Origin of the sequence: Pseudomonas sp. ICMP22404, assembly GCF_006227205.1 — a bacterium.
Taxonomy (GTDB): domain Bacteria; phylum Pseudomonadota; class Gammaproteobacteria; order Pseudomonadales; family Pseudomonadaceae; genus Aquipseudomonas.
The window spans coordinates 169,699-253,285 of the sequence record NZ_VCNG01000012.1; the positions used below are offsets into that span (position 1 = coordinate 169,699).

An 83,587-nucleotide genomic window follows, 5' to 3' on the forward strand; every position below is an offset into this window, starting at 1 on the left:
GTGGGTTCGCTGGTGCAGTTGGGTCAGCTGATGATCTGCTTCTACATCACCTGCGTCGTGTTCGTGCTGGTGGTGCTGGGCGCCATCTGCCGCGCTCACGGTTTCAGCGTCATCAAGCTGGTCCGCTACATCCGTGAAGAGCTGCTGATCGTACTGGGTACTTCCTCGTCGGAATCGGCCCTGCCACGCATGCTGATCAAGATGGAACGCCTGGGTGCCAAGAAGTCGGTCGTAGGCCTGGTCATCCCGACAGGTTACTCGTTCAACCTCGACGGTACTTCGATCTACCTGACCATGGCTGCGGTGTTCATCGCCCAGGCCACCGACACCCCGATGGACCTGACTCACCAGATCACCCTGCTGGCCGTGCTGTTGCTGTCCTCCAAGGGGGCTGCTGGCGTGACCGGTAGCGGCTTCATCGTACTGGCGGCCACCCTGTCGGCCGTAGGTACCCTGCCGGTCGCCGGCCTGGCGCTGATCCTGGGTATCGACCGCTTCATGTCCGAAGCCCGCGCCCTGACCAACCTGGTGGGCAACGCCGTTGCCACCATCGTGGTTGCCAAGTGGGTCAAGGAGCTGGATGAGGAGCAGTTGCAGACCGAGCTGGCTTCCGGCGGTCGCGGTATCTCCGACGTCCGTGAAGACGACGAGCAGATCGCAGCGGCGCAGATTGCGGCGGCTGAAACCTCTGCGCCAGGCGCGGTGAGGTAATCATCAGGCTGCAATGAAAAAACCCGCTTCGGCGGGTTTTTTCATGGGCACTTTCTAGAGGTTGGCTAAATCCCCTCGCCACAACAGAGGTGCGCAAGTCTTGAGCGCATTGGTCATCCCAAACGACACCTGCGGTAATTGCCCCGCCGCCAGCGCCTGCCTAGTCTTTGCTCATCATCCTGCGGAGACCTTTCATGCAAGGCCCATTGGCATCGCTCAAGGTTCTGGATTTCTCGACCCTGCTACCCGGTCCGTTCGCCTCGCTGCTGCTGGCGGACATGGGCGCCGAGGTGCTGCGCATCGAATCACCGACCCGCCCGGACCTGCTACGGGTTCTGCCGCCCCATGACCGGGGTGTTTCCGCCAGCCATGCCTACCTCAATCGCAACAAGCGCAGCCTGGCCCTGGACCTCAAGCAACCGGAGGCGCTCGAGGTGATCAAGCGGTTGCTGGCCGACTACGACATTCTGCTGGAGCAGTTCCGTCCCGGCGTGATGGAGCGACTGGGGCTCGGGTATGAGGCGTTGAGGGCCATCAATCCCCGGCTCATCTATGTGTCGATCACCGGTTACGGCCAGACCGGCCCCTACAGGGACCGCGCCGGGCATGACATCAACTACCTGGCCCTGACAGGGCTGGCCAGCCATACCGGGCGTGCCGACAGCGGTCCGCTGCCGCTGGGCATCCAGGCGGCGGACATCGCCGGTGGCTCGCTGCACGGAGTGATCGGGTTGTTGGCGGCGGTGATTGCCCGTCAGCAGAGTGGGCAGGGCCAATACCTGGATGTGAGTATGGCCGATTGCGTGTTCAGCCTGAACGCTCTGGCGGGCGCCGGTTACCTGGCCAGCGGTGTCGAACCCGGCTGGGAAAAGCACCTGCTCAATGGCGGCAGCTTCTATGACTATTACCGCACCCGGGATGGCCGCTGGATGTCGGTGGGCAGTCTGGAACCGGCCTTCATGCAAGCGTTGTGTGAGGTCCTGGGGCGGCCGGAACTGGCCACTCACGGGCTGTCACCCGAGCCCGAGCGACAACAGATGCTCAAGCAGGCCCTGCAAGCCGAGTTCGAAAAGCATGACTGCGCCGAACTCTGCCGGTTGTTTGCCGATATCGATGCCTGCGTCGAGCCGGTGCTGAGCCTGGAAGAAGCGCTCGGGCATCCGCAAATGCAGGCCAGGGCAGTGGTCACCCAAGTGCCTCGCGGCGATGGTTCGAGTCAGGCGCAGATGGCTTGCCCATTGAAGTTCTCGGAAGGCTTGCCCGAGCCCCGGCATATTGGTGCCGGGCTGGGGGCGCATACGGATCAGGTGTTGGCGGAGTTGGGGTTCAGTGCCGAGCGGATTGCTCGACTGCGGGAGGGCAGGGTGGTTGTGTAGTGGTGTTGCTGGCCTCATCGCGAGCAGGCTCGCTCCCACATTGGCTCTGTGGGCGCTGCACCCCCTCTATGGGAGCGAGCCTGCTCGCGATGAGGCCGGCCCAGGCACCCCAGATCCCGCTACTCCACCCGCGTCTCCCCGCTGAACACCAACGTTCCGCGACAACTGCGACACAGATACCGCCGTCCCTGGCGCACCAGGCTATGGCGCTGGGCCGAGAACGGGAAATCGCTGCCTTCGCAGGGGCATTTGTAGATGTAGCGGGTGACGCTGCGGCGTTTGATTTCGTAGGTATGGCAGCGGTTGGGCGGCAGTTCGTACACCCCGCGCATGATCAGTTGCCATTCTTCGCCATGGGGCTGGATGCGTTCGCCAAACAATTGATGGGCGATCAGGTGCGCGACTTCGTGGGCGACGGTCTGCTTGAGGAAGTCCTCGGCATTTTCCCGGTACAGCTGCGGATTGAAGCGCAGCAGGTTTTCATGCAAATGCGCGACACCGGCTTTCTGGCCACGCAATTTGAAGCTGACCACCGGGCGTTTGAAAGGACGTTTGAAAAAGGATTCGGCTTGTTGGTAACACTCTTCGACGCGGGTATTGAGTTGCTCGAGCATGCTTTACGGGTCTCCAGAAACCCGAGTATGCCGCAAGCGTCGGCCGTTGCGAATCGCTCAGGTGCCCAGCGGTCGTCTCACCGTCAGACATAGGAAGGCCGCCTTGCGGCGGCCTGTGTCGGCAGACCCTGTTTTTTTAGGAGAGCCTTGGTTTTTCAGTTGGTATAGACCGGGCCGACGCCCAACCCCCAGACAATCACTGTGAACGCCATGATGGCAACCAGCACCACCAGGCCAACGGCAAGTACCGAACTGGAAAACAGGAAGCCTTCGTCCTGGGGAATATTCATGAAGGTCGGCAAGCCCACATACAACAGGTAGACCGTGTAGCAGATCGCCGCCGTACCCACGATCATTCCCAGCCACATGTGGGGATAGAGCGCTGCCAGGCCGCCGATGAACAGGGGGGTGGCGGTGTAGGTGGCGAACGCGACGCAACGGGCCAGGCTCGGGTTGGCGTCATAGGTGCGGGCCATCCAGTGGATGAACGCACCCATCACCGCGACACCGCCCAGCATGGCCAGGTAGGACATGATGGTCATCCACAGTGCGCTTTCATGGGTGAGCATGACCGGGGCACGATTGCCTATGACCCATCCTACCTGCGTCGTGCCGATAAACGCCGATACAGCGGGAATCGCCGCCAGGATCAGCGTGTGGGTGAGGTACATGTGGCTGATGCTTTCCTCCTGATCGCCACGGATGTCTTTCCATTCTTGATCAGGGTGGGTAAAGAGCCCCACGACATGATGGATCATAGTCAGTCACTCCTTTGTTATTGCCATCGCCCCCCAACGGAGCGCCTACGGGCCAAATGGCCAAGTAAGTTAAGGTCTGAATATGTGTGCGACCTTATGACGCAGTATAGAAAGGACTCATCCCGAGGGGGATGGGGGGCTTAGAGCAAATCGCGCTGTAGGTGGGCGGGTTAATCGCCGATAGGTCTGTGTACACAGTCTTGAAACGGGTGAATAACCCTGTGGCGAGGGGATTTATCCCCGCTGGGGTGCGAAGCAGCCCCTACGTTCGGCCTGCTCCACCGTTGGTTGCATTGAGATATTAGGGCCGCTACGCGCCCCAGCGGGGATAAATCCCCTCGCCACAACAGGGGCGTGCCAGCCTCTTCGCCGCAGGCCTGTTTTTGCGTAAAATGCCGGCCCTTCGTCACACCTCACGGATTTCGCGTCATGGGCACTCTTACGGTCAACCAGAACAAACTGCAAAAGCGCCTGCGCCGCCTGGCTGGTGAGGCGGTTGCCGATTTCAACATGATTGAAGACGGCGACAAGGTCATGGTCTGCCTGTCCGGTGGCAAGGACAGCTACACCATGCTCGATGTGCTGATGCACCTGCAGAAGGTTGCGCCGATCAAGTTCGACATCGTCGCGGTGAACATGGACCAGAAGCAGCCGGGGTTCCCCGAAGATGTGCTGCCGACGTACCTCAAGTCGCTGGGCGTGGAGTACCACATCGTCGAGAAAGACACCTACTCGGTGGTCAAGGAACTGATTCCAGAAGGCAAGACCACCTGTTCGCTGTGCTCACGCCTGCGTCGCGGCACGCTCTACACCTTCGCCGACGAGATCGGCGCAACCAAGATGGCCCTGGGGCATCACCGCGACGACATCGTCGAGACGTTCTTCCTGAACATGTTCTTCAACGGCTCGCTCAAGGCCATGCCACCCAAGCTGCGCGCCGATGACGGGCGCAACGTGGTGATCCGCCCGCTGGCCTACTGCAGCGAGAAAGACATCCAGGCCTATTCGGATCTCAAGCAATTCCCGATCATCCCCTGCAACCTGTGCGGTTCCCAGGAGAACCTGCAGCGCCAGGTGGTCAAGGAGATGCTTCAGGACTGGGAACGCAAGACGCCAGGCCGTACCGAGAGCATCTTCCGTGGTTTGCAGAACGTCGTTCCCTCGCAGTTGGCGGACCGTAACCTGTTCGACTTTACCAACCTGCGTATCGACGAAAGCGCTGCTTCGCGCTTCGTCAACGTGGTGAACCTCTGACCCGCTACACCGGACCCAAGGAGCAGGAATGCGCGATTACAAGTGGCTGCATGAATACTGCCTGAACCGCTTTGGTTCGACGGCTGAACTGGAAGCCCACCTGCCTGTTCCCAAGACCCCGGCGCAACTGCGCAAGATCGGTGATGACCGTTACCTCTCGACCATGTCGCTGCGGATCTTCCGCGCCGGGCTCAAGCACAGCCTGGTGGATGCCAAGTGGCCGGCGTTCGAGGAAGTGTTCTTCAAGTTCGATCCGGAAAAAGTCGTGCTGATGAGTGCCGAGCACCTGGAGCGGCTGATGCAGGATGCGCGGATCATCCGGCACCTGGGCAAGCTCAAGAGCGTGCCCCGCAACGCGCAACTGATAGTGGACGTGGCCCATGAAAAAGGCAGCTTCGGCGCGCTGGTCGCCGACTGGCCGGTGACCGACATCGTTGGCCTGTGGACCTACCTGAAAAAGCATGGCCATCAACTGGGCGGCCTGTCGGCTCCGTACTTTTTACGGATGATGGGCAAGGACACCTTCGTGACCAGCTACGACGTCGTGGCGGCGCTCAATGCCCAGGGCATCATCGACAAGGTCCCCACCAGCCTGCGGGACCTGGCGACGGTGCAGAATGCCTTCAACCAGTGGCATGAAGAGAGTGGCGGGCGGCCGATGAGCCATATTTCGAAGATGCTGGCGTATACCGTGAATCATTGAGACCGAGTCGGATCCATCGCGAGCAGGCTCGCTCCCACAGGGGATTTTCGGTGTTCATAAATCCAGTGTGGGAGCGAGCCTGCTCGCGATAGCGGTCTATCAGGCGACGGAGATGTCTCCCTCGCCAGCCAACCGCCGGTTCAACTGAAACCGCCAGCGCACATACAACAACGCCGAACAGAACACCGCCACGCTCGCCAGCATCTCCAACACGCCGAACAGTTGCCGGTTCGGGTCATAGGCCGCCAATGCGCCCTTGATGAAATACAGGTTCACCACGAAGCACATCCATGAATGGCCGCGAGCACTGCCGGTGAGCATCCCGGGTGCCAATATCAAAAGTGGCACCAACTCGATCAGCAGGATCACCCAGGGCCGTGCGCCGTGCAGATCGGCGATCAGCAGGTAATACACGCTGAGCACCCCCACCAGGCCGAAAAAACACAGCAGACTGAGGACGCGGGCGATGCGTACGCGCGGCTCCAGCCATTGGATGGAGGGCAGGATCTTCGGCTTTTTAGCCACGGCCGCTCTCCAGCAATTGTGCGGTTTTCGCCAGGCGCGAACCCAGGGCCCGGCACAGGGCGACTTCATGCTCGTTCAAGCCGCTTTTACCGTCACTCCCGGCGTGATGGCTCGGCCCGTAAGGCGTGCCGCCGCCCTCGGTATCGATCAGGGCCGACTCGCTGTAGGGCAGGCCGGTGATCAGCATGCCGTGGTGCAACAGCGGCAGCATCATCGACAGCAGGGTGGTTTCCTGGCCGCCGTGCAGGCTCGCGGTGGAGGTGAACACCCCAGCTGGCTTGCCCACCAGGGCACCGGTCAGCCACAGGTTGCTGGTGCCGTCGAGAAAGTACTTGAGCGGCGCGGCCATGTTGCCGAAACGGGTCGGGCTGCCCAAGGCCAGGCCGGCACAATTCTTCAGATCGTCGAGGGTGGCGTACAGCGGACCCTGCTCGGGGATGTCCGGGGCTACCGCTTCGCACTCGGTGGAAATCGCCGGCACCGTGCGCAACCTGGCTTCCAGCCCGGCCTGTTCGATGCCGCGGGCGATCTGCCGGGCCATTTCGTTAGTGGAGCCACTGCGGCTGTAATACAACACCAGGATGTACGGTGTGCTCACGGCAGGATCTCCAGGATTTTCTCTGGCGGACGGCCGATCACGGCTTTGTCGGCGGTTTCGAGAATCGGCCGTTCCATCAGTTTCGGGTGGGCGGCAATGGCGGCGATCAATTGCGCCTGGCTCAGGCTTTCGTCGGCCAGGTTCAGGCTGGTGTATTCGTCTTCGCCGGTACGCAGCAGTTGCCGGGCCGTGATGCCGAGCTTGCCCAGCAACCGTTCGAGCTGCGCTGCATCGAGCGGCGTCTCCAGGTAGCGGACCACGGTGGGCGTCAGGCCGCGGGCCTCCAACAGTTCCAGCGCACCGCGGGATTTAGAGCAGCGCGGGTTGTGATAAAGCGTCAGATCGGTCATGAGCGGGTCGCATCTTGCGTAAGGTGGCGGCTATTCTACTGTGCCACGATGGGTCGTGGCAGCGTTCACATTCAGACAAGGATTGGCACATGGCAAGGCGATTGACGGCGGCACTGGCATTTATTGGCATTCTGTTGCTCGCCGGTTGCGGAAACGACTACGGAGTCGACCAGAACGGCCAGGCGATTGCCTCGCAACGGCTGGACAAGCAGTGGCTGGTCATCAACTACTGGGCCGAATGGTGCGCGCCGTGCCGCACCGAGATCCCGGAACTCAATGCCTTGGCCGAACAGCTCAAGGGACGCGGTGTCGGTGTGTTCGGAGTCAATTTCGATCAGGTGCAAGGCGAGGAGCTCAAGAGCGCCAGCGACAAGATGGGTATCCGGTTCACCGTGCTGGCCCGGGATCCGGCCGAGATCTTCGACCTGCCGCGCAGCGAAGGGTTGCCGGTGACCTACATCATCGACAACGAGGGCAAGGTGCGCGAGCAATTGCTGGGCGAGCAGACGGCGGCGGGGGTGATGGCGAAGCTTGAGGCGTTGCAGGCGCTTAAATAGCACTTTGTGATGAGGAGGTTGTGAGGGCTGTTGTGGCGAGGGGATAAATCCCCTCGCCACTGGTTCACGGTTGAGGGCCTCAACCCTCTTCCAGCCACCACCGCAGCGGCTTGCCCTGGGCCGGCCAGAAGCGTACCTGCTCGATGGGCGAGATGTCCCAGCGTTCGACCTTTTCCAGCGCCTGCAAAAACCGCGACTCCTGCTCCATCACCGCCGGCCCGCAGAGTTTGCGGGTGCTGCCGATCTTGCCGAAGCTCAGACGGTGGCCTTCCAGGGTATAGGGGGCGAACCAGTGATTGCAGCCGGCATTGCCATAAGCCCGGCCATCTTCCCCCAGGGTGATGGTCAGGTGGCTGTAGTCCATCAACGGCCGTTCACCGATCCATTCAAGAATGTAGCTGCGGTTCTGTTGCAACTGTACAGGTTCGGCGGCACAGCCCATCAGGCTCATGCCGATCAACGCGGACAGGGCCAGACGTTTCATCAGGCGGCTTCCCGGCACGTCGGACACAGGTGTTTTTCACCCACGGTGGTCCAGCCCAACTCGGCGATGCGCGCGCTGGCGGCGGGTTTCTGGGCCTTGACGCCGAGCTTGGCGTCAACAGCAAACTCGAAGCTCAGTTCCTTGGCGCAACCGTTGCAATTGACCTGCCAGGTGTGGATTGCCAACTCGCCGAACACCGGGCCGGTGGTCATGGCGGTCCATTGGCCCATGGGCTTGAGCAGGTGGCGAACGGTGTCCACGGTCAGGCGCATGGACAAATCCTTGCTGCCCTTGAGGGTGACCAGCAGAACATCGTTGGCCTGGATCGAACCGCCGTTGCCGGTGACCTGGTAGCGGCCCGGCGCCAGTGCGCGGACTTCGGTCAGGGTGTGCTGCGGGTTCATCAGGGTGTAGCGGAAATCGTGCTCGGCCATGGGTCCTCCAAAATAGGCGCGACATGCTAGCACGCGGCATGGGTGGCGATGGCCCGGATGCGACGAATACCCCTCTACTTGTGGGAGCGAGCCTGCTCGCGCTGACATCAGTGCCGACTGATCTGCCGCTATCGCGAGCAGGCTCGCTCCCACAGGGGGCTGGTGTTGGAGTTGGCTTTAGCCGTTCACCAGATTCTGCGGCGTGCCGTTCGCCCAGGCGGCGATGTTGTCCAGGGTGGTCGCGGCGATTGCATCCAGCGCTTCATGGGTCAGGAACGCCTGGTGCGCGGTGACCACCACGTTTGGAAAGGTCAGCAGCCGCGCCAGCACGTCGTCCTGTAAGGGTTGGTCGGAGCGGTCCTTGAAAAACAGCTGGGCCTCTTCCTCGTAGACATCCAGCCCCAGATAGCCCAACTGGCCGCTTTTCAGCGCTTCGATCAGGGCCGGTGTGTCCACCAGGCCGCCGCGCCCGGTATTGATCAGCATGGCGCCGGGCTGCATCGTCGCCAGCGAATCGGCATTGATCAGGTGCCGACTGTGTTCGTTCAGCGGGCAGTGCAGGCTGATGATCTGCGCTTGCGCCAGCAGATCGGCCAGGGGCAGGTAGCGAGCCCCCAGGGCTTCGACCTGAGGGTTGGGGTAGGGGTCGCAAGCCAGCAAGCGGCAACCGAAACCGGCCATGATCCGCGCGAACGTCGCGCCGATCTGTCCGGTGCCGACCACCCCGACCGTCTTGCCCACCAGGTCGAATCCGGTCAGGCCATGGAGGCTGAAGTTGCCGTCGCGGGTGCGGTTATAGGCCCGGTGCAGGCAGCGATTGAGTGCCATGATCAATGCCACCGCATGTTCGGCCACTGCATGGGGCGAATAGGCTGGAACCCGGACGATGCTCAAACCCAGGCCCCTGGCGGCGGTCAGGTCGACATGGTTGTAGCCGGCCGAGCGCAGGGCGATCAACCGGGTCCCACCATTCGCCAGCCGTTCCAGCACTGGAGCGCTCAGGTCATCGTTGATGAATGCGCACACCACCTCGTGCCGTTCGGCCAGGGCCACGGTGTCCAGGTTCAAGCGGGCGGGCTGGAATTGCAGTTCAAGGCCGGCGGGGAGCGGGGCTTTGGTGAAACTGTCTCGATCGTAGGTCTGGCTGCTGAAAAGAATCGCGCGCATGGCGGCCTCCTGGCACTTTGAATCGTGTCAGCTTAGCCGCCATCGAGCTTGGGTTTATTGCCTTGGATCAGGCGCTGATGCGTGCCTCGCTGGCCAGCCTATCGATGGCGCGATCCAGGTCTTCCAGGGCGATGCTGGCCTTGGGATCCTGTTGCTTTAGCAAGGTTTCGCTGCGCTGGCAGGCGGCGCGCAATTGCGGGACGCCGCAGTAGCGTGTGGCGCCATGCAGGCGATGGACCCGCTCGATCAGGGCATTATGGTCGTTGGCCTCGCTGGCCTGGCGAATCGCTTCGCGGTCGGCTTCCAGGGAGGCCAGTAGCATCGCCAGCATGTCTGCGGCCAGGTCGGCCTTGCCGGCGGCCAGGCGCAGGCCTTCTTCATGATCGAGCACCAGCAGTTCACTGCCGCCCTGGGCATCGAAGCCTCGCTCCGGGGATTGATTGCGCAGGGCCAGGCCGGTCCATTTGAGCACCACCTGGGCCAGTTGCCGCTCGCTGATGGGTTTGGTCAGGTAGTCGTCCATGCCGCTTTGCAGCAGGGCGCGTTTTTCGTTGGCCATGGCGTGGGCGGTTAGGGCGACGATCGGCAGCGGCGTGCAATGGCGCTCGCTTTCCCACTGACGGATGGCCTCGGTGCTCTGGCGACCGTCCATGCCGGGCATCTGCACATCCATCAGGACCAGGTCGAAGGTTTCCTTTTGCACGGCCTGGACCGCGGCATAGCCGCTTTCCACCGCCAGCACCTTGGCACCCATGTCTTCGAGAAGGGTTTGCACCAGCAACAGGTTGGCCGGGTTGTCGTCCACGCACAGGACCTTGGGCGCGCGGCTGGCCACCGGCTCGTTGGGTTCGTTGCGCGGCGGGCGCGGGTTGACCAGATCGGACAGCGAGCGGCGCAACTTGCGGGTGCAGGCCGGCTTGGCCTGCAGCTGGCTGTGGGGGTTGGGCACCGAGAGGTGGTACAGCGTCTGCTCGGTGGTCGGGCACAGCACCAGGACCTTGCAGCCAAGGTGCTCAAGGTCCCAGATGTGCTGGTTGAGGCGCTCCGGCGGCATGTCGTTGCTGGTGATGCCCAGCACGGCCAGGTCGATGGCCTGATCGGTCTGGTGGGCGAGGGTCACGCCATTGGTCAGGTTTTCCAGGGTATTGAACGGCGTCACCTGCAAGCCGCAATCTTCGAGCTGATGCTGCAAGGCCTGGCGAGCCAGTTCATGGTTCTCCAGCAGGGCCACATGACGACCCAGCAACGGTGGGCCGGGCTGGTCCTCGGCGTCGTCACGGGTCTTGGGCAGGCGCAGGCTGATCCAGAACTCCGAACCTTCGCCCGGTGTGCTGTCGACCCCGATCTCGCCGCCCATTTGCTCCACCAGGCGCTTGGAAATCACCAGGCCCAACCCGGTGCCGCCCGGTTGCCGCGACAGCGAATTGTCGGCCTGGCTGAACGCCTGGAACAGCGCCCGTACGTCCTGGTTCGACAGGCCGATGCCAGTGTCCTGGATGCTGATGCGCAGTTGCACGCTGTCTTCGTGTTCGTCTTCGAGCATGGCCCGGGCGACGATGGTGCCTTCGCGGGTGAACTTGATGGCGTTGCTCACCAGGTTGGTGAGAATCTGCTTGAGTCGCAGCGGGTCGCCCACCAATGACAACGGGGTGTCGCGGTAGACCAGGCTTACCAGTTCCAGCTGTTTGGCGTGAGCTGCTGGGGCGAGGATGGTCAGGGTGTCCTGCAACAGGTCCCGCAGGTTGAACGGAATGCTATCGAGCACCAGCTTGCCGGCCTCGATTTTCGAAAAATCCAGGATCTCATTGATGATGCCCAGCAGGCTGTCGGCGGACTTTTCGATGGTGCCCAGGTAATCGAGCTGGCGCGGGGTCAGTTCGCTTTTCTGCAACAAGTGCGTGAAGCCGAGGATGCCATTGAGAGGCGTACGGATTTCATGGCTCATGTTCGCCAGGAATTCGGACTTGATCCGGCTTGCCTCCAGGGCCTCCTTGCGGGCCAGGTCCAGCTCGATGTTCTGGATCTCGATGGTTTCCAGGTTCTGGCGCACGTCTTCCGTGGCCTGGTCGATGCTGTGCTGCAATTCTTCCTGGGCGTTCTGCAAGGTACCGGCCATGCGGTTGATGCCCGACGCCAGCTCATCCAGTTCCTGGCTGCCCAGTGGAGGCAGGCGCGTTTCCAGGTGACCGTCCTTGAGTTGCGCCACGGCCAGCTTGATCTGGCTCAGCGGTCGGTTGATCGTGCGGCCCATGCGCAAGGCCAGCAACCCGGTCAGTCCCAGGCCGGCGGTAATCAGCAAGAGGCTGGCAAACAGACTGCGGTAACCGCGCAGCAACATGCCGCTGTGGGACAACTCCAGCTCGACCCAGCCCAGCAAGCGGTCGGCTTCTTCGGGGATCAATTCGCCGGCGAGGTTGCGGTGCTTGCCGAACACCGGCAGCAGGTAGCGCGTGGCGTCGTTGCCGGTGCGTTGCAGCAGCTGGGCGCTGTTGCCCTCCGGTGCGCGGTTGAGCATGGTCGGGCCGGCGTGGGCCAGCGGCGTGCGGTCAGGGGCGAGGAACGTCACGGCGCGCACGTCCGTCTGCTCGAGGGACTGGGTGGCGATGCGCTCCAGCAGGTCGCTGTCCTGGCGACTCATGGCCGGGGCGACCAGCGGAGCAAGCTGTTCGGCGATCATCTCGCCACGCTGCAGCAACTGGGCATGCAGGTCCGATTGCTGCATCCAAGTGAAATAGCCGCCCAGGACCAGCGCCATCAGGCTGGTCGGCAATAGGGTCAGCAACAACACGCGGCCTTTGATTCCCAGTTTCTTCAGCACACTTGTCTCCTGCATCCAGCGGTCTGATCGACTTTGCGCGCATCCGGCACGCAATACCTGCGCAGTGTAGCGATTTGCAGGCGGGCAATCTCCGTAAAATTCATGTCGCCGTGCATCCGTAACGCTGGCTGCACCGGTGTCGCGATGCGTGGCGGTTGCCTCCAGAGGGGTGATCTTGAATAATCCGGCAACTGAGAATTATTTGCAGATAATCATGAATCCCACTTCTGCTGTTCATCCCCGTATCCTCTCCATTGAAGACGATCCCGTGCTGGGCGCCTATGTCCACGAGCAACTCGGCCGCAGCGGGTTCGACGTGACCTGGTGCCAGAACGGCCGGGAAGGGTTGGAAATTGCCTGCCGCCAGGCTTTCGACGTGGTGCTCATGGACATCCTGCTGCCTGGTATGGATGGGCTCGCGGTGCTGACCCGTTTGCGCCAGAGCCATTCGACCCCGGTGGTGTTGATGTCTGCCCTGGGCGCCGAAGCCGACCGCATCAGTGGTTTTCGCCTCGGTGCCGACGATTACCTGCCCAAGCCCTTCAGCATGGCTGAGCTGCACGTGCGTATAGAGGCCATTCTGCGCCGGGTGGCCCTGGACCGGCGTCCGGCCCCGACATTCCCCGTCCATCAGGTCCAAGGACTGGATTTCGACGAAGAACGCAGTGACGTACAGGTCGCCGGACAATATGCCGGGCTGACCCGCAGCGAGTACCGCCTGCTGGACGTTCTGCACCGCAGCGGCGACGAAGTGCTGAGCAAGGCCTTCCTTTATCAGCACGTCTTGCAGCGTGGCTATGCCCCCCACGACCGTAGCCTGGATATGCACGTCAGCCAGATTCGCCGCAAGCTCAAGGCCATCGGCTACACCGCGCGGGAAGTGCGCACCGTATGGGGCAAGGGGTATGTCTTGAGTGCCGCCGATGAAATGGTCTGATCTGCCCTCGCGGCATTCGTTGTTCTGGAAACTGGCGTGTCTGCTGGTAGCGTTCTGTCTGCTGATGATCTGGTTGAGCTGGTCCTGGGGCCGCTACATGGAACAGCGCAACCAATTCCTCTCGGACGAGGCCCGAGGCACCCTCACGCGCTATGCCGCCGAGGCCGAGCAGGCTTGGCTCGGGGGCAGTCAGGCGGGTGTCGATCAGTGGTTGCAGGGCATGCAGCAGCGCGAAGCCAGTTGGGTCGGCGTCATTGGCGCAGACTTGCAGTCCCTGAGCGAGCACCCGCTGACGGACAAAGAGATCGAGCGCCTGACGTTCCTACGGGGTCTCGATTGGCCCATTCACCGCAAAGGCCGGCCGTGGCTGCGGGTGCCATTTCCCGATGATCCGTCCGCAGGCAGCCTGGTGATCGAGCTGCCCGAGCGTTTCCTGCCGGGGCGATACCGGGTGTTCTGGCGAGTGATTACCAATGGCGTGATTCCCGGGCTGTTCACCTTGTTGCTGTGCGTTGGCCTGTATCGCTTGCTGGTGGTGCCGCTCAATCAACTGCGCGAGCAGGCCAATGCCTGGCGCGTCGATCAGTTGAACGTGCGCCTGCCCAGTCGCACGACCGACCGGAGCGATGAGTTGGGTGAGCTGGGGCGTGCGTTCGATCACATGGCCGAACGGCTGCAATCGACCGTCATCCTGCAACAGCAATTGCTGCGCGACCTGTCCCATGAACTGCGTACACCTCTGAGTCGCCTGCAAGTCGCCAGCGAAAGCGAGCAAGCGTTCGAGCCATTGCGTGAGCGGGTCGCCCGGGAAGTCGAGGGCATGCAGCGACTGGTGGAAGACACATTGCAACTGGCCTGGCTCGACACCGACCGTACGCCGCTGCCTGGGGAAACCATCCAGGTCCAGGCGCTGTGGGAAATGCTCACGGAAAATGCCTGCTACGAAAGCGGCTGGCCCGCCAGCCAACTGCATTGCGCCGTAGCGGCCGACTGTTGGGTGCAGGGCAACCTCAATACCCTGGCCCAAGCCCTGGAAAATATCCTGCGCAACGCCATCCGCCATTCACCGCCCGAGGGCATCGTGCGGCTGGATGGCGAGCGCGAAGGCGCGTTCTGGCATCTGTGGCTGGAGGACGAAGGCGGCGGGGTGGCGGAGCAGGATCTGCGGCGCATCTTCGATCCTTTCACACGCCTCGATGGCTCTCGTCCCGGCGATGGCGGTTTCGGCCTCGGCCTGAGCATCGCGCGCAATGCGGTGCAGCGCCAGGGTGGACGAATGTGGGTGGAGAATGGTGAGCGAGGGTTGCGGTTGAATCTGTGGCTGATGGCCGATGACCATCTCATTACCACGCCGACTGCAATCCCTGTGGCGAGGGGATTTATCGAAACGTCGCACCGCCCCGCTGGGGCGCGAAGCGGCCCTCAACAAACGATCTGACACCGTGGACTCAGGCCTAGGGGCCGCTTCGCAGCCCAGCGGGGATAAATCCCCTCGCCACAGAGGGCATTTGGCAGGCCTTATTCCTTTAAGCCATAACCTCCACACTTTGCGTGATATGGCCGGGCAGGGTTTGCCGGTATGATAGGCGCCCCCGCAGCCCGGATTGCGAATACGCCATGACTGTGCAATACCCCACCATCGCCGATTGCGTCGGCAACACCCCGCTGGTTCGTTTGCAGCGCCTGCCCGGCGTGACCAGCAACACGCTTTTGCTCAAGCTCGAAGGGAACAACCCGGCGGGTTCGGTCAAGGACCGGCCGGCGCTGTCGATGATCACCCGTGGCGAGTTGCGCGGGCAGATCCAGCCCGGTGACACGCTGATCGAGGCGACCTCCGGCAACACCGGGATTGCCCTGGCGATGGCGGCGGCGATTAAGGGCTACAAGATGATCCTGATCATGCCTGACAATTCCAGCGCCGAGCGCAAGGCGGCGATGACCGCCTACGGCGCCGAGTTGATCCTCGTCACCAAGGACGAAGGCATGGAGGGCGCCCGTGACCTGGCCGAGCGGATGCAGGCCGAGGGGCGTGGCAAGGTGCTCGACCAATTCGCCAACGGCGACAATCCCGAAGCCCACTACACCAGCACCGGCCCCGAGATCTGGCGCCAGACTGACGGCACCATCACCCATTTCGTCAGCTCAATGGGCACCACCGGGACCATCATGGGCACTTCGCGCTATCTGAAAGAACAAAATCCAAACGTGCAGATCATCGGCCTGCAACCGATGGAAGGCGCGTCCATCCCCGGCATTCGCCGCTGGCCCGAGGAGTATCTGCCGAAGATCTACCAGGCTGACCGTGTGGACCGCATCATCGACATGGCCCAGAGCGAAGCCGAGGACGTGACCCGTCGCCTGGCTCGCGAAGAAGGTATTTTCTGCGGCGTGTCGTCCGGTGGTGCCGTGGCGGGCATGCTGCGTTTGTCGAAGGAAGTTGAAAACGCGGTGATCGTCGCGATCATCTGCGACCGCGGCGACCGCTACCTGTCCACCGGCATTTTCGACGCGCCCAACTGATGGCCAAGCATGAAAGAGGCTTGCGCTTCCAGCCCAGCGGCGGAAGCCGGGCCCCACAAGTGCCGACCGGCAAGAAACAGCGTCTGACCATCGAGCGCCTGGCCAATGATGGCCGGGGCATCGCTTTTGTCGACGGGCGAACCTGGTTCGTCATCGGCGCCCTGGCCGGCGAAGAGGTCGAGGCGCGGGTGCTGGGTGCCCATGGCAAGGTGGTCGAGGCACGCACCGAGCGGGTGTTTCAGGCCAGTGAACTGCGCCGCGCTGCGCCGTGCATTCATGCCGGTCGATGTGGCGGTTGCAGCGTTCAACACCTGCCCCACGACGAACAGCTCGCCCTGAAACAGCGCATGCTCGCCGAGCAATTGTCGCGGGTCGCCGGTGTGGCGCCGGACGAATGGGCTGCGCCGCTGAGCGGGCCGGAATTCGCTTACCGGCGTCGCGCCCGCGTGGCGGTACGCTGGGACCAGAAAGCGAAGAAACTTGAGGTCGGATTCCGTGCCGTCGGCAGCCAGGACATTGTCGCCATCGGCGATTGCCCGGTGCTGGTACAGCCTTTGCAACCGATCATGAGCCGCCTGCCGGACATGCTCCGCCGCTTGAGCAAACCCCAGGCACTGGGGCATGTGGAATTGTTCGCCGGCTCGTCCCTGGCGGTATTGCTGCGGCACATGACGCCGCTGTCGGAAGCCGACCTGACGATCCTCAAGGATTTCTGCGCATTCCATGGCGCCCAACTGTGGCTGCACGGCGAAGGTGAGCCGCAACCGGTCGAAGCTGGATTGACCTTGGGTTATCGCCTGGACACTTGGGACCTGGACCTGGCTTATCGGCCGGGGGATTTCATCCAGGTGAACGCCGGGGTCAACGAGGCGATGATCGCCCAGGCCCTGCAATGGCTGGCGCCGCGATCCGAGGAGCGGGTGCTGGACCTGTTCTGCGGCCTGGGCAACTTTGCCTTGCCGTTGGCGCGGTGCGTGCGTGAGGTGGTGGCCGTGGAAGGCGTGCAGACCATGGTGGATCGGGCGGCGGCCAATGCCGTCAGCAATAATTTGAATAACACTGCCTTTTTTCAGGCCGATTTATCCCAGCCACTGGCGGGTGCCGAGTGGATCGGCGAAGGCTTTTCTGCGGTACTCTTGGACCCACCCCGTGACGGTGCTTTCGAGGTGGTGCGCAAGCTGGCGTCCCTGGGCGCCAAACGGTTGGTTTATGTATCGTGCAACCCGGCAACTTTGGCCCGGGATACGGTCGAATTGATCAAGCAGGGCTACCGGTTAAAACGTGCCGGGATTCTCGATATGTTTCCTCAAACGGCGCATGTCGAGGCCATGGCGTTATTTGAAGCGAGCCAGGATGGCTTGTCCGACTGACCCGTTCGTGTCACCCCGCCACAGTCCTGGGCGGAAACACGGGCAACGAAGGTCAGCGATGTTGACGCATTGAATCTGCGTCGTAGGGAAGGTAAGCAAAGATGGTACAGGTGAGAGCACACCAGCCGATCAACACCGACGGCAGTATCAATCTCGAGGCTTGGCTCGATCACGCGGTCAGTATCGACATGGCACTGGATCGCGAAGCCTTGAAGGAAGCCTGCGAGTTCGCTCGTGAGGCGGAACAGCAACACAACGCGGCGAAGAACCTCTGGTCCGAAGGCACGTCGAGTTTCCAGACGGGCCTGGAGATCGCCGAGATCCTCGCCGACCTCAAGCTCGACCAGGATTCGCTGGTGGCTGCCGTGCTGTACCGTGGCGTGCGCGAAGGCCAGATCCAGCTGTCGGTGGTCAGCCAGCGCTTCGGCGCGGTGGTCGCCAAGCTGATCGATGGCGTGCTGCGCATGGCGGCCATCAGCGCCAGCCTCAGCCCGCGTCATTCCATGGTCCTGGGTACCCAGGGCCAGGTGGAAAACCTGCGCAAGATGCTCGTGGCCATGGTCGACGACGTGCGCGTCGCGCTGATCAAGCTGGCCGAGCGCACTTGCGCGATCCGCGCGGTGAAAGCCGCCGACGACGAAAAACGCAATCGTGTCGCCCGGGAAGTGTTCGACATCTATGCCCCCCTGGCTCACCGTTTGGGCATCGGTCATATCAAGTGGGAGCTGGAGGATTTGTCCTTCCGCTACCTGGAGCCGGATCAGTACAAACAAATCGCCAAGCTGCTGCATGAGCGGCGCCTGGACCGCGAGCGCTTCATCACCGACGTGATGACCCAACTGCGGGAAGAACTGCAGGCCACGGGCGTGGAGGCCGACATCAGCGGCCGGGCCAAGCACATCTATTCGATCTGGCGCAAAATGCAGCGCAAGGGGCTGGAGTTCAGCCAGATCTATGACGTGCGCGCCGTTCGCGTGCTGGTCCCGGAAATGCGCGACTGCTACACCGCGCTGGGGATCGTCCATACCTTGTGGCGGCACATTCCGAAGGAGTTCGACGACTACATCGCCAACCCCAAGGAAAATGGCTATCGCTCGCTGCACACCGCGGTGATTGGTCCCGAGGGCAAGGTGCTGGAAGTGCAGATCCGCACCCACGCCATGCACGAGGAAGCCGAGCTGGGTGTCTGCGCCCACTGGAAATACAAGGGCACCGACGTCAAGTCCGGGTCCAACCACTACGAAGAGAAAATCTCCTGGCTGCGCCAGGTGCTCGAATGGCATGAGGAACTGGGCGACATCGGTGGCCTGGCGGAACAGCTGCGGGTGGATATCGAGCCGGACCGGGTCTATATCTTCACTCCTGACGGCCATGCCATCGACCTGCCCAAGGGCGCGACGCCGCTGGACTTCGCCTACCGGGTCCACACCGAGATCGGCCACAACTGCCGTGGTGCCAAGATCAACGGGCGGATCGTGCCGCTCAACTACAGCCTGCAGACCGGTGAGCAGGTCGAGATCATCACCAGCAAGCACGGCACGCCGAGCCGCGACTGGCTGAACCCGAACCTGGGCTACATCACCACCTCCCGGGCGCGGGCGAAAATCGTCCATTGGTTCAAGTTGCAGGCCCGCGACCAGAACGTTGCCGCTGGCAAGACCCTGATCGAGCGCGAACTCAGTCGCCTGGGTCTGCCGCAGGTGGATTTCGACAAGCTGGCCGAAAAGGCCAACATGAAAACCGCCGAGGACATGTTTGCCGCCCTCGGGGCCGGCGACCTGCGCCTGGCGCAACTGGTCAACCTGGCCCAGCAACTGGTGGAGCCGGAGCGGGGCAACGAACAACTGGAGCTGATCCCGCGCAAGGCCACCGGCTACAAACCGGGCAAGCGCGGCGATATCCAGATCCAGGGCGTGGGCAACCTGATGACCCAGATGGCGGGCTGCTGCCAGCCGTTGCCGGGGGATGCGATCGTCGGCTACATCACTCAGGGGCGTGGCGTGAGCATTCACCGCCAGGACTGTGCCTCGGTGTTGCAACTGGCCGGTCGCGAACCCGAGCGGATCATCCAGGTCAGTTGGGGGCCGGTGCCGGTGCTCACCTATCCGGTGGACATCGTCATTCGCGCCTACGACCGCTCCGGGCTGCTGCGTGACGTGTCCCAGGTGCTGCTGAACGAGCGCATCAACGTGTTGGCGGTCAACACCCGCTCGAACAAGGAAGACAACACCGCGCTGATGTCCCTGACCATCGAGATTCCGGGGCTGGATGCGCTGGGACGGTTGTTGGGGCGGATCTCCCAGTTGCCGAACATCATCGAGACCCGGCGTAACCGGACACCGGGTTAAGCGCAGTCAAAAAATGTGGGAGCAAGCGGGTGGGAGCAAAGCTTGTTCGCGATAACGGGGTTTCGGTCAGCATTCTGTTGTTGGCCAGACCGCCATCGCGAGCGAGCTTTGCTTCCACAGGCTCGCTCCCACAGGGTTTTGTGTGACGAGATGGATTTATGTATAGCCTTGAAGACCTGCTCCATCTGATGAACCGCCTGCGGGATCCGCAGTACGGTTGCCCGTGGGACATCAAGCAGACCTGGGAGACGATCGTCCCCCATACCCTGGAAGAAGCCTACGAAGTGGCCGATGCGATCGAACGGGGTGACTTCGATCATGTGCAGGGTGAGCTGGGCGACCTGCTGTTCCAGGTGGTGTATTACAGCCAACTGGCCCGGGAAGAAAACCGCTTCGAGTTTGCCGGTGTGGTCGACAGCATCACCCGCAAGCTGATCCGTCGCCATCCCCACGTATTTCCCACCGGCGACCTCTATGCGCCGCTGGATGTGCCGCGCCTGAGCGAAGAGCAGGTCAAGCAGCGCTGGGAGGAAATCAAGGCCGAGGAACGTGCCGAGAAGTCCGCCGCGCCGCAGCAGCTCTCGCTGCTCGACGATGTACCTGGCGCATTGCCGGCACTGTCCCGTTCGGCCAAATTGCAAAAGCGTGCCGGGCAGGTTGGTTTCGACTGGCCGGACGCCTTGCCGGTGCTCGACAAGGTCCGGGAGGAACTGGACGAAGTGCTCGAAGCCATGTCGGAAAACGATCAGGCGGCAGTGGCCGACGAGATCGGCGATCTGCTGTTTTCGGTCGTCAACCTGGCTCGGCACCTCAAGGTCGATCCGGAAGGCGCGCTGCGCGGAGCCAACGCCAAGTTCGAGCGACGCTTCCGTTTTATCGAACAGGCATTGCGCGACACCCACCGTCCCATGGAAGATTGCACCCTCGAAGAGTTGGACGCCTTGTGGGGCGAAGCCAAACGTCAGGAAAAGAATTTGCCCAGCTGCGGCTGAGGCCGTTGCCTAAGTGAGTAAGCACCATGAGCCTTTCCCTTCGCGACCAGTTGCTCAAAGCAGGACTGGTCAACCAAAAGCAGGTCAAGCAGGTCGGCAAAGACAAGCAGAAGCAGCAGCGCCTGGCCCACAAAGGCCAGATCGAGCTGGATGATTCCCAGCAGCGCGCCGCCCAGGAAGCCATGGCCGAGAAGGCCCGGCGCGACCAGGAACTCAACCGGCAGCAGCAGGAGAAGGCCGAGCAGAAGGCCCGTGCCGCGCAGATCAAGCAATTGATCGAAGTCTCGCGCCTGCCGAAGCTGACCACCGAGGATTACTACAACTTCGTCGACGACAAGAAGGTCAAGCGCATCTCGGTGAACGCCCTGATGCGTAACAAGCTGAGCAGCGGCTCGCTGGCGATCGTCCACCATGCCGGCGGCTACGAAGTGATCCCGCGCGAGGCCGCCCTGAAGATCCAGGAGCGAGACCCCAAGCGCATCGTCCAGCTCAATACCCAGACCGAAGAAGTGGACGCCGACGATCCGTATGCGGCGTATCAGATCCCTGATGATTTGATGTGGTAAGCCTGGCGCACTGCCGGTGAGCTAAACCCAAAATTCTGTGGGAGCCGAGCTTGCTCGCGATGGCGGCGTATCAGTCAGCAAACGTATCGACTGACATACCGCCATCGCGAGCAAGCTCGGCTCCCACAGAGGGGCTCCTACAGGGTCAGAGTTGTTCTTGGGATTCTGTTGCCTCATGGGCACGCTGACTTTCCTCGCGCTCCAACTCGGCCTTGTAGCGGTAGGCCTCTGTCTCGGAGTGGAACATCCCCACCAGCAGATCCTGTTGGCGCACATCCCAGATCTGAATGCCGGCGGCAATGGCTTCGTGGGACATATGGGCATCATCGCGTTCATTTACTTTCACAGTCATCTTGCAAACTCCAATCTCTGTCATCTGCAGCAAGGCGTGTGCAGGACTTTGTTATAGATTTGGATAGCCTGCTAAGTAAATGCCCTGGCCGATTAAGAAGTTTTCATGAACAGCGCAATAATCCCGCAGGCCGGGCAGGGCGCGGCGTTTGCTCGCAGGCGGGTGGTTCATGAAAAAGGTTTCATGTGGCAGAAACCACGCTTGAGTGATGCAGGCCCCGTGGGAGCAAAGCTTGCTCGCGATAAACGATGACGCGGTCGGCAGAAACCGAGGCGCCTGCATCGCGGGCAAGCCTTGCTCCCACAAAGCTCCCACAGAGTCGAAATCCAGGCAAAAAAAAGCCCCGCATCGGCGGGGCTTCCTGGTGTTCGCGTCGATCAGCTGCCTTTCACAGGCTTGCCGTTGACCGTGCCGTCCAGGAGCATGATGTTGTACTCCTTGCCGTCAGTCTCGACCTGTTGCAGGCGGACCAGCAGGTAGTCCCAGTCCTTGGCGAACCAGAGTACGGTGGTGCGTTTGCTCTGTGTCGGATCGCGTACGCGCTCGACCTTGATCGCGTCGATCTGGCCGGCCTTGGTGTCGACCTTTTCCGAGCCCAGCACGCGGAAGTCGTAGGTATCGACTTCGCCGTCATCGACGACCTGGTAGCTCATGCTCTTCTTGCCGGCCGCGACGTCGTGCTGCAGGGCCAACTGATAAGTGGATTTATCGACCATGCCACGGTTCAGCGGCAGCTTCACCGCATCACCGCGATCGGTGCCGGTGACCATCTTCGTGCTCCAGTCGAAGTCCAGGTCGGCCTTCTTGGCCTTGCCCAGGCCACCGCGTTCGAAGTGGTAGGACTGCGGCAGCAGCGTGTCCTTGTCCAGGGTCAGTGTGCTTTCTTCCGTCAGGCTGGCGATCATCATCGACGCCTTGAAGCTCAGCTTCCAGGTGCCGTTGGCCTCCTTGGTCAGGCTGCGCTCGGCGGTGCCGCTCATCGGCAGCTGCTTCCAGTCGGCGGTGTAGCTGGCGGAGAACGGTTGAAGGTCTGAAGCCTGTGCCAGGGGCAAGGCAAGCAGAGCACAGGCGAAGAGCAGGGCGCGACGCATAAAATCTCCTAGTGTCGAATCAAATGGCCGCTGGCGGCGAGCAACTGGCCGTCCAGTGAGGCACCACGATCGTCGAGGGTCAGCCGTCCTTCGGCAAACCAACGCACGGCCATCGGGTAGATCTGGTGTTCCCGGGCGTGAACCCGTTCTGCCAGGCTTTGCGGCGTGTCGTGCAACTCTACCGGTATTACTGCCTGTACGACCAGTGGTCCGCCATCGAGTTCCTCGGTGACAAAGTGCACCGAGCAGCCGTGCTCGGTCTCTCCGGCCTCCAGCACGCGCTGGTGAGTGTGTAACCCTTTGTATTTGGGCAGCAGCGATGGGTGGATATTGAACAGGCGGCCCTGATAGTGGCGCACGAAGCCAGCGCTGAGGATGCGCATGAAGCCAGCCAGGACCACCAGGTGGGGAGTGAAGGCGTCGATCTGTTCGATCAGTGCGGCGTCGAAGGCCTCGCGGCCGTCGAACGCCTTGTGATCCAGGACACGGGTGTCGATACCCGCGTCCTTGGCACGTTGCAGGCCGTAGGCATCGGCGCGGTTGGAAATCACCGCGCGGATACGGACCGGGCTGTCGCCGGTCCGTGTGCTGTCGATCAGCGCCTGCAAGTTACTGCCGGTGCCGGACAGTAGCACCACGACGTCACAGGTTGCAGGCATGTTTTCCTGCATCAGTGAGCCTTGAGGTTTTTCAGCTCGACCTGGGCAGCGCCTTCGGCCGCGGTTGCGATCTGGCCGATGACCCAAGGCTGTTCGCCCGCTTCACGCAGCACGTTCAAGGCGGTCTCGACGTGCTCCTGAGCCACGCAGATCACCATGCCCACGCCGCAGTTCAGCACGCGGTGCATTTCGGTTTCGTCGACGTTGCCTTTCTCTTGCAGCCAGTCGAACACCGCCGGGCGGGTCCAGCTTGCCACGTCGACCACCGCCTGGGCGCCTTTTGGCAGGACGCGCGGGATGTTGTCCAGCAGGCCGCCGCCGGTGATGTGGGCCATGGCCTTGACGGCGCCGGTGTCCTTGATCAGCTTGAGCAGCGGCTTGACGTAGATGCGGGTCGGGGCCATCAGCAGGTCGGTCAGTGGCTTGCCGTCGAGCTGGATGTTTTCGATGTCGGCGCCGGACACTTCGATGATCTTGCGGATCAGCGAGTAGCCGTTGGAGTGCGGGCCGGAAGACGGCAGGGCGAGCAGGGCATCGCCGGTGGCGACTTTCGAGCCGTCGATGATCTCGGCTTTTTCCACGACGCCGACGCAGAAGCCGGCCAGGTCGTAGTCTTCGCCCTCGTACATGCCTGGCATTTCAGCGGTTTCGCCGCCGACCAGGGAGCAGCCGGACAGTTCACAGCCGGCACCGATGCCAGTCACGACCTGGGCGGCGGTGTCGACGTTCAGCTTGCCGGTGGCGTAGTAGTCGAGGAAGAACAACGGCTCGGCACCGCAGACCACCAGGTCGTTCACGCACATGGCCACCAGGTCGATGCCGATGCTGTCGTGTTTGTTCAGGTTCAGCGCCAGGCGCAGCTTGGTGCCCACACCGTCGGTGCCCGAGACCAGCACCGGTTGTTTGTAGCCGGCCGGGATCTCGCAGAGGGCGCCGAAACCGCCCAGGCCGCCCATGACTTCCGGGCGCGCAGTGCGCTTGGCGACGCTCTTGATGCGTTCGACCAATGCTTCACCGGCGTCGATGTCTACACCGGCGTCCTTGTAGCTCAGGGAGGGTTGCTTGCTCATGATCCAGGCCTTTAGGGGGGATTTCTGGGTAACGACCGATCGCCGGGGCCTTTGAATAACCGTTGTACGAATTATTCCGGGTGCCCAGCCATTGCCGGTCTGCGAAGGCGCGCGATTTTATCAGGCTTGTGGGGCAGCGGCCATCCTCGCGCCGACGGGCAGGGACATATCCGAGGAAAAAAACCGATATTTCTTCTGTTGGTGCTGCGCGGTGCGCCTGTATAAGGTGTAGCGGTAACCGGCTATGGTTACGCGGTGCGAAACTTCCATCGGGTGTGTGAATGTTTTGCCAGGTGCTGTGGTCACAGCCATGCTCCGTTTCTTCACACGGCTTGTTCCAGTCGTTTATGTCCGGGAATATTCCATGCGTTTGTTCAAATTCTTGTCCGTGGGCTGCTTGTCGCTGATCAGTCTGGCGAGCCATGCCGAAACCCTCAACGGCCTCTATCAAGTGCTCGAACCGGTGAGCAGCCAGACGCCGGAAGAGCGTGACCAGGCGACGTTGCGCGCCCTGGATACGCTGGTGCTGCGCCTGACCGGTGACGTCAAGGCCGCCCAGAACCCGGGGCTGGCGGCGATCCGCAAGGACCCGCAGCAGATCATTCTTCAATATGGCTACGACGCTGGTCCTCCGGAAAGCCTCAAGGTCGACTTCGATCCGGCGAGCACCGACCGGGCCTTGCGCTCGGCAGGGCTGTCGCTGTGGGGCGTGAACCGACCATCGATCCTGGGCTGGTGGCTCAACGACTCGGCTGAAGGCTCCAGCCTGGTGGGCGATGGTCAGGCCAGCGCCACGCCGTTGCGCCGTGCCGCCCAGCACCGGGGCCTGGCGCTGCACTTGCCGCTGGCGGACTTGAGCGAGCAGATCGTTGCCACCGCACCGAACCTGGAAGGCAGCGATCCGGCGCCGTTGCACGATGCCTCGGAGCGATACGCGGCGGATGCCCTGCTGGCGGTCCATGCCAAGGAAGAGGGCGGTCAGTGGCACGGGACCTGGCGCCTGTGGCTGGGTGATCAACGCGAGCAAGGCACTGTCCAGGGCGCCGATCAGGCTGCGCTGGCCGATGCGGTGATGCTGGCGGTGAGTCAGCGCCTGGCGCCGCGCTTCGTGGCCAAGCCGGGTGTGGCCACCGAGCAGTCGTTGGAAGTGCAGGGCATGAATCTTGAGCGTTATGCCGCCCTTGGGCGTTTGCTCGAACCGTTCGGTGGGCAGGTGCAGCGGGTCGAAGGTGACCGGATCGTCTATCGGGTCAACGGCAGCGCGGAGCAACTGAAGGCGCAACTGGCCCTGGCGAAGCTGCAGGAAATTCCCGCCGGTGAAGCGGTTGCCCCGACGCCTGCGGTTCCGCCGGCTACAGATGGAACGGTTCCGGCAGCAGCACCGGCGCCCGCGCCGACGGCCAGTCTGCGGTTCCGCTGGTAGATTTTCTTTCTTTATATAGCTGGGAGTGGTTCATGGGCGATACGCGGCGTTGGTTCTGGTTGGGCGGGATTGCCCTGCTGTTCGCGTTTATCTATCTGCTGCATCCGATTCTGACGCCGTTCCTGGTTGCGTTGCTGCTGGCTTATCTGTTTGACCCGGTGGTGGATCGCCTGGAAAAGCTCGGTCTGTCGAGAACCTGGGGCGTAGTGGCGGTATTTACGCTGTTCACCTTGATTGTCAGCGCCCTGTTGCTGGTCTTGATACCGATGCTCGCCAAGCAATTGGTGCGTCTGTACGAACTGGCGCCACAGATGCTCGACTGGTTGCAGCACACGGCGGTGCCGTGGGTGCAGTCGAAACTGGGGTTGGCGGATGGTTTCTGGAAGTTCGACAAGGTCAAGGAGGCCATCAGCGCTCACATGGGCCAGACCACCGACATTGTTGGCGTCGTGCTGAGCCAGGCCACCGCCTCGGGCCTGGCGCTGATCGGTTGGCTGGCCAACCTGGTGCTGATTCCGGTCGTGAGCTTCTACCTGTTGCGGGATTGGGACTTGATGATGGCCAAGGTCCGCAGCCTGCTGCCCCGTCATCGCGAAGAGCGCATCATGACCCTGGCCGGTGAATGCCACGAAGTGCTGGGTGCCTTTGTGCGTGGGCAGTTGCTGGTGATGGTGGCGCTGGGCTTCATCTATGCGGCGGGGTTGATGCTGGTGGGTCTGGAGCTGGGGCTCCTGATCGGCATGATCGCCGGGTTGGCCGCCATCGTTCCGTACATGGGGTTCGTGATCGGCATTGGCGCGGCATTGATCGCCGGGTTGTTCCAGTTTGGCGGCGATCTCTACCCCATGGTGGGCATCGTGGCGGTGTTCATGGTGGGCCAGGCTCTGGAAGGCATGTTGCTGACGCCGTTGCTGGTGGGGGATCGCATTGGCTTGCATCCAGTGGCGGTGATCTTCGCGATCCTGGCGGGCGGCGAGTTGTTCGGCTTCACCGGGATCCTGCTGGCGCTGCCGGTGGCAGCCGTCATCATGGTGCTGGTGCGGCACATGCATGATTTGTACAAGGATTCGGACATCTACAGCGGCGCCGAAGACCCCGAGCTGTAGGGTGAATGTCAGGAAAACCGTCGCTCCCTGGCGTTGTCGCTGCAAACCTTTGATTTTGCTCGTGGTCCGGCGCATTGTGCGGTCCGCGCCACGGGTATAGACTTTGCCAACTTTACACAGAGGCCACTCACGGTTCCTTTGGAGCTGTCCAGCCAGCATGAAACCGATTCAGCTGCCCCTAGGTGTGCGTCTGCGTGATGACGCCACCTTTATCAACTACTACCCAGGCGCCAATGCCGCTGCACTCGGCTATGTCGAGCGGCTTTGCGAAGCCGACGCTGGCTGGACCGAGAGTCTGATCTATCTGTGGGGCAAGGACGGGGTAGGGCGCACGCACCTGTTGCAGGCCGCTTGCCTGCGGTTCGAGCAGTTGGGCGAGCCGGCGGTGTACCTGCCGCTGGCCGAGTTGCTGGATCGCGGCGTGGAAATCCTCGACAACCTTGAACAGTACGAACTGGTCTGCCTGGACGATCTCCAGGCCGTTGCCGGCAAGGCTGATTGGGAAGAGGCGCTGTTCCATCTGTTCAACCGGCTGCGGGACAGCGGTCGGCGCTTGCTGATCGCTGCCTCGACGTCGCCGCGGGAGCTGCCGGTGAAACTGGCGGATCTCAAGTCCCGTCTCACTCTGGCGCTGATTTTCCAGATGCGTCCGCTGTCCGATGAAGACAAGCTCCGTGCCTTGCAGCTGCGTGCTTCCCGCCGTGGCCTGCATCTGACCGACGAAGTCGGGCATTTCATCCTCACCCGTGGCACCCGCAGCATGAGTGCGCTGTTCGAATTGCTCGAACGCCTCGACCAGGCTTCCCTTCAGGCCCAGCGCAAGCTGACTATTCCTTTTTTGAAAGAAACCTTGGGCTGGTAGAACCGTTGCCAGTAGTGGCTCCTGGCCTTGTCCGGACACGGCGAAACCCGCGGTCCTGCTGGGCGGCAGGCCACATGACTTTCAAAATGGGCTTAAGCGCTTAGATGTAAACGTAAAACCGAGAAGTCACATTTGCATCGATTGAATTTGCAAATGAAGTCGATAGAAGGCATAGTCTCGCCATCTTTACTACTTCAGCCACGGTCGTGCCCATGCTAAATCGCTTCGCACCCCTCGTGCCTCTCGCACTCGTTACCCTGTTGTTCGGTTGCGCTGCCCACTCCCCAGTGTCCCAGCAAGTACAACAACCACAGGTTCAGAACACCGTTACCGCCCAGTCTTCCTCCGTCTCCTTCCAGGAAGAAATGGCCAACGACAAAGAGCTGGCAGCCTTCGCCGGCAACAAGCCTTACCAGCTTCCGGTGCTGGCCGACAGCATCCTGGAACGCGGCATGTCGTTGATCGGCACCCGTTACCGTTTTGGTGGCACCTCTGAAGCCGGCTTCGATTGCAGCGGTTTCATCGGCTACCTGTTCCGCGAAGAGGCCGGCATGAGCCTGCCACGCTCCACGCGGGAAATGATCAACGTGAACGCCCCCCTGGTGGCACGTAATCAACTGGAACCCGGTGACCTGCTGTTCTTCAGCACCAGCGGTCGTCGCGGACGCGTCAGCCACGCCGGTATCTACCTGGGCGACAACCAGTTCATCCATTCCAGCAGCCGCCGTAGCGGTGGTGTGCGGATCGACAGCCTGGGTGACACCTACTGGAACAAGACTTTCATCGAAGCCAAGCGCGCCCTCGCCATGGCTCCGACCGTGGTCACCGCTCGCAAGTAAGCGCACAGTTTGTAAGGCAAACTTAAAGTCTTACTTGAAGTTTGCCTCATAGCCGCTAGAATCCTTGATCATTGATTGATGGCAATCCGCCTGCGTACTCCGCAGGCGGATTTGTTTTCATGTCCACGGCAGAAAAGCCGCATCCAGATCAGGATTGTTCTGCATATGTCGACGTCGGCCCGCCTCGCTCTTATCTGCCTTGCCGCACTGCTCAGCGCGTGCGCAAGCCGTACGCCACCCCCCGCGCCTGTTCGGGCTCCAGTGGTCTTTGCTCCCTCGCAACCTCTGCCTCCGGCCGCCGAAGATGTGCTCTTCCGGGCGTTGGGCCTGGTTGGGACGCCCTACCGCTGGGGCGGCAATACGCCGGATTCGGGTTTCGATTGCAGTGGTCTGATCGGTTACGTCTACCGTGATGCCGCCGGTATTTCCCTGCCACGTTCGACCCGCGAGATGATCGGCATGCGCGCCCCGGATGTCGGTAAGGACGCGCTGCAGAGTGGTGACCTGATTTTCTTCGCCACCAACGGTGGCTCCCAGGTCAGCCATGCGGGGATCTACGTCGGTGAGGGGCGCTTCGTTCATGCGCCGGCCACCGGTGGTACGGTCAAGCTCGACAGCTTGTCCAAGGCCTATTGGCAGAAAGCCTATCTGAGCGCCAAGCGGGTGCTGCAACCGGAGCACCTGGCGCGTTATCCCTGATTCGCGGAGGTTGTCATGACCGCTCGCACCCTCAATCTCGATGATGCCCTGTACCAGTATCTGCTGGACGTTTCCCTGCGGGAGACGCCCTTGCAGCGACGTTTGCGGGACGAGACCCAGGCGCTGCCCATGGCGCGCTGGCAGATAGCGCCCGAGCAGGGGCAGTTTCTCGCATTGCTGGTGAAGCTCACCGGCGCCCGACGCTTGCTGGAAGTCGGTACGTTCACGGGCTACAGCGCGTTGTGCCTGGCCTCGGCCTTGCCGCAAGATGGTTCGTTGATCTGTTGCGATATTCCCGGCGACTACAACGCCGTGGCGCTGCGTTATTGGCGCGAAGCCGGGCTGGCCGAGCGGATCGAGCTGCGGCTGGCGCCGGCCCTGGAAACCCTCGACGACCTTGAGCGCCAAGGGCAGGGCGGCACGTTCGACCTGATCTTTATCGATGCCGACAAGGCCAACTACCCGGCTTACCTGGAGCGTGCGCTACGGTTGCTGCGCAGAGGTGGGTTGGTGATGTTCGATAACACGCTGTGGAGCGGACGGGTGCTGGAAGCCCAGCCCCAGAGCGAGGACACCCGCGCCATCCAGGCCCTGAACCGCGCCTTGAAGGATGACCGACGGGTGGATCTGTCGCTGTTGCCGTTGGGGGATGGCTTGACCTTGTGTCGCAAGCTTTAAGCGCAGTTCCTGATTGGAATGACATTTGTGGCGAGGGGATTCATCCCCGTTGGGCTGCGCAGCAGCCCTAAAACCAGACCATCCGGTGTATCAGGCAGATTGAGTTGACTGCTTTGGGGCTGCTGCGCAGCCCAGCGGGGATGAATCCCCTCGCCACAAAGCTCTTTGCAGGCCATTGGCAGCTTATTTACCCGAAACCCGCCACACCTTGTTTCCCACGTCATCGGCCACCAGCAAGCCGCCCTGCTTGTCGATCACCACGCCCACCGGCCGGCCCTGGGCTTCTTCATCTGCATTCAGGAACCCGGTCAGCACATCCACGGGTTCTCCCGCCGGTTTGCCGCCGTTGAACGGTACGAATATCACTTTGTAGCCGCTGTGGGGCTTACGGTTCCAGGAACCATGCTGGCCAATGAACGCGCCTTCGGTGAAGGGCGCAGGCAGGGCGCTGCCTTCGGCGAAAGTCAGGCCCAATGAGGCCGTGTGTGGGCCGACCGCGTAGTCCGGGGCGATGGCCTTCGCCACCAGCGCCGGGTTCTGTGGCTCGACCCGCACGTCAACATGCTGTCCGTAATAGCTGTAGGGCCACCCATAGAAGGCGCCGTCCTTGACCGAGGTGATGTAGTCCGGCACCAGGTCGCTGCCGATCTCATCCCGCTCGTTCACCGCTGTCCACAAGGCACCACTGCGCGGCTCCCAGGCCAGGCCGTTAGGGTTGCGCAGGCCCGAAGCGAAAATGCGGTGATTGCCGGTGGCGCGGTCCACTTCCCAGATCGCCGCGCGGCCTTCCTCCGCTTCCATGCCATTTTCCGCGACGTTGCTGTTCGAACCGGTGGTGACGTAGAGCTTGCTGCCGTCACGGCTGGCGATCACGTTCTTGGTCCAGTGATGATTGATGGTGCCGGCCGGCAAGTCGACGACCTTGGTCGGCTGAGCCTTGATTTGTGTGTCGCCTTCCTTGTAGGGGAAGCGGATCAGTCGATCGGTGTCGGCCACGTACAGGTCATTGCCCACCAACGCCATGCCGAATGGCGAGTTGAGGTTTTCCAGGAAGACCGTGCGGGTTTCGGCGATGCCATCATGGTTGGCGTCGCGCAACAACGTAATGCGATTGGGGCTGGGGACGCCGGCGCCGGCGCGGCCCATGACTTTTTTCATCACCCAGCCACGGATGCCCTTGGCGTCGTCGGGCTTGGGCGGGGCGTTGGTTTCCGCCACCAGCACGTCGCCATTGGGCAGCACGTAGAGCCAGCGCGGATGGTCCAGTCCCTCAGCGAACGCCCCTACTTGCAGGCCTTCGGCCGCGGTTGGCTTGGCGCCCTGGGGCCAGCCGACGGCTTCGGCGATGTTGACGGTGGGGACCAGGGTCTTGTTCGGTTCGGGCAGTTTTGGCGATGGGCCAGTGCCGTCGGAGACTTGCAGTGTGGAAGACTCGCCACAAGCGACAAGCCCTGCGGCGAGGGCGACGATCAGGAGGTGCGGTGGCTTGAGCATGCTGGCTTCCCTATGAATGCATGTGGTTATTCATAGAGAAGCATATACCGGCGATGGTTCAACCGGTCAGCCGTGGGCCTGCTTGAACAGCACGGCGATGCCCGGATGGTAATGACCGGCCTCGTTGCGCAACTTGCGATAGTTGTAAGGAAAGTACCAGGCCACGGCGCAGGTGTTTTCCTTTTGCAGGTCTTCGATCATGTCCTGGAGTTCTTCGGGCGTAGTGCTTTGCTGGGCTTTTTGCGGGGCGACGAACAGGCAGCCCAGCTTCAGGTCAGTGGCGTAGCTGATGCGCTTGGCATCGCTGGTGACATCCAGCAGGGGTTGGGTCAGGTTGAGGCTCTTGACCTTAGGCCAGCGTTGGGTGGCCTGGATGAACGCGCGGTCCTCGGCCCCGGCAATGAACAGGTCGGCACTGACGTTGCGTTCGCCTTCTTCATTCTGTTTGCGGGTCGCGGTGTGTTGCAGCGTGACCATCTCGGCCATCCAGGCGGCGGCCGAGAGCAGGCCGAGGTTGGCTTTTTCATCGAACCAGTAAGGCGTGTCGTTATCGCCGCGCACGGCGTTGTAGCGATCGATACAGTCAAACCAGCGTTCCAGCACCGGGCGCAGGAATTCCAGCCTTGGATTGCTGATGATCATGCCTTGCATGTTTTTTGCCCTCTTGTTTTTGTGATATCGGGTCGTAATGCCTATTTGATATCACTTGCCGCAGCGTGACACAAGATTGGCGTCACTTTATTGATCCAGGCCCGTGATCAGTGCTGGGCTCGTGGCGGCTTTAATTGACGCTCCATCCCCAACCCTCTAACCTTCGCGACTTGTTTCAGGTGCTCTGTGACCCGGGTCGACAGAGTGAAACAGGGAAACCGGTGAGAACCCGGCGCTGCCCCCGCAACGGTAAATGAGTCAAAGCTGCCAGCAAGCCACTGTGTCTCGACATGGGAAGGCGCGCAGCCCGGCATCACGCCGCTCATGAGCCCGGAGACCGGCCTGATTCATCCAACGGCATCACGGTGGGCGATGCCAGGCTTGTTGCCGTCTTTTCCTGTGCCCGCCTGCCGTTATCCAGTTCCCAACGGAGGCTTCCCCATGACCGGCTCCCCCAATACAGATGCGTCCGACCGCGACGAGCGTCACCTGGCGCGCATGCTGCGCAAAAAAGCCGTGATCGACGAGCGTATCGCCAATGCCCCGAACGAATGCGGCTTGCTGCTGGTGCTGACCGGCAACGGCAAGGGCAAGAGCAGTTCGGCCTTCGGCATGCTGGCCCGGGCCATGGGGCATGGGATGCAATGTGGCGTGGTGCAGTTCATCAAGGGCCGCAATAGCACCGGTGAGGAGTTGTTCTTCCGGCGCTTCCCGGAGCAGGTGCGCTTTCATGTCATGGGCGAAGGGTTTACCTGGGAAACCCAGGATCGACAGCGCGACATCGCAGCCGCCGAAGCGGCCTGGGCCGTGTCGCGCCAGTTGCTGAGCGATCCGTCCATTGGCCTGGTGGTGCTCGACGAACTGAACATTGCCCTCAAGCATGGTTACCTCGATCTCGATCAGGTCCTGAGCGATCTGCAGGCGCGTCCTCCCATGCAGCATGTCGTGGTGACCGGTCGCGGCGCCAAGCCGGAAATGATCGAGCTGGCGGACACCGTCACCGAAATGGGCATGATCAAGCACGCCTTCCAGGCCGGCATCAAGGCACAGAAAGGCGTCGAACTGTGAGTGACGCTTCGTTTCCGGACCGCCAATGCCCGGCGGTGCTAATTGCCGCCCCGGCGTCGGGGCAGGGCAAGACCACCGTCACCGCCGCCCTGGCCCGGTTGCATCGCAACCAGGGGCGCAAGGTGCGCGTATTCAAATGCGGCCCCGATTTCCTCGACCCGATGATCCTGGAGCGTGCCAGTGGCGCGCCGGTCTATCAATTGGACATGTGGATGGTCGGCGAGCAGGAAAGTCGACGGTTGTTGTGGGAAGCTGCCGCCGAAGCGGACCTGATCCTGATCGAAGGGGTGATGGGGTTGTTCGACGGCACGCCGTCCAGCGCCGACCTGGCGCGGCATTTCGGTGTGCCGGTGCTGGCGGTGATCGACGGCACGGCCATGGCCCAGACCTTTGGCGCCCTGGCCCTCGGGCTGGCGCGCTATCAGCCGGACCTGCCCTTCGCCGGCGTGCTGGCCAACCGTGTCGGCACCTTGCGTCATGCACAATTGCTTGAGGGCAGTCTCACCGAAGGCCTGCGCTGGTACGGCGCGTTGTCCCGGGAAACCGGGATCGAACTGCCGAGTCGTCACCTCGGGCTGGTCCAGGCCAGCGAGCTGAACGACCTGGACCTGCGCCTCGACGCCGCAGCCGAGGCCCTGGCCGGCAGTTGCGAAGTGACGCTTCCGCCGGCGGTGACGTTCGCCGCTCCCGAGGTGAGTGCCGCCCAGCCGTGGCTCGACGGGGTCCGCATCGCTGTGGCCAGGGACGAAGCGTTTGCCTTCACTTATGGGGCGAGCCTCGATCTGCTGCGGGCCATGGGCGCGCAGTTGCGCTTTTTTTCACCGATCCATGACCGCGAGCTGCCCGAGGCCGACAGCCTGTACCTGCCTGGCGGTTATCCCGAACTGCATCACCTTGCCCTGGCGCAGAATGCGCCGATGCTGGCGGCGATCCGCGCTCACCACGACGCTGGCAAGCCGTTGTTGGCGGAGTGCGGCGGCATGCTGTATCTGCTGGATTCACTGACCGATGTCGAGGGCAATCGCGCCGAGCTGCTCGGTTTGCTCGCCGGTGACGCGCAGATGCAGAAGCGCCTGGCCGCCCTTGCGCTGCAATCGGTGGAACTGCCGGAAGGCAATCTGCGCGGACACACCTACCATCATTCGCTGACCAGCACCGACCTGGAGCCGATCGCCCGTGGTCATAGCCCTAACGGTGGGCGTGGCGCGGAGGCGGTGTTCCGGCAGGGGCGGATGACGGCTTCCTATGTGCATTTCTATTTTCCATCGAATCCGAGGGCCATCGCCGCGCTGTTGGCGCCGGACCCTGAAGCCGCTTTCGCGAGCAGGCTCGCTCCCACAGGGAATGGTGAATACCCATCCAACTGTGAACACCAACCCAATGTGGGAGCGAGCCTGCTCGCGAAGAGGCCATGACTGACAACGCATTCCCCCAGGCCGAACGCGACGCCATCTACCGCGCCATCGCCGAACGCCGCGACATGCGGCATTTCACCGGTGGCACCGTGGAACCCCAGTTGCTGCGCCGGCTGTTGGAAGCCGCCCACCAGGCACCCAGTGTGGGCCTGATGCAACCTTGGCGGTTCATCCGCATCAGTGACCGCGCCCTGCGGGCAGCTATCCGGGAATTGGTGGAACAGGAGCGCATCCGCACCGCCGAGGCCCTGGGCGAACGCAGCGATGAGTTCATGAAGCTCAAGGTCGAGGGCATCAATGACTGTGCCGAAATACTGGTAGCGGCGTTGATGGATGACCGCGAGCGGCACATCTTCGGCCGTCGGACCTTGCCGGAAATGGACCTCGCCTCGCTGTCCTGCGCGATCCAGAATCTGTGGCTGGCGTCCCGCGCCGAAGGGCTGGGGATGGGCTGGGTTTCGCTGTTCGAGCCCCAGGCCCTGGCCGATCTGCTGGGCCTGCCTGCGGGCGCCAAGCCCCTGGCGATACTCTGCCTCGGCCCGGTGGAGAGTTTTTATCCGGCACCGATGCTCGCCCTGGAGGGCTGGGCACAACCGCGGTCACTCAATGAATTGCTCTATGAAAACCATTGGGGAGTGAACCCATGAGTGTCGCGCTGCTCAGTGCCGCCGCCGTAGCGCTGGATGCACTACTGGGTGAGCCCCGGCGTGGGCATCCGTTGGTGGCGTTCGGCCGCTTTGCCGATCGCATCGAACAACGTTTCAATTCCGGCGGGCGTGGCTGGCGCAGCCATGGGGTCACGGCGTGGGTCATTGCGGTAGTGCCGTTGACCCTGCTCGCCACGGCCCTGTCCTGGACGCCGCTGGTGGGGTGGCTGGTGGATATCCTGGCGTTGTACTGCGCCCTCGGCCTGCGCAGCCTCGGCGAGCATGTCGAGCCGGTGGCCCGGGCGCTGCGCAGCGGCGATCTGGACGAAGCGCGCAAGCGTGTCGGCTATCTGGTCAGCCGCGAAACCCGTGAGCTGGACGAAACCGCCGTCGCCCGCGCGGCCACCGAGTCGGTGCTGGAGAACGGCAGCGACGCTGTATTCGCCGCACTGTTCTGGTTCGCCGTGGCGGGGGTCCCCGGCGTGGTGTTGTATCGCTTGAGCAATACCCTCGACGCCATGTGGGGCTATCGCAACGAACGCTTCGAGCGCTTTGGCTGGGCGGCGGCAAAAATCGACGATGTACTCAACTACATTCCGGCTCGGCTGGTGGCGTTGACCTATGCGCTGCTTGGCAAAACCCGCCTGGCGCTCCGGTGCTGGCGCAGCCAGGGCCCGACCTGGGACAGCCCCAACGCCGGGCCCGTCATGGCCGCCGGTGCCGGTGCGCTGGGCGTCGAGCTGGGGGGCGCGGCTGTCTATCACGGCGAACTGCACCAGCGTCCACCGCTGGGCGAAGGCGTGCCGGCGAGCGCGGATTCCATTGATCGCGGCTGGCAACTGGTGCAGCGCGGCGTATGGTTGTGGTTGCTGATTCTCTGCCTGGGAGCTGAGTTCTATGCTTGAGCACGGCGGACGCCTGCGCAAGGCGGCCCGGCAATATGGCATTGCCGAGGTGGATTGGCTCGACCTGTCCAGCGGTCTGGCGCCGTGGCCGTTCGACGTCCCGACGATTCCATTGCGGGCCTGGGCGCGCCTGCCTGAAACCGATGACGGGCTGGAGCAGGCTGCCCGCACTTATTATGGTGCGGCCCAGGTACTGCCGGTGGCCGGTTCGCAAATGGCGATCCAGTTGTTGCCACGCTTGCGTCGCAGCGGCAAGGTCGGCGTCCTGTCGCCCTGTTACGCCGAGCACGCCGAAGCTTGGCGCCGCAGCGGTTACATCGTGCGTGAGATGCTGGAGCCGGAGGTGGATTTCTTCCTCGACAGTCTCGATGTGCTGGTGGTGGTCAACCCGAACAATCCCACGGGCCTGAACCTGAGCCCTGAACGTTTGCTGGATTGGCACGCCCGGTTGGCCCAACGCGGCGGCTGGCTGGTGGTGGACGAGGCTTTCATGGATGTCACCCCGCAACTGAGCCTGGCCGCCCATGCCCATCAGGTCGGGCTGATCGTGCTGCGTTCGTTCGGCAAGTTCTTTGGCCTGGCCGGGGTTCGTCTGGGGTTTGTCCTGGCCGAGCAGCATTTGCTCAGGTTGCTCGCCGAACAGGTCGGGCCGTGGGCGGTCAGCGGGCCGACCCGGGTCCTGGGCCAGGCTTGTTTGCTCGACACCGCCGCTCACAGCCGTCAGCGAGAGCGTTGCGAAGCCGCCAGTCAACGCCTGGCGCTGCTGCTGGCCCGTTACGGTTTCAAACCCCAGGGTGGTTGCGGGTTGTTCCAGTGGTTGATCACCGAACACGCGCAGGTGCTTCATGACTTCATGGCCCATCGCGGCATTCTCTTGCGGCTGTTCACGAACAACAGCAGCCTGCGCTTCGGGTTGCCGGCCGATGAGGCCGAATTCCTGCGCCTCGAACAGGCTTTCGAGGCCTACGCCAAGGACTTCCAATGACCACAGTGATGGTGCAAGGCACCACGTCCGATGCCGGTAAAAGTACCCTGGTTACGGCGCTGTGCCGTTGGGTCCGGCGCCAGGGTGTGAGTGTGGTGCCATTCAAGCCGCAGAACATGGCCCTCAACAGCGCCGTGACCACTGACGGTGGCGAAATCGGTCGTGCCCAGGCCGTGCAGGCCCAGGCGGCCGGTCTCGAGCCGCATACCGACATGAACCCGGTTTTGCTCAAGCCCAACAGCGACACGGGGGCCCAGGTCATCATCCACGGCCGTGCGGTCACCACCATGAACGCCGTGGCCTATCACGACTACAAGGCCATCGCGATGCAGGCCGTGCTGGCTTCCCACCAGCGGTTGAGCGCGGCGTATCCGGTGGTGATGGTGGAAGGCGCGGGGTCGCCGGCCGAGATCAATCTGCGAGCCGGTGACATCGCCAACATGGGGTTTGCCGAAGCGGTGGACTGCCCCGTGCTGCTGATTGCCGATATCAATCGCGGCGGGGTATTCGCCCATCTGGTGGGCACTCTGGAGTTGCTTTCGCCCAGCGAACAGGTGCGGGTCAAGGGCTTCATCATCAACCGTTTTCGCGGCGACATCGCCTTGCTGCAACCGGGCCTGGACTGGTTGGAAGCGCGCACCGGCAAGCCGGTGGTGGGCGTGCTGCCCTACGTGACGGACCTGCATCTGGAGGCCGAGGACGGCCTGGATCGGCGTCAGATTGACAAGGCCGAGCAGGTGCTGAAGGTGGTGGTGCCGGTGCTGCCACGCATCAGCAATCACACCGATTTCGATCCGTTGCGCCTGCACCCGCAGGTTGACCTGCAATTCATCGGCCCTGGCCAGGCCATCGCGCCAGCCGACCTGATCATCCTGCCGGGGTCGAAGAGCGTGCGTAGCGACCTGGCACATCTACGGGCCCATGGCTGGGAAGCGGCCATCCAGCGGCATCTGCGCTATGGCGGCAAGCTGCTGGGGATCTGCGGCGGCTTGCAGATGCTCGGCCAACAGGTTCACGATCCGCTGGGACTGGAAGGCGCGCCGGGCTCCAGCGACGGACTGGGGCTCCTGGCGTTCGAAACGACCCTGGAGCACGAGAAGCAGCTGCGCAATGTCCGAGGACGATTGACCCTGGAGAATGCCGAGGTCAGTGGCTATGAGATCCATGCTGGCGTGACCGTCGGTCCGGCGCTGGAACAGCCCTTGGTGCAGTTGGATGATGGCCGCTGCGACGGGGCCCGGAGCCTCGACGGACAGATTCTCGGCACCTACCTGCACGGCCTGTTCGAGTCGCCCGAGTCCAGCAGCGCCTTGTTGCGTTGGGCCGGGTTGGCGGACGTGCAAGCGGTGGATTATCACGGCTTGCGCGAGCGGGACATCGAGCGGCTGGCGGATCTGGTGGAAAAGCATCTGGATACCGGGTTGTTGCGCCAACTTTGTGGGATCTAGGGTGGCTGGACTGGCCCTATCGCGAGCAGGCTCGCTCCCACAGGGGATTGCGGACACCGGGCCAATGTGGGAGCGAGCCCGCTCGCGATGGGGCTGGCAGCAACACCGCCTATTTGAAAGGTAATACACCATGCTCCAACTGATCCTCGGCGGCGCCCGCTCCGGCAAGAGTCGCCTGGCTGAAAAACTCGCAGTGGGCACTCGCTTGCCGGTGACCTACATCGCCACCAGTCAACCCCTGGACGGCGAGATGAACGAGCGAGTCGCCCTGCATCGCGCGCGTCGTCCGGCCGAATGGGCGCTGGTGGAAGAGCCGCTGGCCCTGGCCCAGGTGTTGCGGGACAACGCTGCGCCAGGACATTGCCTGCTGGTGGATTGCCTGACCTTGTGGCTGACCAACCTGCTGATGCTCGATGACGCCCCGCGACTGGGCAAGGAGCGCGACGCACTGTTGGACTGTGTGGTCGCACTGCCCGGTGAAATCATTTTTGTCAGCAACGAGACCGGAATGGGTGTCGTGCCGCTGGGCGAGTTGACTCGCCGTTATGTCGATGAAGCCGGTTGGCTGCATCAAGCCCTGGCCGAACGTTGTCAGCGTGTTGTGCTGACTGTTGCCGGCCTGCCCCTGACCCTCAAAGGTACTGCGTTATGAATCACCGCTGGTGGCTGGACCCGTGCAAGTCCCTCGATACCCAGGCCCTGGAACAAGCCGCGGCCCGTCAGCAACAACTGACCAAGCCAGCCGGTTCCCTGGGGCGGCTCGAATCGGTGGCGGTGCAACTGGCGGGTCTGCAAGGGCAGGTCACGCCAAGCCTGGATCGACTGTGGATCGCGATTTTTGCCGGCGACCATGGGGTGGTAGCCGAGGGCGTTTCGGCCTATCCCCAGGAGGTCACCGGGCAGATGCTGCTCAACTTCGTCAGCGGCGGCGCGGCCATCAGCGTCCTGGCGCGGCAATTGGGCGCTGCGTTGGAGGTCGTGGACCTGGGGACCGTGACGCCGTCGCTGGACCTGCCCGGTGTACGGCATCTGCAGGTCGGTCCCGGCACGGCGAATTTCGTCCAGGGCCCGGCGATGACCGTGACCCAGGGCGAGCAGGCCCTGCAAGCCGGACGCGACAGCGTTGCTCGCGCGACTGCCAGCGGCACGCAGTTGTTCATCGGGGGTGAGATGGGCATCGGCAACACCACGGCGGCCAGTGCCCTGGCCTGCGCCTTGCTCGATTGCCCGGTGGCTCACCTGGTCGGGCCGGGCACGGGGTTGGACGCGGCAGGGGTCAGTCGCAAAGCCCAAGTGATTGAGCGTGCCCTGACGCTGCATCGAGCCCAGAGCAGCGATCCGTTGCAGACGCTGTTCAACCTGGGTGGGTTTGAAATCGCCGCGCTGGCCGGTGCCTACCTGGCCTGCGCGCAGCAAGGCATCGCAGTACTGGTGGACGGTTTTATCTGCAGCGTTGCGGCATTGGTGGCGGTGCGCCTCAATCCCGGGTGCCGGCCATGGCTGCTGTTCGGCCATCGTGGCGCCGAACCGGGGCATCGCCACGTCCTGGAAACACTCGGTGCCGAACCGCTGCTCGACCTGGGCCTGCGCCTGGGCGAGGGCAGTGGCGCCGCGCTGGCGGTACCGCTGTTGCGCCTGGCCTGTGACCTGCACGGGCAAATGGCGACGTTTGCCGAAGCGGCCGTGGCGGATCGCCCGGCATGACCTTGCGTCTGGACCTGCTGCGCCATGGCGAAACCGAGCTGGGCGGCGGCTTGCGTGGCAGCCTCGACGATGCGTTGACGGCCAGGGGCTGGGAGCAAATGCACGCCGCTGTGGCAACGGATAGCCCCTGGGATCGGCTGGTGAGTTCGCCGTTGCAGCGGTGTGCGCGTTTTGCCGAGCAGCTTGGTAGCCGACTCAACCTGCCGGTGCACGTGGACGCGGATCTGCAAGAGCTGCATTTCGGCGCTTGGGAGGGTCGCAGCGCAGCGGCGCTGATGGACACGGACGCCGAGGCCTTGGGCCGGTTCTGGGCCGATCCTTATGCTTTCACGCCCCCCGACGGTGAGCCGGTGCTGGCGTTTTCGACGCGGGTCCTGGCGGCGGTGGAGCGCCTGCACGCGGCTTACGCGGGGCAGCGGGTGTTATTGGTCAGCCATGGCGGCGTGATGAAGTTGCTGCTGGCCCAGGCCCGAGGCCTGCCCCGGGAGCAACTGCTCAACGTTGAAGTAGCCCACGGTGCGCGATTCTCCCTTCGGGTGTCGTCCGGTCCGGTCTTTACGGAGATAAGCTGAAGATGCTGCCGTTCTGGATCGCCCTGCAATTTCTCAGCAGTTTGCCGGTTCGCCTGCCGGGCATGCCGGAGCCTGAGGAGCTTGGCCGTTCGCTGTTGTTCTACCCGCTGGTGGGGTTGTTGTTCGGAGCATTGCTCTGGGGCTTCAACACCTTGCTGCTCGGTACGCCGTTGCTGCTGCATGGCGCGCTGTTGCTGACGGCATGGGTGCTGCTCAGTGGCGGTCTGCACCTGGATGGCCTGGCCGACAGTGCTGACGCCTGGCTCGGAGGTTTTGGCGACCGCGAACGCACGCTGCTGATCATGAAAGACCCGCGCAGCGGACCGATTGCCGTGATCACTTTGGTATTGGTGCTGCTGCTCAAGTTCGCGGCGTTGCTGGCGCTGCTCGAACAAGGACAGGCCCTGGTGTTGCTCATCGTGCCGGTATTGGGGCGTGCGGCGCTGCTGGGTCTGTTCCTGACCACGCCTTATGTGCGTGCCGGCGGGTTGGGCCAGGCACTCGCCGACCACCTGCCGCGACCCGCGGGGTGGCAGGTCTTGTCGGCCTGTGCGCTGGGGTGCGTGCTGGTGGCGGGCTGGACCGGGATCTCGGCGTTGATCATCGCCGCGGTGGTGTTCATCGCCTTGCGGCAGATGATGTTGCGCCGGCTGGGTGGGTGCACCGGCGACACGGCCGGGGCCTTGTTGGAGCTTCTTGAGATGGCAGTGTTGGTGGGGGTGGCATTGGTCTGACGCCATGCGGAGGTCCGTGGGAGCAAGGCTTGCCCGCGATGAAGACACCTCGATATCAAGCCTCACCGCGTTGACTTCATCGCGGGCAAGCCTTACTCCCACAAGTTACTCCCAGAGATGTTCCTGGTTAGGCGATACATTTAAATTTGCATTCATCCAGTTAACGGGTATATACACGCATCATGCTTCCTTCCCAATGTCTGTGCATCAACCTGCGTCGCGCCGCTCGAGGCGTCAGCAGGTATTACGACGGCGCTCTCGATGGCTTCGGGATCAACGTTGCCCAGTATTCTTTGCTGAGCAACCTGGAGCGCCTGGATCAGCCGAGCATTTCGTCCCTGGCCGAGGCCATGGGCCTGGACCGCAGCACCCTGGGGCGCAATCTTCGGGTGCTGGAAGGCGAGGGGCTGGTGGCGCTTGCGGAAGGTGAAGACATGCGTAACCGCATCGTCGTGCTGACCCCCGCCGGACGTGACCGACTGGCGGCGGCGTTGCCCGCCTGGGAAGCGGCGCAACAACGATTGATCGATAAACTGGGCGCCGAGAAGCGCACGGCACTGCTGGCCTTGCTGGATGAACTGGCGTGAAGCCGGTTCGTTCGATAATAAGCGGGTATATACCCGCGAGCGGAGAATAAAAATGGTATCGATGTGGCGTACCTGTGGTTGGGTCCTGGTGGGCAGCGCGCTGATTCTGGCGTTGTCTCTGGGTGTGCGGCATGGCTTCGGGCTGTTCCTGGCACCCATGAGCGCCGAGTTCGGCTGGGGCCGCGAGGTATTCGCCTTCGCCATCGCCCTGCAAAACCTGATCTGGGGCCTGGCGCAGCCATTTACCGGGGCGCTGGCCGACCGCTTCGGTGCGGCGAAAGTGGTGCTGATCGGCGGTGCGCTCTACACCTTGGGCCTGGTGTTCATGGGACTGGCGGATTCCGCCTGGTCACTGTCATTGAGTGCAGGGCTGCTGATTGGCCTTGGTCTGTCCGGCACCTCTTTCTCGGTGATCCTCGGGGTGGTCGGTCGGGCTGTGCCGCCGGAAAAACGCAGCCTGGGCATGGGTATCGCCAGTGCCGCCGGCTCCTTCGGTCAGTTCGCCATGTTGCCGGGTACTTTGGGCCTGATCGGCTGGCTCGGCTGGTCCGCCGCACTGCTGGCCTTGGGCTTGCTGGTGGCGCTGATCGTACCGCTGGTGAGCATGCTCAAGGACACGCCGATGCCCTTGGCTAGCCATGAGCAGACCTTGTCCGAAGCGTTGCGCGAAGCGTGCAGCCATTCCGGGTTCTGGTTGCTGGCGTTCGGCTTTTTCGTCTGCGGTTTCCAGGTGGTGTTCATCGGTGTGCATCTGCCGGCGTACCTGGTGGACCAACACTTGCCAGCCACTGTCGGCACCACGGTGCTGGCCCTGGTCGGGCTGTTCAATATCTTCGGCACCTACACCGCCGGCTGGCTCGGCGGACGTATGTCCAAGCCACGGCTGCTGACAGGGTTGTACCTGGCGCGGGCGGTGGTGATCGGCGTGTTCCTCTGGCTACCTGTCACCACCACCACGGCCTATGCATTCGGCATGGCGATGGGGTTCTTATGGCTTTCCACCGTGCCTTTGACCAACGGCACCGTGGCCACCCTGTTCGGTGTGCGAAATCTCTCGATGCTGGGTGGGATCGTGTTCCTGTTCCACCAGTTGGGATCGTTCCTGGGCGGTTGGTTGGGCGGCGTGGTGTATGACCGCACCGGCAGTTACGACTTGATCTGGCAGGTCTCCATCCTGCTCAGTCTGCTGGCGGCGGCGTTGAACTGGCCGGTGCGCGAGCGCCCGGTGGCGCGCCTGCAGGTTCAGGCCGGTGCGGCATGAGTCGCGTCGGCCCCTGGTTGGTGATTGCCGGCGCCATCCTGCTGTTGGCGTTTGCCTGGTGGGGTTGGCATCGGGGCGGATTGGCCTTGATGCAACTGGGCATGGGCAACTGCTGAGCGGTGGACGCTTCAGGCCATGACGAGTAACGTCGTGGTCTGACATGTCTTCAAGGAAGTACCTACATGCTGATGCGCTGGCTAGCTGTTCCCGCTCTGTTACTGGTTGTGACCGGGCACGCCTGGGCAGCCGACTGCCCACCGTTGCTGGAGGGTTCGTTGCCCAAGCTGCGGGCCAAGGAAACCATCGATCTGTGCCAGCGCTTCGCCGGCAAGCCGCTGGTGGTGGTCAACACCGCCAGCTTCTGCGGGTTCGCGCCGCAGTTCAAAGGCCTCGAAGCCCTGAACCAGCGCTATAAGGATCAAGACCTGCAAGTGCTGGGCGTGCCGTCCAACGACTTCAAGCAAGAGTCCAAGGATGGCGCCGAGACGGCCAAGGTCTGTTACGTCAATTATGGCGTGACCTTCACCATGACCGAGCCGCAACCGGTACGTGGTGCCGACGCCATACCGTTGTTCAAGCACCTGGCAGAACAATCCGGCGCGCCGAAATGGAATTTCTATAAGTACGTCGTGGATCGCCAGGGTAAGGTTGTTGCCAGTTTTTCCAGTCGGATCAAACCGGACGACCCTGAGTTCATCAAGGCGGTGGAAGCGGCGATTGCTTCCAGGCCCTGATCGTCAATAACGAAAAAGCCCCGGCTCTTTGCAGAGCGCGGGGCTTTTTTTCGCCTCGGATGGCGAGCGGGTCAGGCTCGCCGTGAGTCATCAGAAGCGGTAGGTTGCACCAACGCCGAAGCCGTTTGCGCTGTTTTCGTACTCAGCGTTGTAGGATTGACCCAGTCGGTTGGTACGGTTGACGTTGACTTTTTCTTCCTTGAGGTAGGAGTAAGCCACGTCGATGGTCAGGTCGTCGGTCGGACTCCAGCCGGCCCCCAGGCTGAAGATGGTCCGGTCGCCAGTCGGGATACGTGGCGAGCGGTCGGTGTTGTTGGCAGGGGACTGGTCGAAGGTCAGGCCGGTACGCAGTACCCACTGTTTGTTCAACTGGTAGGAGGTACCGAGGGCGTAAGCCCAGGTGTCATGCCAGTTCTGTTCTTCGGTGATAGTGCCCACGAGAGCTGGAGCCAACCCGCCGCCGGCTGCCGCTGTCACGCCGTCGTTATTGACCGTGATGTCTTTCAGTCGGCTCCAGCGAGTCCAGGTACTGCCTGCATAGACTGTCCAGGCATCGTTGATTTGCTGGGTGACGGAGAAGTCGGCCGATTCAGGCGTGGTGATATCCAGCGAGGCGTCATAGCGTCCGTTTCTCAGGAAAGCGGCTGGAACGCCTGCGCCCGGGGTGACCTCGGTGTGGCCTTCGAGTTTGTACTTGACCTTGGAGTGGTAGGTCAGGCCGACGCGAGTGGTGTCGGTTGCCTGGACCAGGAGGCCGATGTTGTAGCCGTAGCCAATGTCATCACCTTTGATCTTCACGTTGCCATCGGTGCCGGGCAAAGGCGCCGGTAGGGTCAGCGCCGATTCCAGCTGACCGGAAATACGGTTGATCGTCGGACCAAAACCAATCGACACCTTGTCGTTGAAGGCATAGCTGACAGTAGGCTGGAAGGTGATGACCTTCACTTCGCTCTTGCTGCCGAAGTTGCGTCCCTGGAAGCTGTTTTCATAGTCGGTGATCAGGCCGAATGGGGCGTAGACACCCAGGCCGAACGCCCATTGATCATCGATAGGCTTGACGTAATAGCCCATGGGTACGGCAGTGAACGGCACCATATCGCCGTCGTTGCTACCGGTGCGGCTGCCGCTGGCATCGTTGATGTCGGTCGAAGCATCGATGGCCGCCAGGCCACCCGTCACTTGCTGGCGCTTGAGGCGCGACATGCCGGCAGGGTTGCCAAACACGGTACTTGCATCATCGGCAGAGGAAGAACGACCCGCGAAACCAGTGCCCATGCCACTGATACTCTGTTCGTTCAGGGCGAAGCCGCTGGCGAACAATTGAGTGGAGGCCAAAGTTACGGCGAGGCCAAGGGTGGTTTTGAGCATCATTTTTTTCATTGTTAGAACTCCGTGTGGTCACCGAGGCGAAAACTACCAACATTTTTGCTCAAGCGCTATAGCCTGTTTTGCGTGAGTTAGAGCGGTTTTGTAGGACAATCCGACCAGATTCGCGGCCGTTGTAGGAAGTTTCCAAACATCCTCTTCAACAGGCGACCTGATTCAGCGATGAAACACATTGTTGCCAGGCGCAGGTGAAGTCCCGCAGGCGCCCTTGGGGGTGAAATGTCTGGCGCCAGATCCGGGCCATGCCCAGCAGATCATCGGCATCGGGAAGCGGGGTGTTTTGCTCCTCCACCAGCAGCCAGGCGATGGCAGTGGCGTAACGCAGGTTGACGGTCAGTTCCAGGTGCGGACCGCTGAGAAAGGCATGTTGGCTGGCCAGGCCGCGCACGAGGCTGGCGCGCTCCGGATCCAGCGCCAGGTAATGATCCCAGAGTGCTTTGTGGCGGGGTTCGGTGATGCGATACAGGCCATGGCCGCGACGGTCGTGCAAGGCTGAGCCCAGGCCGGATTGGCTGGCGGCAATGCCCAGTAACAAGGACTCCGCCGTTGCGCTGTGGCGCCCCAGGTAAAGGAGCGTCGGGCGGATCACATATCGACACAGTTCGCTGGCAGCGATACCCATAACACCCTCGAAGCGTAAGAGGGGCGGAGCCTGGAAGCGTGGGGCTTGGCAGCGGTGGATCGGTCCAGGCTCCGCCGACAGCGGATCATGCCGCTTGACTTGAAGTGTAGTGTCATATTCCCGTTGTAAAGGACTGTTTTTAAATCATCTTCCGCCAGTGGTTATAACTGTTATATCCGTTGGTGCTTAAGCCGTTTCGCTTTATCGAGAAACTTCAGGCAATAAAAAGCCCCGCTTTTCGGGCGGGGCCTTTGGGTTTTTCAGCGTTCTGGCGTTTCAGGCAACCAGTGCCTGACGGGTACGCTCGATCACGGCCTGCAGCGGTTCTGCGCTGGAGTATTGATCGGGGTACAGGCGTTCGCTGTGACGAGCGATGCCGTGTTCATTGACCAGCGTGAAGCTGAAGCAGCCTTTGCGAGCGGCCATGATCAGGCAGTTCATTGGAGCAAAAGCGTTGGTTAGGGTGCGGATGGCATCCTGTGTCTGGATTTGAGTCGACATGTTATGGGTGTTCCTACAAATGACACGGTTAAGAACCGTGCAACGTTAAAACGTTCCAGTAACGTCGACCACCATTGGTCGAACGAAGAACCCGACTGGAACAAAGCAGCCAGTTTGAGCGCTATATGAATGTGCGCGCTTGGGCTGGCAGGTAGGTACTTAGGAGGGCAGGCGACACAGCAGGGGCAAAGGTTCTGGGCCCAGGGTGAAGATCCTGATCAATTTTGCAGGTTGGTTCGGTCAGAGTAACGAGCTTGGCAACACCCTTTGTATTCAGTCAAAGGCTGTGTTGGCGCAAGATTTACATGGAAACCATCGAGGGGGTCGGTCTCTGTTATCGGTGAGGCATCCTTGGGGATGGCTGACCGTGGAGATGTGTTCGACCCGGAATTGACTTTCAGCTTGGTACTAACGGCGCGGATGTTAACGGATCGAGTTGCAGAAGGGAAGTCTGTTGTTCAAAAAATATCCAGATCCGCTGCGTTTGGTCGGATGATCTGGGTAGGGCGTCGTGCCATATTGGGTCGGGTTATCCCCAGGCTTACCGCCAAATGCATCAAGAAAGCGCACCGATATAACCGCTCTGGGTGTTACTTGTGCACACTCCCTAGGGACTTTGTCACCGAACTGTCATGTCGCAACAATCCGGGGTGGGTGCCTGTATCCAAAATTTAAGTCAATGAAAAACATCGCTTTTTTTTACTGGTGAAAAAATCGTCAGTTTGAGCGCAACCCCCGTCCCATAGGGCTTTCGCCCCCTTCAGGGGGGGTTGTCCACTGAGTTATCCACAGCTTCTGTGGATTGTCCCAAGCACTTGCTCTAGCACGGGCGTGCCGGTTTTTTTCGGCTTTACCCACACGAAAAAAGGAGTAGAGTGGCGCGCCTTTCGATCTGCCCCATAGTGCGTTATGAAGTTTCGCTCAGTATCAAATCCTGTTACTTCCACACCCCCAAGTGTTACCCCGCCCAAGCGCATGTCGATGCGGGTTGCCGAGTGGTTGCTCGACAGCCCGCGGCTCGGAGAAAGCCCCAGCGTCAAGCACCTGGCCGGGCGCCTGCTCAAGCAACCGGCACGGGAAGGTGTCGTGGCTGCGCAAAGTCGCCTGGGTCGGTTGATGTGCCGTGAGTGCGGTAACGCCCGGGACCGGCGCATCGGTCAGGATCTGCTGCGCCAGGCCGCCCGGGCAGGGGATCATCGGGCCCGGCAGGCCCTTCTTGAAATAGAAGACTGAAATAGAAGGGCTGAGCTGGGCAACCTCCAGCGGCTTGGTTAACCTTCGGGCTTTCATCTGATCGACAGGATTTGTCATGGCTATGGATTTGACCAGCCTGTTGTTGGGCCTGGCGGGCGCTGCGGTGCCGTTGCTCGCACTGGCCTGGCACCTGCAGCGCCAGGCCAGTGCCGCGCAGACCGACGTGGCGCTGCTGGAAGAGCGCCTGGCCACCGCGCACATGGCCCATGATGGCCTGAATGCCCAACTCGATGCCTGCCGCGACGAAATCAGTGACCTGAGCCAAGCCAACGGAGCCAAGCAAGCCGAACTCGCGGCGGCCTGTCGAGAAGTCGAACTGTTGCAGATCGAGCGCGATAACGCTCGGGACGCGGCCCATGCCTGGAATCTGGAGCGTGCCAGCAAAGAGGCGGAACTGCGGCGGCTCGATGCCCAGGCGGCGTCGCTGCATGCCGAACTGCGCGAGCAGCAGGAAAACCATCAGCAACGCCTGGATGACCTGCAAGGTTCACGGGACGCGCTGCGGGCGCAGTTCGCCGAGCTGGCCGGAAAAATCTTCGATGAGCGTGAGCAACGTTTTGCCGAAACCAGCCAGCAACGCCTGGGGCAGTTGCTCGATCCGTTGAAAGAGCGCATCCAGTCTTTCGAAAAGCGCGTCGAAGAAAGCTATCAGGCCGAAGCCCGTGAGCGTTTTTCCCTGGGCAAGGAGCTGGAGCGACTGCAACAGCTGAACCTGCGCCTGAGCGATGAAGCCACCAACCTCACTCGTGCGCTCAAGGGCCAGAAGACCCAGGGTAACTGGGGCGAGTTGATTCTGGAACGGGTGCTTGAGCACGCTGGCCTGGAGAAAGGCCGTGAGTATCAGACCCAGGTCAGCCTCAAGGGTCCGGATGGCGAGCGGTTCCAGCCTGACGTGTTGATTTACCTGCCCGGCGACAAGCAGGTGGTGGTCGATTCCAAGGTCAGTCTCACTGCCTATCAGCAGTATGTGGCCGCTGAAGATGACGCCATCGGCCAGCTTGCCCTCAGGCAACACATCGTGTCGCTGCGGGCCCATGTCAAAGGACTGGCCGGCAAGGACTACAAACGCCTGGACGGTTTGCACAGCCTGGATTTCGTCTTGTTGTTCGTACCGATCGAAGCGGCGTTTTCCGCTGCCCTGCAAGCCGAGCCGAATCTGTTCCAGGAAGCCTTTGACCGCAACATTGTGATCGTCAGCCCGACCACGTTGCTGGCGACGTTGCGGGTGATCGACAGCTTGTGGAAGCAGGAGCGCCAGAGCCAGAACGCTCGGGAGATCGCCGAGCGGGCCGGGTGGCTGTACGACAAGTTCGTGCTGTTCATCCAGGACCTGGACGAAATCGGCAGCCGCCTGCAACAACTGGACAAGGCCTACAGTGCCGCGCGCAACAAGCTGACAGAAGGGCGCGGCAACCTGGTCAGTCGCACCGAACAACTCAAGCTGCTCGGCGCCCGGGCGAGCAAGCGGCTGCCGGGTGAACTGCTTGAGCGGGCGATGACCGATGAGGATGGGCTGCCCGAGTTGCCGGAAGAGGCCGATGCCAAACCCGACGCTTGACCAGGCACTAATGCAAGCCCCGTGATTGATGCGGATCCTATGGCTGATGCAAACCTTGTGGTTGATGCAAACCCTGTGGCGAGGGGATTTATCCCCGCTTGAGTGCGCAGCACTCACAACGGAGGCTGCCGCGCAGCCTGACGGGGATAAATCCCCTCGCCACAGGTTCGATGCCTGGCCGGAGTGGCGTTGCTCCTACAACGGCAAATGCCGGCTCAACAACGCCCTCAACGCCGCTGGCTTCACCGGTTTGGCCAGGTAATCCAGCCCGGCGGCGTGCACCTGGGCCACCGTCTCGGGGCGGCCGTCGGCGCTGATCACGACCCCCGGCACCGGTTCACCCATGCGGGTACGCAACCAGGCCATCAGCTCGGTGCCGGTTTCGCCGTCGTCGAGGTGAAAATCCACCAAGGCGAGTTGCGGGCGTCCGCCCTCGGCGAGCCAGCGCTCGCATTCTTCACGGTTGCGCGCTGTCCACACCTGGCAACCCCAGCGAGTCAGCAAGCTGTTCATGCCGATCAGGATGCTGTCTTCGTTATCGACACACAAAACCTGCGCGCCGCTGGGTAAATGCCCGTTGGGTTCGGCCACGATGCTGGGCGCGGCAATCTGCGTATGGGCCAGTGGCACGCTGACGCTGAACACACTGCCGCGTCCCGGCCAGGAGCGCACGCGCAAGGTGTGGCCGAGTACGCGGCACAGCCCGTCGGCAATGGCCAGGCCCAGGCCCAGGCCTTTTTCGGCACGGGTCTGATGGCTGTCCAGGCGTTTGAATTCTTCGAAAATCACCTGTTGCTTATCTTCGGCGATGCCCGGTCCGCGGTCCCAGACCTCCAGGCATAACTCGCCGTTGCGCCGACGCACGCCCAGCAGAACGGGGCCCTTGGCATAGCGGAAGGCATTGGTGAGGAAATTCTGCAGGATGCGCCGCAGCAGTTTGATGTCGCTGTCGACTCGCAGACGCGAGCCTCGAACGCGGAATTTCAGGCCCTGTTCCCGTGCCAGCACCGTGAACTCGGCGCCGAGGGTATCGAGCAGGTCATTGAGGGCGAAGGGTTTGCGGTCGGGGTTGATCTTGCCGTTTTCCAGGCGGGAAATGTCCAGCAGGTCGGTGATCAGGTCTTCGGCCGAGCGCAATGAACTGTCCAGGTGCTGTACCAGTTGCCGGGCTTCGCCTGGCAAACCGTCGTGTTGATGGGACAGTGCGGCGGAGAACAGTCGAGCGGCGTTGAGGGGTTGCATCAGGTCATGGCTGACGGCGGCCAGGAAGCGGGTCTTGGATTGGTAGGCCGCTTCGGCGGTGCTTTTGGCTTCGGTCAGGGCTTCGTTCAGTTGCGACAATTCCCGGGTGCGTTCGGCCACCCGTTGCTCCAGTCCTTCATTGGCTTCGGTCAGGGCCTGTGCGGCTTCGCGGAAGGCGGTGATGTCGGTGAAACTCATGACGAAACCGCCGCCGGGCATCGGGTTGCCGATCAGCTCGATCACCCGGCCGTTCGGAAACAGCCGCTCGGACGTGTGGGCGCGTCCCTGGCGCATCCAGTGCAGGCGCCGGGCGACATGGACTTCGGCCTCGCCAGGACCGCAGAGGCCGCGTTCGGCGTTGTAGCGGATGATGTCGGCAATGGGCCGGCCGACACTGATCAGGCCGTCGGGGTAGTTGAACAGTTCCAGGTATCGACGGTTCCACGCCACCAACCGGAGAGACTGGTCGACCACGCTGATGCCCTGGGTGATGTTCTCGATGGCGCCTTGCAGCAGGGCACGGTTGAACTGCAGCACTTCCGAGGCTTCGTCAGCGATCCGGACCACATCTTCCAGTTGCATCTCCCGACCTTCGATCGCGGCTTTGACCACGGCTCGCGTCGACGAGGCCCCGAGCACGCCGGCCAGCAGGCGTTCGGTGTGGGCGATCCATTCGCTGTCGGCGTTCTGGTTCGGGTTGAAGCCTTTGCCCTGGCGGTAGGCAAAGCGGATGAAACTCTGGCGCGCCCGTTCCTCGCCGACGAAACGTGCCGCCAGTTGCAGCAGGTCTTCGATGTGCACCGCCAGCATCGACCGAGCGCTGGGGCGGGCGCTGATTTCCTGGCCGATGAAACGTCCGGCCTGCCAGTGCTCCGACACACGGGTGCGCGACAGCACCGAGATCCAGGCAAACAGCGTGAAGTTACCGGCCAGGGACAGGACGACGCCTTGGGTCAGTGGGCTGATCGGCAAATGCAAGGGGTTGCCGTGCAGCCAGGCCAGGCCCGGGAACGCGCTCAGGGACCAGCCCAGGCTGTGGGCAGCGATCGGCAGCACCAGGGTGTAGAACCAGAGGAAAATCCCCGCGGCGAGGCCGGCGAATACACCGCGGCGGTTCGCCTGTTTCCAGTACAGCGCACCGAGCATGGCGGGCGCCAATTGGGTGACCGCGGCGAAGGCGATCTGGCCGATGGTGGCCAGGCTCGCGGTGGAACCCAGCAGTCGGTAGCTGACGTAGGCCAGCAGCAGGATCACCACGATGCTCACCCGACGCACCGAGAGCATCCACTGGCGGAACACTTCAAACGGCCGCTCGGCGTTGTTGCGACGCAACAGCCAGGGCAGCAGCATGTCGTTGGACACCATGGTGGACAGGGCGACGCTCGCGACAATCACCATGCCGGTGGCCGCCGAGGCGCCGCCAATGAACGCCAGCAATGCCAGCGCCGGATGGGCTTGTGCCAGCGGCAGGCTGATGACGAATGAGTCCGGCAGCACCGAGCTGGGCAACAGCATTTGTCCGGCGAGGGCGATGGGCACCACGAACAGCGCGGCCAGGGCCAGGTAGGCGGGGAACACCCACTTGGCCAGGCGCAGGTCCTGGGGCTCGATGTTCTCCACTACCGTCACATGAAATTGGCGCGGCAGGCAGATGATCGCCATCATCGCCACCCCGGTCTGCACCACCATGGACGGCCAGTTGATGGTTTCTTTCCAGTACTGCTCCAGGCGCGGTGCGAGCATCGCCTGGTCGAACAAGTCGTCGAAGCCGTCGTAGAGGCCGAATGTCACGAAGGCGCCGACCGCGAGGAAGGCGAACAGCTTGACCAGGGACTCGAAGGCAATGGCCAGCACCATGCCGCGGTGGTGTTCGGTGGCGTCGAGGTTGCGGGTGCCGAACACGATGGTGAACAAGGCCAGGATCAGCGAGACGATCAGCGCGGTGTCCTGGGCGCGGGTGCCCATGGCATCGGCACCGGCGCCGATCAAAAGGTTCACCCCGAGCACGATACCCTTGAGTTGCAAGGCAATGTACGGCAGCACGCCCACCAGGCAGATCAGCGCGACCACCACCGCCAGCGACTGGGACTTGCCATAGCGGGCGGCGATGAAGTCGGCGATGGAGGTGATGTTCTCCTGTTTACTGATCATCACCATTTTTTGCAGGACCCATGGCGCCAGCACCAGCAACAGGATCGGTCCGAGGTAGATCGGCAGGAATGACCAGAGCTGTTCGGCCGCCTGGCCCACCGCGCCGAAGAAGGTCCAGCTGGTGCAATACACCGCCAGCGACAGGCTGTAGACCCAGGCCCGTACCCGTGGCGGCAACGGCGTGCTGCGCCGGTCACCGTAGAAGGCGATGGCGAACATGATGGCCATATAGGCCAGGGCAACAACGGCGATCAGCCCGCTGGACAACGACATGGAAACTCCCGACAAAAGGCACCGGGGCTTGAGCCCGACGAGACAGTCTCGCACGCCCGCCAGGGTTCGTCAGTGTCGACCAAGGTCGATGCACTGTCAGTTCCTACAGTTGTTCGGCAAAAAGAGCTGTGCTCTATTCATTTCAAGGTTGTGGGGTCCAGGCGTCTTTCTTTGGAGAACTTGCAATGCCAGCGGATCTTCCCTCGTCATCAGCTTTGCGGGCTCTGTGGGCGACAACCCTGCTGTCGCAATTGAATCCCGGCGCAAGCGCAACGATCGATGCCATTGTGGCCCAGGCGGGCTCAATCCTGGCGCTTGCGCGCGAGCGTCCTGAGCGTTGGGTGGCCCAGGGGTTACGCATCGGCCCGGCCCGGGAACTGCACGAGCGTGCGATGAGCGCGGCAATCTGGATGACGCGCCAGTATCGCGAGCGGGAACTCAGCGGCGCCGATCGCCTGACCTATGATGTGCGCCGTGGTTTTGCCTCGCTTACGGATGGGCCGCGCTATGACCTAGAGTTTGACGAGGACTGGTCGAACATGGCTCGTCCGAATGCCATCGAAGCAAGAACCTCGCCCGTGGCTTATCTGTTCAGCCTCTACAGGAAGGCATTGTTGCTGGAAGCCGCTGGAGAGGAGGGGAACCGCTTTCGCCTGGAGGACCGACGGCCGGATATTGCCACCGAGCCGATCGATAGCACGGCGATGACTCAGGAATGCTCGGTGTTATCGCTCTCGACGCGGATTCTGGAGGCCGCCCTTCTCGACGTCGCGCAGCGATTGGAACCCGACACGGTCGAGGCCGACAGGGTCCTGGCAACGGCGCGTTATCCCTTGACCATGCCGTACGAGCATTGGGTTGAGCAGCTTCAAGTGATCCTGTCGCTGTTTGACTCCTCGGTTGCAGCCTTTGGCGAGCTGGCGCGGGCGACTGATCCGGATTTCCATTATTTTGCCGTTTCGGGCATGCAGACCGATCGCGGCGACGATACCTTCCTGTTGAGCCTGCCGATCGGCCCGGCGCGTCGTGAACTGCTTCTGGAGGCACTGTTCAATGGTGCTCTGCCAGGCAACGAAGAAGAGATGGCGAACTTCTACTGGACGACTTATCGGGTCTATTCCAGGGTGGCCCTGGAGCACAGTGCGGAATTCTGTACGCGCACCGGGATAACGCGGGACGCGCTTGCCAGCCTGTTCGCCGTGAAGGAAGACAGGCCGGTCCTGTCCAGCCATGTGTCTGCGGCGGTGGTTGCCTTGCAGGAGCCCGGCCCGCAGGCGTTTGGCGCGGTCTACATCAACGGTGCGCAGCTCCCCGCCATCGACCTGGTGGCCGCGCAGGACACACGGGTTTTCCAAGAAACAAGAGACACGGAACCGGTGCCGCTCGACCCACCTGTCCAGTTGACCAATTTCACGGACGAACGTGCTGACCGAATCCACCGGCTGATCCGGCTCAGTCGCTGGCTTGGGACCTCTTTTCGAGAGATGGATCAATTGATTGTCGCCGCCCATCGCGCCGAGAAGGGACATGGCGCGCCACAAATCACCCGCAACACGCTCAAGGCACTTGGGGTGTTCTGCGAAATGCGCCAGCGTTATGGCGTGAGCGCGGAGGATTTTGCCGCCTGGCTCGACAAGGTGTCGGTCTTTGGCGCTGGCGAACAGGCTGCTCACTATGACCGTATCTTCGTCAACCATGGGCTGCTGGGCACTCCCCTGGTCCTGGACAACTCCCCATTCAGTGCTCGGGTCGAGGACAACGCCGATGAGCGCGGGCGTGAAACGGTCCAGGCGATTTGTGCAAGCCTCGGCCTGGATACATCCGAGTTCACCTATATGGCACGGGTGATCGCCAACAGCTATGACCCGCCGGAGCTAAAACGCAACCTGGAGATTCTGTCCTCGTTCTATCGCATTGCCAGCATCGCCCGCTACCTGGAAGTTCCGCCGACTGTCCTGATCGGGCTGGTGCAGACGCTTGGCCAGTCGGGCCCGATCTTGAAGCAGATTGCTGGCGTACCGTCGGTAGAAGCGCTGCCCACGCTGGGGGCAACGGACTTTTCAGCGGCGTTGATGGCCGTCGTCGATTGTGTGCGCTGGTGCCGCGAAAAAGGCATCGACCTGGCGTGGTTCGTGCGGGCCATGCGTTCGAACACCACGGTGCCCGTGGCCAGTGACAGTGAGCGGCAACTGGTGGCCAGCCTGCATACGATGCTGGACAGCCTCCGGATCACCCATGAAGCGCTGGAGCAGGCGGGTGTGCCAGCCACCTTGAATGCGCGGTCGACGGCCGTTGGCATTGATTGGATCGCGGCGCTGACGGACGTTATCGATGCCCAGGGCATTGTGCTTGACGGTGTCTCGGGTTCGGACACGGATTACGCAATGAGTGTGCGCAACATCGTCGCCGATGTGGTGGAGCGGATCGCCCAAGGGGAGGATTCAACCCATGTTGACGACGAGGGTGAGGCGCAGACGCTCAAGAGTACGGTGGTGGAATCCGTGACTGCGGTCATTCTCCGGATGCGGGCCTCGCAGCGGGCGCTGGTCGAAGAGCACCTGGCCACTTACCTGAGGATTTCGTCCGATCTGGTCCTGCCGCTGATCGAGTGGGCGGATCAGAGCGTCTACGATATCTTGCGCTGGGTGTGGGAAACCGAAGGTGTGGTAACCCCTGCCGGGTCGATGCGAGCGATGGCCTTGCGACTGTTGAGCCCGTTCGATCCGGTCGCACAGCGTTTTCGTGCCGCAATGCCGCTTCGGCACGCGTTCCTCCAGGGCGATGATTTCGAAGACTGGAGTAATGTCGACGTCATGCTGCAGAAACTGGGGAGCCTGCAACGCCTGGCCGATGTCGTCCGTCAGTTCGAGCTCGATGGCGAGATGCTCAGCCGGCATGCCGCCAGCAGGCGGCAGTTGCAAGCCTGGCCGCAAGCCCCCGAACCGTTTGGTTTCGCGCCGGGCCTGGATGCCACCGGTGCGATTGCCCTGGGCACGCTGTATCACCTTCAGACTTACCGCGATGTCACCTCGCGAATGGACGCGCCCCCATCGGCCTTGATGGACTATTTATCCCTGGTCAACGATCCCCAGGCCTTCGATCCTGATCTTATCGCCGAAAGCGAGGACTACGCCCGCCTGATGCAGGACGCCGCCGCCGTCAAGGTCGCGGAGATGCTCGGGGTCAGCGCGCGCGAGGTACTGGAGGCCGCTCGTGTCATCACGCCCATGGGGGTGATGACCCAGTTGAGCCAGTTCAATGGCTTTATCCGCATGCTGGAAATGGCCCGCACAAGCGAGCTGAGCATCCTGGCCCTGCACGAGTTGGGCGGATTGCCGGTGTCCGCGAATACGGAAGACTATCGCTACGCCGTGCAGTACGCCCTCGGCAGCCTCTACGCCGGGCGGCTGAAACGGGGCGGGTCGGGCAATGCCCCCGAGGTCGGCCAGGCGACAACGAGCGAGGCGTCGGTCGACCAGGTGCGCCTGGTTGCCAATACGCTGAGCTCCGCCCCGCAAAAGGCGCAGGCGCTGTATCGCCTGCTGGTGCGGGACTTGAGTGGTAAACCGTTGGTGAACATCCGCGTGCGCTGGTCGCTGACCGGTCCCGGGTCCCTGGACGCGGACGTCTCCCATACGGATGCGGACGGTGTGGTCGAGGTCACGCTGATCGCGGGCGGCGAGATGGGCATCACCACCGTCTTTGCAACCATCGGACTCGACCAGCGCATTGCCATGCCCACGGTGACCATCGACTGCGACGAGGAAACGCTGGCCCTGCGTCAGCCGAAACCGGATGAAGAGGTTGCGCCCAAGCTGGCCGGTCGTCGCGAGGCCTTCGACTTGTCGGTTATCTTGCGCGACCGCTATGGGAACTGGGGGCGCAACCGGCGGGTACGCTGGAGCGTCAGCGAAGGGCTGGGGCAGTTCAAGAAGGATACGACGGTTGCCGATGAAAACGGGGTTGCCCGTGCCCAACTGTTCAGCAATGAAGAGGGGGTGACGAAAGTCCGGGCAAGCCTCGGCGAAGGCCTGGAACTGGAGGGGTTTTCCGCATTTCGCTTCATCGACGCACCGTTTATCGATACGAAACTCCACGGGCTGCGCTTCAAAGGGCCGAACGTGATGGGGCTGGACGTTGCCATCGCTTGCCGCGTTCTTTCACTGAGCGCCGTGGGCAAGCCGCAGGAACACGTCGCCTGGAGCGTGCAGTTCGCCGACGGGTCGAGTCATGAACCCGACGAGCCGGTTGTTTCTGATCCTGATGGATATGCCGTGCTCCAGTTGCCTTCCTCCGTAGTGAAGGAAGGCGTCATGACGGTCCGTGCGACCCTGTTGCCTTCCCAGGCAGGAGACGACAGGGAAGAGTTCTTCGAACAAGACATGATCATTCTTCCCGAGCCGAGGCTCGCCGCGGCGTCACCTGCCGGTGTGTCAGTGATTGCCCAGGCCGGCGAGGTTGTGCATCTGCGGGTACGGGTGGAGGCCGAGGTCACTGACGGCACCGCGACGGGCTTTCAAGGGGTGGCTGAGTACCCTGTGCATTGGGCCATGGACGATGACGAAAGTGGCAAAGAGACACAGACCGATTCCGAAGGCATGACGGTTTTTGCCGTGCCGATCGACCAGGCAGCAGAGCGCACGCTGTTGGCAACGTTGAGTGCCCCCGCGGGCCAGACAGTGACCTTCACGGTGAAGGTCCTGGCCGAACCGGATTGGCACTTCTCGTTGACGCCGGTCGATCAACAGGGGAGCGAAGAGCCGCTGGATTCGCTGACGTTCGTTGTCGGCAAGCGCTACACGTTGAGCCTCGAGGACACGTCCGACGCCAGCATGACGGCGGGACGCGAGATCGCCCTGACCTGGAGTGGCGTCAATCCGGTCGGCCAGGGCCTGGTGGCCACTCCAAGTTTCTTGCAGATGCGTCCGCTTCCCGAGGACGGACGTTTGAGCTGGCAGCTCGATTGCAGGCAGTTCCCAGACCCTTCTGCGGTGTTTTCCATTGGCGCGACGCTGCAAGGCACCCGCTATAGCCAGATCCTGCGCACGAAAATCCAGGGGGATGAGCAATCGTCCCGACGACCTGGGCACTGAGCGTATCGGTCGCGGTAATGGTTCTAGCACTTGAGACGTATATCGATTCCCCAGGGCTGACGTCGAGCCCGGACGAGGAATCAGCCATCAGGAATGAAATTCCAGGAGGGCGCGGTCATGACAGACCTTACGACGAAACTCGAAGCCTTGGACAAGCAGCGCCAGGCCGCGCTCCTTGAATGCTATCTGGGCGCCGTGGCGGCCCGAGACGGTGATACCAATGTGTTGGCGGCGGCCGCTGATCTCGATGCCTATCACTTGTTCGACCACCATGTCGGCACGGCGCCGAAAACTTCAGCCGTGGGCGAGAAGATCGCCAGCCTGCAACGTTACATCCACGGCATCTACTCCGGCGACGAGCCGGGGTTCGGGCAGGATTTCGATGAGCGGGAAGTCGAGACCTGGCGCCAGTGGGAAAGCCGTTATGCGATCTGGGCCGGTGCGGAGAAGTTGCAAAGCTATCCGGAAAACTACATCGACCCGCAATTGCGCATCGTCAAGTCACGGTTTTACGAACAACTGGAAGGGGACCTGGCGCAAGGGCGTCTGAACACCGAGCGTGCGCAATCGTCCGTTCTGGCCTATCTGGAGAGATTCGAGGATGTCGCCGATATCGATGTGCTCAACGGTTATATCGATGGGCCATTCGTGATATCCGATTCAACGGTTTATCGGGCGGACTATTACCTTCTCGGGCGCAAGCGCGCCGATAACAAATATTACTGGCGCAAGGTTGCGATCGTTCTCGGTCAGGAGCAAACCCGCGTTCCTCCCAGTGCCTGGAGCGAGTGGGAACCTATCGAAGCCGGGATCGGCGATGCTTCGAGCGTGCGCCTGACTTTTTTTGGTCACCGGCTTTATGTCTTCTGGGTTAGTAGGTCCTCCCTCAATGAAATCGGCGAGCGTGAGGGACTCAACTGGGACCTGTTCGATATTCGTTTTTCCTATCGCGGGTTGAGCGGCACTTGGGCGCCGCCCTCGACCGTTGACACGGTCATGCTCGAACGCGAAAGCGCGCCACCCGGCAAGCGTCACCGACGTGCTCGTGCCGATGAAGGCCAGAGTGCTCTTCTGGCGATCACCAGCGACAGCGGGCTTACCAAAGAAGCGAAACAGATGGTGCTCGGCATTATCCTGTCGACCGCCGATGGCGACCGCACGACATGTTATTACGCGTGGGATGAGTTGTTGAATCGCATCGAGCTCGCAGAAAAAGAGCGGCGCCATATTGACCGCTTGCTCGCGCAGTATTCGCAGGAGGCGCCGAATCAAGGCCCTTCTTACCTCCAGCGACGCTTGCCGCAGCTGGGTGAGGAGGGGGGTTACAAGGAATGGCCAGTGGAATCCATCCGAGTCAAAGGCAGCGCGCATCCGTCCCTGCTCACAGACTATCTGCGCCTTCGGGCAATGAACATTACCGGAAAAAGCCTGTTCGTCACTGTGAATAGCGCGGAGAAACTGCATGAGAAGTGGTTGTCTCACGCCGTGGCGCGAGTTCAACCCAATGACCCGCAAACACAATCTACCTTTTTTGATATCGAAATGGTGTTCACTGAGTCGTCTTCTGGCCGCCCCTACTACGGCGTGAAACTTGATTTTTCATCGTGGCGTGGTTATTCGCTCCCCGTGCGGATCGAGTTATTGAACGAGCACGGTGCGGTGGAGCACCACGTGAATTTTGCGGGGGCGCCTCCCAGATTTGGCACATCTTTTCCGGCAGTGGACAGGGAAGGGGTTTATAGCGATACGTTCTTGCACATGGCGAATATGTCGGATGACGCTTATTACACCTTTGGAACCTGGCTGAAGGTTACGGGTGGCAGCCATTCCGACTTTAAACTGAATAGAGCGTTCACTCGGCGTGGCACCCAATTGGCAAATCCATTGGCTATGCCGATCTGGGTGGGAGAAGACAAGACGCCCGGCAGTGAGCTGCCGCTCTTTCGATTCAATGGCGCGGCGTTGTATTTGAAAACGCTTCCCTTGGTGAGCAATTCCCAGATCGTTGCCGTCGGGTTGGGGGAATATGCCAACGATACCTGGAGCCAGGGCTACCAAGAGTACGAGGTCAGGTTGAAGGCCCCGTCCCTCGACGGGCCGAGGATCGCCAGGGGACCCGAAAGCGCTCAAGGTCAGGCTGGTCAGTTTCTTGATTTTGGTCTTGAGTTCGGCGCGGATAAAACCGTCGACGCCATCCGTCTGAATACCACGTTCGGTCGCGAATTGGTGGAGCGGGCCGCGCTCTCCATCGACAGTTTGCTCTCCTGGGACAGTCAGCACACCGAAGAACCGCCGCGTCCAGGGTCCAATGAACCGGAGTTTCTCGACTTCCACGGAGCGAACGGGCGCTATTTCTGGGAAATTTTCTTCCATCTTCCGCACCTGGTAGCGGTACGGTTACGCCGTGAGATGAGCTACGAGGATGCGCTCGGCTGGCTGCACCATCTGTTCGATCCATCCACCAGGATCAATCCGGGACGCATCGAAACCACCGCCTATTGGCGCTCGCGCCCGCTGCTGATGGAGGGTGATCCAAGCTTTGAAGTGGCATCGCCCGCCGATCCGGATGCCATCGCCTACAGCAACCCGATCCACTATCGCAAACGGATCTTTCGCGACTATGTCGAAACTCTGATCGAATGGGGCGACTGGCTCTACAGGCAACTGACCCGCGACAGCCTGACCGAAGCCAAAATGCTCTATCTGCGGGCCGCACGTATGATGGGGCCGGCACCCGACGTGCGCGGTGCTTCCAACTGGACACCCAAATCACTCAATGAGCTGCAAGATGCCCGCAACCTCGAGTGTTTCGATGCACTCGCCCGCGTTCTGTCGGCCGATACGCTGGTCAATCTGCCACTGACATCCGGCCATGTACTGTTGGCCCCGTTGTTGGATCACCCGGACTTCCGACCGGAAATCAACCGCGACCTGCTGGACGTCTGGGACACGTTGCAAGCCCGTCTGCACAACCTGCGGCATTACCTGACGCTCGACGGCAAACCCATCGACCTGCCGCTTTACGATACGCCCATCAACCCCAAAGACCTGATGCGCGCCCAGGCCGGTGGCGGTGGGTTCAACCTGCGAGACATCTTGACGCCGCCGATCGTTCCGCCTTACCGCTTCATGGCCATCCTGCCCCGTGCGCAACAGGCGGTACAGACCCTGTGCCGGTTTGGCGATCAACTCCGGCAATACATGGAGCAGGCGGATCGCTGCGACCAGGAAACCCTGCAACAGGAACACCTGATCGAGATGGGCGATTTCAGTCGCGAGCTGCAATTGGAACTGATGCGTCATGCTGAAATCGTGCGGGAGGCCCTGGAGGCTTCCCGACAGGCGATTGGCGAGCGAGAGGCGTACTTCAAGGGATTGATCGAAAAGGATCTCAATCAGGATGAAATCGAGGCGACCGAGAATCTGAAGCGTGCAAAAACGGGCGCCTTGGCCTCGGGAACCGCCAGCAGTTTTGGACACGCTGCGGAGACCTTTGCCAATATTTTCGGTGTGGCCTCGGGGGGCATGAAATACGGCGGTACGGCACTTTCTGTCGCAGCGACAGCCAGTACTTACAGTCAAAGTGAAGCGCTCTACAGCGGTCTGCATGACCGCTACGGTTCGCAACAGCGCTTGCGTCAGGAGTGGAACTTCCAGCACAAGGCAGCGATCGCCGAGCGGACCGCGCTGGACAAGCAACTGGAGGCCCAGACAATCCAGATCCAGGCGTCGGTAGTCTCGGTCAACCAGCAGGTGCGTGCCATTGAGCAAGCCAGGGAGATGTATACGTTTCTCACCCAGACCCGCACGTCCCGGGCATCGCTCTATCGCTGGATGCAAAGCAAGATGGCCACGCTTTATTTCCAGACCTACGATGCCGTGACCGCCCTGTGTTTGTCGGTGCAGGCCTGTTGGCAATATGAAATCGGCGATTATGAAAGCCATTTCATCCTGCCGGGTGCATGGGTCGACAGTCATCATGGTTTCACGGCCGGCGAGACGCTGACGCTGGGCCTGCTGCGCATGGAGTCGGCGTTTGTCCATCGCTATGAGCGGCGGCTGACGATCAAGAAAATGCTCTCGCTGAGCGACTATTTCGCGCCGCAGGAGTGGTCCGATAAACTCCGCACCCTGCAGAGCACCGGAAAACTGGATTTCAACCTGGATAGCCGGTTTTACGACAGCGATTACCCCGGCCATTATCTGCGCCAGATCCGGCGCGTATCGGTCACGTTGCCGGCGCTGCTCGGCCCTTACGAAATGGTCAGCATGACGCTGACGCAGATCTCCAGCAAGCTCCTGATCAAACCCGATCTGGGCGGCGCCCGCCATCTCTACGATCCGCAACACCCCGATGCCGATACCACCTATGTGCGCTACAACCTGCGCGCTCAGCCGCAAATCGCTGTTTCCGATGGCCTGGACGATGATGGTACCGGGTCGCGGTTTGCTTTCGACGAAGATCGCTACGCGTCCTTTGAGCGAACCGGCGCCATTTCCTCGTGGCAGATCGCTATTCCACGGGCTGTTTCAGGCGAGCAAGAGCTGCTTCTGGCATCGCTGACCGACATTATCGTCCAGGTGGAATACACCGCTCTAGATGGCGGCCGCGACTTTGCGGCGCAGATCGAAACGCTTTTGAACGAGACAGGGTTTCGCCAGTAGGACGGGGAGTGCATGAAGCCTCGTTGAAAACTGGCACGCAGTCGCCCGGCCTGACGCAAACACAACCTGTCAGGGAGTGTGGACATGAACCTGCAAAAACGCATCAAACGGAACCTGCTGGGCGCGGCGGGCGACCTACCCAGCAGTACTTGGCCTAGCGAGTGGAAGCGACGCACGGGCGAAGGTTTCAGCGGTGCCGATCTCATCTATGTGTCGAGCAATGACATCCAGCGTCGGTTTGTCTATCTCTATGGCGAAGTGCAAGCGGCGATCGACTTCGACCTGCCCATCGACTTGCGTCTGACAGCGCAATCCGGCTACCAGGTCCGGTTCCTGTACCAGCCGACGCAGCGCGCGAGTGAAAATCCAAGAGTGGTAGCGTACTTCAACGCCGGTGCGCATTTCTGGACACGTGAGTTGCAGACCAGCACCGCGAAGGCCGGCGCAGAGGAGCCACGGGATTGGCTGATCTGCGAAGACAGCATTGAGCTGAACGACGAAAACACTCAGGCCAAGGCGACCCTGGCCCTTGAGTCCGGATTGTTCGATCTGGCTACCGCCGCCGCTGATGTGACGACGGGGCCCGAGCGTGACTTGCCCATCGCCCAGGAACCGGGTTGGCCGGTCGACCCCGGCGAGTTGCATTTCTCCGGTAAGGCTCTGGGGACGGAGATCACTCCCGAGCTGGCCACAGGTGTGTCGGTGTTCGTGCATCTCAAGCCGCTGACGCTGGACACCTCTGAACCCATGCCCGAATTTGCCGGGGACAGCGCCCGCTATTGGGTAGAAAAGGATGGACGTGCCTATATGCCGATCTGCCGGGGAGGCGGTGTGCATCGTCTAACCCTGCCGGTGGCCGAAGACTGCGGCTGGGCCGGTGGCGGGGTGTATACCGGCACCAGCGCCTACGTCTCCTTTACCGATGCGAACGAGGCGGGGGCGGCGAGGCTGCAAGTGGCGCCGACCGACCCCGATGCGGATGACGACGCCCAGCATATCGGCAAGATCTGGGAGATTCGCAACGACGCCGACGAGGATGACCTGGAGGTCAACGGCAGGACGGCCACCCTGCGCTTCGAGAGTGTCTACCATGCCGACCCCCATGAGGCGTTGGCCTGCATCGTCGGGCCTTACAAGCTCGACATTGTCGAGCACCGGCAGCCCGACCATTGGCCCAGCGTCGAGGAAGCGCAGACCATCGATCTCCAGGTCAAGGTCCATTACGCGGTCTCCGGCAAGCCGGAACCCGGTATCGTCGTTGAATGGCGTAACGAGGACGAACGGCTGGAAACCCAGTTCACTGGCGAGGACGGTTGGACGGTATTGCGCTATCAGCCCACCGCCGATGCCACGATCACCGCAGTCGCCGACAGCCCCTACAAGCCTGAAGCCGACACCCAGGCCTTTGTCGTCAAAACCATCCCGACCCGCCTGTGGGGGCAGTTCGAGCTCAGCGTCGGTGACGTGGCGATTTCACCCGAGGAGCATTGGTGGATTCTGCCCGGTCAGTCCTACCAATTGACCCTCACGCCCCGCGCCGACAGCGTGCTGATCGGCGAGGAGCTGGTGCTCACCGTCGATCCCGTGCAGCGGCTGCAGCTCGCGCCGACCGGTGCTCGCCCCCTGGTCGCGGGCGGCCTCAGCTGGAGCGTCACGACGGCGCAGGATGCCACTGGCGACTTTGCGTTGCACTTGGACTGCATTCGCTTCAAACAACCGCTGGAAATGAAAGGGGGCGTCAACGAATTGCCTCCCCTCACCGTTGAGGAGGCCGCCGGCGAGCAGCTCGATCCGCTGCAGGCATTGACCACGCTGACGGCGCTGGTGCCGCACTATGAGGGCATGCGCAGCACTGACGAGATCAACGTCACCTGGACCGGGGCGGCGGGCAGCCCGGAGGAGGGCTCGCACACCACGCCAGCGGTTGAGGTGGGACCGGTGGAGGAGAAAGAGATCCCGTTGCCGGTATCGTTGATTGCCTTCAGCCTGGGCCAGTCGGTGACGGTGAGCTACACCGTGACTCCGGCCGGCGGCACATCGCTACCGGCTTCGGACGCCCTTGCGCTGAGCATCGGCGCCTTGCCGCAGAGCGCGCTGGAACCGAGCAAGCCGCGTATCCTCCAGGCCACGCAGGAGGGGCATGGCGAAGAACTGGACATGCGCAGCGTGTCGGACGATCTCACGATACGTATCGATAGCTGGCCGCATATTGCCCATAACCAACGCACTTGGATACGCGTGGAGGGCACGAAAAGCGATGGCTCCACTTATCAAAAGGTCTGGAGCGGAACAGGCAGTTGGGTGAGTAAGGAATGGTACGACCGAGGATACGGTGAAAAAATCATCCCTTACGATGAGCTGCCGAGGCTACGCGACAGCAGCACGCTGAAGATTGAGCTCAAGGCTTCCCTCAACCAGAGCACGGACGAAAGCCACGCTATCACCTTTCCCCTGCGCACCTATACAGTCCGCGCGACCATTGACCTGCCCGCCCCTGATGTCGAGCAGGCCACCGGCAGCGCGCCCGACCAGCAACTCAATCCGGTGGCGGCCAAGGAAGCCCTGACCGTGGTGATTCCGGATTATGGCATCCAACCCGGCGATCAAGTCAGCGTGACCTGGGCCGGGGTTGCCGGGGAGGGGTCCTACACCACTGCGATGCAAGCCCTACCCGCCAGCCACGAGATCGCTATTCCAGTGACGGTGGTCGGCTACAACCTGAACCGATCGGTCACGGTAAGTTACACCATGATCTATGGAAACAACGAACCGCTGTCATCAGACTTGCTCAACCTGGCGGTACAAGCTTTTGAGCTAGACGATTTGCTGGCAGCCAAACCGAAGATCCTGCAAGCCACTGGCAGCATCGAGGGCCCTGTGCTGGATTTGAAATACTTCAGTGCAGATGTCACTTGCTGGGTCGGCGTCTGGCCGCTTATCGCCCCAGATCAGGATGTGTGGCTGCGTCTCAAGGGTACTAAGGCTGACGGGAACGTTCCCTACGACTTGAATATCTGGGCACCGCCACCACGGGGGCCAAGAACCAGTCCAACCTGGATCAATCAAGGGTTCTATGAAGTTACGGCCGCCTATAGCTACCTGGAGCAACTGAAGGACGGCAGCACCCTGACGATGGAATTCAAGGCGGACTTGAGTAAAGCTACTGATGAGGCCAATGCCAGCAACTTCCCACTACGTACCTATACTATCAAGGTTTCGCCACCAACCGTTGAAAGTGTCAAAGACCCCTATGGGCGAGAGATCCCGAATTTCGGAAGCACCCTGAGTACAACGTTGAAACTGTCGGGTAAAGTAAGCAAAGGTCAGAAAGTCGAAATATTTTACGGCGAAGGAGGCGTAACAGTTTCTAAAGGATTAGGGACAGTTGATCCAATAACCGGTCTCTGGACTCATGATATAACCGTGCCAGGTAGTGGTTATGTTTTTGCCATGTTGTTCTATCACAGCGGTAGCCCAAGATCCTCTAACGTAAGCAACTTTTTGGTTGTGCCGCTGCTCACTCCGACCCTTGAAAGTGTCAAAGACTCTAACAAGCAAGAGATCCCGGATGGTCACAGTACCACTAGCACGGAGTTGATATTGAGCGGTAAAGCGAGCCGCGGACAGAAAGTTGAGATATTCGACGATAGTGGGGCCAGCGCGGTTTCCAAGGGGCAGACTAAGAGCGATATCCTGTTCGGTAACTGGAGCCTTACTATCACTGTTCTACAAGGCTTTCACCGGCTTTACGCGAAGTCGCTATATCACAGCTGTGGTGAGGTGTACTCGAATGTACGCACCCTCACGGTCACTTGACAGCTATGATCGATGGCTGATTGCTCGGCTCGGTCAGTTGCGCGACACGTTCTATGAAAAAGCAGACGGCGCTTCAGCCGCTAATCGTTTATCTACGTAACAGATAATAGTTAGAGAGTTACCGACAACGGGGACGGACCCCGATCACGAGGCGCGCCATGCGCGGTTCGCACAAGGTATTGAACATCACCGATTACAGATGAGTTCAAAAATGGGTCTGCCCCAGTTTCTTGCATAACCGCAGACACACCCCAGATCTCCTGTGGGAGCGAGCCTGCTCGCGATGGCTGCCTTACTGACCCAACGCGATATCAATCAACCGATACAATTCCTCTACCTCCAGCGGCGCGCTGGCAAACAGAATGCGAAACACCGTCGGCGCCACCATCACATTGATCAATCTCTCGATACCGGGATTCGGCTCATCGGGATAACGCTCCAGGATGATCTGCAACTGAGCGCTGATGATCCCCACGCAATGCCCTGGCGTGGCGCAGGCCTGGATGTCGCGCATCATGTTGCGACCGGGTTCGGAACTCATCTCGTCCAGGTATTGTTCGGCCCAGGCGCGCAGGTCGCCGCGCAGGCTGCCGGTGTTGGCCGGTTCGCTGTCGAGGCGCATGCGGGCGACAGCGACGTCGGCCAGCAGCGCCGGCAGGTCACCCCAGCGCCGGTAGATGGTGGACGGCGTCACGCCCGCGCGCGCTGCAATCTGCGGCACGGTCAGCGTGGCACGGTCCTGTTCCTGGAGCAGGGCGCGGACGGCCGAATGGATCGACTCTTGTACCCGGGCGCTTCTGCCGCCGGGGCGTAAACCTTCTTTAATAGCCATGAATCGGACCTTAACACAAAGAATTTGCTTTAAGCACGCATCGGTAGCACACTCGGCAAAAGCAAAAAATTAGCTTTTGCTGATGTTTTGTGAACAGCGTCTGCGGAGTGTGCCCATGTCCCGTCCAGCTTCGACCCGTGCCAGCCTGATATTCCTGGCCATCACCTTGCTCGGTTTCCTCGCCGCGTCCAGCGCGCCGACGCCGTTGTATCACCTCTATCAGGAACACATGCAGTTTTCCCCGGCCATCCTCACGCTGATCTTCGGCGTATACGCCTTCAGTCTGTTGGCGGCGTTGCTGACCGTGGGCTCGTTGTCGGATTACCTGGGACGCAAACCGGTGATCTTCGTGGCGCTGGTGCTCAACATGCTGGCGATGCTGCTGTTTATCAACGCCGACAGCATCGCGTGGCTGATCGGGGCCCGGTTGATCCAGGGCTTCGCCACGGGCATGGCCACCAGTGTACTGGGGGCCGCGCTGCTGGACTTCGATCGCCAGCAGGGCCCACTGATCACCAGTGTCGCGCCCTTGCTGGGGATGGCCTGCGGGGCGCTGGGGTGTGGCTTGCTGGCGGAGTTCGCGCCGTTGCCCCTGCAACTGACCTATTGGCTATTGCTGGGCCTGTTCCTGGCCCAGGCGATCTATCTCTGGCGTCTGAAAGAAAGTGTCAGCCCGCAATCCGGTGCCTGGCAGTCCCTGCGTCCAACCTTGCATGTGCCGCCGCAGGCGCGACGGCCCCTGTGGCGGGTCCTGCCGCTGAACCTGGCGGCCTGGGCGGTGGGTGGTTTCTATCTGTCGTTGGCGCCGTCCCTGGTGCGGGCAGCGACCGGATCGACCTCCAACCTGATTGGCGGTGCATTGGTGGCAGCCCTGACGCTTACCGGGGCCTTGTCCATCTACACGCTGCGCAACCAGAGTGCAGAGAAGATGCTGCGGCTTGCCGCCAGCTTATTGATGACCGGCCTCGCCCTGGTATTGATCGCCGCGCACACAGGCAGCCTGCCGTTGTTCTTCATCGGCACCCTGGTGACCGGCAGCGGTTTCGGCGCGGGTTTCCTGGGCGCGCTGCGCAGCATCATGCCGCTGGCCTTGCCCCATGAGCGGGCCGGCTTGATGTCGGCCTTCTATGTGCTCAGTTACCTGGCTTTCAGCTTGCCGTCACTGCTGGTCGGGAACCTGACACGGGTGTTCGGGTTGATCCCGACAACCGATGGCTATGGCCTGGTGCTGATCCTGTTGGCGAGCGCTGCGTTGCTGGGGCTGTTGCGTCAGGCCGCCAAGCCGGCAGGCAGTGGCGTTCGACCTTGATGCGTTGAATGCAGACGGTTGAATTGAGCTAGCCTAGGCGTCTTGCCATTTATCTCTGGTGATTTCCCTTGAAGATTATTCGCAGCAAGTCCTTCACCGGCGACCGTGCCTGGTCCGCGTTGGACATCGCTAACATGAACGGCATCACCACGCGCCTGCACTGGACCGATCAGCCGTACAAATGGCATGTCAACGATGGTCAGGAAGTCTTCGTGGTGCTCGATGGGCTTGTGCAGATGTGCTATCGGGAGGAGGGGATCGAAAAAGATACCTTGCTGGGGGTTGGGGATATTTTCTACGCCTCGGTCGGGACCGAGCATGTGGCCAAGCCCCAGGGACCGGCGAGAATCCTGGTGATCGAAAGCGAAGGCAGCGTCTAATGGGTTATCTGTAAAATGGATAACATATAGAGAAATTACCCGTTATATCGATATTCGATCCGGCTCTAAGATGACTCCACCTCAACCGGGGACTGGAGTTCGTCATGACATGCTGCCCTGCAACAAACCGTTTGCGCCCACTGAGCCATTTGCCCAGGCCGTTGGAGGCCATTCGCCAATTCACGCCCAACTGGTTCGCCGTGACCATGGGGACCGGCGTACTTGCCCTGGCCTTGGCGCAATGGCCGGGCAATGTGCCTGGCCTGCGAGTCGTGGGTGAAGGGTTGTGGTGGTTCAACATCCTGCTGTTCGTGTTGTTCAGCGGTTTGTACGCTGCCCGCTGGCTGCTGTTCTTCGACGAAGCGCGGCGGATTTTCGGCCACTCAACGGTCTCGATGTTCTTCGGCACCATTCCCATGGGGCTGGCGACCATCATCAACGGTTTCCTGATTTTCGGCCTGCCGCGCTGGGGAGAGGCCGTGGTGTCGCTGGCTGAGGCGTTGTGGTGGATCGATGTGGCGCTGTCCCTGGCTTGTGGCGTGTTGATCCCATTCCTGATGTTCACCCGGCAGGAACACCGGATCGACCAGATGACCGCCGTGTGGTTGTTGCCGGTGGTGGCCGCCGAAGTCGCTGCCGCCAGTGGCGGGCTCTTGGCGCCGCATCTGGCTGACGTCCATTCGCAACTGGTCATGTTGGTCGCCAGCTACGTGCTCTGGGCTTTTTCCCTGCCGGTGGCGTTCAGCATTCTGACGATCCTGTTGCTGCGCATGGCCTTGCACAAATTGCCCCACGAAAGCATGGCGGCCTCAAGTTGGCTGGCCCTGGGGCCCATCGGTACGGGGGCCCTGGGCATGTTGGTACTGGGCAGCGACGCCCCGATGATCTTTGCGGCCAACGGTTTGCCTGGCGTCGGTGAAATCGCCGCCGGCCTGGGGCTGGTGGCCGGCGTCACGCTATGGGGTTTTGGGTTCTGGTGGATGTTGATGGCGCTGCTGATCACGGCGCGCTACTTGCGCGAAGGCATCCCGTTCAATCTCGGCTGGTGGGGCTTTACCTTCCCCTTGGGCGTGTACGCATTGACGACGCTGAAACTGGCGAGCCTGTTGGGCCTGGGGTTCTTCACGCTGTTCGGTTGCCTGCTGGTGGCGATGCTGGTGGTGCTGTGGCTGATAGTCGGTTGGCGCACGCTGTCGGGTGCCTGGCACGGCGAGTTGTTCGTGTCGCCGTGCATTGCCGGGCTGGCGAAATAATTGCCCGGCGGCTCCCAAGCGACGTGCCGTAGGTTAATGTGTGGCCTGGATAAAAAAACGTTATTCCAATAAGCGTCCACGCCACTCAGGAACATGGAAGATGAGTCACCCTTCGCAGTTCACCTTGCTTCGCCGACGGCGTTTCCTGCCGTTTTTCATCACGCAATCCCTAGGGGCCTTCAACGACAATGTGTTCAAACAGTCGCTGATCCTCGCCATTCTCTACCGGCTGACCATCGAGGGCGATCGCTCCATCTGGGTCAACCTGTGCGCGCTGCTGTTCATCCTGCCGTTCTTTCTGTTCTCGGCGCTGGCGGGGCAGTTCGGGGAAAAATTCGCCAAGGATGCGTTGATCCGTCTGATCAAGCTTGGCGAAATCGTCATCATGACAGTCGGCGCGGTGGGCTTTCTGTTCGATCACTTGTCGCTGATGCTGGTGGCGCTGTTCGCCATGGGCACCCACTCGGCGCTGTTCGGTCCGGTCAAATATTCGATCCTGCCCCAAGCGCTGCACGAGGACGAACTGGTCGGCGGTAATGGCTTGGTGGAGATGGGCACCTTCCTGGCGATCCTCGCCGGCACCATCGGCGCTGGGGTCATGATGTCTTCGGCCCACTATGCACCGGTGGTGTCGACCGCGATCATCGGCATCGCCGTGCTCGGTTACCTGGCCAGCCGCGGCATTCCCCGGGCGGCGGCCGCGTCGCCGCAAATGCGTCTGGACTGGAACATCTTCAGTCAATCCTGGGCCACCTTGAAACTGGGCCTGGGGCAAACCCCGGCGGTGTCCCGTTCCATTGTCGGCAACTCCTGGTTCTGGTTTGTCGGGGCGATTTACCTGACGCAGATTCCGGCTTACGCCAAAGACTGGATGCACGGCGACGAAACCGTGGTGACCTTGATCCTGACGGTGTTTTCGGTAGGGATCGCCCTGGGTTCGCTGCTCTGCGAAAAGCTGTCCGGACGCAAGGTCGAGATCGGCCTGGTGCCGTTCGGTTCGTTCGGCCTGACGGTGTTCGGGCTGTTGTTGTGGTGGCATTCCGGTGGAATCCCCGACAGTATCGACGGCCATGGCTGGCTCGAACTGCTTGGCTTCGGTCATGCCTGGCTGGTGCTGATCGATATCCTGGGCCTCGGCGTGTTCGGCGGCTTCTACATCGTGCCGCTGTACGCGCTGATCCAGTCGCGCACCGCTGAAAACGAGCGGGCACGGGTGATTGCCGCCAACAACATTCTCAATGCCTTGTTCATGGTGGTCTCGGCCATTGTCTCCATCGTATTGCTGAGCCTGGCCAAGCTGTCGATCCCGCAGCTGTTCCTGGTGGTGTCGCTGCTGAATATCGGCGTCAATGCCTACATCTTCAAGATTGTCCCCGAGTTCACCATGCGTTTCATGATCTGGCTGTTGAGCCATTCCATGTACCGGGTGGAGCACCGCAATCTGGACGCTATTCCCGATGAAGGCGCCGCGCTGTTGGTCTGCAATCACGTCTCCTTCGTCGACGCGCTGCTGATTGGCGGCGCGGTGCGTCGGCCGATTCGCTTCGTGATGTACTACAAGATCTACAACCTGCCCGTTCTGAATTTCATCTTTCGCACTGCCGGGACCATTCCGATTGCCGGGCGCCAGGAGGATATTCATATCTACGAAAAGGCCTTCACGCGGATCGCGCAGTATCTGAAGGATGGCGAGCTGGTGTGCATCTTTCCTGAAGGAAAGTTGACCGCTGATGGTGAGATCAATGAGTTCAAGAGCGGCTTGACGCGCATCCTGCAGGAGACGCCGGTGCCGGTGATTCCCCTGGCGTTGCAGGGCTTATGGGGCAGTTTCTTCAGTCGCGATCCGGCCAAGGGCCTGTTTCGGCGGTTATGGTCGCGGGTGACGCTGGTGGCGGGGTCGGCGGTGGCGGTGGAGATGGCTGAGCCGGCCAGGCTGCAAGCGCTGGTCGGCGAGTTGCGCGGGAGTGTCAGGTAAACACTCAGGCCTTATGAGGCCCCAATCTGTGGGAGCAAGGCTTGCCCGCGATGGCGGTCTTGAGATCGCTATCGCGGGCAAGCCTTGCTCCCACAGGCCTTGCTCCCACAGGCCCTGCTTCCACAGGCTCTATTTGCAAAAGGGTCTAGGCGCTGACTTTAAGCCCGATCAATCCCGCAATGATCAACGCAACGCTGACCAACCGAACCAGCGCCATCGACTCACCAAATAGAATAATCCCGGCGATCACCGTGCCCACGGCGCCGACTCCGGTCCAGATCGCGTAGGCCGTGCCCAGTGGCAATTCCTTCATGGCAAGGCCGAGCAGGCCAAGGCTGATCGCCATGGCTGCAACCGTCAATGCAGTGGGGAGAGGGCGGCTGAAGCCGTCGGTGTATTTCAGGCCGACAGCCCAGCCGACTTCGAACAGGCCGGCAAAAAACAGAATGATCCAGGACATCGAGCACCTCCATCAGTCGATGGGGTCGTCCCCGGATTGACACTTGATCGGCGGGTGGGATCAAGTGGCGGGGTCGTCCCCGCGCTGAAAGGGTAGAGTGCCCATTCCCGGGCACTCGATCAAGCCTGCTTTCAGTCGGCCGCTTGCCCGGCGGCGAGCGCTTCGCGGTCCTGCTTTTCGCTCATGCGGCGGAAGTAGGTTGAGAGCAGCGCCCCGGAGATGTTGTGCCAGACGCTGAACAACGCGCTGGGCACCGCCGCCAATGGCGAAAAGTGCGCACTCGCCAGGGCCGCGCCCAGACCGGAGTTCTGCATGCCCACTTCCAGCGCCAGGGTCTTGCGTTGCGCCAATGGAAGACCGAACAAGCGCCCGGTGAAATACCCCAGCAGGTAACCGAAGCTGTTGTGCAACATCACAATGGCCATGATCAGCAGGCCGGATTCGGCGATCTTCGCCTGACTGGCCGCCACCACCGCGGCCACGATGATCACGATGCTCACCACTGATATCAGCGGCAGCACTTCTACAGCATGACGAACCCGTGCACCCAACAGGCGTTGGGCGATGATGCCCAGTGCAATCGGCAACAGCACGATTTGCAGGATCGACCAGAATAGCGCCGAGAATGACACCGGCAACCAGGCCGAGGCCAGCAACCAGATCAGCGCCGGGGTCAGCAGGGGAGCCAGCAGGGTCGTGATCGCGGAGATCGCCACGGCCAGGGCCAGGTCGCCGCGCGCGAGCCAGGTCATGACATTGGACGACGTGCCGCTCGGGCAGCAGCCCACCAGAATCACACCGACGGCGATCTCCGGCGGCAGGCTGAACACTTGGCAAAGCAGCCACGCGGTACCGGGCATAATGACGAACTGGGCAATCACCCCCAGGGCTACACGCCCTGGACGGCGGGCCACTTCGGCAAAATCTTCCAGCTTGAGCGCCAGGCCCATGCCAAACATCACCAGCCCCAGCAAGGGCACGATGGCGACTTTCAGATCCACGAACCACTGCGGCAGCAGGAATGCCACGATGGCGAAAATCAGTACCCAGTAAGCGAAGGTATTGCCGACAAAGCGGCTCAGTGCAGCCAATGCGCGCATGACCAGATCCTTGTTATTAGTAATTGAAACAACACAAAACCAATGTGGGAGCGAGCCTGCTCGCGAAAGCGGTGTGACAGTCAGTGAAATGTCGACTGGCATACCGCTTTCGCGAGCAGGCTCGCTCCCACAGGGGTAACGCTATGTCGTCAGATCCCCTGAGGCGTCTCTTCCCCACCCAACGCTTCCACCAGCGCCGGCAGGAATTCGCCGAAGGTCAACATCATCAGCGTGAAGCTGGCGTCCAGTTGGCCGAGGGCTTCATCGCCGCCGTCCTGTTCCGCCTGGTCCTGCAACAGATCTTCGAACTTCAGGCGCTTGACCACCATTTTGTCATCGAGGACAAACGACAGCTTGTCCTGCCAGGCCAGCGACAGTTGCGTCACCACCTTGCCGGTGTTGAGGTGCAGCTGGATTTCGTCGCTGGTCAGGTCCTGGCGCTTGCAGCGCACGATGCCACCGTCTTCATGGGTGTCGCGCAGCTCGCATTCGTCCAGCACGAAGAAGTCGTCCGCGGCTTTCTGGGTCTTGACCCAGTCAGTCATGATGGCGGTCGGTGCGGTCTTGACCGTCAGTGGACGCACAGGCAGCGAGCCGATGACTTCGCGCAGGGTGGACAGCAGGTCTTCGGCGCGTTTCGGGCTGGCGGAGTTGACCAGGATCAGCCCCTGTTTCGGCGCAATGGCGGCGAAGGTGGAGGAGCGACGAATGAATGCACGGGGCAGGAACGCCTGGATGATTTCATCCTTGATCTGGTCCCGTTCCTTTTTATAGACCTTGCGCATCTGTTCGGCTTCGATCTCTTCGACCTTTTCCTTCACCGCATCGCGTACGACGCTGCCAGGCAGGATGCGTTCTTCCTTGCGCGCAGCGATCAACAGGAAATCCTGGCTGACATGCACCAGAGGAGCGTCTTCGCCTTTGCCGAACGGCGCGACGAAACCGTAAGTGGTCAACTCCTGGCTTGCACATGGACGCGCCAGTTTGCTGGCCAGTGCAGTTTCCAACGCCTCGGCATCAAAAGGCAGATCTTGGGTCAGGCGATAGATAAGCAGGTTTTTGAACCACATGGGGTGAGTCTCTCCTTTATACAAAGGAGCGCATTATTCTCTTCGCGGCGCCATAGGCCAACCCTTCGCTAAGCCTTTGGAAGACCTGAGGAAATTAATTTAAAAAGTGCTTGCCAGCTTGGGAGACGCTCCGTAGAATGCGCGCCACACCGAAAGCGAAGGGTGATTAGCTCAGCCGGGAGAGCGTCTGCCTTACAAGCAGAATGTCGGCGGTTCGATCCCGTCATCACCCACCATTCGTTTCAAGTGTTACGCGCAGCGGTAGTTCAGTCGGTTAGAATACCGGCCTGTCACGCCGGGGGTCGCGGGTTCGAGTCCCGTCCGCTGCGCCATATTTGGTTATCTGGAATACTGAACGCCAGATGACCACCAGGAAGCCCGCTTATGCGGGCTTTTTGCTGTTTGCGATTCCTGCGGTGCGTATCGATTACTTTTTTCTGATTTTGCTAATTAAATCAGCACATTACGAAAAAGTGTGAGAGAATGCGCCCCGCATCGAGAGTGAAGGGTGATTAGCTCAGCCGGGAGAGCGTCTGCCTTACAAGCAGAATGTCGGCGGTTCGATCCCGTCATCACCCACCAAACTTTCAATGTTACGCGCAGCGGTAGTTCAGTCGGTTAGAATACCGGCCTGTCACGCCGGGGGTCGCGGGTTCGAGTCCCGTCCGCTGCGCCATATTCGATGACCTGGAATACTGAACGCCAGGTCACCAACAAAAAGCCCGCTCATTGAGCGGGCTTTTTGTTGTCTGCCGTTTGAGTGGGCACGCCTTGGCTGTCCCTGCTTGCGTCCCCACGCGGAGCGTGGGATCGATCATTCCCAAGGCATTTATCTACTGCTCGGCGTTCCGGCTGTGACGGTAATCGCTGACTGCCTCGTACACCGCCTTACGCAAGCGGTTGATGCCGCCGATAGGGCGGTGCGCCTCGATGCCGAACCACGGATTGAACGACAGGTTGTCGCAGGCCAGGTTCAGCTTGGGGGTGTCGAAGTCCTGGGGCGGTACCTTGATTCGCGCCACCGTCTCGAACGGCGCGTCACTTTCTCGCCATTCAACGCTGGTGTCCTCGATCGGCATGTATTTGCCTGGGTCCTGGCGTTGGATCTGCAGGACAAAACACGCTGGCACCCGGTCTGTGGATAACTGCTGATGCAACGCGCTGCGCAGAAAATTCGGCAGTGCCTGGTTTTGTGTTGGCAAGGTATAGCTTGGGCAACTGTCCGGGTCTGGCGCGACGCGAAACTTGGCGTTGGCCTCGCCGAACTTGTAGGGCGATACCGAAAAATACGTAGTCTGGGTCGGACTGGCGGGAGGCGGTGACAATGTCGCCAGGGCGATGAACAGGTGGCGGATCTGCCAGCTGCGCGGGTCCAGCCCTGGGAAGAAAGCCATCACTTTTTTTCCATCGGCCTGGGCAGCCACATTCTGACGGTACTCGGCGACATCACTGACGAAGAAGTTCGGGTGATTGAACATCACGAAATCCTGTTCGCCCTGTGACTGTCGGTCCGCCAGCAGCGGCTTGCCCGGCACGTTCAACAGCTTGATGGCCATCCCGCGTGCGTCACGCAGGCTATCGAACTGAGGGTACGCGTTGCCATTGGACAGGCGCATCGTCGCCTGCCAGACCTTGCCCGGCTCGGCAAACACGCCCTGGCGCAGGGGGGCAGGCAGGTCGGTCGGCACCTGGACTTCGGCCATCACGCAGCCGTGTGCCTTGGCATGGGCGTCCCGCAGATAACGCGTGCCTTCGCGATGCTGATCGACGATGCGGATGGCGGTCTGGATGATCTCTTGGGTCATGGCGGCTTCGCCGGGTGGCATCTGTTCCTTGTCCGACACCGGTCCGCTGTGTTGCCAGGCGAGCCACGCCGTGGCGAACGCCCAGCCGAACAAGCCGATGCCCAGCAGCCACAGGAGTGTCTTGCCCAGAAAGGCGCCGAGGCGCAGCCAGAGCGTGATCAGCATGGGTCAGTCCTTTTGCCTGAGAGATTCATCATTACAGTTGCGATTCCAGCGGCCCGCCCAGCACCTTGAGGTACTCCAGCAATGCCCAGCGTTCCTGCGGTTGCAGCAGGCGACCGATCACCCCGTTACCCCGTTCGCCGGCGCGGAATTCATGACCGCTGTTGTGGTTGCCGGTGATCCGGGTGTCGAAGAGAAAACCGTTGGTAAAGGCTTCGGTGCGATAACCCAGGTGCCGGGGATCGTACTCGAAGCTGCCTTTATAGAAGGTGGTCGCTCGTTCGTCCTGAGGGGACAGCAACTGATAGATCGTCGGCACCGAGCCGTTATGCAGGAACGGTGGCGTGGCCCAGACGCCGGCCAGTGGCCGGGCCTTGTAGGCGCGCAGTTCGCGTACACCGATGGGCAAGCCGAAGCCATCCATGGCCGGCCGCTCGACCGGGGTGACGCCGGCGTCGCGGTAGGCGCGGTTCTCGACGAACGCCGTGACGTAGGCCAGGCCCTTGGCGACCGAAACCTGGCTCAGGTCCAGCGGTTGCGTCGGCGTCGGGTGCAGTTGTACGTCCAGTTTCGCCAGTTCGGCCGGGTCCCATTGCAGGCTGGTCAAGTCGAAGCGGTGGTCGGCAATGTTATTGGCCGTGCCCGGGTCGGTGCCGATCACCTTCACTGGCAGCATGTGCAGTTGCTGGACCGGTCTGTCGGGGCCCTGGACCACCTTGGGCACATGGCAGCCGGCGCAGTTTTCCGCGAACAACGCCCGGCCCTTGGCGGCGAGGGGTTTATCGATCGAGCCCAGCAGTGCTTCCGGCCACGCCGGGGGTTTGAGCAGTTGCAGGGTTTCTTCGATCGTATGCAGATCGCGCACGCGTACGCTGGAAGGGTAGCGCGCATCGCCCTGCAATGGCTTGCCCTGGGCGTCGAAGAAATTCAATGTGGCGCCCACACCCAGCGCCTCACCGACGTTACGGGCCATCGGCTGTTGGGCCGAGCCGTTCCATTGCACCCAGTCGAAGGTCCAGATGTCCCACAACTGCGGGTAATCCACCGGGGCGTCGGCGACCCGGTAATTCGTCGCCGAAATGGCGTCGCCGAAACTGGCATTGGCGATGCGGCCAAACGCGTCGGTACGGCCAGGACCTTCCTCGGTGGGGTAGAGGCCGCGGTGGGTGTCATTCCAGGCGACCCGCAGGAACGTATCCAGGGAGTCCTTGAATGCCTTGCGCAATGCGTCGTGGCGGGCATCATCGTAGTCCTGGCCCAGGACCTGGCGAGCGAAGCGTTCGAACTTCCACGGGTTGTAGTAGGTCGAGGCGAGGCTGGCGACCAGTGCCTGTCCGAAACTGCCGCCGCGCAAGGTTGGCACGCTGGAGGGCAGGACATGTTGCGCCGAGCCGCCGTCGATCCGTATCGCCTGGCCCTTGAAACGTAATTCGCCGGTGTGGCAGGCGGCACAGGTGATGTCCAGGAATTGTTCGGTGCTGCCCGGGTTCTGGTGTCGCGCAAAACCCACCGGCAGGTTGCCGGGGTTGTCCTGGGAGGCTTTCTGCGCCGGATCGACCAGAAAGCCGAAGCGCGCCAGGTATTCGGGCGACGCGAAGCGCTGCTGCGAGAAGGGCAACTCGAGGGCCGTGAACCACTCGTAACGCAGGCCTTTGACTTGCGTCCCCTGGGGCGTGAAGTAATACGTCTGGCGCTCGGCGGCGCTCCATTGATCCAGGTAGTGGACCTGTTCGACGGGCGTGTAGAACGGCAGGCGCGGATTGGCGACGTAATAAAGCACCACGGCCACGGCGACCAGTACCAGTACGAGGAGCAGCAGGAAAATGCGAGAGAGGAGGCGCACGGTCACATCCTTGTTTTTTGATACGCCCTTATGCCTCAGTGCCGCGCGGCCGGCAAGTGGCCATTATTTGCCGGCCGCAAGGTGCGGCGATAGGTCCCTGTACGTAATGGATGACAGATGCTTCATCTGCACCGGATCAAAAAGCGTTTGTGGCACCTGAACTTATCACCGGTTTTCCGCTCACATGCCGGTAGCCATTGGTCGTGGCGGCCTGATAAGCTCGCGGCTTTACTCGATTGCCCTTTAGGCGCATGAACAAGGAAATAGCATGAAACAGCATCGGTTGGCGGCGGCGGTTGCCCTGGTTGGCCTGGTACTCGCAGGTTGCGACTCGCAGACCAGCGTTGAGCTGAAAACCCCGGCGCAGAAAGCTTCCTACGGTATCGGCCTGAACATGGGCAAAAGCCTGGCTCAGGAAGGTATGGACGACCTGGACTCCAAAGCGGTCGCCCAGGGCATCGAAGATGCCGTCGGCAAGAAAGAACAGAAGCTGAAAGACGAAGAACTGGTCGAAGCCTTTGCCGCACTGCAAAAGCGTGCCGAAGAGCGCATGGCCAAGATGAGTGAAGAGTCGGCGGCCGCCGGCAAGAAATTCCTCGAGGAAAACGGCAAGAAGCCTGGCGTGACCACCACCGCTTCCGGCTTGCAGTACGAAGTGGTCAAGAAAGCTGACGGCCCACAGCCCAAGCCGACCGACGTAGTGACTGTCCACTACACCGGTAAGCTGACCAATGGCACCGTGTTCGACAGCTCCGTGGAACGCGGTAGCCCGATCGACCTGCCGGTCAGCGGTGTGATCCCGGGTTGGGTCGAAGGTCTGCAACTGATGCATGTCGGCGAGAAGTACAAACTGTACATCCCGAGCGACCTGGCCTACGGTGCCCAGAGCCCGAGCCCTGCGATCCCTGCCAACTCGGTCCTGGTCTTCGACCTGGAACTGCTGGCGATCAAGGATCCGGCAAAAGAAGACGCAGCCAAGTAATCGCGTCTGCTATAACGACAACGCCTCGCTTATGCGGGGCGTTGTCGCATCCGGGCGGCGGAAAATCCGAAAAAACCGAACGCACATCGCGGACGGCAGTCATAGGCAATACAGGCGCTGGGCTAGACCCAGTCGGCCTGTCAAGTCAATGAAATATTGGGTTTTTTTATGTGAGTAAAAAACGCCCGATCTGAGCTCAGGCCTTATGAAACGGGGGCTTCAGCGGTGAAATGCAGCTCTGTTCACAAGGTTATCCACAATTTGTGTGGATAACATTTCAGCAGGAAGAAAAAATGAAGGCACCGTGGAATTTTGCACGATTCCTGCCTTTGGCAGGACGGTTGCTGGCCCGTGGCCGCTTGCCGACGCTGTTGTTTGCTGTCGCCCGCAAGAGTGCCCGGGAAGGCGGACGGCTGGGGAGGCTCAAGGACGATCTGCGTTTGTTGCAGGCGTTATGCCTGGCTTACTGGCGTGGCGAATACCGGGCGGTCAGTGCCAAGTCGCTGCTATCGGTGGTGGCGGGGCTCATGTATTTCCTCAGCCCCCTGGATGCGATTCCGGACCTGCTGCCAATGTTTGGCATGATCGACGATATCGCCGTGCTGGCGTGGATCATGAAAACCCTCGATGACGAGCTCAGTGCCTTCCGCGCCTGGCGTGATGCGCAGTCCCCCGACAAGCTCGCACGGGTCGAAAGACTTCCCGATACCCCTCGACAACTGCAGCTCCAGGAGCAGAAAAAGCCCTGATTCTGTTCGTTTCCCTTCGGACGACCATCACCCCGCGACCTTAGCCGCCATTTAGGATTACACTTCCAAGGAAAAGGCTGACTCGCTAAGTGTCATCGTCCTACGGGGTAGAGATGGATATTCAGATAATCACACGCGACGGAGAGCCCGAGTACGCGGTTTTGCCGTGGGACCAGTACCAGTCGTTGTTGAAAGCCGCAGGCATCCATCAAGCACCGCCGCAAGAGGCCAAGGCCCAGCACGCGGCGGCACCGGACCAGATTCTTCCTGGCCTGGATCAATTACGCAGTTTGCGCGAAGGGAAGGGCATCGCCATCGAGGCGCTGGCCCGCACGGTAGGTATCAGCCCGTCTTATCTGGCCATGATCGAAAGCGGCGAGCGTCAGCCCGATGCTGCGATTCGACGTAGTCTGGCCTGGGAATTGACGGTGCCGGGTTGGAGGGAAGGATCGTGAGTGTACGTATCAGTCGGCAGCATTGGGATGGGTTGTTGGGTGAGTTGGACCAGGCGCGCCGCCAGCGCCATTTGTTGACGTATCGTGCCTTGCTGGAGCGTTTGCAGCTGCCCAGCCCGGCCATGCAGACCCTGACCGCCGCCCTTGAACATCTGGCGGCGCTGGACGCCCGGGCCGAACAGCCGTTGCGCAGCTCCCTGGTCATCAGCCAAGGCGCCAGCCGGTTACCCCGAACCGGTTTCTTCGAGTGTGTCGAACGCCTGGGGCGTTTTTCCGGCCCTTCCGATGGAGTGGCCGCCGCGTCCTGGCATGCTTCGGAAGTGGTCCGGGTGTTCGAGTATGAGTATCCGGAGTCGGCGGAGGCCTGATTGTTCTGACGGATCCTGGCGCGGACCGGTTAAAGAAAATCGGAAAAACCGGGCATTCTTGAGATTTTCCTGGGCCGCTCAAGAAAAATCGGGCAGCCAAGTCGAAAATGAATATGTTTGCCTGGGGCTCAGTTGGGTATGCGGCTTTAAATCGCGGGCGCTTCAGCAACTGACGCATGCGCTGAGCAATCGCCGCCGACGATCTTTTTGGCGGGTTAAAGACCCATCGACTCCAAGGGGGCGATGGGTTTTTGCATTTAGCGAATCGCCCTACGTCTACTGCATCTTTCCCTGACTTATTTCCTTTGCGATCCCCGGCAAAGTCTCGCGCTTCCTGAGTGCTGCGAGACGTTTGCCCATGTTCGACCGGTTTTTCCTGATGGCCCTTGATCGCGTCATGCCTTGATGGATCAGGTGCACCGTATCGAGCAGGAGCTCGACAGTTTCAAAGACACCCTTTCCCTCTATCGCGAGCAACTGGAGCGCTGGTACGGCCGTGCGGCAGACCGGGCCAGCCAGGCGGCCGACCTGCCTTCGCTGATGGGCATGGAGCGGCTGATTCGCTTCGGTGACAACACCACCGTCGTCAGCAGCGGCGATGATGATTTCCTCTCCACCGTCGTCCAGTGCCCCCAAGGCGGGGTGATGACGATCGAGAGCAAACTCGAATCGGTGTACGACATTCCGCTGGGCGACATCGTGGTGGATGTGGTGGCGGTGGACAGCGGCGAGGTCACGCCGGTCATCCTAGATGCCCAGGGGCTGGGAGTCTTCAGGGGGGATGCGGGGAAGTTCTATCGGGTCCATGTCCAGGGCGAGGTATCGCCCGCGCAGATCGGTCAGTTGTTTTCCTCCTACGATGGCCTGACCACGCAACTGACAGACTGGTTGCGCGGCGAGTGGCAGGGGTTCAAGCCGCAGTGGGCGCAGCAATCCCTGGCCACCTCGGCAACTGCGGTGGGCAACGGCTTGCTCGCCGGCAGTTGGGCGGCAATCGAAGGGGTATGGGACAGCCTCTACCTGCTCTCGGACATCCTCAAGGACCCCGGGCAGTTTGTTGACCGCCTGGGCAGCAGTGCCAGTCAGTTGATGAGGCTGGCGCAGGACGCGCCGCAAGTGATGGCGAAGCTGCAGTTGCTGACCAGTGACGAAGCGGCGCTGTGCCTGCTGGTTCGCACCGCCAGTCTCTGGCTGGAGATGCTGCCACCCAGTGAGATCGCCGGCGAAACGAGCGAAGCACTCTCGACGGTGGTGGTGCAGTTGCTGCTTGACCTGCTGATTGGCGTGGCGCTGACCTTCGCCGGGGCGGGGGCTGGCATCGCGTACCTGGCGATGCGGCTGGCCAAGCACGGCGCAAGCCTGATAAATGCCGTACAGCGTTTCGTCAGCGCGATCTTTGCGGTCGTCAACGGTTTCATGGGCTACGTCGACCGTTACAAGACTGTGGCGGCGCGCGGCATTGCGGCCGGAGTAAAAAAAGGCCGGATGCAGCTGCGCTGGGATGCGCAACGCAACACCACACTGAAAAAGCCCGAACCCCACGACGACGCCCCGGCCCAATCGAAAAACCCCAACGGCGACAGCGCCGACAGCGCGGCCCTGACCCGCACCGACGGCTGTCCGGTGTCGATGGTCACCGGCGAGGAACTGCTGACCCTGGACGACGGCACGCTCGATGGCCGCTTGTCGTTCGTCTTCACCCGCCTGTACCGCAGCAGCGCGGCGGATCAGGACGTGGGGCTGGGACGCGGCTGGAGCCATGCCCTGGCGCACCGCCTGCTGCTTGAGGGCGAGCAGGTCATCTGGATCGACCAGGAAAACCGTCGCACGACCTTTCCGCTGCCCAATGCCCAGCGCCCGGCAATCCACAACAGCCTGGCCCGGGCGGCCATCTACCTGGGCACCGAGCCGGACGAACTGATCGTCGCCCAGCCCGGCGAACAGGCGCCTTTCCTACACTTTCGCGACGGTCATCTGACCGCCCTCAGCGACCGCTACGACAACCGCCTGACGATCCAGCGCAACATCCATGGCGACATCAGCCGCCTGGACAACGGCGCCGGACGCGCCCTGCAACTGCGCTACGAACAGCGTCACCTCATCGCTCTCGACTACCAGAGCTTTCACCCGGCCCTCACCCTGGACGAAGCCTGGCGCACCGAACAGACCCTGGCGACCTACCGCTACGACGCGCGCTCACGGCTGGTCGAAGCGACC

The 83,587-nt window shown here is 61.6% G+C and carries 70 protein-coding genes, 4 tRNA genes and 1 riboswitch (1 of these 75 cut by a window edge); of the genes, 49 read left to right on the top strand and 25 right to left on the bottom strand.

Translation table 11 applies throughout. The annotated features are described in order from the left end of the window. Both FGE05_RS20955 and FGE05_RS20960 read left to right on the top strand, forming a co-directional pair. Positions 1–711: the 3' portion of a dicarboxylate/amino acid:cation symporter gene (locus FGE05_RS20955; RefSeq protein ID WP_139647896.1), read on the top strand. It extends 642 nt beyond the left edge of the window; only the last 711 of its 1,353 coding nucleotides appear in the window; the start codon falls outside the window, past its left edge; the stop codon is at positions 709–711. 194 nt (positions 712–905) lie between these two features. Then, on the top strand, positions 906–2,087 hold the full coding sequence (locus FGE05_RS20960; RefSeq protein ID WP_139647898.1) for a CaiB/BaiF CoA-transferase family protein: 1,182 nt from the start codon (positions 906–908) through the stop codon (positions 2,085–2,087). 119 nt (positions 2,088–2,206) lie between these two features. Here FGE05_RS20960 and FGE05_RS20965 read toward each other — a convergent pair whose 3' ends face one another. Together FGE05_RS20965 and FGE05_RS20970 are read right to left on the bottom strand one after the other, a co-directional pair. Next, the gene (locus FGE05_RS20965) at positions 2,207–2,701 is read right to left on the bottom strand and encodes a SprT family zinc-dependent metalloprotease (protein ID WP_139647900.1); all 495 of its coding nucleotides are present in this window, start codon (positions 2,699–2,701) and stop codon (positions 2,207–2,209) included. Between the two features lie 155 nt (positions 2,702–2,856). Beyond that, complete coding sequence (locus FGE05_RS20970; RefSeq protein ID WP_139647902.1) at positions 2,857–3,459, bottom strand: Yip1 family protein; 603 nt, start codon at positions 3,457–3,459, stop codon at positions 2,857–2,859. Between the two features lie 429 nt (positions 3,460–3,888). Between FGE05_RS20970 and ttcA the strand changes: the two genes are divergently transcribed. Continuing rightward, a complete protein-coding gene (gene ttcA, locus FGE05_RS20975; RefSeq protein WP_139647904.1) occupies positions 3,889–4,713 on the top strand; it encodes a tRNA 2-thiocytidine(32) synthetase TtcA in 825 nt (274 codons plus the stop codon). Between the two features lie 28 nt (positions 4,714–4,741). After that, a complete protein-coding gene (locus FGE05_RS20980) occupies positions 4,742–5,416 on the top strand; it encodes a DNA-3-methyladenine glycosylase I (protein ID WP_139647905.1) in 675 nt (224 codons plus the stop codon). A gap of 99 nt (positions 5,417–5,515) precedes the next feature. Here the strand turns inward: FGE05_RS20980 and FGE05_RS20985 are convergent, their stop codons facing one another. Genes FGE05_RS20985 through arsC form a run of 3 tightly spaced genes read right to left on the bottom strand, consistent with a single transcriptional unit; the run spans position 5,516 to position 6,889 of the window. Then, positions 5,516–5,941, bottom strand: coding sequence for a DUF2069 domain-containing protein (locus tag FGE05_RS20985; RefSeq protein WP_139647907.1), 426 nt, complete (start codon positions 5,939–5,941; stop codon positions 5,516–5,518). Further along, positions 5,934–6,539 carry an NAD(P)H:quinone oxidoreductase gene (gene wrbA, locus FGE05_RS20990; RefSeq protein WP_041020225.1) on the bottom strand — a complete coding sequence of 202 codons (606 nt, stop codon included), beginning with the start codon at positions 6,537–6,539 and terminating at the stop codon, positions 5,934–5,936. Before wrbA ends, FGE05_RS20985 begins: the two co-directional genes overlap by 8 nt. Beyond that, positions 6,536–6,889, bottom strand: coding sequence for an arsenate reductase (glutaredoxin) (gene arsC / locus FGE05_RS20995; protein ID WP_139647909.1), 354 nt, complete (start codon positions 6,887–6,889; stop codon positions 6,536–6,538). The genes wrbA and arsC overlap by 4 nt, the downstream gene beginning before the upstream one ends. A gap of 89 nt (positions 6,890–6,978) precedes the next feature. On the opposite strand from arsC, the gene FGE05_RS21000 reads away from it, so the two are divergent. Further along, on the top strand, positions 6,979–7,446 hold the full coding sequence (locus tag FGE05_RS21000; protein ID WP_139647911.1) for a TlpA disulfide reductase family protein: 468 nt from the start codon (positions 6,979–6,981) through the stop codon (positions 7,444–7,446). Positions 7,447–7,525: 79 nt separating this feature from the next. Here the strand turns inward: FGE05_RS21000 and FGE05_RS21005 are convergent, their stop codons facing one another. The 4 genes from FGE05_RS21005 to FGE05_RS21020 all read right to left on the bottom strand — a co-directional run bounded on the left by FGE05_RS21005 (position 7,526) and on the right by FGE05_RS21020 (position 12,349). After that, entirely contained in the window at positions 7,526–7,930 is a 405-nt protein-coding gene (locus FGE05_RS21005) for an META domain-containing protein (protein WP_139647923.1), read from the bottom strand. Next, the gene (locus FGE05_RS21010; RefSeq protein ID WP_139647925.1) at positions 7,930–8,364 is read right to left on the bottom strand and encodes a hypothetical protein; all 435 of its coding nucleotides are present in this window, start codon (positions 8,362–8,364) and stop codon (positions 7,930–7,932) included. The genes FGE05_RS21005 and FGE05_RS21010 overlap by 1 nt, the downstream gene beginning before the upstream one ends. A gap of 177 nt (positions 8,365–8,541) precedes the next feature. After that, complete coding sequence (locus FGE05_RS21015; RefSeq protein WP_139647927.1) at positions 8,542–9,531, bottom strand: 2-hydroxyacid dehydrogenase; 990 nt, start codon at positions 9,529–9,531, stop codon at positions 8,542–8,544. 67 nt (positions 9,532–9,598) lie between these two features. After that, on the bottom strand, positions 9,599–12,349 hold the full coding sequence (locus tag FGE05_RS21020; protein WP_139647929.1) for a response regulator: 2,751 nt from the start codon (positions 12,347–12,349) through the stop codon (positions 9,599–9,601). Positions 12,350–12,563: 214 nt separating this feature from the next. Between FGE05_RS21020 and FGE05_RS21025 the strand changes: the two genes are divergently transcribed. The 7 genes from FGE05_RS21025 to FGE05_RS21055 all read left to right on the top strand — a co-directional run bounded on the left by FGE05_RS21025 (position 12,564) and on the right by FGE05_RS21055 (position 21,082). Beyond that, positions 12,564–13,286 carry a response regulator transcription factor gene (locus FGE05_RS21025; protein WP_139647931.1) on the top strand — a complete coding sequence of 241 codons (723 nt, stop codon included), beginning with the start codon at positions 12,564–12,566 and terminating at the stop codon, positions 13,284–13,286. After that, complete coding sequence (locus FGE05_RS21030; protein ID WP_139647933.1) at positions 13,273–14,724, top strand: sensor histidine kinase; 1,452 nt, start codon at positions 13,273–13,275, stop codon at positions 14,722–14,724. The genes FGE05_RS21025 and FGE05_RS21030 overlap by 14 nt, the downstream gene beginning before the upstream one ends. Before the next feature lie 179 nt (positions 14,725–14,903). Further along, positions 14,904–15,806 (top strand): cysteine synthase CysM, encoded by a 903-nt coding sequence (gene cysM, locus FGE05_RS21035; protein ID WP_041020218.1) that lies wholly within the window; start codon positions 14,904–14,906, stop codon positions 15,804–15,806. Beyond that, positions 15,806–17,176, top strand: coding sequence for a 23S rRNA (uracil(1939)-C(5))-methyltransferase RlmD (gene rlmD, locus FGE05_RS21040; protein WP_139647935.1), 1,371 nt, complete (start codon positions 15,806–15,808; stop codon positions 17,174–17,176). The genes cysM and rlmD overlap by 1 nt, the downstream gene beginning before the upstream one ends. A gap of 101 nt (positions 17,177–17,277) precedes the next feature. Beyond that, positions 17,278–19,524, top strand: a complete 2,247-nt coding sequence (gene relA / locus FGE05_RS21045; protein ID WP_047701042.1) for a GTP diphosphokinase — start codon at positions 17,278–17,280, stop codon at positions 19,522–19,524. Between the two features lie 158 nt (positions 19,525–19,682). Next, the gene (gene mazG / locus FGE05_RS21050) at positions 19,683–20,516 is read left to right on the top strand and encodes a nucleoside triphosphate pyrophosphohydrolase (protein ID WP_139647937.1); all 834 of its coding nucleotides are present in this window, start codon (positions 19,683–19,685) and stop codon (positions 20,514–20,516) included. 26 nt (positions 20,517–20,542) lie between these two features. Continuing rightward, positions 20,543–21,082: a DUF2058 domain-containing protein gene (locus FGE05_RS21055; RefSeq protein WP_139647939.1), complete on the top strand. Its 540-nt coding sequence runs from the start codon at positions 20,543–20,545 to the stop codon at positions 21,080–21,082. Positions 21,083–21,227: 145 nt separating this feature from the next. Here the strand turns inward: FGE05_RS21055 and FGE05_RS21060 are convergent, their stop codons facing one another. The 4 genes from FGE05_RS21060 to purM all read right to left on the bottom strand — a co-directional run bounded on the left by FGE05_RS21060 (position 21,228) and on the right by purM (position 24,254). Further along, complete coding sequence (locus tag FGE05_RS21060) at positions 21,228–21,434, bottom strand: hypothetical protein (RefSeq protein ID WP_139647941.1); 207 nt, start codon at positions 21,432–21,434, stop codon at positions 21,228–21,230. A gap of 377 nt (positions 21,435–21,811) precedes the next feature. Next, the gene (locus FGE05_RS21070) at positions 21,812–22,525 is read right to left on the bottom strand and encodes a DUF3108 domain-containing protein (protein WP_041020213.1); all 714 of its coding nucleotides are present in this window, start codon (positions 22,523–22,525) and stop codon (positions 21,812–21,814) included. Between the two features lie 8 nt (positions 22,526–22,533). Then, on the bottom strand, positions 22,534–23,184 hold the full coding sequence (gene purN, locus FGE05_RS21075; RefSeq protein ID WP_139647945.1) for a phosphoribosylglycinamide formyltransferase: 651 nt from the start codon (positions 23,182–23,184) through the stop codon (positions 22,534–22,536). A gap of 11 nt (positions 23,185–23,195) precedes the next feature. Further along, positions 23,196–24,254 carry a phosphoribosylformylglycinamidine cyclo-ligase gene (purM, locus tag FGE05_RS21080; protein WP_047700498.1) on the bottom strand — a complete coding sequence of 353 codons (1,059 nt, stop codon included), beginning with the start codon at positions 24,252–24,254 and terminating at the stop codon, positions 23,196–23,198. A 364-nt stretch (positions 24,255–24,618) separates the two neighbouring features. On the opposite strand from purM, the gene FGE05_RS21085 reads away from it, so the two are divergent. From FGE05_RS21085 to FGE05_RS21110, 6 genes are all read left to right on the top strand, one after another. After that, complete coding sequence (locus tag FGE05_RS21085; protein WP_139647946.1) at positions 24,619–25,677, top strand: DUF2066 domain-containing protein; 1,059 nt, start codon at positions 24,619–24,621, stop codon at positions 25,675–25,677. Between the two features lie 32 nt (positions 25,678–25,709). Further along, positions 25,710–26,783 (top strand): AI-2E family transporter, encoded by a 1,074-nt coding sequence (locus FGE05_RS21090; RefSeq protein ID WP_139647948.1) that lies wholly within the window; start codon positions 25,710–25,712, stop codon positions 26,781–26,783. A 157-nt stretch (positions 26,784–26,940) separates the two neighbouring features. Next, the gene (gene hda, locus FGE05_RS21095) at positions 26,941–27,645 is read left to right on the top strand and encodes a DnaA regulatory inactivator Hda (protein ID WP_003178999.1); all 705 of its coding nucleotides are present in this window, start codon (positions 26,941–26,943) and stop codon (positions 27,643–27,645) included. Positions 27,646–27,857: 212 nt separating this feature from the next. Continuing rightward, complete coding sequence (locus tag FGE05_RS21100) at positions 27,858–28,484, top strand: C40 family peptidase (protein WP_041020804.1); 627 nt, start codon at positions 27,858–27,860, stop codon at positions 28,482–28,484. Between the two features lie 165 nt (positions 28,485–28,649). Then, positions 28,650–29,183, top strand: a complete 534-nt coding sequence (locus FGE05_RS21105; protein ID WP_139647950.1) for a C40 family peptidase — start codon at positions 28,650–28,652, stop codon at positions 29,181–29,183. A gap of 15 nt (positions 29,184–29,198) precedes the next feature. Continuing rightward, a complete protein-coding gene (locus FGE05_RS21110) occupies positions 29,199–29,861 on the top strand; it encodes a class I SAM-dependent methyltransferase (protein WP_139647952.1) in 663 nt (220 codons plus the stop codon). A 183-nt stretch (positions 29,862–30,044) separates the two neighbouring features. Here FGE05_RS21110 and FGE05_RS21115 read toward each other — a convergent pair whose 3' ends face one another. Both FGE05_RS21115 and FGE05_RS21120 read right to left on the bottom strand, forming a co-directional pair. Next, positions 30,045–31,355 carry a sorbosone dehydrogenase family protein gene (locus FGE05_RS21115; protein WP_139647954.1) on the bottom strand — a complete coding sequence of 437 codons (1,311 nt, stop codon included), beginning with the start codon at positions 31,353–31,355 and terminating at the stop codon, positions 30,045–30,047. A 66-nt stretch (positions 31,356–31,421) separates the two neighbouring features. After that, positions 31,422–32,006, bottom strand: coding sequence for a hypothetical protein (locus tag FGE05_RS21120; RefSeq protein WP_139647956.1), 585 nt, complete (start codon positions 32,004–32,006; stop codon positions 31,422–31,424). 160 nt (positions 32,007–32,166) lie between these two features. Next, positions 32,167–32,367: riboswitch (cobalamin riboswitch) on the top strand. A gap of 80 nt (positions 32,368–32,447) precedes the next feature. On the opposite strand from FGE05_RS21120, the gene cobO reads away from it, so the two are divergent. From cobO to FGE05_RS21185, 13 genes are all read left to right on the top strand, one after another. Next, positions 32,448–33,074, top strand: coding sequence for a cob(I)yrinic acid a,c-diamide adenosyltransferase (gene cobO, locus FGE05_RS21125; protein ID WP_139647958.1), 627 nt, complete (start codon positions 32,448–32,450; stop codon positions 33,072–33,074). Then, positions 33,071–34,489, top strand: a complete 1,419-nt coding sequence (locus FGE05_RS21130) for a cobyrinate a,c-diamide synthase (protein WP_139647960.1) — start codon at positions 33,071–33,073, stop codon at positions 34,487–34,489. Before cobO ends, FGE05_RS21130 begins: the two co-directional genes overlap by 4 nt. Further along, entirely contained in the window at positions 34,486–35,136 is a 651-nt protein-coding gene (gene bluB, locus FGE05_RS21135; RefSeq protein ID WP_139647962.1) for a 5,6-dimethylbenzimidazole synthase, read from the top strand. Before FGE05_RS21130 ends, bluB begins: the two co-directional genes overlap by 4 nt. After that, complete coding sequence (gene cbiB / locus FGE05_RS21140) at positions 35,133–36,041, top strand: adenosylcobinamide-phosphate synthase CbiB (RefSeq protein WP_139647964.1); 909 nt, start codon at positions 35,133–35,135, stop codon at positions 36,039–36,041. Before bluB ends, cbiB begins: the two co-directional genes overlap by 4 nt. Continuing rightward, positions 36,034–37,026: a threonine-phosphate decarboxylase CobD gene (gene cobD / locus FGE05_RS21145; RefSeq protein ID WP_139647966.1), complete on the top strand. Its 993-nt coding sequence runs from the start codon at positions 36,034–36,036 to the stop codon at positions 37,024–37,026. Before cbiB ends, cobD begins: the two co-directional genes overlap by 8 nt. Then, the gene (locus FGE05_RS21150) at positions 37,023–38,474 is read left to right on the top strand and encodes a cobyric acid synthase (protein WP_139647968.1); all 1,452 of its coding nucleotides are present in this window, start codon (positions 37,023–37,025) and stop codon (positions 38,472–38,474) included. Before cobD ends, FGE05_RS21150 begins: the two co-directional genes overlap by 4 nt. Positions 38,475–38,604: 130 nt before the next feature. Continuing rightward, positions 38,605–39,126, top strand: a complete 522-nt coding sequence (gene cobU / locus FGE05_RS21155) for a bifunctional adenosylcobinamide kinase/adenosylcobinamide-phosphate guanylyltransferase (RefSeq protein ID WP_139647970.1) — start codon at positions 38,605–38,607, stop codon at positions 39,124–39,126. Then, complete coding sequence (cobT, locus tag FGE05_RS21160; protein ID WP_139647972.1) at positions 39,123–40,178, top strand: nicotinate-nucleotide--dimethylbenzimidazole phosphoribosyltransferase; 1,056 nt, start codon at positions 39,123–39,125, stop codon at positions 40,176–40,178. Before cobU ends, cobT begins: the two co-directional genes overlap by 4 nt. Beyond that, positions 40,175–40,750 (top strand): alpha-ribazole phosphatase family protein, encoded by a 576-nt coding sequence (cobC, locus tag FGE05_RS21165; RefSeq protein WP_139647974.1) that lies wholly within the window; start codon positions 40,175–40,177, stop codon positions 40,748–40,750. The genes cobT and cobC overlap by 4 nt, the downstream gene beginning before the upstream one ends. A 2-nt stretch (positions 40,751–40,752) precedes the next feature. Further along, positions 40,753–41,484 (top strand): adenosylcobinamide-GDP ribazoletransferase, encoded by a 732-nt coding sequence (locus tag FGE05_RS21170; protein ID WP_139647976.1) that lies wholly within the window; start codon positions 40,753–40,755, stop codon positions 41,482–41,484. A 182-nt stretch (positions 41,485–41,666) separates the two neighbouring features. Then, positions 41,667–42,071, top strand: coding sequence for a MarR family winged helix-turn-helix transcriptional regulator (locus FGE05_RS21175; RefSeq protein ID WP_139647977.1), 405 nt, complete (start codon positions 41,667–41,669; stop codon positions 42,069–42,071). A 52-nt stretch (positions 42,072–42,123) separates the two neighbouring features. Then, positions 42,124–43,332, top strand: coding sequence for an MFS transporter (locus FGE05_RS21180; protein WP_139647979.1), 1,209 nt, complete (start codon positions 42,124–42,126; stop codon positions 43,330–43,332). A 182-nt stretch (positions 43,333–43,514) separates the two neighbouring features. Continuing rightward, complete coding sequence (locus FGE05_RS21185; protein ID WP_139647981.1) at positions 43,515–44,066, top strand: glutathione peroxidase; 552 nt, start codon at positions 43,515–43,517, stop codon at positions 44,064–44,066. Positions 44,067–44,156: 90 nt separating this feature from the next. Here the strand turns inward: FGE05_RS21185 and FGE05_RS21190 are convergent, their stop codons facing one another. The 3 genes from FGE05_RS21190 to FGE05_RS21200 form a co-directional block, all read right to left on the bottom strand. Beyond that, positions 44,157–45,446, bottom strand: coding sequence for an OmpP1/FadL family transporter (locus FGE05_RS21190; protein ID WP_139647983.1), 1,290 nt, complete (start codon positions 45,444–45,446; stop codon positions 44,157–44,159). Between the two features lie 145 nt (positions 45,447–45,591). After that, positions 45,592–46,074 carry a hypothetical protein gene (locus tag FGE05_RS21195; RefSeq protein WP_139647985.1) on the bottom strand — a complete coding sequence of 161 codons (483 nt, stop codon included), beginning with the start codon at positions 46,072–46,074 and terminating at the stop codon, positions 45,592–45,594. 276 nt (positions 46,075–46,350) lie between these two features. Next, positions 46,351–46,575, bottom strand: coding sequence for a hypothetical protein (locus FGE05_RS21200; RefSeq protein ID WP_008051046.1), 225 nt, complete (start codon positions 46,573–46,575; stop codon positions 46,351–46,353). 909 nt (positions 46,576–47,484) lie between these two features. On the opposite strand from FGE05_RS21200, the gene FGE05_RS21210 reads away from it, so the two are divergent. After that, the gene (locus FGE05_RS21210; protein WP_139647987.1) at positions 47,485–47,808 is read left to right on the top strand and encodes a sel1 repeat family protein; all 324 of its coding nucleotides are present in this window, start codon (positions 47,485–47,487) and stop codon (positions 47,806–47,808) included. A gap of 190 nt (positions 47,809–47,998) precedes the next feature. Continuing rightward, a complete protein-coding gene (rmuC, locus tag FGE05_RS21215; protein ID WP_176563024.1) occupies positions 47,999–49,387 on the top strand; it encodes a DNA recombination protein RmuC in 1,389 nt (462 codons plus the stop codon). Between the two features lie 195 nt (positions 49,388–49,582). Here the strand turns inward: rmuC and FGE05_RS21220 are convergent, their stop codons facing one another. Continuing rightward, complete coding sequence (locus tag FGE05_RS21220) at positions 49,583–53,053, bottom strand: PAS domain-containing hybrid sensor histidine kinase/response regulator (RefSeq protein WP_139647991.1); 3,471 nt, start codon at positions 53,051–53,053, stop codon at positions 49,583–49,585. Between the two features lie 185 nt (positions 53,054–53,238). Between FGE05_RS21220 and FGE05_RS21225 the strand changes: the two genes are divergently transcribed. The 3 genes from FGE05_RS21225 (at position 53,239) to FGE05_RS21235 (ending at position 66,627) form a co-directional block, all read left to right on the top strand. Then, positions 53,239–58,146: a Tc toxin subunit A gene (locus FGE05_RS21225; RefSeq protein ID WP_139647993.1), complete on the top strand. Its 4,908-nt coding sequence runs from the start codon at positions 53,239–53,241 to the stop codon at positions 58,144–58,146. Positions 58,147–58,263: 117 nt separating this feature from the next. Then, entirely contained in the window at positions 58,264–62,811 is a 4,548-nt protein-coding gene (locus tag FGE05_RS21230) for a neuraminidase-like domain-containing protein (RefSeq protein WP_139647995.1), read from the top strand. A gap of 84 nt (positions 62,812–62,895) precedes the next feature. Continuing rightward, positions 62,896–66,627, top strand: a complete 3,732-nt coding sequence (locus FGE05_RS21235) for a hypothetical protein (RefSeq protein ID WP_139647997.1) — start codon at positions 62,896–62,898, stop codon at positions 66,625–66,627. A 292-nt stretch (positions 66,628–66,919) separates the two neighbouring features. Here FGE05_RS21235 and FGE05_RS21240 read toward each other — a convergent pair whose 3' ends face one another. Then, on the bottom strand, positions 66,920–67,459 hold the full coding sequence (locus FGE05_RS21240) for a TetR/AcrR family transcriptional regulator (protein WP_139647999.1): 540 nt from the start codon (positions 67,457–67,459) through the stop codon (positions 66,920–66,922). A gap of 115 nt (positions 67,460–67,574) precedes the next feature. Between FGE05_RS21240 and FGE05_RS21245 the strand changes: the two genes are divergently transcribed. The 4 genes from FGE05_RS21245 (at position 67,575) to FGE05_RS21260 (ending at position 72,376) form a co-directional block, all read left to right on the top strand. Further along, positions 67,575–68,768, top strand: coding sequence for an MFS transporter (locus FGE05_RS21245; protein WP_139648001.1), 1,194 nt, complete (start codon positions 67,575–67,577; stop codon positions 68,766–68,768). Positions 68,769–68,836: 68 nt separating this feature from the next. Beyond that, the gene (locus tag FGE05_RS21250; RefSeq protein WP_139648003.1) at positions 68,837–69,148 is read left to right on the top strand and encodes a cupin; all 312 of its coding nucleotides are present in this window, start codon (positions 68,837–68,839) and stop codon (positions 69,146–69,148) included. Positions 69,149–69,252: 104 nt separating this feature from the next. Next, positions 69,253–70,401, top strand: coding sequence for a TDT family transporter (locus FGE05_RS21255; protein ID WP_139648005.1), 1,149 nt, complete (start codon positions 69,253–69,255; stop codon positions 70,399–70,401). 100 nt (positions 70,402–70,501) lie between these two features. Beyond that, positions 70,502–72,376, top strand: coding sequence for an MFS transporter (locus tag FGE05_RS21260; RefSeq protein WP_139648007.1), 1,875 nt, complete (start codon positions 70,502–70,504; stop codon positions 72,374–72,376). Between the two features lie 145 nt (positions 72,377–72,521). On the opposite strand, the gene sugE is transcribed toward FGE05_RS21260, so the two are convergent. From sugE to rdgC, 3 genes are all read right to left on the bottom strand, one after another. After that, entirely contained in the window at positions 72,522–72,836 is a 315-nt protein-coding gene (gene sugE / locus FGE05_RS21265; protein WP_139648009.1) for a quaternary ammonium compound efflux SMR transporter SugE, read from the bottom strand. Between the two features lie 131 nt (positions 72,837–72,967). Further along, on the bottom strand, positions 72,968–73,936 hold the full coding sequence (locus tag FGE05_RS21270; RefSeq protein ID WP_139648011.1) for a bile acid:sodium symporter family protein: 969 nt from the start codon (positions 73,934–73,936) through the stop codon (positions 72,968–72,970). Positions 73,937–74,085: 149 nt separating this feature from the next. Beyond that, positions 74,086–75,006: a recombination-associated protein RdgC gene (gene rdgC / locus FGE05_RS21275; protein WP_024779702.1), complete on the bottom strand. Its 921-nt coding sequence runs from the start codon at positions 75,004–75,006 to the stop codon at positions 74,086–74,088. A gap of 160 nt (positions 75,007–75,166) precedes the next feature. Here rdgC and FGE05_RS21280 point away from each other — a divergent pair. The 4 genes from FGE05_RS21280 (at position 75,167) to FGE05_RS21295 (ending at position 75,682) form a co-directional block, all read left to right on the top strand. Beyond that, positions 75,167–75,242 (top strand) — tRNA-Val (locus FGE05_RS21280). Between the two features lie 19 nt (positions 75,243–75,261). Further along, positions 75,262–75,338, top strand: a tRNA-Asp gene (locus FGE05_RS21285). A 174-nt stretch (positions 75,339–75,512) separates the two neighbouring features. Next, positions 75,513–75,588, top strand: a tRNA-Val gene (locus tag FGE05_RS21290). A gap of 17 nt (positions 75,589–75,605) precedes the next feature. Continuing rightward, positions 75,606–75,682 (top strand) — tRNA-Asp (locus FGE05_RS21295). Positions 75,683–75,839: 157 nt separating this feature from the next. On the opposite strand, the gene FGE05_RS21300 is transcribed toward FGE05_RS21295, so the two are convergent. Together FGE05_RS21300 and FGE05_RS21305 are read right to left on the bottom strand one after the other, a co-directional pair. Next, the gene (locus tag FGE05_RS21300; protein ID WP_139648013.1) at positions 75,840–76,976 is read right to left on the bottom strand and encodes a catalase family protein; all 1,137 of its coding nucleotides are present in this window, start codon (positions 76,974–76,976) and stop codon (positions 75,840–75,842) included. A gap of 31 nt (positions 76,977–77,007) precedes the next feature. Continuing rightward, positions 77,008–78,816: a di-heme-cytochrome C peroxidase gene (locus FGE05_RS21305; protein WP_139648015.1), complete on the bottom strand. Its 1,809-nt coding sequence runs from the start codon at positions 78,814–78,816 to the stop codon at positions 77,008–77,010. A 268-nt stretch (positions 78,817–79,084) separates the two neighbouring features. Between FGE05_RS21305 and FGE05_RS21310 the strand changes: the two genes are divergently transcribed. The 5 genes from FGE05_RS21310 to FGE05_RS21330 all read left to right on the top strand — a co-directional run. Further along, positions 79,085–79,798: an FKBP-type peptidyl-prolyl cis-trans isomerase gene (locus FGE05_RS21310; RefSeq protein WP_139648018.1), complete on the top strand. Its 714-nt coding sequence runs from the start codon at positions 79,085–79,087 to the stop codon at positions 79,796–79,798. A gap of 293 nt (positions 79,799–80,091) precedes the next feature. Beyond that, positions 80,092–80,547 carry a YkvA family protein gene (locus tag FGE05_RS21315; RefSeq protein ID WP_139648020.1) on the top strand — a complete coding sequence of 152 codons (456 nt, stop codon included), beginning with the start codon at positions 80,092–80,094 and terminating at the stop codon, positions 80,545–80,547. A gap of 113 nt (positions 80,548–80,660) precedes the next feature. Continuing rightward, positions 80,661–81,002, top strand: a complete 342-nt coding sequence (locus FGE05_RS21320) for a helix-turn-helix domain-containing protein (RefSeq protein WP_139648021.1) — start codon at positions 80,661–80,663, stop codon at positions 81,000–81,002. Continuing rightward, a complete protein-coding gene (locus FGE05_RS21325) occupies positions 80,999–81,370 on the top strand; it encodes a hypothetical protein (protein ID WP_003179080.1) in 372 nt (123 codons plus the stop codon). The genes FGE05_RS21320 and FGE05_RS21325 overlap by 4 nt, the downstream gene beginning before the upstream one ends. A gap of 405 nt (positions 81,371–81,775) precedes the next feature. Then, positions 81,776–83,587 (top strand): DUF6531 domain-containing protein (locus FGE05_RS21330; RefSeq protein WP_257225688.1); only part of this gene is annotated, 1,812 nt, incomplete at its 3' end.

Bases quoted from the DNA above. Each gene is read 5' to 3' on its own strand.
- FGE05_RS20960 (WP_139647898.1), top strand. From the start codon at position 906: ATGCAAGGCCCATTGGCATCGCTCAAGGTTCTGGATTTCTCGACCCTG.
- FGE05_RS20965 (WP_139647900.1), bottom strand. From the start codon at position 2,701: ATGCTCGAGCAACTCAATACCCGCGTCGAAGAGTGTTACCAACAAGCC.
- FGE05_RS20970 (WP_139647902.1), bottom strand. From the start codon at position 3,459: ATGATCCATCATGTCGTGGGGCTCTTTACCCACCCTGATCAAGAATGG.
- ttcA (WP_139647904.1), top strand. From the start codon at position 3,889: ATGGGCACTCTTACGGTCAACCAGAACAAACTGCAAAAGCGCCTGCGC.
- FGE05_RS20980 (WP_139647905.1), top strand. From the start codon at position 4,742: ATGCGCGATTACAAGTGGCTGCATGAATACTGCCTGAACCGCTTTGGT.
- arsC (WP_139647909.1), bottom strand. From the start codon at position 6,889: ATGACCGATCTGACGCTTTATCACAACCCGCGCTGCTCTAAATCCCGC.
- FGE05_RS21000 (WP_139647911.1), top strand. From the start codon at position 6,979: ATGGCAAGGCGATTGACGGCGGCACTGGCATTTATTGGCATTCTGTTG.
- FGE05_RS21005 (WP_139647923.1), bottom strand. From the start codon at position 7,930: ATGAAACGTCTGGCCCTGTCCGCGTTGATCGGCATGAGCCTGATGGGC.
- FGE05_RS21010 (WP_139647925.1), bottom strand. From the start codon at position 8,364: ATGGCCGAGCACGATTTCCGCTACACCCTGATGAACCCGCAGCACACC.
- FGE05_RS21015 (WP_139647927.1), bottom strand. From the start codon at position 9,531: ATGCGCGCGATTCTTTTCAGCAGCCAGACCTACGATCGAGACAGTTTC.
- FGE05_RS21025 (WP_139647931.1), top strand. From the start codon at position 12,564: ATGAATCCCACTTCTGCTGTTCATCCCCGTATCCTCTCCATTGAAGAC.
- FGE05_RS21030 (WP_139647933.1), top strand. From the start codon at position 13,273: ATGAAATGGTCTGATCTGCCCTCGCGGCATTCGTTGTTCTGGAAACTG.
- cysM (WP_041020218.1), top strand. From the start codon at position 14,904: ATGACTGTGCAATACCCCACCATCGCCGATTGCGTCGGCAACACCCCG.
- rlmD (WP_139647935.1), top strand. From the start codon at position 15,806: ATGGCCAAGCATGAAAGAGGCTTGCGCTTCCAGCCCAGCGGCGGAAGC.
- relA (WP_047701042.1), top strand. From the start codon at position 17,278: ATGGTACAGGTGAGAGCACACCAGCCGATCAACACCGACGGCAGTATC.
- mazG (WP_139647937.1), top strand. From the start codon at position 19,683: ATGTATAGCCTTGAAGACCTGCTCCATCTGATGAACCGCCTGCGGGAT.
- FGE05_RS21055 (WP_139647939.1), top strand. From the start codon at position 20,543: ATGAGCCTTTCCCTTCGCGACCAGTTGCTCAAAGCAGGACTGGTCAAC.
- FGE05_RS21060 (WP_139647941.1), bottom strand. From the start codon at position 21,434: ATGACTGTGAAAGTAAATGAACGCGATGATGCCCATATGTCCCACGAA.
- FGE05_RS21070 (WP_041020213.1), bottom strand. From the start codon at position 22,525: ATGCGTCGCGCCCTGCTCTTCGCCTGTGCTCTGCTTGCCTTGCCCCTG.
- purN (WP_139647945.1), bottom strand. From the start codon at position 23,184: ATGCCTGCAACCTGTGACGTCGTGGTGCTACTGTCCGGCACCGGCAGT.
- purM (WP_047700498.1), bottom strand. From the start codon at position 24,254: ATGAGCAAGCAACCCTCCCTGAGCTACAAGGACGCCGGTGTAGACATC.
- FGE05_RS21085 (WP_139647946.1), top strand. From the start codon at position 24,619: ATGCGTTTGTTCAAATTCTTGTCCGTGGGCTGCTTGTCGCTGATCAGT.
- FGE05_RS21090 (WP_139647948.1), top strand. From the start codon at position 25,710: ATGGGCGATACGCGGCGTTGGTTCTGGTTGGGCGGGATTGCCCTGCTG.
- hda (WP_003178999.1), top strand. From the start codon at position 26,941: ATGAAACCGATTCAGCTGCCCCTAGGTGTGCGTCTGCGTGATGACGCC.
- FGE05_RS21100 (WP_041020804.1), top strand. From the start codon at position 27,858: ATGCTAAATCGCTTCGCACCCCTCGTGCCTCTCGCACTCGTTACCCTG.
- FGE05_RS21105 (WP_139647950.1), top strand. From the start codon at position 28,650: ATGTCGACGTCGGCCCGCCTCGCTCTTATCTGCCTTGCCGCACTGCTC.
- FGE05_RS21110 (WP_139647952.1), top strand. From the start codon at position 29,199: ATGACCGCTCGCACCCTCAATCTCGATGATGCCCTGTACCAGTATCTG.
- FGE05_RS21115 (WP_139647954.1), bottom strand. From the start codon at position 31,355: ATGCTCAAGCCACCGCACCTCCTGATCGTCGCCCTCGCCGCAGGGCTT.
- FGE05_RS21120 (WP_139647956.1), bottom strand. From the start codon at position 32,006: ATGCAAGGCATGATCATCAGCAATCCAAGGCTGGAATTCCTGCGCCCG.
- cobO (WP_139647958.1), top strand. From the start codon at position 32,448: ATGACCGGCTCCCCCAATACAGATGCGTCCGACCGCGACGAGCGTCAC.
- bluB (WP_139647962.1), top strand. From the start codon at position 34,486: ATGACTGACAACGCATTCCCCCAGGCCGAACGCGACGCCATCTACCGC.
- cbiB (WP_139647964.1), top strand. From the start codon at position 35,133: ATGAGTGTCGCGCTGCTCAGTGCCGCCGCCGTAGCGCTGGATGCACTA.
- cobD (WP_139647966.1), top strand. From the start codon at position 36,034: ATGCTTGAGCACGGCGGACGCCTGCGCAAGGCGGCCCGGCAATATGGC.
- FGE05_RS21150 (WP_139647968.1), top strand. From the start codon at position 37,023: ATGACCACAGTGATGGTGCAAGGCACCACGTCCGATGCCGGTAAAAGT.
- cobU (WP_139647970.1), top strand. From the start codon at position 38,605: ATGCTCCAACTGATCCTCGGCGGCGCCCGCTCCGGCAAGAGTCGCCTG.
- cobT (WP_139647972.1), top strand. From the start codon at position 39,123: ATGAATCACCGCTGGTGGCTGGACCCGTGCAAGTCCCTCGATACCCAG.
- cobC (WP_139647974.1), top strand. From the start codon at position 40,175: ATGACCTTGCGTCTGGACCTGCTGCGCCATGGCGAAACCGAGCTGGGC.
- FGE05_RS21170 (WP_139647976.1), top strand. From the start codon at position 40,753: ATGCTGCCGTTCTGGATCGCCCTGCAATTTCTCAGCAGTTTGCCGGTT.
- FGE05_RS21175 (WP_139647977.1), top strand. From the start codon at position 41,667: ATGCTTCCTTCCCAATGTCTGTGCATCAACCTGCGTCGCGCCGCTCGA.
- FGE05_RS21180 (WP_139647979.1), top strand. From the start codon at position 42,124: ATGGTATCGATGTGGCGTACCTGTGGTTGGGTCCTGGTGGGCAGCGCG.
- FGE05_RS21185 (WP_139647981.1), top strand. From the start codon at position 43,515: ATGCTGATGCGCTGGCTAGCTGTTCCCGCTCTGTTACTGGTTGTGACC.
- FGE05_RS21190 (WP_139647983.1), bottom strand. From the start codon at position 45,446: ATGAAAAAAATGATGCTCAAAACCACCCTTGGCCTCGCCGTAACTTTG.
- FGE05_RS21195 (WP_139647985.1), bottom strand. From the start codon at position 46,074: ATGGGTATCGCTGCCAGCGAACTGTGTCGATATGTGATCCGCCCGACG.
- FGE05_RS21200 (WP_008051046.1), bottom strand. From the start codon at position 46,575: ATGTCGACTCAAATCCAGACACAGGATGCCATCCGCACCCTAACCAAC.
- FGE05_RS21210 (WP_139647987.1), top strand. From the start codon at position 47,485: ATGAAGTTTCGCTCAGTATCAAATCCTGTTACTTCCACACCCCCAAGT.
- FGE05_RS21220 (WP_139647991.1), bottom strand. From the start codon at position 53,053: ATGTCGTTGTCCAGCGGGCTGATCGCCGTTGTTGCCCTGGCCTATATG.
- FGE05_RS21225 (WP_139647993.1), top strand. From the start codon at position 53,239: ATGCCAGCGGATCTTCCCTCGTCATCAGCTTTGCGGGCTCTGTGGGCG.
- FGE05_RS21230 (WP_139647995.1), top strand. From the start codon at position 58,264: ATGACAGACCTTACGACGAAACTCGAAGCCTTGGACAAGCAGCGCCAG.
- FGE05_RS21235 (WP_139647997.1), top strand. From the start codon at position 62,896: ATGAACCTGCAAAAACGCATCAAACGGAACCTGCTGGGCGCGGCGGGC.
- FGE05_RS21240 (WP_139647999.1), bottom strand. From the start codon at position 67,459: ATGGCTATTAAAGAAGGTTTACGCCCCGGCGGCAGAAGCGCCCGGGTA.
- FGE05_RS21245 (WP_139648001.1), top strand. From the start codon at position 67,575: ATGTCCCGTCCAGCTTCGACCCGTGCCAGCCTGATATTCCTGGCCATC.
- FGE05_RS21255 (WP_139648005.1), top strand. From the start codon at position 69,253: ATGACATGCTGCCCTGCAACAAACCGTTTGCGCCCACTGAGCCATTTG.
- FGE05_RS21260 (WP_139648007.1), top strand. From the start codon at position 70,502: ATGAGTCACCCTTCGCAGTTCACCTTGCTTCGCCGACGGCGTTTCCTG.
- sugE (WP_139648009.1), bottom strand. From the start codon at position 72,836: ATGTCCTGGATCATTCTGTTTTTTGCCGGCCTGTTCGAAGTCGGCTGG.
- FGE05_RS21270 (WP_139648011.1), bottom strand. From the start codon at position 73,936: ATGCGCGCATTGGCTGCACTGAGCCGCTTTGTCGGCAATACCTTCGCT.
- rdgC (WP_024779702.1), bottom strand. From the start codon at position 75,006: ATGTGGTTCAAAAACCTGCTTATCTATCGCCTGACCCAAGATCTGCCT.
- FGE05_RS21300 (WP_139648013.1), bottom strand. From the start codon at position 76,976: ATGCTGATCACGCTCTGGCTGCGCCTCGGCGCCTTTCTGGGCAAGACA.
- FGE05_RS21310 (WP_139648018.1), top strand. From the start codon at position 79,085: ATGAAACAGCATCGGTTGGCGGCGGCGGTTGCCCTGGTTGGCCTGGTA.
- FGE05_RS21315 (WP_139648020.1), top strand. From the start codon at position 80,092: ATGAAGGCACCGTGGAATTTTGCACGATTCCTGCCTTTGGCAGGACGG.
- FGE05_RS21320 (WP_139648021.1), top strand. From the start codon at position 80,661: ATGGATATTCAGATAATCACACGCGACGGAGAGCCCGAGTACGCGGTT.